This window comes from Bosea sp. Tri-49, from assembly GCF_003952665.1.
Lineage (GTDB): Bacteria > Pseudomonadota > Alphaproteobacteria > Rhizobiales > Beijerinckiaceae > Allobosea.
In genome coordinates this window covers 5,561,462-5,673,168 of sequence record NZ_CP017946.1, presented here as the reverse complement: position 1 = coordinate 5,673,168, position 111,707 = coordinate 5,561,462, and the positions used below count along the sequence as shown (strand labels likewise).

Sequence of the window (111,707 nt, the reverse complement as noted above, 5' to 3'; positions counted from 1 at the left end):
GGATGGGCGGCATGCGCGTATAGGCCGGCGGGTCGATCCAGGCGTCGATCCGCACCGCGGCTGCAGCAAGGGCCGGACCGCGCCAGTCGAACGCGGCGGTGAGCCGCGGCAGGACCTCGTGCCCGGCGACGAAGAAACCGGCGACAGCGGCAACCAGAGGCGCCGCACGCAGCGCCCGCTTGTCACGCCCCGCCATATGCGGTTGCGGTGGAGCCACCTTGAGTGCCGCGACATGGGCGCCCTGCCGCTGCAGATGCAGCGTCCACAGCGCCTGCGAGACCGGGTCCTTGCCGCCGACCGCGAGCGTATCCTCAAGCGCAGTCGCCGGGCGATGCGCGCCATCCATGGAATGGTCGAGCCGAGCCAAAGCCTCGCGGCGGCTCGGCCAGCGGCCGGTGATGGCCGGCCAGAAGCTTCCCAGCAGGAGGAGAGCGAAGATGGCCGAGCCGGCGGCACGCCCCCACCAGGGCAGGTGCAGCCAGAGGCCGAACCAGGAGACGGCAAGAAAGAGCAGGACGACGCAAAGCGGCGCCCACAGCTTCGGCCAGAGCCGCTCCCAGGCGAGCGACAGCCGCGACGCCATGGTGAGGCGTTCCAGCCGCTTGCGGATCGTCCCACCTGTGTCGAGCGCCGTACGGCGCGGTGTTTCGCTCATCCGATGCTCCGAGCCGCCCCCGCGGCGCCTCTCTTGGCTTCATCGATCGAGCGGAGAGGCTAGCACGTGATTGTGGCGTGACCAGCACTCAGGCGCGATACCCCACAGGCGCTCCGCTTATTGTGAAGCGTCGTCAGGGCAGCCAGGGCGGTGCACGATCCGTGCCGATAAGCTCTTCATAGGTCTGGCGCGGCCGCGTCACGGCGAATTTGTCGCCCTTCACCAGCACTTCGGCAACGAGCGGGCGCTGATTGTAGGTCGAGGACATACTGGCGCCGTAGGCGCCGGCGGTCATGAAGGCGATCAGGTCGCCGGGCTTCAGCTCGGAGAGATCACGCCCGGTGGTGAAAGTGTCGCCTGATTCGCAGATCGGCCCGACCACGTCATAGGCGATCGTCTTCGCGCCTTCCGCCGGCTCCGCGACCGGCCAGATCTCGTGATAGGCCTCGTACATCGCCGGCCGCAGCAGGTCGTTCATCGCCGCGTCGACGACGAGGAATTGCTTGGTCGGGCGCGGATTGAGATGCAGCACCCTGGTCAGTAGGATGCCGGCATTGCCGACGATCAGCCGCCCCGGCTCGAAACCGAGCTCGGCGTCGAGCCCCTCGGTTACCCTCGCAACCATCGCGGCATAGGCCTCGATCAGCCCGGGGCCGTGGTCGAACTCCCTGGGGATGTCGTAGGGGATGCCGAGGCCGCCGCCGAGATCGAGCCGGTCGACCCGGTGTCCCTCGGCCCGCAGCGCCAGCACGAGATCACGCATCTTGGCATAGGCCGCCTCGAAGGCTCCGACTTCGCGGATCTGGCTGCCGATATGGACGGCGAGCCCCATGATGCGCACGCCCGCCATGTTGGCGGCACGGGCATAGAGCCGGTGCACCTCCTCGAAGGAGACGCCGAACTTGTTGGCTGAGGAGCCGGTGGTGATCTTGGCGTGGCCGCCGGCACCGATGTCGGGATTGACCCGGAACACCGCTTCCTGGCGCTTGCCCAGGCGCTGCGCCACCTTTGACAGCAGGTCGAGCTCGCCCTCGGTCTCGATATTGATCTGGAAGATGCCGGCCTCGACAGCGAAGGCAAGCTCGCTCTCAGCTTTGCCGACGCCGGAGAAGACGATCTTGCCAGCCGGGAAGCCCGCCGCGAGCGCCTTGCGGATCTCGCCTTCGGAGACCGTGTCGGCACCAGCGCCGAGCGCGGCAAGAGTCTTCAGCACGCCGAGATTGCTGTTCGCCTTCATGGCGTAGAAGACATGCGCCGGCTTGCCCGGCGCGGTCGACTTCATCGCCGCTTCGTAGAGGCGATAATGCCGCTCGATCGTCGCCGAAGAGTAGACGTAGACCGGCGTTCCGACCGTCTCTGCGATCTCGCGCAGGTCGACATCCTCGGCGAAGAGCGCGCCGTCGCGATAGCCAAAATGATGCATCGTCAGCTCAGAGCAGCGGGTCGAGCACGAAGGACGATTCGGGAATCGTAATGGCCTTGTTCGTCTTCGGTGGCTTGCCCAGCGGCGAAGCCTCCGTCGCGTTGAAGGTGTTCTCCACTGCACCGACCTGCTTGTCGGGCAAGGCGACCGCGTTCTTGGCATTCGGCGGTGGCTCCAGCGGTCCGCGGCGGCCGCAAGCGGTGAGTGCGAGGCCGAGCAGACCGATCACCAGCACGGTGCGGCCGAGTTTCAGGCGGGATTGCGGCACGAACGATGATCCTTGGGCGAAGCTTCGGGACGAGTGTAGCGAATGGCGCGCAAGCTTGCGAGCCTTTGCGCCGGGATCATGGCTGCGGCTTCGCGCCCTTGGCGAGCAGCTTCAGCCAACGGCGGGCCTGCCGCTTCACATTGGCGGGAGCGGTGCCGCCATAGCTGGTGCGGCTCTTCACCGAGCGCTCGACGCCGAGCACGGCGAAGATCTCGTCGCCGATCTTGGGTTCGACCTCCTGCATCTCGGCAAGCGAGAGCTTCTCCAGCCCGACACCCTTGGCCGAGGCGATGCCGACGAGCCGGCCGGTGACGTGGTGCGCGTCGCGGAAGGGCATCTTCAGCACGCGCACCAGCCAGTCGGCGAGGTCGGTCGCCGTCGCGTAGCCGAGGCCGGCAGCCTTCTTCATCACCTTGAGATCGGGCTGCATGTCGCGGACCATGCCGGCACTTGCAGCAAGGCAGAGTGACAGGGTCTGCACCGCGTCGAAGGTGCCTTCCTTGTCCTCCTGCATGTCCTTCGAATAGGTCAGCGGCAGGCCCTTCATCATCGTCAGCATGCCCTGCAACGCGCCGAAGATGCGCCCCGCCTTGCCGCGCACCAGCTCGGCCGCGTCGGGATTGCGCTTCTGCGGCATGATCGAGGAGCCGGTCGAGAACTTGTCGGAGAGCTTGACGAAGCCGAATTGCGGCGTCGCCCACAGCACGATCTCCTCGGCGAGACGCGACAGGTGCATGGCGCAGATCGAGGCAGCCGACAGCGTCTCCAGCACGAAGTCGCGATCCGAGACCGAATCGAGCGAGTTCGCCGTCGGCCGGGAAAAGCCGAGCGCCTTGGCTGTCATGTGCCGGTCGATCGGAAAGGAGGTGCCGGCGAGCGCGGCGGCGCCGAGCGGGCATTCGTTCATGCGCTCGCGCGCATCGCGCAGCCGACTGCGGTCACGCGCCAGCATCTCGACATAGGCGAGCAAATGATGACCGAAGGTAACCGGCTGGGCCGACTGCAGATGGGTGAAGCCTGGCATCACCGCACCGGCATAGGTTTCGGCTTTCTCTGCCAGCGCGAGCTGGAGGTCGGCGACCTGCTCGTCGAGCTGGTCGAGCGCGTCGCGGACCCAGAGCCGCATGTCGGTCGCGACCTGGTCGTTGCGCGAGCGGGCGGTGTGCAGGCGCCCGGCGGCGAGCCCGATCCGCTCCTTGAGATTGCTCTCGATGTTCATGTGGATGTCTTCGAGCGCGCGCGAGAACGTGAAGCGCCCGGCTTCGATCTCGGCCTCGATGCCCTTGAGTCCGGTCGAGATGACGTCCACGTCGTCCTTCGTCAGGATGCCGGTCTCGGCCAGCATGGCGGCGTGCGCCAGCGAGCCGCGAATATCCTGGCGCCACAGGCGCTGGTCGAAATCGATGGAGGCGTTGATCTCCTCCATGATGGCGTCGGGACCTGTGGCGAAACGCCCACCCCACATGCGGTTGCTCACGGCGGTCTTTCCTGCTCTTCAAGGACGCGCGATGACGTCTCGGTCGAAAATAGTGATGGCCTGTGGGGCCCTGGCGCTGCTTGCGCTCGGCGGCGCTGCGGCCTTCTACTCCGTACGGGGCGCGGCCGGCAATTCCACTTGCAGCGCAGCGGCTACGAAGGTGGAGGCGCTGCGCCCTCTCGCGAAGGGCGAGGTCGCAGCTGTCGAGGTCGCCAAGCAACCGGCGCTGCTGCCCGATCTCGCCTTCAACGGCCCGGACGGCAAGCCAATGAGCCTCTCGGCCTTTCGCGGCAAGACCGTGCTGGTCAACCTCTGGGCGACCTGGTGCCTGCCCTGCCTGACCGAGATGCCGGCGCTCGACGCGCTCCAGGGCGCGCTCGGCGGCCCCGATTTCGAGGTGGTCGCGATCAATATCGACACGCGCCATCCCGACAAGCCGAAGAAGTGGCTGGCCGACAAGAACATCTCTCGCCTCGCCTATTATGCCGATCCGCAGGCCAAGGTCTTCCAGGACATCCGTGCCGTGAAGAAGGTCGAGGGCATGCCGATCAGCTTGCTGGTCGATCCCGCCGGCTGCGAGCTCGCTCTGCTCCAGGGCCCGGCCGAGTGGGCGGGAGCCGACGCCAAGGCGATGATCACCGCCGCGATCGGCCGCCGCTGACCATCACGCTCCATCGATCACGGCGCTGACACGCACAAGAGCGACATGCGGCTTAAGGCCTCATCCTTCGATCGTAAGATCGCGGGATGTGAACCCGTACCCGCTGAGCCAGTTGCAGCAAGGTCCGCCGTCGGCGACGCGGGCCCACCGATCGTACAGGAGCGATGCGATGATCCGTTTCGACATGAGCACAGTGCGCCACGCCGCCCGAACGACCCTTCGCCTGGCGATGAGCGGCCTGTTGGTCGCCGGGCTGACGGCAACTGCACGGGCCCAGGAACGCACCGCGATTTCTGGGACCACGGTCTCGCTGACGCCGCTGAAAGGCTTTGCGCCATCAGCCAAGTTCGCCGGTCTGGAGAATGTCGAGGCGAAGGCCTCCGTGCTCGTCGTCGAGCTGCCGCCCGAGGCACATCCGCAATTGTCGGCGCTGTTCACCAATCTCGAGACGGCGAAGACCAATTTCGCCAAGCAGAACATCACCATCGACGACGCCGAGGACATCGAGACCGCCGCCGGCAAGGGTCGCATCCTGACCGGCCAGCAGGCACTCGGCCCCGCGACCTTCGACAAATGGATCGTGCTGCTCAAGGGCGCCAAGACCGTGATGATCACGGTGCAGGCGCCCGACGATTCCGACCTCGATGGCGATGATGTCGTCGCCATGCTGAAGACCGTGTCGCTGGGGGCCGAACCGACGCTCGACCAGAAGCTCGCCGCCCTGCCCTTCCGTGTCCGCGCCACCGAGCCCTTCCGCGTCGTCGACACTTTTGGTGGCCTCGGCGTGCTGATGACCTCCGGCCCGCTGAACGTCGATCCCAAGGGCCAGCAGCCAATGCTGATTGTCAGCTATCAGACCGGCGGCCAGGTCGCCGCCGGCCAATTGGCCGCGGTCGGTGAAAAGCTGCTATCGACGACGCGCGGCTTCGAGAAGGCCGAGGTCACCAAGCGCGACACCGTCGCCTTCGCTGGCAGCAACGAGGGTTCGATGCTGACCGGTACGACGGCCGGGGATTCCGGGCGCAAGCGCTTCGCCCAGTATATGGGCCTGGGCGCCGATGGCCGCTTCGTGCGCATGATCGTCAGCGCCGACGAGGCGACGTATTCCTCGCTGGAGCCCGCGATCAAGGCGATCGCCGACAGCATCGCCTTCGCCAAGTGATCGACTGACTCCGAACCCGGCGTCACCGATCTGCAACATTTGCCATGGCCGGCCGGCTGCTCCATACGCTGCCGGCCATGAGCTACACCATCGGCCTCGCCACCACCTTCCACGACCCGGCCATCGCCATCGTCGGACCCGACGGAGAGGTCCTCTTCGCCGAGGCGACCGAGCGCTATCTGCAATACAAGCGCGCGCCGAACTGCGAGCCGGACACGGCGGTGCGCATGGAAAACCTGCTCAAGCGCTACGTCCCGAAGGGTGCGCGGATCAGGCTCGCGACCAGCTGGGGCGAGGAGTTCACCGGCTTCCTCGACCAGATGAGCCGCGCCGGCTCCTTCAGCCTCGATGCGCTGCTGAAGCTCTCGCCCGCCTTCAATCGTTCGCTCGTGCCCGAGCGCAGCGAGCGCGCCTTGATCGCCAACCTGCACCACCAGCAGCAGCGCGCCGGCCTCGGCACCCTGCTCGGCCTCGACCGCGCCTTCGGCGAGGCTAAGGTCACCGGGATGAAGCGCTATGGCCACCATCTCAGCCATGCGGCTTACGCCTCCTGGTCCTCGCCCTTCCGCGATGCCGCCTGCCTCGTCGTCGACGGCATGGGCGAGACCGGTGCGTCCGCGATCTTCGCGCTCAGGGATGGTCGCCTCACCGAGCTGAAGCGCCATCGCGGCCGCGAATCGATCGGCTTCTATTTCGGCTTCGTCACCGATCTCGCCGGCTTCGACCAGGCCAAGGGCGAGGAATGGAAGATCATGGGCCTCGCGCCCTATGGCAAAAGCGATCCTGAGCTGCTTGCTCTGCTGCGCAAGCTCTATCGCGTCGAAGGCACCAAGCTCAGCTTTGCCGACGCCGCGACGGTCCAGAACGTCGCCGACGAAATCCTGGCTCGCCGCCCGGCCGACGCGCTCGACAAGGGCTGGGCCGATCTCTCGCGCTGCGGCCAGGACGTCTTTGCCGAGATGATGGAGGCGCTACTCGCCGAGACCGCGGCGCTCTGCCCGTCCGAGAACCTCGTGCTCGCCGGCGGCTGTGCACTGAACTCCTCCTTCAACGGCAAGATCGTCGGCCGCCACAGCTTCAAGCAGGTTTATGTCCCTTCCGCCCCGGCCGATGACGGCAACGCCATCGGCGCCGCCTGGCTCGCCCATGCCGAGGCGAATCCGGACTGGCGAGCGCCGAAGGGACCGATGAGCCCCTATCTCGGCTCCAGCCTCTCGACCGAGCCGTTCGAGCGCATGGCGGCCTGGGAGCCGCGCCTGAAGAAGCTCTCACCCAACGAGATCATCACCGCAACGGCCAAGCTCCTGGCCGAGGGCAAGCTGATCGGCTGGGCGCAGGGACGGGCCGAGTTCGGGCCGCGTGCGCTCGGCAACCGCTCGATCCTGGCCGATCCGCGCCCGGCGAACGCCAAGGACCTCCTCAACGCCAAGGTGAAGTATCGCGAGGCCTTCCGGCCCTTCGCCCCCTCGATTCTGGCCGAGCACGGTCCCGACTGGTTCGAGAACTACCAGGACGCGCCCTATATGGAGCGCACCCTGACCTGGAAGGAAGCCGTGCGCGATCGCGTCCCTGCCGTCGTCCATGAGGACGCGACCGGGCGCCTGCAGAGCGTCACCGCCGAGCGCAATCCGCGCTATCACGCCCTGATCTCGGCCTTCCACGCGCTCACCGGCGTGCCGGTGATCCTCAACACGTCCTTCAACATCATGGGCAAGCCGATCCTGCACACCAGCGAGGACGCGATCCTGATGTTCTACACGAGCGGGCTGGATGCGTTGGTGGTCGAGGACTGGCTGCTGGTGAAATGACCGCCTGCTTCGGCCACTAGCATATCCGGACATGAAAAAGGCGGCGCTCACGCGCCGCCTTTTCGATTCTGCGAAGTTGAAAAGGCTCAGCTCGCCTGCTTGACGGCGATGCCCTTCTCTTCGAGCAGCGCCTGCAACTCGCCGGCCTGGAACATCTCGCGGGTGATGTCGCAACCGCCGACGAACTCGCCCTTGACGTAGAGCTGCGGGATCGTCGGCCAGTTCGAATAGGCCTTGATGCCCTCGCGGATCTCCTGATCCTCGAGCACGTTGACGCCCTTGAACGGCACGCCGACGTAAGAGAGGATCTGCACGACCTGGCCGGAGAAGCCGCACATCGGGAATTGCGGCGTGCCCTTCATGAAGAGCACCACGTCGCTGGACTTCACTTCGGCGTCGATACGGGCGTTCACATCGCTCATGGCTTTATCTCCAAATGCGGGTTCAAGGCCCGCCGGATGAACTCGTTCTAATCTTGGGGAACCGTCGTCGTCAGCGCAAGGGCATGCAGCACGCCGCCCATGTTTCCTTGCAGCGCGGCATAGACCATCTGGTGCTGCTGGACGCGCGACTTGCCGGTGAAGGCAGCCGAGGTCACCGTCGCGGCATAATGGTCGCCGTCACCGGCGAGATCCTTGATCTCGACGACGGCGTCGGGGAACGCCGCCTTGATCATGCGCTCGATCTCGCTTGCTTCCATCGCCATCGCGGTTCTCCTCAAGCGGCCTTGCCGGCCATGTAGTCGGGTAGCCAGCTCTCATGGGTGTTGCGCAGCGCGGCGACCGAGACAGCGGTCTCGCCCGGCAAGGCAAGCTCGCTGCCACCAGTCTTGCCGATGATCTCAGCGGGCACGCCGGCGGCCTTCGCCGCCGCGACAACCGCCTCAGCGGCGGCAGCCGGCAGCGACAGCAGGTAGCGCCCCTGGTCCTCGCCGAACAGCACCGCATGAGCCGGGCCGGCCGGCAGGGCCGAAATGCTGGCGCCAATGCCGTTCGCCATCGCCATCTCGGCGAGCGCGACCGCAAGACCGCCATCCGAGAGGTCGTGACAGGCGCTGAGGCGGCCAGCGGTGATCAACGAGCGGACGAATTCGCCATTGCGGCGCTCGACGGCGAGATCGACTGGCGGCGGCGCGCCCTCCTCACGGCCGCAGACCGTCGCGAGATAGGAGGACTGGCCGAGCCAGCCCTTGGTCTCGCCGATCAGGACGATCGCCTCGCCCTCGGCCTTGAAGCCGACGGTGGCATGCTTCGTCACATCGGCGAGCACGCCGACGCCGCCGATGGTCGGGGTCGGCAGGATCGAGACGCCGTTGGTCTCGTTGTAGAGCGAGACATTGCCGGAGACGACCGGGAAGTCGAGCGCCTTGCAGGCCTCGCCGATGCCTCTGATGCAGCCGACGAGTTGGCCCATCACTTCGGGCCGCTCGGGATTGCCGAAATTGAGGTTGTCGGTGATGGCGAGCGGCAGGGCGCCAACCGCAATCAGGTTGCGCCAGGCCTCGGCCACCGCCTGCTTGCCGCCCTCGAACGGATCGGCCTCGCAATAGCGCGGCGTGACGTCGGCAGTCATGGCGAGGCCCTTCGGCCCGTCCTCGATCCGCACGATGCCGGCATCGCCACCCGGCGTCACCGCCGAATTGCCAAGGATCAGCGTGTCGTACTGCTCGTAGATCCAGCGCTTCGACGACAAATCGGGCGAGCCGACCAGCGCCAGCAGCGCCTCGGTGTTCGGCATCGGCGGCGTCACGCTCGCCGCATCGATCACCGGCCGCTTCGGCGTCTCGACCCAGGGCCGGTCATATTCGGGCGCCTCGTCGCCGAGCTCCTTGATCGGCAGGTCGGCCATCGTCTCGCCGTCATGCTTGACGACAAAGCGCAGCGTGTCGGTGGTCTTGCCGACAACGGCGAAGTCGAGCCCCCATTTGCGGAAGATCGCCTCGGCCGGCTCCTCATGGCCGGGCTTGATCACCATGAGCATGCGCTCCTGGCTTTCCGAGAGCATCATCTCATAGGCGCTCATGCCCTCCTCGCGGCAGGGCACCGCATTCAGATCGAGCTCGACGCCGAGATCGCCCTTGGCGCCCATCTCGACAGCCGAGCAGGTCAGGCCCGCCGCGCCCATGTCCTGGATCGCGTCGACATGGCCGGCAGCCATGATCTCGAGGCAGGCTTCGAGCAGCAGCTTCTCGGCAAAGGGGTCGCCAACCTGCACGGTCGGGCGCTTCTCCTCGGCACCTTCGCCGAAAGCGGCCGAGGCCATGGTCGCGCCATGGATGCCGTCGCGGCCGGTCTTGGAGCCGAGATAGACGATCGCCTTACCGACGCCCGAGGCCTTTGCGTAGAAGATCTCGTCGGAGCGCGCGAGGCCGACCGCCATGGCATTGACGAGGTTGTTGCCGTCATAGCGCCGGTGGAAACCGGTAGCGCCGCCGACATTGGGCACGCCGAAGGAGTTTCCATAGCCACCAATGCCGGCGACGACGCCGGAGACCAGGTGGCGGGTCTTCGGGTGCGACGGGTCGCCGAAGCGCAGCGCATCAAGCACCGCGATCGGCCGCGCCCCCATGGTGAAGACGTCGCGCAGGATGCCGCCGACGCCCGTCGTCGCCCCCTGATAGGGCTCGATGAAGGACGGGTGGTTGTGGCTCTCCATCTTGAAGACCACGGCGAGCCCGTCGCCGATGTCGATCACGCCGGCATTCTCGCCCGGTCCCTGGATCACCCAAGGTGCCTTGGTCGGCAGCGTCTTCAGATGGATCTTCGACGACTTGTACGAGCAGTGCTCGTTCCACATCGCCGAAACGATGCCGAGCTCAGTGATCGACGGCTCGCGCCCGATCAGGTGCAGGAAGCGCTGATATTCGTCCGGCTTGAGGCCGTGCTCGGCGACCAGCTGCGGGGTGATCTTGATGTCGTTGGGAATCACGCGGCCTGTTCCTGACGGAGGGGGCGAGCGCAGGGCTCGATCTCAAGCGGGGGCAATAGCCTAAAAGCAGCAGGTGAGACAATCGCAGGCGACGCCTATCCCACCCCGATCTCCGCCATGGCCGCGCGCAGCTTCGCCGGGATCGGCACCGGCGCCTGCGGGCCACGCTCGACATAGACATGGGTGAACAGGCCCTGCGCGGCCGTCAGCGCGCCGCCCTGCCGGAAAATGCCGATCCGGTAGGTCACGGAAGATCGGCCGAGCTTCTCGACGGCGAGCGCACCCTCGACCACCTCCGGGAAGGCGACGCTCTCGAAATAGTCGCAGCGCGTGCCCACCACGAGGCCGACGATCTTACTGTCCTTGACGTCGAGAAAGCCCTGCTCGATCAGCCAGGCGTTCACGACCGTGTCGAACCAGTTATAGTAGATCACGTTGTTGACGTGGCCGAAGACGTCGTTATCGGCCCAGCGCGTCGGGATCGTGCGGAACAGGCGGAAATCGGCCCGCCCGAGCCTGACCGGCCTCTCGCTCATGGTTCTCCCCCGCCCGCCTTGTCGCCGGTGCCGATCTCGACTGCGCCGAGCGCATCCGCCAGCCGCGCCTTGGCTGAACCGGGCCGGAGCGGCTTCTGCTGGCTCTCATGCGGCGCCCAGCCCGAGAGCCAGACGATCTCGAAGGTCGCACGCAGGCGCCCGTCCGGATCGGCAAAGCGCTCGGCATAGAGTTCGGCCGCCCGCAGCAGCACGCCGCGCCGCAGAGGTTTGCGGCTGCGCTCTGTCAGCGCGTTGGCCCAGCCCATGGCACGCAGATCGCGCAGCAGGCCGAACATGTCGCCATAGCGGACGGTGACGCTTTCGCTGTCGATCACCGGCAGCGCAAAACCCGCGCGCTGGAGCAGGCTACCGAGGTCACGCAGGTCGGCGAAAGGGGCGACGCGCGGGCTTGCGCCACCGGTCAGCTCGACTTCGGCCGCCAGCAGCGACTGGCGCAATTCAGTCAGGCTCTGGCCGGCGAGCAGGCAGGCGATGAAGAGGCCGTCCGGGCGCAGGCTGCGCCTGACCTGGACCAGAGTGCCGGGCAGGTCGTTGACCACATGCAACGACAGGAGGGAGGCGATGAGGTCGAGCGATTCGGCTGCGAAGGGCAAAGCTTCCAGGTCGCCGACGAGAGCAGCGCTAGCGTCGGCAACTTCGGCGATGCGCAGCAAATCGCCCGCCCTCGCCCGCAGCGCCGGCCCCGCGAGCGGCAGCGGCGAGCCGAGATCAGCGGCCCGCTCGAAGCTGCGCAATACGGCGGAGAGCCGCTCGTCGAGATCGGCGATGCAGCGCGCCAGCAGAAAATCGGGATAGCCGGCTGCGAGCGCCGCCGAAAGCCGGCGGCGATAGAGCGCACGGTCGAAGACGACGGAACTCACCGCGCGCCTCGCTTCATTCCATTCCTTCGAGCTCGATGATCAGCCCTTCGATCATCTTGAGCCCGATCTGCCAGAAGGCCGGATCGCGCGCATCGAGTCCAAACGGCTTCAGCAGCTCGGAATGGTGCTTGGTGCCGCCGGCCGAGAGCAGCGCGAAATAGCGCTCCTGAAAGCCCGAAGCCGAGTTCTGGTAGACGCCGTAGAGCGAGTTCACCAGGCAATCGCCGAAGGCGTAGGCGTAGACGTAGAAGGGCGAATGGATGAAGTGCGGGATATAGGCCCAGAAGGTCTCGTAGCCCGGACCGAGTCGGATCGCGGGGCCCAAGCTCTCCGACTGCACGCTGAGCCAGAGATCGCAGAGATTCTCGGCCGTCAGCTCGCCCTGCCGACGGGCTTCGTGGACCTTGCGCTCAAAGGAATAGAAGGCGATCTGGCGCACGACCGTGTTGATCATGTCCTCGACCTTGGCCGCCAGCATCGCCTTGCGCTGTTTCGGGTCCGTTGTTCCGTCGAGCAGCTTGCGGAAGGTCAGCATCTCCCCGAAGACACTCGCCGTCTCGGCCAGCGTCAGCGGCGTCGGTGCCATCAGCGCCCCGTTAGGACCGGCCAGAACCTGGTGCACGCCATGGCCGAGCTCATGGGCCAGCGTCATCACGTCGCGCGGCTTGCCCTGGTAGTTGAGCAGGACATAAGGGTGCGCTGACGGCACGGTCGGGTGCGCGAAGGCGCCCGGCGCCTTGCCCGGGCGGGCGGGCGCATCGATCCAGCTTTCGTCGAAGAAGCGCTGCGCGATCCCCGCCATCTCCGGCGAAAAGGCGCCATACGCGTCAAGCACTGTGTCGCGCGCCTCGGTCCACGGGATCGTGCGCTGCTCGACCTTGGGCAGCGGCGCATTGCGATCCCAGTAATCCAGCACCTCCTGGCTGAACCAGCGCGCCTTCAGCTTGTAGTAGCGGTGCGACAGCCGCGGATAAGCCTCGCGCACGGCGGCAACCAGCGCATCGACCACCTCGCGCTCGACCCGGTTCGCAAGATGCCGGGAATCGGCGACATCCTCGAAGTTGCGCCAGCGGTCGGAGATCTCCTTGTCCTTGGCGAGCGTGTTGGTGATCAGGCCGAAGGTGCGCAAATGCTGGCGGAACACCGTGCCCAGCACCTCCGCCGCCTCCTTGCGCACGGCGCCGTCGGCGTCCTGCAGCCGGTTCAGCGTCAGTTCGAGGGTGAGATCGTCGCCGCCGACCTTGAAGCGCAGCGAGGCGATGGTCTCATCGAAGAGCCGATTCCAGGCGCCATGGCCGGTGACCGACTTCTCGTGGAACAGCTCCTCGATCCGGTCCTCGAGCTGATGCGGCTTGTCCTTGGCGAGATCTTCCAGCCAGGGCTTCCAGTGGTTGAGCGGAGCCTGCGCCGCCACCTTGGCCAGCAGTGCCTCGTCGATCCGGTTCAGCTCGAGCCCGAAGAACAAAAGCTCGGTCGAGATCGCGGTGACCTTGTCCTGCGTGTCGCCATAGAATTTGGCGCGCTGCGGATCGGTGGTGTCGCCGGAATAGATGAGGCCGGCATAGGACATGATCTTGCCGACCAGATCCTCCAGCCCCTCATAGGCCTTGACCGCTTCAGTGAGCGCCGCACTGGCATCGTCGCGTGCGGCGAGCGCCGCGAGCTTGCCACGATAGAGTTCGGCGAAGCGCCGCGCCTCGGCTGCCGCGCGCTCGACATCCGCAGCGAAGGCAGGCGAATCCATCGCCGGATAAAGATGCGTCAGATCCCATTCCGGCAGGACGCCGAGCGCCTCGGCCGCGCCTCCGACATGGGCGGCGCGAGCAGATACAGGACGGTCGAAGGGGCGGGTCATGTCGTCGTCAGCCTCGGCCTGTCGGGAAGGATTGTGGCCCCCTCATATGCGCGGGCTACCGTCCGCGATCAACGGCAACGCTGTCACAGGCGCCCGATTTCCGGCGGACCTCGCCGGCTTAAGCGGCGCTTAACCCTTCTCCCCGACAGTGACCCGAAACGGAACAGCCGCTTTCGGCTGACTGCTGGCCTACCGAGGGTTCATGTCCGCCACCATCCTCGTCGTCGACGACGATCCCGTGCAGCGCCGGCTGCTCGACGCGATGCTGAAGCGCTTTGGTTACGAGGTCGCACTCGCGGAAGGCGGCGAGCAAGCCCTGGCGGTCCTCGTCGACGAATCACGTCGCATCGACTGCCTGATCCTCGACCTCGTCATGCCCGGCCTCGACGGCATGGGCGTGCTTGCGGCGCTGCGCGAGCGCGGCAGCGAGGTACCTGTGATCGTGCAGACCGCGAACGGCTCGATCGAGACCGTGGTAACTGCGATGCGCGCCGGCGCCGTCGATTTCGTGGTCAAGCCAGCCGGCGCCGAGCGCCTGCAGATCTCGCTCAAGAACGCGCTCAAGCTCGGGGCCCTCGAGCACGAGATCCGCTACATGAAGCGGCGCGCCTCCGGCCAGCTCGGCTTTCGCGATCTCGCCAGCAAGAGCCAGGACATGGGCCGCGTCATCCAGCTGGCCGAACGTGCCGCCCGCTCCAACATCCCGATCCTGATCGAAGGCGAATCCGGCGTCGGTAAGGAGGTGCTGGCCCGTGCCATCCAGGGCACCAGCGACCGCAAGGGCAGGCCTTTCGTCACGGTCAATTGCGGCGCGATCCCGCATAATCTCGTCGAATCGATCCTGTTCGGCCACGAGAAGGGCTCGTTCACCGGCGCAACCGAGCGCCATATCGGCAAGTTCGTCGAGGCCAATGGCGGCACGCTCTTCCTCGACGAAGTCGGCGAATTGCCGCTCGATGCGCAGGTCAAACTGCTGCGCGCCATTCAGGAGAGCGAGGTCGATCCCGTCGGCGGCAAGAAGTCCGTCCGCGTCGACATCCGCATCATCTCGGCGACCAACAAGAGCCTGCTTGAGCAGGTCAAGCGCGGCGAGTTCCGCGAGGACCTTTACTACCGGCTCAACGTCTTCCCGATCACCCTGCCGCCCTTGCGCCGTCGCCGCGAGGACGTCGCCGACCTCGCCCGCGGCTTCCTCGCCCGCTTCGCCGCGGAAGAAGGCCGCAAGCTGCGGGGCATCAGCGCTGAGGCGCTCGGCCTGCTCGCCGACTATGACTGGCCGGGCAATGTCCGCCAGCTCGAGAACGCGATGTTCCGCGCCGTCGTCCTCTCCGATGGCGACGAACTGACGGTCACCGAATTCCCGCAGATCGCTGCGCAGATGGACGGCTTCGACGTCCGCATCCCGCCGGCACCGGCCTCGATCGCCAGCGAGCCGCGCGGCGAGGCACCGCCACGCGTCATCCAGGTGCCGGTCCGCGATCCGAACGCGCTCGACCTCGTCGCCGGCTCCGACATGCGCACGCTCGACGAGCTGGAGCGCGAGATCATCCGGTTCGCCCTCGCCCATTATCGCGGCCACATGTCCGAGATCTCGCGCAAGCTCGGCATCGGCCGCTCGACGCTCTACCGCAAGCTCAAGGATTACGGGCTGATCGAAGGCGAGGACGTCTCCGACGGAGCCGACGCGGCTTAAGCCCGTCAAAATCGAAACGCGTTCTGCGACTCACAGGGGACGGGTTGCAGACGGCGAATATGGGCCGCTGTTGCAGGGCGGCATCTTGTCGAAGCGGGCCGAGTCACGCAGTTATCGGCGTGGGTCGGCTTAGGACCGGGGAAGTTCATCGATGCGCCTTCGCCGCCTGGCGGAAACCGTCTCAACCGCCACTCTTGGCCTCGCGCTCCTGCTCGCTCCGGCGACTGCCCAGGATGCAGCCGGCGAGCTCGGTATTCCGCTGCCCGAACAGCCGGCTCTGGTCATCGTGAAGCGCGATGCCGAGCCGCAGACGCTCGATATTCCCGCACCGGCTGAGGTCACGCTCGATCTGCGCCCGTCCACAGAGCTGCAATCGGCTGAGGCTGTCGAGACCAAGGACATGGTCACCGGCGCGCTCTCAACGCAGCCGAACCGTAGCCTGTCCGAGCCTGAGCTCGATTTGCCCGAACCGGAGATGCCGCCGGTCGACCCGGCGCTGACCAAGCCGACCGAGCCAGTGCAACCGCAGCTGGCCAAGCCGGCCGCGCCGCAGATCGACCTGCCGCCTCTACCCGAGGTCGCGGTCACATTGCCGGCCGGGCTCGACCTCTCCGGCCGGATCGCCGCCCAGGCCGAGATCGCAGCCGCGCTGCCGCGCCTGTCCGCGCGCGAGCGCGCCGATATCGTCGCCGCCTACGCTGCCAACGAGAACCGACCGTTCTGGATCGACGGCAAGGATTTGGGTGCCGCCGGCAAGCAGATCGCCACCCGATTGGGTCATGCTGGCGAGGATGGCTTGCGCACCGGCGATTACCTGCTGCCGGTTTTCGAGGCGAGCGACAAGGACAGCCTCGCCGCGGCCGATATCCGGCTCTCTGCGCTCGCCGTGCTCTATGCCCGCGACGCTCGCGGCGGACGCATTGATCCGCGCCGTCTTTCGAAGCTGATCACACCGAAGCTCGAGCTGCCCTCGGCGACGGAGGTGCTATCCGAGCTCACCGGCGCTGCCGATGCCGGCGCGGTGCTTGCCGCCTACAATCCCCAGCACTCCGGCTATCAGCGCCTGAAGGCCAAGCTCGCCGAGCTGCGTGCCGACAAGCCCGAGACGCCCGTCGCCCGCATCCCGGCCGGCCCCGCCCTCAAGGTCGGCATGCGCGACGCCCGCGTACCGCTCGTCCGCGCCCGGCTTGGCCTGGGCAGCAGCGAAGAGCCGGTCTACGACCGCTCGATCGCACTGGCGCTGGCTGATTTCCAGAAGCAGGCCGGCTTGCGCGCCGACGGCGTGCTCAGCGACCAGACCGTCGCCGCGCTCGCCATGCCACCCTCGACGCGCCTGGAGAGCGACATCGTCGCCCAGATGGAGCGTTGGCGTTGGCTGCCAAGCGATCTCGGCGAGAACCGCATCGTCGTGAACATCCCCGAGTACAGGATGCGCGTCATGCACGGCGAGAAGCTGGTGCATGAGGCACGCGTGATCGTCGGCAAGCCGGAATCGGCGACGCCGGTCTTCTCGCACAGGATGGATCACGTCGTCGTCAATCCGTCCTGGTTCGTGCCGCCCTCGATCCTGAAGAAGGAATTCCTGCCCGGGCTCGCCAACGATCCGAACTATGGCGCCAAGCGCGGCTACGTCGTGACGCGGGGCAAGAACGGCAACATCTCGGTGCGCCAGCCGCCGGGCGAGCGCAATGCGCTCGGCTGGATCAAGTTCATGTTCCCGAACGACCATGCCGTCTATCTGCACGATACGCCCAATCGCAGCCTGTTCAGCGCCGGCAAGCGTGCCTTCAGCCATGGCTGCGTACGCGTCGAGAATCCCTTCGCCCTCGCCGACCAGGTGCTCGGGCCGGAATGGACCGCCGAGCGGCTGAAGCGGCTGATCGGCTCTGGTGAGCGCACCATCAAGCTACCGCAGCCTTTGGCGATCCACCTCGTCTACGAAACGTTCGTCGTCAACGAGGCCGGCGCGATCTCCACCTTCGACGATATCTACGGTTTCCACAGGCTGGTGCGGAACGCGCTCGAGCAACGTTCCTGACCAACCCGGCTTCGAAAAGTCCCATTCGGCACGGTTTCGCCACGATCTGCCGGTAGCGAGCAATCTTGCTTGCCGGGATTCCGGCGGGGAGTTGCCTCGCCGGTAACCTCCCGTTAAGCCTTCTCGGCAACTGTTCCTTCACGTTTATCGCTCCGGCTTTCTCCGGCGCTTCGAGACGAGTCTGACAGAGTGAGCAGGTCGAAAGCCGAGATCGCAGCACGGCTCCCGCATTCTTTGCGGCACGGCACACGCGTCGGCTTGCTCCTGATCGCCAGCACGAGCCTCCTCGTCCTTGGGGCCAGCAGCACGCAGAACGCGGTCGCCAATGGCGACACCCGCACCATCACCATCAAGCATATGCACACCAAGGAGGAGACGACCGTCACCTTCAAACGTGATGGCCGCTACGATTCCTCGGGGCTGGAGAAGCTTAACTGGGCGCTGCGCGACTGGCGCACCGACGAGCCGATCCGGATGGATCCGCGCCTGTTCGACATCGCCTGGGAGGTCCATCGCAAGGTCGGCTCCGACCAGCCCTTCCACGTCGTCTCCGCCTATCGCTCACCCGGCACCAACTCGATGCTGCGCCGGCGCTCGCGCGGCGTCGCCAAGCATAGCCAGCACATGCTCGGCAAGGCGATGGACTTCTACCTGCCCGATACCCCAACCGCCCGCATGCGCGAGACAGCGATGCGCATGCAGCGTGGCGGCGTCGGCTTCTATCCCGGTGCCCACACACCTTTCGTCCATCTCGACGCCGGCTCCGTCCGCTCCTGGCCGCGCATGACACGCGACCAGCTCGTGCGCCTCTTCCCCGATGAGAGGACCGTGCATCTGCCGGCCGACGGCAAGCCGCTCAGCGGCTACGAAACCGCCAAGGCCGAGATCCTCTCCGGCGGCGGCTCGGTGATGGGCTATGGCGCCGGAGACTACGACGAAGGCGCGATCATGGCCTCCAGCGGCGGCGGCAAAAGCTTCTGGGCTGCCTTGTTCGGCGGCGACGACGAGGAGGCTGACGCTCGCCCGGCCCGCGGTCGTGCTGCGGCCCGCCGCGCGCCGACACCGCAGCCGACCGTCATGGCCTATGCCGGCGACAGCAATAGCGGCGATGGCGGCCGCTTCTCCGTCTTCGGTGGGCAACCGGCTCAGTCCGAGCCCGCCGGCCGGGCCGTTCTTCGCGAGCGCTCGAATCGCGCGACGACGACCACGGCCCAACCGCCGGCGGAAACCCAGGTCGCAGCTCTCGCTCCCGCCGAGGCAGCCCCGCCCGAGCCACCGAAGCCGAGCCCAATCGCAACCGCGCTCCCCGTCGCGCGCCCGAGCGGCCTGACGCCGCCGATATCGAATCCGCCGGCCGGTTCGCCGCAGCTCGCTGCACTGGCGGCCGAGGCCTCGGCATTGCCGCTACCGGCAGCCGAGCAAAAGCTCATTCTGGCTTCGCTGCCGCCGCGCCGACCAGACAACCTGCCCGGTCCCTCGCTCGAAACCATCGTCACCGGCCGCTCCGTCTCGGCGCCCCTGCCACCGTCCCGCCCGGTCGCACTGGCAAGCCTCTCGACCGAAGGCCTACGGCTAACCGACGAGGCTGAGGACACCGTTCCCACCGGGGCAAAGCTGGTCGCGGTCCGCCATCCGCTGCCGCCGATCCGGCCACGCCCGCCGGGCGCTGCGCCTGAGCAGCCCGGCATAACCCAGATCGCCGCACAGCCGCGTGCCACCCCGATCGCCGCCGAATACAATGCCGACCGCGCCGGCCTCGACACGCTCTTCGCTGCCGTTGCGGCGCCGGAAGCGCCGACCGCGCGTCGGGCAACCGTCGCGACCGCCAGGGCGAAGGCCGGTGCGGAGGCTCAGGCGAAGGGCTGGGTCGTCGGCGCCAGCCCGGCCGCTTCTCTTGGCTTCTCTGCCGCCGAGCCGAGCGATGTCGGCACGAGCGGCTTCACGGGGCCTGCCATCAAAGCCCTGCCGACGACCTTCGTCCAGAACTGAGCCGGCCTCGGTCTACTCTTTGTCGATCGGCCAGGCTTTGAACACGTCAAGCGCCTCGCAAGCTGCCGCCTGACGCGCCAGCGCCGGCCAGCGCCCTTCCTCGACGAAATCCGGGATGACGAAGCGGCAGAAGCCCCAGGCGATCGCCGCGGCGATGTCGCTGGGCTCAAGCTCCGGCCCGGCGCCGATCTCGCCACGCTGGGCGGCCTGGTCCAGCAGGTCGAGGGCGGTGTGGAGCTGCGCCAGGATGCGCTCCTGCCAGTTCTCGTAGCGCTTCTCTTCCGGCCGCTTGCGCTCGTACTCGACCGAGACTGCCTTGTCGGCGGCGACGATGCCGATGCCGGTCAGGCTGAGGTCCCTGACCCGCGCTGTCGGCTCGAGCGGCCGCAGCGAACGGCCAGCGACATCCTCGAAATGCTGGATGATCAGCAGCGAGTCGGTGATCGCCGTGCCGTCGTCGACGACCAGCGTCGGCGCCTTGATCAGCGGATTGATCTTGCGGAATTCCGGCATGTGCCGGAACACCGAGATGGAACGGTGCTCAAATTCAAGGCCGAGCAAAGTCCCGGTGATGGCGGCGCGCCGCACATAGGGGCTGTCGAGCATTCCAACCAGCAGCATCGCGATCTCCCATTGTTGTGGGCGGAACACTGGCTGCTGGCGACGCCATTGCCACGCGAATTCGCGTGAAGAACGACTTCACGCCATTTGATGCTCGTCGGCAGGATAGTCCTCGGGCGCCAGCTCTCCAGCTGCGATCTTCGCCTGAACAGCTGCCTGACAAGGATCCCACGAGGGTGTGTCACCGAAGCGCTCGAGCATCAAATCGATCAAAACGCGCACCTTGCCAGGCACGTAGGGTCCCGGCGGGCGCACAACATGCAGGGCGCTCTCGCGCATCGGATAGCGCCAGAGGATGTGCTCGACTGTCCCAGCACGGATCGCATCGCTGGCGATGAAGGTCGGCAGGACCGTGATGCCCAGCCCGGCCTCGGCCCAACTGAGCAGCGTGTCGCCATTGTCAGAGCGCAAGCGGCTGGACGGGCGCACGGAGACCCAGCGCCGGTTCACCCGAAACCCCCAGTCGACGACGCTGTTGCCCGAATAGACCAGGCATTCATGGCGGGCGAGGTCGAGCGGCGTCTCCGGCCGGCCATGCCGAGCGAAATAATCCGGACTGCCCAGTACTGCCCCCTTCACCGGAGCGATGCGGCGGGCGACCAGGCTGGAATCCTTGAGCGAGCCGATCCGGATCGCGGCGTCAAACCGCTCGCCGATCAGGTCAACCTGGCGGTCGCTGGCCTCAACGTCGAGCTCCAGCCGCGGGTGCCGCTGTGCGAGTTCCGCCAGCACCGGCGCGAGATGGCGGTAGCCGAAGGAGAGCGGCATCGACAGGCGCAGCCGCCCCGCAACGCCTTCAGATTGCTGCGCCATCGCCTCGCGCGCCTCGGCGAGCTCCGAGAGGATGCGTTCGCCGCGCGCCTTGAATTCCAGACCCGCTTCGGTGGCGGCAACGCCGCGCGTCGTGCGACTGAGCAACCTTGTGCCGAGATCGGCCTCCAACCGAGCGATGCGACGGCTGACGATCGATTTCGCCAGGCCGAGGCTATGCGCGGCCCGGCCGAATCCACCGGCGTCGGCGACGGCGATGAAGCTTCTGATATCGTCGATCTCGGACATGAAGCGTTCCTGGATGAGCAACAGACTGGTGCCCAATATGGGCATTCCGGTGCGGCAAGTGAACCGCTACCTCTCCCTCATCAAATCCCGGTTCCGCAGGGATGGCGCCTTACGAGGCGCTCCGAGAAAACCACCCGTTTCATCGGCCTGCCGGCGTGACACGCGTTCACAGATGAGGAAGCTATGCTCGACAAGCTTAAAAGACGCCGTACGCAGTATGCCCTCGGCAAGAATCTGCCGATCTCCGAAACGCAGGTGGATGGCCTGATCCGCGAGGCGATCCGCTTGGCGCCCTCCAGCTTCAACTCGCAAAGCTCGCGCGCCGTCATTCTCTTCGGCAAGGAGAGCGACAAGTTCTGGAGCATCGCCAGGGAAGCGCTTCGCGCGATCGTGCCGGCTGCCGACTTCGAAGGGACAGCCAAGAAGATCGACGGCTTCGCAAGCGGCGCCGGAACCGTACTGTTCTTCGAAGACCAGGAGCCGGTCAAGGCTCTCCAGGCCAACTTCCCGCTCTACGCGCACAACTTCCCGATCTGGTCCGAACACTCGACCGGCATGGCGCAGCTGGCGGTGTGGACCACGCTTGCTGACGTCGGCATCGGCGCGAGCCTTCAGCACTACCATCCGCTCGTCGACGCGGACGTCGCCAAGACCTGGAACATTCCTGCGTCCTGGAAGCTCACTGCGCAGATGCCTTTCGGCTCCAATGAGGCGGCATTCCAGGAGAAGACCTTCATCGATGATGAGCTGCGGTTCCGCACTCATCGTTGACCAAGGCTCGGGATCAGGCAGCGCCGCCCAGACCAAGCTCAAGCTCGTCGCCTGAGCAACATCCATAAAAAGCAAAACGCCGCCCGGAATGTTCCGAGCGGCGTTTTGGCGTTCGATGGCTGAAGCTCAGGCGCTCTCTCCGACCGCCTGGAGATAGAGGTCGAGGATCGCCTCCTCTTCCTTGCGCTCGTCGAGGTCGCGCTTGCGCAGCGCGACTACCTTGCGCAGCACCTTGACGTCGTAGCCATTGGCCTTGGCCTCGGAATAGACCTCCTTGATGTCGTCGGAGATCGTCTTCTTCTCTTCCTCAAGCCGCTCGATGCGCTGCACGATGCTCTTGAGCTGGTCGCCTGCAACCGGATCGTCCATTCTCAAAACCCTTCTTCGGAATTCGGCCGCAGGGGTTCGCAAGGATGAGCGGCGAGGTCAAGCAAGAACGACCCTGAGTTCACATCTCTCGTGCCGCAGCGAGTGCGCCCGGCAGCAGCCGCGCCAGCCTGAGGCCCCAGGCGCGCGCCGCGTGCGGCTCGCCGATCAGGTCCTGGCGGATCTCGATCAGCGCGTCGAGCAGGCCGCGGCGCGTCGCATGGCGGTCGATCGTGTCGCCGGGCAGGCCGCCATTATAGGGTTCGTTGTCGCCGACGATCAGATCACCCTCCACTTGCAGCGCAGCGATCAGGGCCTTGGCCAGACGGCCCTCGCGATCCCAGAGCACGCCGGCATGCCAGGGCCGCGGCACGCCCTTCCAGAACGGCGTGAAGGAATGCAGCGAGACGATCGCCGGCGGATGCCCGGCCGCGATCGCAGTTTCAATCGCAGCATCGATCGCCGCGTCATAAGGCGCGTAGTAGCGTGCGATCCGTTCCGCAATGCCGGCCTCGTCGATGCGGGCATTGCCCGGCACGATCGCGCCATCCGAGATCCGCATCACTAGGGTCGGGTCGTCGCGGCCGCGATTAGGATCGATCAGCAGGCGCGAGAAATTGCTGAGCACAGCCGGCGCGCCGAGCGCCTGCGCCATGGCGCGTGTCATCTCGGCAGCGCCGATATCATAGGCGATATGGCGCTCGAGCTGCTGCGGCGGCAGGCCGAGCAGGTTCAGCTCGGCCGGGATCGCGTTCGTCGCATGGTCACAAAGCAGCAGCACGCCGCTCGCGGGATCGCCGGAGATGATTTCGACATCACCGGGTTGTCGAACCGGAGCACTGCTCTGCAAGCTCTCGTCCGCACGCATCATGACCTCGAACTACATCATCAAATCGCGGGTGACGCCCACGTTCGCGCGACATAGAAGGGGATGAGACGAAAGTCGATTGCCAACAGCAGATTCGCACGAGGAAGCGGCTTGGAGCAGCAGGACGACGCAATCGCGCAGCGACGCGAGACGGCACGCCGGATATTCGATGCTGCCGTGGCTCGTGCCCATCCGCAGAGCTGGCTCGCCGCGCACCTGCCCCTTCCTCCGCAGAATGGCCGCCTGATCCTGCTCGCTGCCGGCAAGGCTGCCGGCAGCATGACACTGCTGGCGGAAGCCCACTATCTCGACACGCTGAAGCTGCCGCCCGAGCGCTTCATCGGTCACGCTGTCGCCCGCCATGGCTATGAGGCACAAACCCGCCATATCCCGATGCTCGCCGCCGGCCATCCGGTGCCCGACGAAGGCAGCATCGCTAGCGCGACGCGAGCGCTCGAACTCGCCGCCTCCGCCACCGCCGACGATCTCGCGCTCGTACTGCTCTCCGGCGGCGGCTCGGCCAATTGGGTAGCGCCGGCCGGCTCGCTCGCGCTCGCCGAGAAGCAGGCGATCAACAAGGCCCTGCTGCGTTCCGGCGCGCCGATCGGCGAGATGAACATTGTCCGCAAGCGGCTCTCGCGCATCAAGGGCGGGCGGCTAGCGCTCGCCGCCGCGCCGGCGCGGCTGCTCACGCTTGCCGTCTCCGACGTGCCGCATGACGATCCCGCAGCGATCGCCTCGGGGCCCACCGTGCCCGATCCGAGCACTATGGCCGATGCCCGCGCCATCGTTGCCCGTTATGGACTGGCGTTGCCACTGGCCGCGCAGACCCTACTCGCTGACGATGCCAGCGAGACACCGAAGCCGGGCAATCCCGCTTTTGCCAACAGCGAGTATCGCATCGTCGCCCGCCCGGCCGACGCCATCGCCGCCGCGGTGAAGGCAGCCGCCGAGGCCGGCTACGAACCGATCGATCTCGGCCCCGATCTCGAAGGCGAGGCGCGCGAGGTCGCGGCCGCCCAGGCGAAGCAGGCGCTCGCTCTCAAGGCCGCCGGCCGCCGCGCCGCGCTGATCTCCGGCGGCGAGCTCACCGTCACCATAGCCGGCAATGGCCGCGGCGGACCCAACCAGGAATTCGCACTGGCCTTGGCCATGGCGCTCGCCGGCGAGCCCGGCATCGTCGCGCTCTCCGGCGACACCGACGGCACCGATGGCGGCGGTGGCGAGGCAACCGACCCGGCCGGCGCGATAATCGACCAGACCACGCTGGCGCGTGCCCGCAGCCTCGGCCTCGATCCTGCCCAATCACTGGCCCAGAACGACTCGACCGGTTTCTTCTTAGCTATCGGCGATCTGTTGCAGACCGGCCCGACCCTGACCAATGTCAACGATTGCCGCGTGATTCTGATCGATCCATGAGCCGAAGTGGACGCCTCCGTCTGATCCTGCTTGCAGCGGGGCTACTCATAGCCGGCGCCAGTCCTGCGCTGGCTGACTTGCGCATGTGCAACACCACCGGCAGCCGCATCGGCGTCGCGCTCGGCTATCGCGATGCGCAGGGCTGGGTCACCGAAGGTTGGTGGAATCTGGCCCCACGCGCCTGCGAGACCCTGCTGCGCGGCACGCTCGCGGCGCGCTTCTACTACGTTCACGCCATCGACTATGACAAAGGCGGCGAGTGGACCGGAAAATCCGTCATGTGCACGCGCAACAAGGAATTCACCATCCGCGGCATCGAAGACTGCCTGGCGCGCGGCTATGAGCGTTCCGGCTTCTTCGAGGTCGACACCGGCGAGCAGAAGGGCTGGACGATCCAGCTCACCGACACGGCCGGGGCCGCGCCGCGTCCATGACGGCAGTGCGGAACCAGCTTGCTCTAATCGTTTGAATCGGCGAGGCCTGCGTTGGGCAGGCACGAGATGATCTTACAAGGGAAATAGCGCGATGAAGCGGGAACGGCGGATCAAGATCATCGCGACGCTGGGGCCGGCCTCGTCCACCCCGGAGATGTGCGCCGCCTTGTTCAAGGCCGGCGTGGACGTCTTCCGCATCAATATGAGCCACACCCAACGCGAGGACCTGCCGGCCCGGATCGCCATGCTGCGTGGGCTGGAGAAGCAGTTCCGCCGGCCGGTCGGCATCCTCGCCGATTTGCAGGGGCCGAAGCTGCGTGTCGGCCAGTTCGGCGGCGATGGCGGCGTGATGCTGGAGAAGGACGCCCGCTTCACCCTTGATTCCGATGCCACGCCTGGCACGGCCAAGCGCGTCCACCTGCCGCATCCCGAGATCCTCTCGGCGCTGGAGCCCGGCCATCATCTCATCCTCGACGATGGCAAGATCCGGCTCGTCGTCGAGAAGGCCTCGCCAAAGCAGGCGGTGACCAAGGTCGTCGTCGGCGGCCGGCTCTCCTCGCGCAAGGGCGTCAGCCTGCCCGACACCACGATCCCTGTCTCGGCCATGACCGAGAAGGACAGTTCCGACGCGGAAGCCGCAGCCGAGGCCGGGGTCGACTGGATCGCAGCCTCCTTCGTGCAGCGGCCGGAGGATATGGCGGACCTCCGGAAGATCGTGCGAGGCCGGGCCCTGGCGCTCGCCAAAATCGAGAAGCCGCAGGCGGTGGCCCGGCTGGAGGAAATCATCGAGGCCTCCGACGCGATCATGGTGGCGCGCGGCGATCTCGGCGTCGAGATGCCGATCGAGAAAGTGCCAGGCACGCAAAAGCGCATCACCCGCATGGCGCGGAAGATGGGCAAGCCCGTCGTCGTCGCGACACAGATGCTGGAGAGCATGATCACCGCGCCGGTCCCGACCCGCGCCGAGGTCTCCGACGTCGCCACCGCCGTCTTCGAGGGCGCCGACGCCGTGATGCTCTCGGCCGAGAGCGCCGCCGGCCAGTACCCGATCGAGGCGGTGACAATGATGAACCGCATCGCCGAGGAGGTGGAGAGCGAATCCATCTATCGCTCGATCCTGGAATCGCAGAAGGCCGAGCCGGAAGCGACCGGCGCCGACGCCATCGCCAAGGCCGCGCACGAAATCGCCGATGCGCTCCATCTCAAGGCGATCGCCGCCTGGACCTCCTCGGGCTCGACCGCCTTCCGCATCGCCCGCGAACGGCCGAACTCGACCGTAATCGCGCTGACACCGAATGCCGCCACGGCGCGTCGCCTCACTCTGGTCTGGGGTGTTCACGCCGTCGTCACCAAGGACGCCAGCGACATCGACGACATGGCCTCCCGCGCCTGCAAGTTTTCGGTGCGCGAGGGCTTCGCCGCGGAGGGCGACCGGCTCATCGTCGTCGCCGGCGTTCCCTTCGGCACGCCGGGCGCGACCAACATGGTGCGCATCGCCTTCGTCACGAAGGAGCATGTCGAGCAGGCGTGAGTGCCCAAACCCGTCGCATATGGGCATGGCCGCATTCCCCTGCGGCCATGCCTGCTCTACTGCTTGAGCCATCAGCTTCTGCGAGCCCGCGACGCCCATGGCCCTGACCGATATCGCCACAAGGACCTACAATCACAGCTGGCGGCTCGACCCGATCATCCGCAGCCTGCTCGACACCGATTTCTACAAGCTGCTGATGCTGCAGATGATCAGGAGCTTCCATCCGGAGGTGCAGGTCACCTTCGGCCTGATCAATCGCTCGAAGCAGATTCGCCTCGCCGATGTCATCGAGGAATCAGAACTGCGCGCCCAGCTCGACCATGCCCGCGAGCTGCGCTTCACCAAGAAGGAACTGATCTGGCTCGCCGGCAACAGCTTCTACGGCAAGACCCAGATGTTCACGCCGGACTTCATCGCCTGGCTCTCCGAATTCCGCCTGCCCGACTACGAGCTGCGCAAGGTCGACGGCCAGTACGAGCTGACTTTCGCCGGCCCCTGGACCCACTCGATGATGTGGGAGATCCCGGCGCTCGCCATCGTCAACGAATTGCGCTCGCGCCAGGCGCTGAAAGGCTGGGATCGCTTCGCGCTCGACGTGCTCTATGCCCGCGCCAAGTCGAAGCTTTGGGACAAGGTTGAACGGCTAAAGAAGCTGCCGGATTTGCGCATCTCCGATTTCGGCACGCGCCGCCGCCATGGCCATCTCTGGCAGCGCTGGTGCGTCGAGGCGCTGAAGGAGGGCCTGGGGCCGACCTTCACCGGGACCTCTAACGTCCTCCTGGCTATGGAGAACGACCTCGAGGCGATCGGCACCAACGCCCATGAACTGCCGATGGTGCTGGCGGCGCTGGCCGACAGCGACGAGGAGTTGAAGCGCGCGCCCTATCGCGTGCTCGATGAATGGCGCCAGGTCTATGGCGGCAACCTGCTGATCGTGCTGCCGGACGCTTTCGGCACCACCGCCTTCCTGCGCGACGCGCCCGCCTGGCTCGCCGACTGGACGGGCTTTCGCCCCGACAGCGCCCCGCCGATCGAAGCCGGCGAGCAGATCATCGCCTGGTGGCAATCGCAGGGGCGAGACCCGAAGAGCAAGCTCCTGATCTTCTCCGACGGCATGGACATCGACTCGATCGAGGAGGCCTACCGGCATTTCCATGGCCGGGTCCGCACCGGCTTCGGCTGGGGCACCAACCTGACCAACGACTTCGTCGGCTGCTCGCCGGTCGGCACGCCCGATCTCGACCCGATCTCGCTGGTCTGCAAGGTCGTCAGCGCCAATGGCCGCCCGGCGGTCAAGCTCTCCGACAACCCCAACAAGGCGACCGGCGACCCGGCCGAGATCGCCAGGTATCTGCGGGTGTTCGGCGGGGCGGATCGCAAGGCGAAGGCGGTGAGGGTGTAGGCGGGTCGGCGCTGCTCGACCACTCTAGACCTCCAGCAGCAGCGGCCTGTGGTCCGAAACCTCGGGGTGTTCGACGACCGTGAAAGCGAGGACGTCGACCGCTTCGTTCACCAGCATGTAGTCGGCATAGCGGCCCGGCTTCTTGTAATGGGACGTCCGCGTGTCGGAATAGCCGCTGCCGACGACGAGGTCCTTCAGCCCCAGCCCGGCCAGAACCTCGAAGGTCTGGCTGCCGGGCTCGACATTGAAGTCGCCGCAGACGACGAGCCGGTCCCCCTGCTGCGCCACCGCCTCGATCAAGGCGCCGAGGCGCTGCACCTGATCGAGGCGCTCACGCGTATCGATCTTGCCTTGGAGGTCTCTCAGCCCGTGCATATGAGCGATCGTGATCGGCCAGCCACGGTCGAAGTCATGAAGCCGGACGACATGGGCACTGCGCGAGCGGGGATGCTCGCCATAGCCGTCCGGCGAAAACCCCTTGTGCACGAAGCCCTGCGCCTGAGCGATGATGGGAAACCTGCGATGTACGAAGGTCGCGAGTCCCCATTGGGATCGAATGGCCTCGTCGCCATCCCACAGGACTCCCTGCGCCGCGGGGCAGAATATCGCCACATGCTCCGGCAAAACCTTGGACACATCGCAGAAGAAATTGGCGCGCTGCGGCAGCACATGTTCGCCGTCGCGGTATTCCAGCCAGTCCTTTGACGTATCAGGCGTATGCACGACCTCCTGAAGGCAGAGGACGTCAGGCGCTTCGCGCGCGAGATAGGCCTGCGCCTCCTGATGAAGCGTCCCACCCCAGCCGTTCAGGCACATGATGCGCATGCGATACCTCAGCGGATGCGGGGCATCCCTATAGGCTTTGTCCCCTCGGCAGGTCGAGATTGATCAACCAGCGGCCTGGCATGCTCGCAGCGCTCGGCTCTCCCGTGCCAAACGCTACCAGCTGGCGCGCAACCCGGCTGTGACGGCGTGGGTGATGGCGTCGCTGTTGAGGCGAACGTCGTAATCCGCGAACAGCGTGACGTTGCGGCCGGCGCGCGCCGACAGGCCGACGCCGAGGGTTGCGCTGTCGCGGGCTGTTTTCGCGGCCTCGATGGAGAAGGTCGCGGCCGGCGCCCCGATGAAGGCCGCATCGACTGCCACGGCATCATCGAGGAACTCATGTTGCCAGCGGCCTCTCGCCTCGATCGCGAAGCGGCCTTCGCCGAGCTCGAACTCCCGCGCCAGACGCAAGCCGACGCTGCCGAGCAGGCTTGAAGCGGACTGGCCGGCCGCCGTCAGGCCGATGCTGTCCGCATCAGTTTCGCTGAAGCCACCCTGGCGCAAAAAGGTGTAGCGCAACGCCAACAGCGGCTCGACCGTCGACCAGCCGAGATCGAAGGCATAGCCGGCCTCCAGCGCGCCGGTGAAGCGGTGGCCATCATACTTCGCCTTTGCCTGCCGCGAGAGACCGCCGAACGCGATGCTACGCTCGGATTCGAGATTGAGCCGGCTATGGCCGAGGAGACCGTCGAGGCGCAGCTTCCCGCTGGTATAGCTGCCGTAGAACGCCCCCTCATAGGCGTCGATGCTGCCCTTCCCGGAGAACCGGCGGAAATCGGCGTCGATGCTGGAGTAGCCGAGACCGAATCCGGCCAAAAAGGACGTTGTGATCTGCCGGTCGAAGCCACCGACCACGCCGCCCCCGCGATAGGTGGCGCCACCGGCATTGGCATCGCCCCCGAGCCTTCCGCCGAAGCCATAGCCGCGCGCCCAGGTATTGTTCGAGGCGGGCGCCTGCGCAGGCAGCCGCATCAGCATCGCCGCGGCAGGGTTGGCCGCCATGCTCGACGTATAGGCGAGTGGTGCGTCGACGAGGCCGGGTTCCGCCTGCCCGGAGCGCAAGGCACCGAGGCGCTGCGAGATCATGCCGCCGAACTGGGAAGCCCCGCCCAGAGCCAGGGTAGAGAGGCCCGCATGCACCTCGCCGGAGAGGCTGGCGAGCGCGCCCCGGGCGCCATCTCGCGTGCCGGCAGCCTGCAGCAGGGTGGCGACGTCGCGCAGATCCTGATCCGCGCCCACCAGGCTGCGCTCGAGCGCCCCGCCCACGGCGCATTGATTGGCTGAGGCGCAGACATCAGGCGTATCGAAGGGCAGCGTCCGGATATCGAGATAGGCCGTGTTCGGCTGATAGCGCAGGCTCGCCTGGATGAAGGGCGCAGTGCCGTCGCCAAACGGCCCCTCGATGCCCTCGAAGCGGCCGGTGATGCCCTGACCGGCGGTGAGTACCGCCATAGAGAGGCTGCGCGGCAGGAGCTGCTGCCCTCCGGCCAGGGCAACCCAGCCGGCGAGGCTCGCCGTGCCGGTGACGGCGAGATGGTTCAACCCTCCAGCCGGGCTGAACTGCTGGACAAGCAGGCCACCGGCCTCCTGTACATAATTGCCATTGACCGTCAGCGTCCCAACGCCGTGATAGTCGCCGGCCCAGATCGTGCCGCCATTGATGACCGTACCGGTGATCAGGCCGGTGCCGGCCAGCGTGCCCGCGGCGGCAATGCTGGTCGGTGAGACGATGCTGCCCATCACCGAGAGGAAGCCGCCCTCGACGCGCGTCTCGCCCGCATAGGAGCTGTGGCCGGTCAGCACGAGCTCGCCGGCGCCGCGCTTCACCAGTCCGCCGGCGCCGACAATGTCGTTCTCGAAGAAGGCGACCCCGCCCGGTTGCTCGACGATGAAATCGCCCCAGTCGAAACGGCCCGGGCCGAGCACCGCCTTGCCTACATCGAGCAGGCCGTAGCCGTAGATCTCATCGACGCCGGGTGCGCCGATGTCCCAGGCCGTGCCGAGCAGGGTCTGGCGCACCTGGGCAGCCGTGAAGAACGGAAACATCTGCCAGACCAGCGCTGCCGCGCCGGAGACATGGGGAGCAGCGAAGGAGGTGCCAAACGTCTTGGTGTAGCCGCCGCTCTTGTCGGCCACGACGATGGGATCGTCTGGATAGGGATTGGGGAGCCACAAGTCGCCGCCGCCGGGCGCCGCCAGGCACCAGTTCTTCGCGACGCCGCAACGGTTGGTGTACAAGGGCTCGTAGCCCGGCCCGACAGCCGTAACCGCAAGCCAGCCGCGCTCCAGTTCAGGGAAGAGGTGAGGCAGGCCGGCATGGATGCCCGGTTGATCTCGACCCTGATTATGCGTGATCCAGATGTTCAATGCCCCAGCCGCGACGGCCCTGCGATATGCCGCCAACTCTGGCGCGGAGTTGTCGAGAATCTCCTGTCGGCTCGCTGCAGAAATCGGATCGGTGCTACCCCAGCTGTTGTTGATGATGCGCACCCCGCGCGCGATCAGATCATTGTAAGCCCTCGTTGTAAGGTTCGGGTCCGTCCCTCCCTTATCGTCGTCGGTGCCTACAACAACGACGGTCGCGCCCGGGGCCACGCCGTGCATGCCAATGCCGTCCCTGTTGGCAACGATCACTGAGGCGACCCCAGTACCGTGACCGTGGTGGTCAATCGCCTGCGCTGTCTCCGTCGGGTAGTCATAGCCGCCGCCATAGCGGCCGACGAATTCGGGATGTGCGGCGAAGATGCCGGAGTCGATAACCCCGACGACGATGCCGGTGCCGTCGACGCCACGCGCATAGGCATTCGCTGCGCGGATCGTCTCGAGCCCCCATTGCGCCCTGTATTCCGGCGTCCGCCAGCTATTGGGATCGGTGAGCAGGCCGGGCACCTGGGCAGCAGCCGGATCGACGAGCGCCGTCGACAGCAGCAAGGCCGTGACGGTAGGCATGGACAGGAAATTCACGCAGCCCCCGGGAACAGAATATGCGAATTCTTTCCAAGACCTCGCTGGCCGCAGCCTGTCGTTCCGAATCTGCACGGGCAATACGGCATATGCCGTAGTCGACCGGCTATCCGCGCTTCATTCGACGCTCCGCAGTCGTCGATGGAAACCTTGCTTCCCGATCTGTGAACGCAAAAGCCGGCCTTTGACCCATCGCGCCGTCTAGGAGGACACAGCCTCGCCGATGCGGAAGACCTTCCCGGTGCCCGCCTCGCGGTAGAGGTCGACCCGCTCGCCGCTCCAGTGATAATCGAGGTGCCGGCCCTGGACGGGATTGCCCGCGAGATTCGGCCAGAACAACCCAGCACATTCCCCGCCCGACCAGCGCACGCTCGGATAGACGACGCCCTCCGACTGGGCCGCACGCAGCTTCGCCCCCAGAGCCTGGCTTGCCGCATAGTTGTCAGGTCGCAGCAGCACACTCTCCCCTGCCCGCTCGCTGCGCAGATCGTGCAGGCCGGCGTCGACCGACAGCACGAGCTCGCGGAACTGCGAGGTCCAGCCCGGCGGCTCCTTGGTTCGCGCCATGAAGCGCCCGTGGTGATGGATGGTCTCGAACAGCGCCGTCTCGAAGCTCTCGGCGACATAAAGCACACCATAGCTCCCGTCGCTGAACCGGCTCGGCCGGTCGCGGCTGACATGGGTGAAGGGCGCCATCAGCCAGCTTGCACCCTGCCCCGAGACACGGCGGGCCGGCGGCACCAGGTCGAGATTGCCGATCGTCTCCATCAATCGCGGATTGGTCTTCATCTCCGCCTGGATCAGCAGCGGCCAGTCGGCCGGGTCGGCGATGTCCTCGAACAGGTCGATCGGCGGAAAGGCGCTGCGGATGATGCGGACCGCCGCCGGCCATTCGACCCGCGCGACCGGGTAGTCGGCGACGCTCACCAGAGGCCGCGCTCCGCATCGAGATAGCGGCGCACCCGCATAAGGTCGGTGAGTTCGCCGCCCAGCATCACGGCGAGTGCCGACTTGCCGGCAAAAGCGTCGTTACCCGCCTTGATCCAGGCATAGCCGCGCTGCGACTCGCGAAAGATCAGCCGCAGCGCCTTGTGGATGCCCATCAGATTGGAGAGCCGGGCTCTCGCATCGCGATCAATGCGACCGATCTCGCCAGCCTTCCAGCGCCGATAACTGCGCACCGGCTGGTCGAGCAGCACGGCCGCCTCCTCATCGGTCAGCCCCCAGAGGCGAAACAGATTCACGGTAGCGCGGAACATCGCCGCCGCTTCGGCTTGGGTGATCGCCGCAGGCGAGAAGGCATCCGGCACAGTCGGAACCGGCGAGAGCGGGCTCATCGGACAATCTCCATTTGGCATAAAATAAGTAAAATACTGCCAAATGGCAAGGGTGGGGATAAACGTCATTCTCGGGCGCAGCGAAGCGTAGACCCGAGAATCTAATGACAAGAAGATAGGAAGCCTCATCCGGCCGGAGATGCTCGGGTCAAGCCCGAGCATGACGCTGGTTATCACGCGTCGCGGCCGTCGACCTCGAGCTTGAGCGCCTCGACGGCGTCCTTCACCGCGTCGAGCTGCGGGTAGACCGCAAGCGCGCGCCGATAGGCGACCATGGCCCGCTTGTCGTCGCCCTGCTGGCGCAGGATCGTGCCGAGCCCCATCATCGCGCCGTAATGGCGCGGCTCGCGCTTCAGCGTCTCGGCGATGTCGAGCATCGAGCGAATCGGATCGCCTTGCAGGAAGAGCGCATTGGCCCGCTGATTCCAGCCCTCGGCCCAGTCCGGTTCGAGCGTGACGACACGGTCAAGCAATTCGATCGCCAGCGGCAATTCACGCGCCTTCAGCGCATCCTGCGCACGGGTCATCAGCAAGTCCGCGGTATCCGATCCCGAACGGGCCCAGCGCCGCTGGATCAGATTGGCGATGCCCTTGGCCTCTTCTGCAGTCTTCGCCGCAGCGAGCCGCTCGAACAACCGATCCAGCGTGGCGGCCGGGCTGCGCGGCGGTGGCGCTTCCGGCAGATTCGGCTTGTCGTCGCGATCGGCATTCGGCACCGCGCCGTCGCGCAGCGGCGCCTGCTGCGCAATCGCGCTTGGCGCAGCCGCTAAGAGCAGCCCCGGAATCAGCACAAGGCGGGCAAGACGAGACAACCTCATGCCCCCAAGGTGGGCGCGATAGGGCCTCGCGTCAATTCACGGCCCAGAGAGATCGCTGGAGAACAAGAGTCGCGCACAAGCCAAAAAAGCGGGCCACACAATGTGCAGCCCGCTCTCTCAATCTCGACAAGGACGCTGATGGCGCGGCCCTGGAGCCGCGCGACGCCTCAGCCCTGGCGCGCCTTGAAGCGCTTCTGGACCTTGTTGATGATGTAGACGCGGCCCTTGCGGCGCACGAGCTGGTTATCGCGATGGCGCGCACGCAGCGACTTCAGCGAATTGCGGATCTTCATGGTCCGGACTCCCGTCGATCAGCCTTTCGGCCAGACCGGTCAAAAACGAAAGGCGCGACGCGAACCGAACCGGTCCTCATCGAACAAACGACATGCGCGCCTGATGCGATGGCGGCTGTATAAGGATTTTGCGACGATTGGCAAGGCCCCAGCGTATATTTCCGCCGCCTTGCACAGCCCGTCATGCTCCCGTCGCAATCGCATGGCCGCCCTAGCAGTGCGGTCAGCACATACCTAGATTGCACCCCGCGGCAGACCTACCAGGGAGTTTTCTCGATGTTCAACGCCAAGTCCCTCCTCGACGCCCTTGTCAATGCTGGCAGCCAGGCTGGCGCCCAGGGCGGCCAGGCCGGCGGCCTTGGCGGCGTGCTCGGCAATCTCGCCCAGCAGGTCCAGCAGCCCGGCGGGCTCGCCGGCATGGCCGGCCAGATCTTCGGCCAAGCGACGCAGGGTGTGCAGGACGCCGCCCGCAACACCGGGCTACAGCAGGGCGCGACCGACATCGTTGGCCAGTTCTCCGGCGGCAAGACGCCCGAGCAATTGATCGAGCAGGCCAAGGGCATGCTTGGCGGCAACCAGCTCGCCGCCGGCGCCGTGCTTGGCGGGCTCGGCGCGCTGATCTTCGGGACCTCGGCCGGCCGCTCACTCGCCGGCTCGGCCGCCAAGGTCGGCGGCCTCGCGCTGATCGGCGGCCTCGCCTACAAGGCCTTCCAGAACTACCAGGCCGGCAAACCGCTGCTCGGCGCCGACCAGCAAGCCGTGCTGCCACCTCCGTCCGGCTCCGGCTTCGAGCCGGAAGCGGCGAGCAACGCCAGCGCGCTGATCTTCATCCGCGCCATGATCGCCGCCTCGGCCTCCGACGGCCATATCGACCAGACCGAGCGCAATGCCATCCTCGGCGGCCTGCGCGAGGCCGGCCTCGACGCGGAAGCCAATGAATGGCTCACCAACGAGCTGGCCAACCCGGCGAGCGTCGATGCGCTGGTCGAGGGCGCCGAGACGCCTGAGCTCGCCGCGCAGATCTATACGGCGGCGCGTGTCGCCATCAATCCGGACACCCCGGCCGAGAAGGACTTCCTCGCCGGTCTCGCCGGCTCGCTCGGCCTCGATGCCGAGCTGGTCGCGAACATCGACGCGGCGGCGAGTGCTGCGAAGGTCTGACCTCTGACGCAGATCTGGGGTGCGTCGGGTGCGGATTGACGCCTGACGTACCCGACCGACCAATGCGGTATGCAATCACCCTCCCCGCATTGGTCGGCGCGCCTGCCGTTCTACTATGGCTGGCTCATCATCGGCGCCGCCTTCGTCACCATGGCGGTGGCAGTCAGCGCCCGCACGGCCTTCTCGCTGCTGCTGCCGCCGCTGATCGACGAGTTCGGCTGGGATCGCGGGCTCGCCTCGGGCGCTTTCTCCTTCGGTTTCCTGCTCTCGGCCGTGACCAGTACATTTGTCGGCCGCGTCATGGACAAGCACGGCCCGCGCGTCGTGATCGAGACCGGCGTGGCGATGCTGGCGGCGGGCATGCTGATCGCGCCGGCGATCAGCGCGGCCTGGCACCTTTATCTGACGCTCGGCGTCCTGGTCGGCTGCGGCGCCAATCTAATGAGCTTCTCGGCTCAGTCGCTGTTCCTGCCAAACTGGTTCGTGCGCCGCCGGGCCTTTGCAATCAGCATCGCCTTTTCCGGTGTCGGCGTCGGCGCGCTGCTGCTCCTGCCGTGGCTGCAATCGATCATCAGCCGGGATGGCTGGCGCGCCGCCTGCTGGATCATGGGCCTGCTCGTGCTCTTCCTGCTCGGGCCACTCAATCTGCTGGTCCGCCGCAAGCCGCAGGATCTCGGCTTGCAGCCAGACGGCGAAACCGGCCCGGCCAGCACCGGCGCGGCACATCGCAAGGCGGCAGTGGTCGACCAGGCTTGGGTCGCAGTCGAATGGACGCTGGCCCGCGCACTGCGCACTGCCCCCTTCTGGTGGATCGTGCTCGGCTATTTTTGTGCGATGGTCGCCTGGTATGCGGCGCAGGTCCATCAAACCAAGTACCTGATCGAGGTTGGTTTTTCCCCGCTGACCGCGGCCTGGGCGCTGGGCCTCGTCAGTGCCGTCGCCATACCCGGCCAGATCGGATTAGGAGCCCTGTCGGACCGTATCGGCCGGGAATGGGTCTGGACGGTGGGTTGCCTGGGCTTCGCCATCTCCTATGCCGCGCTGATCGCGCTGGAGCACACGCCGTCCCCTGTCCTGCTCTATGTGATGGTGATCGCCCAGGGTTTTCTGGGTTATGCGCTGACTTCGGTATTGGGCGCGATCGTTGTCGAGATTTTCGAAGGGCCGCAGTTCGGGGCGATCTTCGGGACGATCACGGTGGCGGTACTTGCTGGCGGCGCGGCCGGGCCCTGGCTGGCCGGCGCGATCCACGACGCAACCGGCAGCTATCGCCCGGCCTTCCTGCTGGCGGTCGCCTGCTGCCTCGTCTCGGCCGCGGCGATCTGGCTGGCCGCGCCACGAAAGGTGCGGCTGGTGCCGGGACGTGTCAGGCCAGCCGCCTGACCAGCCAGGGACCGGGGATCAGGGCGCGCGCTTGACGCCCTGATCGTCCTCGAACACCGGCCGGAAGAAGCTGCGCTCATAGCTGATAATGAAGCGGTGCTTGTCGTTCTCTGCGACCACGGAGAGGCACTCCGCGTCCTTGAACGAGGCCTCGCGATAGGCCTCGTATGCGGCGAAGGACGGGAAGCTGAACATCGCCAGCGCCACGTTCGACATCCCCTCCGACGGCATGAAATAGCCGTGATGCTTGCCGCCGAACCGCTCGACCAAGCGGATCCAGGCTTTGCCATAGGCCTCGAAGGCCGGGAGTTGGTAGGGGTCGACGACGTAGCGAAGATGGCAGGTTATCGTCATCGTCAGGCCGCTTTCGCATTCTTGAGGAACTCGCCCATCCGCCCGAGCGCCCGCTCGATATTCTCCAGCGAGTTTGCGTAGGAGAGCCGGATATAGCCTTCACCGTGGACGCCGAAATCCGGCCCGCCGATCGTGGCGACGCCGGCATCCTCGAGCAGGGCCGAGGCCAGCTTCTTCGCCTTCCAGCCGGTCTGCGACACGTTCGGGAAGGCGTAGAAGGCCCCCTTGGGCACGATGCAGGAGACGCCGGGCAGGCCGTTCAGCCCTACCACCACCGCCTTCCGGCGCCGGTCAAATTCCGCCAGCATCATCCCAACCGCGTCCTGCGGGCCGGTCAGCGCCTCAAGCCCCGCCCATTGCGCCGGAGCGTTGACGCAAGAATGCGAGTTCACCGCGAGCTTGCGGGCATTGTCGTAGAGCGGCTTCGGCCAGACTGAGAAGCCCATGCGCCAGCCGGTCATGGCATAGGTCTTCGACCAACCATTGAGCAGGATCAGCCGGTCGCGGATCTCCGGATAGCTCAGCAGGCAGACATGCTTTTCGCCGTCATAAAGCATCTGGTCGTAGATCTCGTCCGACATGACAGCGACATCCGGGAAGGCTGCCAAGCCCGCGACCAGCTTGTCGACTTCGGCCTTGGGCGTGACGCCGCCCGTCGGGTTGGCCGGCGAGTTGACGATCAGGAGCCGCGTCTTCGGCGTGATCAGCGCGAGCGTCTCCTCGGCCGAGAAGGCAAAGCCGTTCTCCTCGCGGATCGGCACCGGGATCGGCGTAGCCCCAGTGTACTCGATCATCGAGCGATAGATCGGGAAACCGGGATCGGGATAGAGGATCTCGGCGCCGGGCTCGCCGAACATCAGGATCGCCATGAACATGGTGACCTTGCCGCCCGGCACGATCATCACCGCCTCCGGCGAGACATTGACCTGGAAGCGCTTGTGCAGATCGGCCGCCACCGCTTCGCGCAAGGGCAGGATGCCGTTCGCCGGGGTGTAGCCATGGTGGCCGTCGCGCAGCGCCTTCACCGCCGCCTCGACGATGTGCTCGGGCGTCGGGAAATCCGGCTGGCCGATACCGAGATTGATGATGTCCTTGCCCTGGCGCTGCAATTCGGTCGCGCGGGCGAGCACGGCGAAGGCGTTCTCTTCACCGATGCGGCCGAAGGATGGGACGACCTGCAACGTCATGGCGGTTTCCTCTTCGCTCACGGCCGGTCTTCAAGCCGTCGCGTGTCCAAATCTGTCTTGGCCGCAAAGCCGGCAGCCGCGCAAGCCCGCCGCTTGCGTCCCAGTCCGGACAGGGACGCATTTGGAACACTTGCAAACTGCGCCGCAGCGACCTTTGCTGGTGTCAGCGTTTTACCAAGCGATTGGCACGGCGCCACAAGCTGCTGTATGCAGAATACAGCAGCTACGGCAAGCGCCCTTGCCGTTCTGCCACGGCCGGCATGACCTGTCGGTCAAATCGATTTAAAGACGATGCCGAAGCGGCGCAAAGCCGCCCGGGCGCGAGAGGGAATGACGGGATGGCCAAGACGCCAAGCAGCAAGACGCCGAACGGCAAGAAGCCGGTGCGGAAAATCAAGCCGGAGCAGCTTCGCTCCAAGGCCTGGTTCGACAATCCGGCCAATGCCGACATGACCGCGCTTTATATCGAGCGGACCATGAATTTCGGCCTGTCGCGTGAGGAATTGCAATCCGGCCGCCCGATCATCGGCATCGCCCAGACCGGCTCCGACATCGCCCCCTGCAACCGCCATCATCTCGAGCTCGCCCATCGCGTCCGCGACGGCATCCGCGAAATGGGCGGCGTGCCCTTCGAGTTCCCGATCCATCCGATCCAGGAAACCTGCAAGCGGCCAACCGCCTCGCTCGATCGCAACTTGCAATATCTCTCGCTCGTCGAGATCCTCTACGGCTACCCGATCGACGGTGTCGTGCTGACGACCGGCTGTGACAAGACCACCCCGGCCCAGATCATGGCGGCAGCGACCGTCGACATCCCGGCTATCGCCCTGCCGGGCGGGCCGATGCTGAACGGCTCCTTCCGCGGCGAGCGCACCGGCTCGGGCACTATCGTCTGGAAGGCGCGCCAGATGATGGCGGCCGGCGAGATCGACTATCGCGGCTTCGTCGATCTGGTTGCCTCGTCCGCGCCATCCGCGGGTCACTGCAACACCATGGGCACCGCCTCGACCATGAATGCGCTCGCCGAAGCGATGGGCATGACCCTGCCCGGCGCCGCCGCGATCCCGGCCCCCTATCGTGACCGCTACGAGATGGCCTATCTGACCGGGCGCCGCATCGTCGAGATGGTCTGGGAGAACCTGATCCCCTCGAAGATCCTGACGCGCGAGGCCTTCGAGAACACCATCGTCATCAACTCGGCGATCGGCGGCTCGACCAACGCCCCGGTCCACGTCAACGCCATCGCCAAGCATATCGGCGTCAAGCTCGACAATGAGGACTGGACCAAGATCGGCTACGACACGCCGCTTCTGGTCAACATGCAGCCGGCCGGCGAATATCTCGGCGAGGACTATTACCGCGCCGGCGGCCTGCCCTCCGTGATCGCCGAGCTGATCGCCAAGGGCAGGCTCAAGCCGGCCATCACCGCCAATGGCAAGACCCATATCGAGAACTGCGAAGGAGCATTCACGGGCGACCGCAACGTCATCAAGGCCTATGACGAGCCGATGAAGAAGGAGGCCGGGTTCCTCAACCTCTCCGGCAACCTGTTCGACTCGGCGATCATGAAGACCTCGGTGATCACGCCGGAATTCCGCAAGCGCTATCTCGATAACCCGAAGGACCCGATGGCCTTCGAAGGCAAAGCCGTCGTTTTCGACGGGCCGGAGGACTACCACCACCGGATCGACGACCCCGCGCTTGGGATCGACGAGCACACGGTGCTATTCATCCGCGGCGTCGGTCCCGTCGGCTATCCCGGCGCGGCCGAGGTCGTGAACATGCGGCCGCCGGATTACCTGATCAAGAAGGGCGTCACCGCGCTCGCTTGCGTCGGCGACGGCCGCCAGTCCGGTACCTCGGGCTCGCCCTCGATCCTCAACGCCTCGCCGGAAGCGGCGACAGGCGGCGGGTTGGCGCTGCTGAAGACCGGCGACAAGGTCCGCATCGACCTGAAGAAGCGCACCGCCAACATGCTGATCTCGGACGAGGAGCTGGAGAAGCGCCGCGCCGAATTCAAGGCGGCCGGCGGCTACAAGTATCCGAAGAGCCAGACGCCCTGGCAGGAGATCCAGCGCAAGATCGTCGACGAACTCTCCGAGGGCATGGTGCTGAAGCCGGCGGTCAAGTACCAGAAGATCCACAAGAAGTTCGGCATCCCGCGCGACAACCACTGAGCGGTTCCTGCCGCTCGCACCGATGCCGTTCGGCGTCTTCGACATTGCCCTGGCAGCGCTCGCCGCGCTGCTGGGCGGCCTCGCCGGCAGGCAGCTCGCGCTGCGCCGGCGCTATCCGATTGTCCTGACCGCAATCCTTGGCGCCATTGTCAGCTTTGCGATCACCCTGCTGCTCGGCAGCTATTTCGGCTCGTTCTTCGTCGGACTTGTCGTCCTGGGGGTTGTCGTCGTCTTCTGGTGAGGGGCTATTGCCCTTCACGGAGAACGCGATGACCTGGCTTGCCGAGCTGACCGGGCTCGACCCGCAGACGACCCTGCTGCTGGTGCTGCTGTCCGGGCTGGGCGCCCTGCTCGGCGGCGCCGTCGGTCATTGGCGTGGGGGCTCCGGCCGGATCGTGTCAGGAGCGATCATCGGCGCGATCCTGCTGCCGGTCGCTGGTCTGGCATTCCTGCTCCATCTCGGCATGGTGGCCGTGGTGGCTGTGATTGTCGCCGTGGCGGCCATGTTCGCCGGCATTCTCGGCTGACCCCGACAAGAGTGGCCCCTTGCCTCATCCCGCGACGCCCCCTCAGGACATCTATGACGCCGCGTTTGTCAAAGGCGTCTTCGACCGCTGTTCCAGCCGCTATATCGGCTACAGCTCCTTCTTCTCCTTCGGCTTCACCGAGCGCTGGCGCCGGCAATGCGTGGAGGCGCTGCCAGCGCTGCAGGAGGCCGCTCCCAGGGGCTACGATCTAATGGCCGGGACCGGAGAGGTCTGGCCGCATCTGCTCAAGCGTTTCCCCGAGATCGACGCGATCACCGCGGTCGACATCTCTTCCGGCATGCACCAGTTGGCGATGGAGCGCCTCCATGCTCACCGCGCCCACAAGATCGACTTCGTCGAGGCCGACGTGCTGGCCAACGATCTGCCGGCCGACAGCGCCGATTTCGTGATCTCGACCTTCGGCTTGAAGACCTTCAATCCCGACCAGCACTCCCGCCTCGCGAAACTGATCGCCCATTGCCTCAAGCCGGGCGGCAGCTTCTCGATGATCGAGGCCTCAGATCCGAAAGGCTGGTGGCTGCGGCCGCTCTATCTGTTTCACCTGAAGACCGTGCTGCCCCTGGTCGAGCGCATCTTGCTGAAGGGCGCGCAGGATTTCGCGATGATCGGCACCTACAGCACGAATTTCGGTGACGCCTCGGGCCTGGCGGCGATGCTGCGGGCCGAGGGGCTGGAGGTTGAGTTCAGGCGCTTCTTCTTCGGCTGCGCAACGGCAGTCTCGGGGAGGAAGCCACTTTAGCTTCTCCGCGACGCGCACTCTCAGTTGGAACATGCCCGTCACGCATCTCAGGCGGCACGCCGATGCGTGCAAGCGGGGCTGACAAACCGATGCGACGACGACAATATGGCTCCCTTGAACCTATCTGAAACGATTTAAAATGGCTCAGAGCCCGCAAGTCGACGCGTTTCGCAACCTCCACGAATCCGGCTGCTTCGTCATGCCGAACCCCTGGGATGAGGGCTCGGCCCGTTGGCTGCGCGGCCAAGGCTTCAAGGCGCTGGCCTCGACCAGCGCCGGCTTCGCCTTCACGCAAGCGCGCGCCGACCAGGACGTGCCGCGCGAGATGATGCTGGCCCACCTCGCCGACCTGGTGAAGGCGGTGCCCGACCTGCCCGTCAACGCCGATTTCGAGAACGGCTATGCTGATACGCCCGACGGTGTTGCAGCCAACGTCAAGCTCTGCATCGCGACCGGCGTCGCCGGCCTCTCGATCGAGGACGCGACCGGGCGCGTCGGCGAGACGCTCTATCCGTTCGAGCTCGCAGTGGAGCGCATCAAGGCAGCGCGCCGCGCCGTCGACGAGACAGGTTCCGGCGTGCTGCTGACCGCCCGCGCGGAGTGCTTCCTGACGGGCCATCCTGAGCCGCTGAAGGAAGCAGTCCGCCGCATCGAGGCCTATGCCGAGGCGGGGGCCGACGTGCTCTACGCCCCTGGCCCGAGGACGGTCGAAGATATCGGAGCCATCGTTGCGGCAGCCGGCGGCAAGCCGGTCAATGCGCTGGTCTATGGCGATTTCGGCCTCAGCGTCTCCGACATCGCCGCCGCCGGAGCCCGCCGCATCTCGATCGGTGGCGCCCTGGCTCGCGCCGCCTGGGCCGCCTTCATTGAAGCGACACGCCTGATCAAGGACGAAGGCAGCTTCAAGGGTTTCGCCGGCAACGGCGCCTCGGCCCCGCTCAATCCGTTCTTCCGCGACGACCTCAAGGCACGCTCGTGAGCGGACAGCTTCTCATCGCCCCGGAATGGCTCGGCAAGAGCGGGCTCTGGCAGATCGACGCCAAGGGCAAGCGCAAGCCGGTCGATGCCGAGGATGTCGGCCTGTCCGAAAATCTTGCCGACCGGTTGGAAAGCTGGGTGGACGTCTTCGACGCCATCTATGACGAGGCGAACGAGGCAGCCTCCGACTTCGCCAACGAAGTCGAGCGGCTAACATGGGAAGCGGAAGGCGCGGCACTCGCCGCTGCCATCGCCACCGAGCTTGGCCCGAACTGGCAGATCACCCACGACCTCTCCGGCTGGCGCAAGGCGATCAAGGCATGACGACGTTGAATTGGACGCCTCGCCCCTTTCCCCCGGCCAAGGTGCTGCAGGGCCGCTATTGCCGGCTGGAACCGCTCGACCCGGCCCGTCACCTCGACGACATCTGGCAGGCCATGGGCGGCCATGATCATCTCTGGCAGTGGATGCCGACGATGCCTCCGCAGGGCAAGGCCGCCTATGGCGAACTGCTCGCGACGATGGCCGCCAAGTCCGGCATCGTGCCGCTCGCGGTGATCGACGAGGCCGACGGCAAGGCCAAGGGCCATCTCTGGATCATGGAGATCCGGCCGGAGCACGGCGTCTTCGAGGTCGGCTTCATCACCTATTCGCCGGGCCTGCAACGTACGCGCACCGCGACCGAGGCGATCTATCTCGTCGGCGACTATGGCTTCTCACTCGGCTACCGGCGCTATGAGTGGAAGTGCAACAACCTCAACGAGCCCTCGAAGCGCGCGGCGCTGCGCTTCGGCTTCCAGTATGAGGGGCTGTTTCGCCAGCATCAGGTGGTCAAGGGCGCCAACCGCGACACCGCCTGGTTCTCGATCCTCGACAACGAATGGCCGCAGGTCGGGCAGGCCTTCCGGAACTGGCTCGCGCCGGAGAATTTTGACGCGCAAGGCCAGCAGAAGACCTCGCTGGCTGATATCACGAAGACTGCGGGGGCCGCCTGACATGGCTCTGCGCCGCGCCTCGACGGATGACATACCGGCGATCGTCGCGCTGACGGAGGCCGCCTATCTGCCGAACGAGAGCATCATCGGCGTGCCCTCGCTGCCGCGCATCGCCGACTATCACCAGGTACTGGCTGAGCATGAGGTCTGGCTCGCCGAAAGCGAGGGAGCACTCGACGGTGTCCTCGTGCTCGAGGAGGAGCCGGCGAAGTTCACGCTTTGGAGCATCGCCGTCTCGCCCGCGGCCACCGGCAAGAAGATCGGCTCGACACTGATGAGCTTCACCGAGGAGCGGGCGCGGGCGCTCGGTCACGACGCCGTCCATCTCTACACCCACGTCAAGCTCGCCGACCGCATCGGCTGGTATGAGCGGCTCGGCTACCAGGTCACCCATTACGAGAATCTGCCGGACCGCCGGCTGATCCATATGCGCAAAAGCCTTCGATAATCGGACAGTAAGGGAAGAAACGACATGGCAGGACGTTTGAAGGGCAAGGTCGCAGTGGTGACCGCAGCCGGCCAGGGCATTGGCCGGGCGATCGCCGAGGCCTTCGTCGCCGAGGGCGCGACCGTCTGGGCGACCGACAAGGACGTCGCCTTGCTCGAGGGCATCCCGAAAGCGAAGAAGCGCAAGCTCGACGTGCTCTCGACCAAGGCGGTCGAAGCCTTCGCGGAGAAGGTCGGCACCATCGACATCCTGGTCAACGCCGCCGGCTACGTCCATCACGGCACGATCCTGGAGTGCGACGACAAGGCCTGGGAGTTCTCCTTCGACCTCAACGTCAAGTCGATGCACCGCACGATCAAGGCCTTCGTCCCCGGCATGCTCGCCGCCGGCAAGGGCTCGATCGTCAATATCGCCTCGGGCGCTGGCTCGGTGCGCGGCATCCCGAACCGCTATGTCTATGGCGCCACCAAGGCGGCGGTGATCGGCCTGACCAAGGCGGTCGCAGCTGACTACATCAAGAAGGGCGTCCGCTCGAACGCGATCTGCCCCGGCACGATCCAGTCGCCCTCGCTCGACCAGCGCATCATCGAGCTCGCCAAGGTGACCAAGACGTCCGAAGCGGCCGCTCGCCAGGCCTTCGTCGATCGCCAGCCCATGGGCCGGCTCGGCACAGCCGAGGAGATCGCCTGGCTCGCGGTCTATCTCGGCTCGGACGAAGCCAGCTACACCACCGGCCAGATCCATCTCGCCGATGGCGGCTTCGCGCTTTAGACCAGCGCAGGGGAAGCGCCATGCACGTCCTGATCAGCGGCGCCGCCGGCATGATCGGCTCGCGGCTCGCCGCGCGCATCGCCCGCGAGAGCGCCTGCACCGGCAAGTCGCTCACGCGGCTGACGCTGACCGACGTCGTGGCGCCGCCGCGACCCGCAGGCTTTGACGGGCCAGTCGAGAGCCGCACCGAGGATTCGAGCTCGGCGGCGGTTGCAGCCGAGCTTGCGGCTCTGCGTCCCGATATCATCTTCCATCTCGCCGCGATCATCTCGGGCGAGGCGGAGCGCGATTTCGACAAGGGCTACCGCATCAATCTCGACGGCATGCGCAACCTGCTGGAGGCGATCCGGCAGGAGAGCATGAGGAACGGCGCTTACGTCCCCAAGCTCGTCTTCTCCTCGTCAAGCGGCATCTTCGGCGCCCCCTTCCCGCCGGCGATCTCCGACGAGTTCCATGTCACGCCGTTGACCAGCTACGGTGCACAGAAGGCGATCGGCGAACTGCTGCTCGCCGACTATTCGCGGCGCGGCCTCGTCGACGGCGTCGGCATCCGCTTCCCGTCGATCGTGATCCGGCCCGGCAAGCCCAACGCCTCGGCCGGCGGCTTCTTCTCCGGCATCATCCGCGAACCGCTGCAGGGGCTGGAGGCGCTGCTGCCGGTCGCGGATGACGTCATCTTCACCCATGCCTCACCGCGCTCGGCCGTCGGCTTCCTCCTGCACGGCGCCTCGCTGAACCGCGAGCAGCTCGGCCCGCGCATCAACCTCAGCATGCCGGGCGTCTGCGTCACTGTCGGCGAGCAGATCGAGGCGTTGCGCCGCATCGCCGGCGACAAGGCGGTGAAGCTGATCCGGCGCGCGCCCGACAAGGCCGCCGCCGACATCGTCAAGGGCTGGCCGACCCGCTTCGATGCGAAGCGTGCGCTGTCGCTCGGCTTCCGAGCCGAACAGGATTTCGACGAGATCATCCGCGTCCATATCGAGGACGATCTCGGCGGCCATCTACCCAACTGAACGTAAGAAGCTAAAGATCGGACAGAAGACATGCATATCCTCGTCATCGGCGGCGCCGGCATGGTCGGCCGCAAGTTCATCGAGCGCCTGGCGCGCGACGGCGGCCTCGGCGGCAAGGCGGTCGACAAGGTGACGGCGCAGGATATCTTCCCGGCCTCGGCGCCGGCGAACGCGCCCTTCGCTTTCGAGGCGCTGACCTCCGACCTGTCGCAGCCGGGCGAGGCCGAAAAGCTGATCGCCTCGCGTCCAGAGCTGATCGTCCATCTCGCCGCCATCGTTTCCGGCGAGGCCGAGGCCGATTTCGACAAGGGCTACCGCATCAATCTCGACGGCACGCGCTATCTCTTCGACGCCATCCGCCTCGTCGGCGACGGCTACAAGCCGCGCGTGATCTTCACCTCCTCGATCGCCGTCTTCGGCGCGCCCTTCCATGACAAGATCGAGGACGAGTTCTTCACCACGCCGCTGACCAGCTACGGCACGCAGAAGGCGATCGGTGAGCTCCTGCTCAGCGACTACTCCCGCCGCAGCTTCTTCGACGGTATCGGCATCCGCCTGCCGACAATCTGCGTGCGCCCTGGCACACCGAACAAGGCCGCCTCCGGCTTCTTCTCCAACATCATCCGCGAGCCGCTTGCCGGCCAGGAGGCGGTGCTGCCGGTCTCCGACCAGGTCCGCCACTGGCACGCTTCGCCGCGTTCGGCCGTCGGCTTCCTCGTCCATGCCGCGACCATGGACACCAATGCGATCGGCCCGCGCCGGGTGCTGACCATGCCGGGCTATTCCGCCACCGTCGCCGAGCAGATCGAGGCGCTGCGCAAGGTCGCCGGCGAGAACGTGGTCAAGCGCATCAAGCGCGTGCCCGACCCGGTGATCGACGCCATCGTCGCTGGCTGGCCTCGCAATTTCGATGCGAAACGCGCCCCGGCGCTTGGCTTCAAGGCGGAATCGAGCTTCGAGGAGATCATCCGCGCCCATATCGACGACGAACTCGGCGGCACGTTCGTCGCGTGATCGCGTAAGCGCGATACAACTTCACCATCATGCTCGGCCTTGTGCCGAGCATCCACGTCCTGGACACCGCCCTCGCCGTAGGAGGACATGGATGGTCGGGACAGGCTCGACCATGACGAGAAGCGGCGTCAGTCTAAGGCAGCTTCCGCAGCATCAGCGTCGCGCCGACCGCCGGATCCTTGCGCCACTGCCCGCCCTCGAAGACCAGCTCGACCTTGTGGCCTTTGCGGGCGATCAGCTCGAGCCGGCCCGCCTCATAGCGCCAGGCGATGGGCGAGAAGATCGTCAGCCCGGTATCGGGGCAGAGCCCGTCGAAGCTCGCTACCAAAGCACCGGTATTGGCTGAAGGGCTGGTCGAGAGCACGAGCTTGCAGACATCGCGGCCGACCTGCCGCATCACCGCATAACGTCCAGGCAGGCTCGCAGCGGTCGGCGCGTTCGCAGGATCGACCGCAGTCGGGCGGGCCGCCGCAGTTGCCGCGAGCTCCGCGCGGCCCGGCGCCGGGCGCTGCTGAGCCCGTACATAGCCGGTCGGATCAAGCCCGTACTGCGCGCCATCGCTGCCCTTGCCGCGGCGGCCCGGATCGGCCTTCTCGCTGAAGACGATCACCGCCTTGCCATGGCCATCAAGTAGCCTCGGCGCGCCGTCGGACACATCCCATGCGAAGACCCCGGTTAGGATCGGCAAAGCGCGGCGGCAGGTGGCAGGAAATCGAACCTGGCGACCTTGCCCCGCAGGTTCGGCGCCAAAGGTCACCGAGCACTCGCGCGAGGCGCCGAGCTTCTCGATGTCCCAGGTGCCGATGAAGGGCTTCAGCGCCTCGGGCGCTTGCTCGGCGCCACGAGGCAGCGGCGCCGTCTGTGCCCCAGCCGGCGAGACAAACAACAACGCCAGAGCGGCGAGGACTGCACCTCGCCGCATAAGGCGTGTTCCCGTCGTGATCAGGCTTTTGTCCATGGCGTCTCGGCAACCGGTGTCAGAGGACCCTTGCCATCGAACCATGAAACCAGGTTGTCGACCAGAAGCTGGCCCATCTGTTCGCGCGTATGCACAGATGCCGAGCCGACATGCGGCAGCAGCACGATATGATCCATCGCGATCAGCTCGGCCGGCACGCGCGGCTCGTCTTCGAACACATCGAGGCCGGCGGAGAGGATGGTCTTGCTCTTCAGCGCCTCGATCAGCGCCTGCTCGTCGATCACCGTGCCGCGCCCGACATTGACGACGATGCCGTTCGGCCCGAGCGCCTTCAGCACCTCGGCATTGATGATGTGGTAGGTCGAATCGCCGCCCGGCGCGACCGAGACCAGCGTGTCGACATCAGCCGCCATCTCGACCAGCGAGGGATAGTAGCGATAGGCGACATCGGCCTGGCGCGAGCGGCCGTGATAGGCGATCGGCACGTCGAAGGCTTCGAGCCGGCGCGCCACGGCCTTGCCGATCCGGCCGAGGCCGACGATGCCGATCTTGCGCTTGCGCAGCGAAGTCGTCAGTGGATAGGCGCCTTGGAGCCACTTGCCGGCGCGCAGATAGCGGTCGACCTGCGGCAATTGCCGGACGGTCGCCAGCAAGAGGCCGATGGCGAGGTCGGCGACCTCGTCGGTCAGCACGTCCGGGGTGTTGGTGACGAGGATGCCGCGCTTGCCGGCGGCCTTGGCATCGACATTGTCGTAGCCGACGCCGAAATTCGAGACGACCTCGAGCTTGGGCAGCGCATCGAACAGAGCATCGTCGATGCGCACATGTGCGCCGCCGCCGGCGACACCGCGCACACGATCCTTCACGGCCGCCAACGCGGCCGGGCGGTCCTGCTCCTTCCAGAGCTCGTGCACGGTGAAGCGCGCCCTCAGCTGGTCGGCGGCATAGGCCATCAACGGCCCGGTCATGACGATCTCGATCTTGTTCTGCGCGGTCATGGTCCTGCTTTCGTGGAACGCGTGGTGGCTTGATTTCAAACTCTTAAAACGATTAGATCAACATAGCCGCCGGAACAGCGCCGGGGAATTCCCCTGGCGCGAAGGCAGGGCTGCTTGCAGAGCCGGGTAAGACAAACCGGCTCGGCTGTCGATACAGCGCGATATAGTATGATTTAATCACGCGATTTTGCTCGCATTTGCCTCCGCTCGACCAGCGAGCAGACGCAGCGTACTGTTCAGGCTGTCAATCACCAGTCCGCTCATCCGCGCCGCCGCGAGCTCGCCATCGCGCTGCACGATCGCCTCAAGCACACGCTCATGATCGATCAATGACGCCGTGAAAAAGAAGCGGTCGTCGGGCGCTTTCAGGAACAACGACCATTGGATCGTCGCGCACACAGCCGGCGCGAGGCATTGCAGCGGCGGATTGCCGGTGGCGGCGAAGATCGCTTCGTGAAAGGCGAGGTCGGCATTGACCGTCCGCTCGGCATAAGGCGGGTTCTCGACCATGCCGCGATAGGCCGCCTCGATCTGCTGCAGGTCGGCCGCACTGCGCCGCTGCGCCGCGAGACGTGCCGCGCTCGGCTCGACGAAAAGCCTGAGCTCGAACAGGTCGCGGATGAGCTTCTCGTTCGGATCGGCTTCGAAATGCCAGGCAAGCACATCCGGGTCGAGCAGGTTCCAGACCTCGCGCGGCGCCACTCGCGTGCCGCTCTTCGGCTTGGCCTCGACCAGCCCCTTGCCGCTGAGGAATTTGACCGCCTCGCGATAAGCGGTACGGGAGACCGAAATCTCGCCCCTCAGATCGTCCTCGTTCGGCAGCAGTGCGCCGGCCGGCGACGCTCCGGTGATGATCGCGACCGCAAGCCGGTGCGCCACCTGGCCGAACAGCCGGTCGGGGTTGAGCCTCGTCGGGCGGGCATGGACATGGAGCCGCATCGAACCTACGTTTTTCCTCCAATGATCGGCAGCGTCGGAGAGGTCGTCCCGCTGCTCGCCCGGCGCTTGACACGCGTCTTTCTATCGTATGACTTTATCCGCGAACGAGGTTGACGCAACAGGCGGCTCGCCTGGATTGCGTGGCCTCGTGTCGATCGGTCGTAAGAAACCGATGATCTGCAGCGCCGCCGACGGGGATTGTGTCAGGCACCCCGGGGCAACCTAAAGAGCGGGAGAGAAACCAAAGATGGCATCCGTCCAGATTGCCGACGTGCGCAAGGCCTATGGCTCGACGCAGGTCATTCACGGCGTCGATATCGACATCAACGATGGCGAATTCGTCATCCTGGTCGGCCCCTCGGGCTGCGGAAAATCGACCTTGCTGCGCATGATCGCCGGCCTCGAGAACATCACCGGCGGCGAAATCCGCATCGGCCCGCGCGTCGTCAACGACGTGCCGCCGAAAGAGCGCGATATCGCCATGGTCTTCCAGAACTATGCGCTCTACCCGCATATGACGGTGGCCGACAACATGGCCTTCTCGATGAAGCTGCGGAAGGCCCCGAAGGCCGAGATCGACGAGCGCGTCAACAAGGCCGCCGGCATTCTCGGCCTCGACAAGTTGCTCGACCGTTATCCGCGCCAGCTCTCGGGCGGCCAGCGCCAGCGCGTCGCCATGGGCCGCGCCATCGTGCGCGATCCGCAGGTCTTCCTCTTCGACGAGCCGCTCTCCAACCTCGACGCCAAGCTGCGCGTGCAGATGCGCACCGAGATCAAGGAGCTGCATCAGCGCCTCAAGACCACGACGGTCTACGTCACCCACGACCAGATCGAGGCTATGACCATGGCCGACAAGATCGTCGTGATGCATGACGGTATCGTCGAGCAGATGGGCGCCCCGCTCGATCTCTACGACAATCCCACCAACCTCTTCGTCGCCGCCTTCATCGGCTCGCCCTCGATGAACCTGTTGAAAGGCACGATCCGTGCCAACGGCTTCGAGACCGAAGGCGGCGTGATCTGGCCGGTCGGCAAGCATCCGGCGGATTCGAACGACCGGGCCGCTGTGCTGGGCATCCGCCCCGAGCATCTCATGCTCGATCCGAACGGACTTTCCGCGGAAGTCGTGGTCATCGAGCCGATGGGCTCGGAGACCCAGGTTGTCGTTCGCTGCGGCGGCCAGGACCTGACCTGCATCTTCCGTGAGCGCATCACCGCCAAGCCCGGCGAGACCATCAAGATCCGGCCGGACATCTCGGTGACCCATCTCTTCGACGCCGCGACGGGCAAGCGCATCTGACCGTCACGGAACGACGGCCGCACGGAGAACACTCCGGCGGCCTGGCCTGATCGCCGCCTACAATACCTGACGAGGCTCCCATGCAGGGCCTCGCACCACATGGAGGAGACCAAGCGATGAGCATTTCCAGACGTGATGTATTGATCGGTGGCGCAGGCCTCGCAGCCGGCGCCACCATGCCTGTGCCGTCGATTGCCCAGACGGCCAATATCGAGAAGGGCGCGACGCTGCGCGTGCTGCGTCCGACCAAGTTCGTCGACCCCGACCAGACGATCTTCAACGAGAACACCGAAGCCTTCACCAAGGCGACTGGTGTCCAGGTCCGCGTCGACTATGCCAGCTGGGAGGATCTGCGCCCGCAGACCGCCGTCACCGCCAACACCGGCGCCGGCCCCGACATCGTCGTCGGCTGGGCCGACGACCCGCACATCTTCGCCGACAAGCTGGTCGACCTGACGCAGGTCGCCGAGGATCTCGGCAAGAAATATGGCGGCTGGTACCCTGTCGCCGAGAAATACGGCAAGAAGGACAAGACCAACACCTGGATTTCGATCCCGATGGGTGGCTCCGGCGGCCCGGCGGTCTATCGCGAATCCTGGGTCAAGGAAGCGGGCTTCGACAAGTTCCCGACCGACCATGCCGGCTTCCTCGATCTTGCCCGCAAGCTCAAGGCCAATGGCCATCCCGCCGGCTTTGCGCTCGGCAACGCGGTCGGCGACGGCAACTCGTTCTGCAACTGGCTGGTCTGGTCGCATGGCGGCTACATGGTTGACGAGAACAACAAGGTCGCGATCAACAGCAAGGAGACGATCGAGGCGTTGAAATACGCCAAGGCGCTCTACGAGACCTTCATCCCGGGCACGCTGTCCTGGCTCGACATCAGCAACAACAAGGCGCTGTCCGCGGGCGAAATCGGCCTGACCCAGAACGGCGTCTCGCTCTACTTCTCGATCAAGAACGCGAAGGACGAGAAGACCGCGGCGATCGGCAAGGACCTCAACCATGCGCCGATGCCGATTGGCGCTGGCGTTGGGCGGCCGACCGAGACCGCGCTGGTCATCAACGCCATGGTGTTCAAGCACACCAAATTCCCGAACGCCGCCAAGGAATATCTCCGCTTCATGATGGAGAACGACCAGTACGACAAGTGGCTGACCGGCTGCTTCGGTTACTGGACACAGCCGCTGAAGGGCTACGCGAAAAGCAAGGTCTGGGAGAGCGATCCCAAGATCCTGGTCTATCGCGATACCTGGGAACGCGCGCTGTGGAGTGGGTACAAGGGCGCGATCACCGAGGCCGCCGGCACCGTCAATGCCGAATACGTCATGGTCCAGATGGTCGCTTCCGTCTGCGCCGGCCAGGCGACGCCTGAGGAGGCCGCTGCCGAGGCCGAACGCCGCGCCAAGCGCTACTACCGCACCTGATCGTCACGACCGCGCCGCCGGGACCTTCCGGCGGCGCGGCTGCTTCACGGGAAGAGCGCCATGACGATAGCCGCCGAAGCCAGGACCGCTCACCATCTGCCACAGAACTGGCTGGTCCGGCTGCTCGACAACAAATCCTTTCTCATCTTCCTCTGCCTGCTTCCGGCCGCCGCCCTGCTGCTGATCTTCCTGACCTATCCGCTGGGCCTGGGCATCTGGCTCGCCTTCACCGACACGAAGATCGGCCGCTCCGGCCATTTCATCGGCTTTGAGAATTTCACCTCGCTGATGCAGGACCGGGTCTTCATCACCTCGGTCTGGAACACGCTGCTCTATACCGGCGTCGCCACGGTCGCGAAATTCGCGCTCGGCCTCTGGCTCGCACTGCTCCTCAACAACCACCTGCCCTTCAAATCGCTGCTGCGGGCGTTGATCTTGGTGCCGTGGATCGTGCCGACGGTGCTCTCGGCGATCGCCTTCTGGTGGATCTACGATCCGCAGTTCTCGATCATTTCCTATGTGCTGGTCGACGTGCTCGGTTGGCGCACCAGCTATATCGACTTCCTCGGCGAGCCCTGGGCGGCGCGCTGGTCGTTGATCGCGGCGAATACATGGCGCGGCATCCCCTTCGTCGCGATCTCGCTGCTCGCCGGACTGCAGACGATCTCGCCGGCGCTCTACGAGGCGGCGATGCTCGACGGTGCCAATGCCTGGCAGCGCTTCCGTCACGTTACTTTCCCGATGCTGATGCCGATTCTCGCGGTGGTGCTGACCTTCTCGGTGCTGTTCACTTTCACCGACTTCCAGCTCGTCTACGCCATCACCCGCGGCGGGCCAATCAACTCGACCCATCTGATGGCGACGCTCGCCTTCCAGCGCGGCATTCCCGGCGGCCAGCTCGGCGAGGGCGCTGCGATCGCGGTCGCGATGATCCCCTTCCTCGTGCTGGCCACCCTGTTCAGCTACTACGCGCTCGCCCGCCGCAAATGGCAGCAGGGAGAAGAAAATGACTGATCACGCTGCCGCGGAGCGCCCCCACCTCGTCGAGAAGGAGAATAGCGGCGTCATCGACTGGTCGTCGGGCCCGCGCCGCTTCATCACGGTCTATCTGCCGCTCTCGATCTTCGTGATCGTGCTGCTGTTCCCGTTCTACTGGATGGCGATCACTGCCATCAAACCGAACGCCGAGCTCTACGATTACAAGACCTACAACCCGTTCTGGGTGAGTTCGCCGACGCTGGACAACATCAAGCGGCTGCTGTTCCAGACCGATTATCCGCAGTGGCTGCTGACGACGATGACGGTCGCGACCGTCGCGACCGTGCTCTCGCTCTTTTCCAGTGTGCTTGCTGCCTATGCGATCCAGCGCCTGAAGTTCAAAGGCTCGCAATATGTCGGCCTGGCGATCTACCTCGCCTATCTTGTCCCGCCCTCGATCCTGTTCATCCCGATGGCGACGCTGATCTTCCAGCTCGGCCTGTTCGACTCGCAATGGGCATTGATCCTCACTTATCCGACCTTCCTGATCCCGTTCTGCACCTGGCTCCTGATCGGCTACTTCAAGTCGATCCCCTACGAGCTCGAGGAATGCGCCATGATCGACGGCGCGACGCGGCTGCAAATCCTCTGGCAGATCACCTTGCCGCTGGCTCTGCCCGGCCTGATCTCGGCCGGCATCTTCGCCTTCACTTTGTCCTGGAATGAGTTCATCTACGCGCTCGCCTTCATCCAGTCGGCCGAGAAGAAGACGGTACCGGTCGCGGTGTTGACCCAGTTGGTCGAAGGCGACGTCTACCACTGGGGCTCGCTGATGGCCGGCGCATTGCTCGGCTCCATTCCCGTCGCCCTGCTCTATTCCTTCTTCGTCGACTACTACGTCGCCTCGCTCACCGGCGCGGTGAAGGAGTGATGTCGTAAGACGGGTGGCCTCCCGGCCGCCCCTAGCCAAGGCCAATAAACGTGACTTCCATTGCCTTCATCGGGCTCGGCGCCATGGGCGCGCCGATGGCCGAGAATCTCGTCAAGCGCCAGTTCCACGTCACCGGTTTCGATATGAAGGAGGGTGCGCGCGCGGCCCTCGTGGCTGCCGGTGGTCACGCTGCCGATAGTGCGGAAGCGGCCGCGCAAGGCGCCGACCTGCTCGTGCTGATGGTGGTCAACGCCGCTCAGGCCCGCTCAGTCCTGTTCGAGGCTGGTGCGCTCGCCGCGCTCGCCCCCGCAGCCACCGTCGTCCTGATGGCGACCTGCCCGCCAGGCGAGGTCGAGGCGATCGCCGAGGCGGTGACGAAGACCGGCCGGCACTTCGTCGATGCGCCGGTCTCGGGCGGCGTGAAGGGCGCTAAAGGAGGCACGCTGACCATCATGGTCGGTGCCTCCGCGCCAAGCTTCGCCAAGGCCAAGCCCGTACTCGACGCCATGGGCGACAAGGTCTTCCATGTCGGCGAGAAGCCGGGTCAGGGCGCGACGGTGAAGACCGTCAACCAGTTGCTCTGCGGTGTCCATATCGCGGTCGCTGCCGAGGCGCTCTCGCTGGCGCAGAAGGCTGGCATCGACGGCAAGGTCCTGTTCGAGATCATGGGCGGGTCGGCCGCCTCATCCTGGATGCTCAGGGATCGCGGCCCACGCATGCTGGAAGACGAGCCGCCGGTCGCCAGCGCCGTCGACATCTTCGTCAAGGATCTCGGCATCGTCCTCGATGCCGGGCGCGCCGCCAAGGCAGCGCTACCGCTCGCCGCCGCCGCCCACCAGATGTTCCTCGCCGCCTCGGGCCTCGGCCATGGCGGGCGCGACGACTCGCATGTGGTGCGCGCCTATCAGGCGCTGAACCGCAAGCCGGACAATGATGCCTGAACGAGAGCATTTTCGAGCGAAGTGGGCACCGGTTCGCGTGAAGAAAATGCGTCAAAACAAAAACTTAGAGTATTTTCGCGTTTCGGAGAAACGCGAAAATACTCTAGCTTCAGCGCGATGTCTTCGGCGCTGCCGTCGTCCCGCGCACAACCAGTTCCGGCGTGAGCACGACGCGCTGCGGCGGCGCCGACGGATCGGCGATCCGGCGCAGCAGCAGCTCCGCCGATGTCCGCCCCATATCATCCTGGAAATTCTTCAGCGTCGTCAGCGCCGGATACCATTGCGACGCTTCCTGAACGTCATCGCAGCCAATAACCGAGAAGTCCGCCCCGGCCTCCAGGCCGCGATGACGCAAGCCGAGCATCGCGCCGAAGGCGGTGAGGTCGTTGAAGCAGACAGCGGCAGTCGGCGGATTCGCGGCGTCGAGCACCTTCTGGACGCCCTTCAGGCCGTTCTCGCGCGTGCCATAAGCCGAATAGACGATCGTTGGGTCGAGCGGCAGACCGTGCTTGGCCAGGGTCTCGCAGTAACCGCGATAGCGGTTGCGGCCGGTCGAGATCAGCGGACTCTCGCCGAGGAAGGCGATGCGGCGATGGCCGAGCCCGAGCAGATGCTCGACGGCGAGCACGGTGCCGTGCCGGTCATCCGAGCCGACGAAATCGAGACCGATGCCGGGAATCTCCCGCGAGAGCTGCACCAGCGGCACCTGCGCCGCCATCAGGTGCTGCAGCGTCTCCGCCGTGGTGCCGCCGGCCGGGCAGATGATCATGCCGTCGGGCCGGTATTCCTTGAGTGTGTTGAGGACACGGTCCTGCCGCTGCAGGTTCTCCGCATAGGTCCCGAGCAGGATCGAGCGGCCATGCGTCGTCGCCGTCTCCTCGATCGCGGCGAGCAGCTCGGCGAAATAGGGATTGGTGATGTCGTGGAAGCCGACGCCGAGGATGTTGGTCCGGTCGGTCCGCAGCGAGGCCGCGCTACGGTTGTAGCTGTACCCCATCTCTCGCGCGATCTGCTGTACGCGCAGGCGGGTGCCGTCAGCAACGAGCGGACTCTCGCGCAGCGCGAGCGAGACGGTCGCAGTCGAAACCTCCAGCCGGTCGGCTATGATCTGCAAGGTAACGCGGCCACGGCCACCGGGTTTGACACCCGCCCTCCCGGTCCCCGAGGGGTCGCGCGAGTGTCCGTCATTAGCCATCAATCGCTTCTCCTGAAGCCTGGAAGCCGCTGCATTCAACCAGTTCTTGGCCAAATCGTTCCGCATTCCCTTGTTCCATCTCATATAATTCGGAGAAACTGAAGATGAGCACGACTAAAGAATCGATCGGCTTCATCGGCGTTGGTTACATGGGTCAAGGCATGGCGAGTTGTATTCTCGCCAAGGGCTTCCCTCTCACCGTCATGGGCCACCGCAACCGCAAGCCCGTCGAAGAGCTCAAGGCCGCGGGCGCAACGGAAGCCGCGACCCCGCGGGAGCTCGCCGGGAAGGCGAGCATCATCTTCCTCTGCGTTACCGGCTCGCCACAGGTCGAGCAGGTCATCAACGGTCCCGATGGCATCGCCGCCGGCGCAAAGCCCGGCACGATCATCGTCGACTGCTCGACCTCCGACCCCGTCTCGACGGTCGCCTTGGCGGAACGGCTCGCTGCCATGGGCCTGCACCTCTGTGACGCGCCGCTGGGCGGAACACCCGCCCAGGCGAATCTCGGTCAACTCTCGACGATGATTGGGGCCGACAGCGCGGTTTTCGAGCGCATCCGCCCGGTCTGCGAGGCCTGGGCCCAGAAGATCGTTCATCTCGGCCCCGTCGGGGATGGCCACAAGATGAAATTGCTCAACAACTTCCTCTCGCTCGGCTATGGCGCGATCTATGCCGAGGCGCTGACCCTGGCGCAGAAGGTCGGCATCACCCCGCAGACCTTCGACAGCGTCATCAAGGGCGGACGCATGGAGTGCGGCTTCTACCAGACCTTCATGAAATACGTGCTCGAACGCGATCCGGATGCACACAAGTTCACGCTCTCCAACGCGCTGAAGGATGTCCGCTATCTGGAGAGCCTCGCCAACGCCGCCGGCGTCCCCAATCCCGTCGGCGGAGCGGTCAAGAACGTCTACGCAGCCGCGGTCGCGAGCGGCATGGGCGAGCACTATGTGCCTATGCTCTCCGACTTCGTCGCCGGGCAGAGCAAGGTTTCGCTCGGCTGAGCCTAGCGCTTGTGTCGTAACGGGGCACGCCCGGGCCACAACTGTGCCGAACGGGGCCGCCGGTAGCCAGTTGCGGTGCAAAACCGTCATCATGGCCTCCATCCACGGATGGAGGCTTCAAGGACCGTGCCGGCCTCAATCGAGCCGGGCCGAGCCCTCGGGCACGTGCCGAACACGTTCGCGATAGAGCAGATAGAGTCCGGAGGCGATGACGATCGCAGCACCGATGAAGGTGAAGCGGTCGGGAATCTGGCCGAAGACGAACCAGCCGAGCAGGATCATCCAGACGATCTGCGAGTAGATGAAGGGCGCGAGGATCGTCGCCGGCGCACGCTGATGCGCCAGGATCAGCAGCCAATGGCCGAGCGCCCCGAAGAAGCCAGTTCCGCCCATCAGGAGCCAGCTCTGCCAGTTCGGCGGCCAGGACCAGAACAGCGGCAGCAATGGCAGCATCAGGACGACGCCGCCGATACCGGAATAGAACATCGTCGTTTGCGGGGAATCGCTCGAGGCCAGCATCCGCGTCGACAGGCTGTAGAAGGCGTAGCAGAAGCAGCCGCAGACAACGAGCAGCGCCGCAGGGTGCAGGCCTCCCGCCCCGGGTCTTGTCACCACCAGCACCCCGAGGAAGCCGACGCCGATCGCGATCAGCCGGCGCGGCCCGGCCCATTCGCCAAGCAGAGGCCCGGCGAGCAGCGCGACCAGCAAGGGCCCCGCGAACATGATCGAAACGGTCTCGGCGAGCTGCAGATATTGCAGCGCAACGAAGTTGAGCGCCGTCGAGCCCAGCAGCAGCAGCGAGCGGAAGCCCTGCAACCAGGGTCTCTTGGTCCGGGTGATGCCCGGGTGGCTCCAGGGATTGAGCAGGAGCGAAACCAAGGCGACACTGACCAGATAGCGCGCCAGCACGACCTGCATCGGGTGCATCGTCCCGCCGAGCCATTTCGCACAGGTGTCGAGCAGCGAGAAGCAGATGATCGCCCCACTCATCAGGGCGATGGCGGTCAGGCGTGTCCGGCGCGTATCCGGAAGCGGAGCAGGAGCGGCCGACAAGGCTGAACGTCTCGCCATGCTCTGGAGGAATGACGAGCTATCAATGAACCGATTTAAGGCTTGAAACCAGCCTCTCAGTGCATGCGAGTCATGCTGCTGGAGCCGGATCAGATCTCAGGCGGCGTCCTCGGCCTCGTCATCGGCCTCATCGACATCGGCTCCCGCCTTGGACAAGCCCTTCGACGCCTTGCGCAGCAATTTGCGCAGCTGCTTGCGCTCCTTGGCGTCGAGCTTTTCAAGCAGCTCTTCCTCGACCTGATTCCAGACCGCGTCGAGCGCGGCCGCAGTCTTCTGGCCGTTCTCTGTCAGCGCCACCTGAACCAGCCGGCCGTCACGGCCGCCGCCCTCGCGCGTCACCAGCCCTTGCAGCGAGAGCCGGCCGATTGTCTTCGAGACGGTCGGCGGCTTGACTCGCAGCAGGCTCGCCAGTTCGCCCATCGTCATCGGCGCCGTCTGAAGCGATTTCAGCGCCTGTTCCTGGCCTGGAAAGAGTCCGAGCGCGTTGAGGCGCTCGCCCATCCGCGCTCTGTGCAGACGCGCCGTCACCAGCAGGGCACGGCCGACGCTTTTTTCGAGGGACTTGGTCATGAGCCGGCCCTTGGAAAAGGTTGCGGATACTTTTCGCCGGCTGTGCAATCGCGTGCCTTCATGACAAGCTGATGACAATTGTCAGACAGGCTCTTGAATCCGCGCGATTTCCTGCTCGACCTTGGCCAGAAACGCTGCGCGGCTCTCCGGCGTCGAGCGGTTCATGTCGTAATGCGCCAGATAGGAAACCCGCGCGGCCGGATGGCAGACCGCTCGCAATCCACGCTTGATCTGCCGTCGCGGCGGATCGCCCATCAGCATGGTGCGCCAGCGTGAACCGCCATAGCTCGTCAGTGTCGTCAGCCGGCGAATATTCCAGAGGTTGGGGCGGATCGAGCCATCGACAAGCTTGAACGAGACGCCCGGCAGGAAGACGCGATCGAAATAGCCTTTCATGATCGCCGGATAGCCGTAGTTCCAAACCGGGAAGCAGAGGAACAGCGCCTCCGCTCGCATGAGGCGCTCGACATAGCCGGCTACAGAATTCTGATTTCTCGCGAGATCATGGTAGCCGGCGCGCTCCTCGCGGCTCAGCACCGGGTCGAAGCCTTCGGCGTAGAGATCGCAATCGTCGACCTCGTGCCCGGCACGGCGTAAGCTGGAGACAAGCGTCTCGTGCACCGCCGCGCCGAAGCTCGCGGGATCAGGATGCGCGTAGAGGACAAGTGCGCGCATCGAGAGCCTCAGGCGCCGACGCCGGCTTCGCCGAGAGCCTTGAACAGGAAGGTCTTGCCCGAGCGATAATCGTAGTTCGGGTCCTCCCAGGCGATCATCTTGCCGGGGTTGAGCAGCCCCTGCGGATCGGCCTCGCGCTTGAATGCGAGCTGGACCTCGTCGGTCTGCTTCATCCCGCCCTCCTCCAGCGTGTAGCGGTGCGGGTTGAAAATCGGCGCGCCCATCTCCTCATGGATCGCCATGATCTCTTCCAGGCGCTCCTCGCTGGTGAAGCGCACCAGCGGCAGGCCGAAGCAGGTGATCTTGCCGTCGAAGCGAACGAATTCGAGATGGCAGGTGACCTCGTCGCCGAAACGGGCATGGATCTTGTCGACGAGATCGACCTGGTTCGGGAAGGGATAGAGCACCTGCAGATAGGTGATCGAGGGATCGACGCGCAGCGCCCGCAAGGTCGTGTGGTTCCAGCCGAGCTCAAAGGTCGGCGGCAGGCCCTTGGCCTCCTCCGCCGTCAGTCTGTCGGAGCGCATCAGCAGCTGCGAGCCGCCGAAGCGGCGGGCGAAGGCCAGCATCGACTCGACGGCGAAATCAGCGACCATCACCATGACGCAATGGCTCTCGCGCGGCAGGAACTTCCGGTGGCGCAGGAAATAGTCATGCGGCGCGGGCGCCGCGACCACCGCGAGGTTCTTCAGCGCCAGCCCGTCCTGCTCGCCGAGCGCGTTGGCGAATTCGGTCGCCGCCCGCAGGTCGCCAAAACCAAGAATGACGTCGACCCAGGCATAGGCGGGACCGAGCGGCATCTCGACCTCAGTGATGATGCCATTGGTGCCATAGGCATGGGCGACCTTGTGCAGGTCCTCGCCCTGAAGCTCGAGGATGCGCGGCGCGCCCTCCATGGTCGCGACGCGCAGCGAGATGATGTTGCCCCAGTCGCGCAACCCGCCCCATTTGATTGAGCCGACACCGCCGGAGCCGCCGGCGATGAAGCCGCCGACCGAGGCGGTGTGATAGGTCGAGGGGTGCAGCCTGATCTCCTGGCGCGAATGAGCCCGGGTCTCCTGGTCGATCTTCGCCAGCACGGCGCCAGGCTCGGCAACATAGCGCCCGGCCTCGATGCTGGTCACCTTGTTGAAGCCGGAGAGGTCGAGCACGATGCCGCCCGAGAGCGGCATCGCCTGGCCGTAATTGCCGGTGCCGGTGCCGCGCGGCGTCACGGGAATGCCGAGCGCATGCGCGGCCGAGAGCGTCTCGAGCACCTGTGCCTCGCTCGTCGGCGAGACGATGATATCGGCGACGACATGATCGAGCTGACGCTTCAACTTCGGCGAGTACCAGAAGAAATCGCGGCTCTTCTGCTTGACCAGCGCCGGATTGTCCTCGGTGCGGATGCCGCTCAGGCGGCGCTTCAGGGCGTCGATATCGTAGCGTGCGGTCATGCGGAGCGGCTCATAAGGTGATCGAGTTCACGATAATCGGGCAAGGTCCGGTCGATGGCGCGGCCGTTGACCAGCACGGTCCGATCGGCCTGCGGCCGAGCGAAGAATTCGGTCCAGTCGCGGGCACGGGTGAGGATCAGGTCGGCAGGGCCGCCTACCGCAATGCGACCGGCGCCTGAGAGCCCCATGATCTCGGCCGGCGTCGCCGCGATCGCCTTCGCCCAGTCGCGGTCGGAATGGTCGAGCTGGAGGATGCGGGTGCCCTCGCGCAGCGTCTCGACGAGGTCGAGATCGCCATAAGCGTAGAACGGGTCGCGGGTGTTGTCGGAGGCAATCGTCACCGGCACACCAGCAGCCTTCAGCTCGTGCAGCGCAGTGACGCCGCGCCAGCGCGGCGTGCGTCCCAGCTGCCGGTCCTGCAGATACATGTTGCACATCGGCAGCGAGACCACAGCGATGCCGGCCTCCCTGACCTTGGCGATAATGCGCGCCTCGTCTTGCGGCTGCTGCAGCGAGAGCGAGCAGCAATGCCCGGCCAGGATCTTGCCGGTAAAGCGATGGCGCAGCGCCGCATCGGCGATGTGTTCGAGCGAACGCGCCGCCGGATCATTGGTCTCGTCGACATGGAAGTCGAGATCGAAGCCGTTTTCGATCGCGGTTCGGAACAGTGTGTCGAGCGCGGCATCGAGCTCCGGCACCATATAAGTGACGGCGCCGAGCAGGCGGTCGCCATGGGTCGTGATGGCGCGCACGATCGCCTGCATATGCGCGGGATCGGCGACCGCATCGACACCAAACAGCGGTGACGCCTGCAAGGCAATGCGCCCGGCCCATTCGGCCCGCAGCTCGGCATAGACAGGCCAAGAGATCTCGATCTGCTTGCCGAGCGAGTCGAGATGGGTGCGGATCGCCGCCGTACCATGGGCATGGGCGCAGCGCAGGCCGAATTCCATCCGCGCCCGTACGTCACCAGCCGACCAGTTCGCCTCGCGATCGGCTGCGACCGCGCTCAGCGCGCCCATGAAGCTGCCGTCGGGATTGGGCCGGCGCGGCCAGATATGGCCCTTGTCGAGATGGGTGTGGACGTCGACCAATCGCGGCAGCGTCATGCCGCCATCGAGATCGAGCGCGGGCTGGGCATCCAGCGCGGGCGTCCCCGCCGGCAGGATCGAGGCGATGGCGCCGTCCTCGACGGCAATGTCGAGCAGCGCAAACCCATTGTGATCGCTCGCCAGGCTGCCGGCCTCGACCAGGCAGGCGGGTGCCCTGGCATTGCGCAGCACATAGCTGCCGGAAGCCGGGATTGCCGCAAAGCCGGTGGTCACGTCGCTGTCTCCGGCTTGCACGCCGCCTTCTGAATCATCGGCCGACCATGCTGGCTCGCCGCGCCCCAATCAAGCGGCGCCGGCGACATCCCCACCTGCGAGACATTCAGGGCAAGGCTGCACTTGTCCGTTCTGTCGCGATGCAGCAAGAGAACGGCGCAGAGCATCAAACTGAAAACTGGAATCCACTTTTCGATCCGATGCCTCAACAAGGAGCTGGATCGCCGTTTTGCGTCCAACAGGACGATTGGCGATCAAGCGGCGCAGGACGGAGCTGGTCATGACGGCACGCATCATCGATGGCAAGGCGGCAGCGGCTGAATTGCGGGCCGAGATCGGCCGCGAGGTCGCGGCGCTTAAGGCAGCCGGCAAGCCGGCGCCCGGCCTGCATGTCGTGCTCGTCGGCGAGGACCCGGCCAGCAAGGTCTATGTCGCCTCCAAGGAGAAGCTCGCGGCCGAGATCGGCATGAACTCGGTCGCCCATCGCCTGCCGGCCGAGACGACCGAAGCGGCGCTGCTCGCGAAGATCGCCGAACTGAACGCCGATGACGGCGTCGACGGCATCCTTGTCCAGTTGCCGCTGCCGAAGCATATCGACACCGGCCGCATCATCGACGCCATCGACCCGGCCAAGGATGTCGATGGGCTCCACCCGATCAATGCCGGCCTGCTCGCCGGTGGCAAGAACGGTCTCGTGCCTTGCACGCCGCTCGGCTGCATGCTGCTGCTGAAGCAGACGCTGCCTTCGCTGTCAGGGCTGGAAGCGGTCGTCATCGGCCGCTCGGAGCTCGTCGGCCGCCCGGTCGCGCAATTGCTGCTGCAAGCCGACTGCACCGTCACCATCGCTCATTCGCGCACGCGCGACCTCCCGGCCGTGGTGAAGCGCGCCGATATCGTCGTCGCCGCCGTGGGGCGCCCTCGGATGGTCAAGGGCGACTGGATCAAGCCCGGAGCGACGGTGATCGATGTCGGCATCAACCGCATGCCCGATGGCAAGCTCGCCGGCGATGTCGACTATGCCGAGGCGGCCGAGGTTGCCGGCGCAATCACGCCGGTTCCGGGCGGTGTCGGCCCGACGACGATCGCCTGCCTGCTCCGCAACACGCTCACCGCCTATCGCGCGCGGCGGGGCTGACAAGGCACGTCATGCTCGGGCGAAGACTCGAGCATCTCAGGACGAGAAGGCGCCCCATTCTGCACGAGATTCCCGGGTTGGCGCTGAGCGCCGCCCGAGAATGACGTGCATGGCCCCGCTCACATGTGGATCGGGCGCTTGTCGACGGCGAGCGCCGCTTCCTTGACGGCCTCGGCCAGCGTCGGATGGGCGTGGCAAGTGCGGGCCAGATCCTCGGCCGAGCCGCCGAACTCCATCAGCACCGTCACCTCTGCGATCAGGTCGCCGGCATGCGGGCCGATGATGTGGCAGCCGAGCACCTTGTCGGTCGCCGCATCGGCGAGGAACTTGACGAAGCCGTCGGTGTGCCGCATCGCCCGCGCCCGGCCATTGGCCGTGAACGGGAACTTGCCGACCTTGTAGGCGATGCCCGCGGCCTTCAGCTCCTCCTCGGTCTTGCCAATCGCTGCCACCTCCGGAGCGGTGTAGACGATGCCGGGAATCGCGTCGTAGTTCACATGGCCGTGCTTGCCGGCGAGGATCTCGGCAACGGCGACGCCTTCATCCTCGGCCTTGTGCGCCAGCATCGGCCCGCGCACCACGTCCCCGATCGCATAGATGCCGTCGACATTGGTCTTGAAGTGGTCGTCGATGACGACGCGCCCACGCTCGGTCGCGACGCCGGCCTTGTCGAGGCCGAGCCCGTCCGTGTTCGGGCGCCGGCCGATCGAGACGAGCACGATGTCGGCGTTCAGCGTCTTGGCCTCGCCGCCGGCGGCAGGCTCGACCGTGACGGTGGCGCCGCCCTTCTTGCCGGTCTCGACCTTGGTGACCTTCGAGCCGAGATGGAAGGTGAAGCCCTGCTTCTGCAGGATGCGCTGGAACTGCTTGGCGATCTCGTCATCCATGCCGGGCAGGATGCGGTCGAGATACTCGACCACGGTGACCTTGGCGCCGAGCCTGCCCCAGACCGAGCCGATCTCGAGGCCGATCACGCCGGCGCCGACCACCAGCAATTCCTTCGGCACCGAACCGAGTTCGAGCGCGCCGGTCGAGGTCACCACCGTCTTCTCGTCGGTCGTGACGCCCGGCAGCGCCGCCGATTCAGAACCGGTGGCGATGACGATGTTCTTGGTCACGAGTTCCTGCGTCTTGCCGTCCTCGCCGGTGACGACGACCTTGCCGGCGGCCGGAATCGAGGCCGTGCCGTGGAACGGCTCGATCTTGTTCTTCTTCAGCAGGAAGGCGACGCCGTTGACGTTGGCGTCGATGGTCTCCTGCTTGTGGACCATCATCTGCTTCAGATCGAGCTTGGGCTTGCCGACATTGATGCCGAGGCTCTCGAAGGTATGGCCGGCTTCCTCGAACATCTCGGACGCGTGCAACAGCGCCTTTGAGGGGATGCAGCCGACATTCAGGCAGGTGCCGCCATGGGTCTTGCGCTTCTCGACCACCGCGACCTTGAGGCCGAGCTGGGCGGCACGGATGGCGCAGACATAGCCGCCAGGGCCGGTTCCGATGACGACGAGATCGTAGGACATGGTCTCTCTTTCGGTCAGTTTTTACGATTGCTGCGCCAGCGGCGCGTTGAAGGCCCAGACATGGCCGAAGGGATCGCGCAGGCGCGCATAACGCGCACCCCAGAACACGTCGCTCGCCGGCATGACGACATTTGCACCGGCGGCTTCGGCCCTCGCGATGGCGGCATCGACATCGGCCGGCGTTGGCAGATTGATGCTGATCGCGATGCTGGCGCCGCCATGCGAGCTCGGCGCCATGACATCGCCGCCGAACTCCGGGAACTCGTCATGCAGCATGACCTCGCCGCCGAAGAGCGCGAGATTGGCGTGCATTACGCGCTGGCCGTCATCAGCCATGGCCTTGAAGGTGCACTCGGCACCGAAGGCGTTCTCGTAGAAGGCGATCGCCGCATCGCCGCCCTTGACGCAGATATGCGCCTGGATCGGTGGCGGATTGGGTCCGAAAGCCATGCTCCGTCTCCTAAGCGGATCGAACGATCACATCGGACTGCGCCAGCAACTTCGTTACCCCACCCTATCGATGCGACGGCGCCAACCGCGCGATTATCGCCGGCACGAGGGCCAGGAGTCCGATAATGTCGGCGATCACGACCTTCCTGATCGCGGGGCCATAGCCGCCGACGAGGAGCGCGATCACGATGAAACTCGCCATGCTCGCGCCAGCGACGAGCACCGCCACCTCGCGCAGCCCGGGTCGGAAGGCGGCCGCCAGCAGCAGCGCGCCCACGATCCCGAACAAGATGGCGCGGTGCCGCAGCAGGATTTCGAGATCGGGATTGGCGATCTCGAAACCGTAGAGCGAGCGCAGCCAGCCGACCCCGGCCACGCCAATCGTCGGCAACAGGTTGATGATGCCGGCAATGGCGAGGCCAACAGCGACGAGCTTTGCCGGGATCGCCATCAGGCAAGGTCTCAGAGGTCGAGAACGAGGCGCGCCGGGTCCTCCAGGCCTTCCTTGACGCGGACAAGGAAGGTCACGGCTTCCTTGCCGTCGATGATGCGGTGATCGTAGCTCACTGCGAGATACATCATCGGACGGATCACGATCTGGCCGCCGACAACCATCGGACGCTCCTGGATCTTATGCATGCCCAGGATCGCCGATTGCGGCGCGTTCAGGATCGGGGTCGACATCAGCGAGCCGTAGACGCCGCCATTCGAGATGGTGAAGGTGCCGCCCTGCATCTCCTCGATCTTGAGGGCGCCGTCTCTAGCCTTCTTGCCGAACTCGCCGATCTTCTTCTCGACGCCGGCGATGGAGAGCTCGTCGGCATCGCGCACCACCGGCACGACCAGGCCCTTGTCGGTGCCGACGGCGACGCCGATGTGGTAGTAGTTCTTGTAGACGATGTCAGTGCCGTCGATTTCGGCGTTGACCGCCGGGATCTCCTTCAGCGCCTGCACGCAGGCCTTTACGAAGAAGCCCATGAAGCCGAGCTTCACGCCGTGCTTCTTCTCGAACACGTCCTTGTACTGGTTGCGCAGCGCCATGACGTTGGTCATGTCCACCTCGTTGAAGGTGGTCAGCATCGCGGCGTTGGTCTGCGCTTCCTTGAGGCGGCGCGCGATGGTCTGGCGCAGCTTGGTCATCTTCACGCGCTCTTCGCGCGAGGCGTCGTCCGGAGCCGACGGCGCCCTGACCTGGATCGGAGCGGCAGGCGCGGCAGCGACGACGGCCGGGCCGGTCGCGATTGCCGCCAGCATATCACCCTTGGTGACGCGGCCATCCTTGCCGGAAGCTGCAACCTTGGACGGATCGACACCGCTCTCGGCGGCGAGGCGCGAGACGGCCGGACCGGAATCGGCCGCCTTGGTCGCCGGCGCGGTAGCGGCTGGAGCGGCGGCGGCCGGCTTCGGCGCTTCGGCAGCAGGCTTGGCCGGAGCGGCAGCCGCCTTGCCGTCGCCGGCGGCGATGGTGCCGAGCAGCGCGCTGACACCGACGGTCTCGCCTTCCTTGGCGACGATCTCGCCGAGCACGCCGGCTGCCGGCGCGTTGACCTCGAGCGTGACCTTGTCGGTCTCGAGCTCGACCAAAGGCTCGTCCGCCTTCACCGCGTCGCCCGGCTTCTTGAACCACTTGCCGATGGTGGCCTCGGAAACGGATTCGCCGAGGGTGGGAACGCGGATTTCGGTCGCCATGTCAGGCCTCTTCTCGTGTCTTTAATCAGGCGAAGGATCAGACCGCGAAGGTCTCGTCCAGGAATGCGTTGAGCTGGGCAGTATGCTTCGACATCAGGCCGGTCGCGGTCGCAGCCGAGGCCGGGCGGCCGACATAGCGCGGCCGCTTCGACTTCGAGCCGGCATGGCCCAGCACCCACTCCAGATAGGGCTCGACGAAGGTCCAGGAACCCTGGTTCTTCGGCTCTTCCTGGCACCAGACGACGTCGGCGCTCTTGAAGCGCGCCAGCTCCTGCGCCAGCGACTTCAGCGGGAACGGATAGAGCTGCTCGACGCGCATCAGATAGACATCGTCGATACCGCGCTTCTCGCGCTCCTCAAGCAGGTCGAAATAGACCTTGCCCGAGCAGAGCACGACGCGGCGGATCTTCGAATCCTTGACCAGCTTGGTGGTCGACTTGCCGCGCTCGGCATCGTCGTGCAGCACGCGGTGAAAGGTCGAGCCCTCAGCCAGCTCGCTGAGGTCGGAGACGCAGCGCTTGTGGCGCAGCAGCGACTTCGGCGTCATCAGGATCAGCGGCTTGCGGAAGTCGCGCTTCAGCTGGCGGCGCAGGATGTGGAAATAGCTCGCAGGGGTCGAGCAGTTCGCCACCTGCATGTTGTCCTCGGCGCACATCTGCAGGAAGCGCTCGAGGCGAGCCGAGGAGTGCTCCGGCCCCTGGCCCTCATAGCCATGCGGCAGCAGGCAGACCAGACCCGACATGCGCAGCCACTTGCGCTCGCCCGAGGAGATGAACTGGTCGAACACGACCTGTGCGCCATTGGCGAAGTCGCCGAACTGCGCCTCCCACATCGTCAGCGCATTCGGCTCCGACAGGGTATAGCCGTATTCGAAACCGAGCACCGCCTCTTCCGAGAGCATCGAGTTGATGACCTCGTAGCGCGCCTGACCCTCGCGGATGTTGTTCAGCGAGGTGTGACGGGCCTCGGTCTCCTGATCGATCAGCACGGAATGACGCTGTGAGAAGGTGCCGCGCTCGCAATCCTGGCCGGAGAGGCGCACCGGGTTGCCGTCGAGCAGCAGCGAGCCGAAAGCGAGCGCTTCCGCCGTCGCCCAGTCGATGCCCTGCCCGCTCTCGACCGCCTTGCGGCGGTTGTCGAGGAAGCGCTGGATCGTCTTGTGGACGTTGAAGCCTTCCGGGACCTCGGTGATCTTCTGCGTGATCTCCTTCAGCACCGCTTCCGGAACGCCGGTCGCGCCGCGGCGCGGGTCGTCCTCGTCGGCGCGGATCGCCTTCATGCCGGCCCAGCGGCCGTCGAGCCAGTCGGCCTTGTTTGGCTTGAAGGCCTGGCCGGCGTCGAACTCGACCTCGAGCCTGTCCTTCCAGGCAGCGCGCATCTGGTCGAGTTCGCCCGGCTTGATCACGCCCTCGGCCTCGAGCTTGGCGCTGTAGAGCTCCAGCGTCGACTTGTGGCCGCGGATCTTGCGGTACATCAGCGGCTGGGTGAAGCCCGGCTCGTCGCCTTCGTTATGGCCGAAGCGACGGTAGCAGAACATGTCGATCACGACCGGCTTGTGGAACTTCTGCCGGAACTCGATCGCGATCTTGGAGGCGAAGACCACCGCCTCCGGATCATCACCGTTCACATGGAAGACCGGGGCCTCGACCATCTTCGCCACGTCCGACGGATAGGGCGAGGAGCGCGAATAGCGCGGATAGGTGGTGAAACCGATCTGGTTGTTGATGATGAAGTGCAGCGAGCCGCCGGTGCGGTGGCCCTTCAGTCCCGACAGGCCGAGGCACTCGGCCACCACGCCCTGGCCGGCGAAGGCGGCATCGCCATGTATCAGCAGCGGCAGCACCTTGGAGCGCTCGACGATGTCGCCGAACTGGTCCTGCTTGGCGCGGACCTTGCCGAGCACGACGGGATCGACGATCTCGAGATGCGACGGGTTGGCGGTCAGCGAGACGTGGACGTTGTTGCCGTCGAACTCGCGGTCCGACGAGGCGCCGAGATGGTACTTGACGTCGCCCGAGCCCTCGACGTCGTCGGGGGCAAAGGAACCGCCCTTGAACTCGTGGAACAGCGCCCGATGCGGCTTGCCCAGCACCTGGGTCAGCACATTGAGGCGGCCGCGATGGGCCATGCCGAAGACGATGTCGCGCACGCCGAGCGAACCGCCGCGCTTGATGATCTGCTCCAGCGCCGGAACCAGCGACTCGCCGCCGTCGAGGCCAAAGCGCTTGGTACCGGTGAACTTCAGGTCGAGGAACTTCTCGAAGCCCTCGGTCTCGACGAGCTTGTTCAAGATCGCCTTCTTGCCCTCGCGGGTGAAGGCGATCTCCTTGTCCGGCCCCTCGATCCGCTCCTGCAGCCAGGCCTTCTGCTCGGGATCGGAGATGTGCATGAACTCGATGCCGATCGTCTGGCAATAGGTCCGCTGCAGGATCGCCGTCATCTCGCGGATGGTGGCGAACTCCAGGCCGAGCACGTTGTCGATGAAGATCTTGCGGTCGAGATCGGCGTCAGAGAAGCCGAAGGCCGCCGGGGACAGCTCCTCCGGGTCCTTCTGGCTCTCGATGCCGAGCGGGTCGAGCTGGGCATGGAGATGGCCGCGCATGCGGTAGGCGCGGATCAGCATGATCGCGCGTACCGAATCGCGCGTCGCCTGCTGGACATCGGCAGCCGACAGCGTCGCGCCGGCGGCCTTGGCCTTGGCGCCGAGCTTCTCGCCGACCGCCTTCTCGACCGCGGCCCAGTTACCGTCGAGCGCCGAGACGAGCTCGCCGCCGGCCGGGATCGGCCAGTTCGGCCGCTTCCAGGACGCGCCCTTGGCATTGTCGACGACCGACTGCTTGTCGTCGTTCAGGCCGGCGAAGAAGCCCTGCCACTCCGGATCGACCGACTTCGGATCGGCCTGATAGCGAGCGTAGAGATCTTCGATATAGGCCGCGTTGCCGCCATAGAGGAACCCGGTCTGCGCGAGAGCCTCGTTGATGTCCTGGCGAGCCATGGTCGTCCTGCCTTTTCCTACCGCGTCACGGTCGGCCCCGCGCCGACCATCGTCTACATCACTGATGGGAAGCGCAGGGCCGGGTTACCCCCGGCCGCCGCGCCTAACGATCAGCCCTTCAACACCTCGACCAAGGTCTTTCCGAGGCGAGCCGGCGACGGCGAGACCCGGATACCGGCCGCTTCCATCGCCGCGATCTTGTCCTCAGCGCCGCCCTTGCCGCCGGAGATGATCGCACCGGCATGGCCCATGCGGCGGCCGGGAGGGGCGGTGCGGCCGGCGATGAAGCCGACCATCGGCTTCTTGCGGCCGCGCTTGGCTTCGTCCTTGATGAACTGCGCCGCCTCTTCCTCGGCCGAGCCGCCGATCTCGCCGATCATCACGATCGACGTGGTCTTCTCGTCGGCGAGGAACATCTCCAGCATGTCGATGAACTCGGTGCCCTTGACCGGGTCGCCGCCGATGCCGACGGCCGTGGTCTGGCCGAGGCCCTCATTCGTGGTCTGGAACACCGCCTCATAGGTCAGCGTGCCAGAGCGCGAGACGATGCCGACCGAGCCGGGCTTGAAGATGTTGGCCGGCATGATGCCGATCTTGCTCTCGCCGGCGGTGACGACACCCGGGCAGTTCGGCCCGATCAGCCGCGACTTCGAGCCGGAGAGTGAGCGCTTGACCCTGACCATGTCGAGCACCGGAATGCCCTCGGTGATGCAGATGATCAGCGGGATCTCGGCGTCGATCGCCTCGCAGATCGCATCGGCCGCGCCCGGCGGCGGCACGTAGACGACCGAAGCGGTCGCCCCGGTCTTCTCGCGCGCCTCGGCGACGGTGTCGAAGACGGGGAGGCCGAGATGGAGCGAACCGCCTTTGCCCGGCGAAGTGCCGCCGACCATCTGCGTGCCATAGGCGATCGCCTGCTCGGAGTGGAAGGTGCCATTCTTGCCGGTGAAGCCCTGGCAGATGACCTTGGTGTTCTTGTCGATCAGGATGGACATCGGTTTACCTCAAGCCTTCTTGATCGCAGCGACGATCTTCTGCGCGGCGTCGTCGAGGTCATCGGCCGGGATGACGTTGAGGCCGGAGTCGCGGATGATCTGCTTGCCTTCCGCCACGTTGGTGCCTTCGAGGCGCACCACCAGCGGCACTTCGAGCCCGACCGTCTTCACCGCTGCGATCACGCCGCGGGCAATGACATCGCACTTCATGATGCCGCCGAAGATGTTGACCAGGATGCCCTTCACCTTCGGGTCGGCGGTGATGATCTTGAAGGCCGCGGTGACCTTCTCCTCGGAAGCGCCGCCGCCGACGTCGAGGAAGTTGGCAGGGCTCTCGCCGTAGAGCTGGATGATGTCGAGCGTCGCCATGGCGAGGCCGGCGCCGTTGACCATGCAGCCGATCGTGCCGTCGAGCGCGATATAGGCGAGGTCGTATTTCGACGCCTCGATCTCCTTGGCGTCTTCCTCGGTCTCGTCGCGCAGCTCCATCAGCTCGGGATGGCGGTAGAGCGAGTTCGAATCGAACGAGACCTTGGCGTCCAGGCACTTGACCTGGCCCTGCGTCGTCACGATCAGCGGGTTGATCTCGAGCATCGCCATGTCCTTGCCGACGAAGGCGGCATAGACTTGGCCGAGCACAGTCGCGGCCTGCTTGGCCTGCTCACCGCTGAGGCCGAGCGCCTTGGCAACGGTGCGGCCATGGTGCGGCATGATGCCGGTCGCCGGATCGACGGAGAAGGTCAGGATCTTCTCCGGCGTGTCATGGGCCACCTTCTCGATGTCCATGCCGCCCTCGGTCGAGACCACGAAGGCAACGCGCGAGGTCTCGCGATCGACCAGCGCCGAGAGGTAGAACTCCTTCGAGATGTCCGAGCCGTCCTCGATGTAGAGGCGGTTGACCTGCTTGCCGGCCGGGCCGGTCTGCGCCGTCACCAGCGTGTTGCCGAGCATCTCCTTGGCGTGGCTCTCGACCTCTTCGATCGACTTGGCGAGACGCACGCCGCCCTTGGCGTCGGCCGGCAGTTCCTTGAACTTGCCCTTGCCGCGGCCACCGGCATGGATCTGGCTCTTTACCACATAGAGCGGGCCGGGCAGCTTCCTGGCTGCCTCGACGGCCTCGGTCACCGAGAGCGCCGGGAAGCCGGCGGAGACGGGCGCGCCGAACTCCTTGAGAACCGCCTTGCCCTGATATTCGTGGATGTTCATGCCTGATGTCCTGTACCGGTAAAGGGAAAGGCGGCGGCGGGAAGGCCAGCGGCGTCGCTGCCGCCGGCCATCACGCCACCCGTCTGTCTCACGCCAATGACGGATCGACGCTCTTGCAGGCGTCGATAAGGCCCTGCACCGAGGCGACCGATTTCGCCAGCATCTCCTTCTCGGCGCCATTGAGGCGGATCTTCACGACCCGCTCGACGCCCTTGGCGCCGATCACGACCGGCACGCCGACGAACATGTCCTTGACGCCGTACTGGCCCCTGAGCGCGGCAGCCGCCGGCAGGACGCGCTTCTGGTCCTTGAGATAGCTCTCGGCCATGGCGATTGCCGAGGCGGCCGGGGCATAAAAGGCCGAGCCGGTCTTGAGCAGGTTGACGATCTCGCCGCCACCCTTGCGGGTGCGCTCGACGATGGCGTCGAGACGCTCCTGCGTCGTCCACTTCATCTTGACGAGGTCGGGCAGCGGGATGCCGGCGACGCCGGAATAGCGGACCAGCGGCACCATGTCGTCGCCATGGCCGCCGAGCACGAAGGCCGAGACGTCCTTGACCGAGACCTTGAACTCATCGGCAAGGAAGTGGCGGAAACGGGCGGAGTCGAGCACGCCGGCCATGCCGCAGATCATGTTGGGCTTCAGGCCCGAGAACTTCTGCAGGGCCCAGACCATCGCGTCGAGCGGGTTGGTGATGCAGATCACGAAAGCCTTGGGGGCGTAGGTCTTGATGCCCTCGCCGACCGACTTCATCACCTTGAGGTTGATGCCGATCAAATCGTCACGGCTCATGCCGGGCTTACGCGGCACGCCGGCGGTGACGATGATCACGTCGGCGCCCTTGATGTCCTCATAGGACTGCGTGCCCTTGTAGCCAGCGTCGAAGCCGTCGACCGGGGCGGACTCGGCGATGTCGAGGCCTTTGCCCTGGGGAATGCCCTCGGCAATGTCGAACAGGACGACGTCGCCCAGCTCCTTGAGGCCGGCGAGGTGAGCGAGCGTGCCGCCGATCTGTCCGGCGCCGATGAGGGCGATCTTCTTGCGGGCCATTGCCGAATCCTTGTTGTTGGATGCGAGAGCAGTTGAAGCCAAAAAGCCGACGGTTCTTTGACCCAAGCCGCTCTCAGGCTCAACCCCGCGCGCGAAGGGACATTGGAATAGTCCGAAATACCCGCCCAGCGTCTTAAAGCAGGAAATACCGAGGAAAAACAACCCGTTAGAAGCTAACCACCCGTGATGCGTCGTCAAGCTGTCTCACAATGGGGCAGTTACAATTTACAAATTATGTCATTTTCTTAAATCACACCGGTCGCAAGCGTACGCAGCGCCACCCTGATCAAAGTGGCGAGCCTGGCGTCGACCGAGGCCTGCGGCACGTCCGCCTCCAGTTCCAGCGAAGCAGGGTGGATGAAACGGTGCGTGGCATCGATCACGAAGGCGATAGCGCGGTCGCGATCGCGCGGCTCGAACGCGCCCGTGGCGATGCCGTCGTCGATCACGCGCTCGAACAAGGCGCGCACGCGGGTACGGTTGCGCCGGCTGATCGCATGACGCTTGGCGACCGCCTGCGACAGCGCCGCGAACAGATGCGGCTCCTCGTGCAGCAGGTTGCGGTTCGCCTTGGCGAGCGCGAGGATCAGGCGCTCGAGCTTGTCTTCGGCCGGGTCCGGCCCATCGGCGATGTCGGCGAGCGAGCGCTCGGCCGCCTTCAGCCAGACATCGACCACGGCATCGATCAGGGCCGTGCGCGAGGGGAAGTAGCGGTAGACATTGGCATGGGTCATGCCCGCTTCTTCGGCCACCGCGACCACGGTGAAGCGGCGCAGGCCATGCTGGCGTAGGTGCTCGCCGGCGACCGAGAGGATACGCATCTCGCTCGGCTCGCGTGGCGTGGCCACGATCAGGTCTCCACCAGCCCGGTCGCGTCGCCGCTCGCAGCCGAATCGGCCCGCCCATGCGGCAAGGCGAGGTATTCCTCCGAGCGCATCTCGATCAGGCGCGACACCGTCCGGTCGAACTCGAAGGCCTCGCGCCCGGTCTGCGCGACATAGAGCCCGGTCGGCTCTGCCGCCGCCGAGGCGACGAGCTTCACATGGCTCTCATAGAGCGTGTCGATCAGGATGATGAAGCGCTTGGCCTCGTTGCGCCGTTCGATGTCCATGATCGGGATCCCGTCAAGGATCAGCGTATGGAAGCGCTGGGCGAGCGCAAGATAATCCGAAGCGCCATAGGCCTGGGCGCAGAGGTCGGTAAAGCTCGCCCGCGCGACCGCGCCGGCCGCCTGCGGCAGCTTCAACTCATGGCCCTTGATCGAGATCGTGGTCGGCGCGCCCTGCGCCACGCCGGAGAGCTGGCTGAAGGCCTTGTCGAGCGCAGCCCTGGCCTTGTCGTCGGCAGGAACGTGATAGGTCGGCGCGCCGCCAAGCTTCTCCAGCCGGAAATCGGTGCGGGCCTCCAGCTTGATGACGTCGACCTTGCTGGCGAGCAGGTCGATAAAAGGCAGGAAGAGTGCGCGGTTGAGGCCCCCTTCATAAAGCCGTGACGGCTCGACGTTGGAGGTCGCGACCACAATGACGCCGTCGGCGAACAGCTTTGTGAACAGCCGCCCGAGGATCATCGCGTCGGCGATGTCGGTGACGGTGAACTCGTCGAAGCAGAGCAGGCTCGCTTCTTCCGCGAGTTCGGCCGCCACTGGGCCGATCGGGTCCGGCTCCTTGACCGTCCCGGCCTTGAGCGCCTGGCGATAGGCGTGGATGCGTTCGTGCACATCGGCCATGAAGGCATGGAAATGCACCCGCCGCCGCGCCCTAACCGGGACCGTCTCGTAGAACAGGTCCATCAGCATGGTCTTGCCGCGGCCGACCGAGCCCCAGATATAAAGGCCCTTCACCGCGTCCGCATCCGGCTGCTTGCGGCCGAACAGCCAGCCGAGCGCGCTGCTCTTCTTCGCCAGCTTGCGGCTGGCGAGCGTCTGTGACAGCGCCTGCAATCGCCTGACGACGGCGATCTGCGCCGGATCGCGCTCGATCGCACCCGAGGCGACCAGGGCGTCATAACGTTCGGGGAGCGTGGCGAGCATGGCTTCGAGGCAGGATGAGACGTCGCTTTCCGGGTTACGGCAGGGCGGCCCAGCCCGCAACCCTCGGCAAGGCCGGCAGGCTATGCGGCCTGTCTCGGACGCAGCCAGCCGGCGCGCAGATGGCGGGCGAGTTCACGCGCCGCTTCCGATGGCTGCGAGCGCGGCAGATGCAGCGTGATCGCGAAAGGCGGCAGCTCGGGTAATCCCTCCGCTGATCCGAGAATGTCGAGATCAGGCGGGACCGTGCAAGCGAGCCAGGCGGTAATGGCGAGGTCGGTCCGGACGGTCGCGGTGGTCGCATCGATATTGCCGTTCTCGAACACGCTGCGCCAGGCGCGGCCCTGTTCGTCGAGCGCCGTCGTTACCGCCGGCCGGAACGCACAGCTGTCGGCGACGAGCGAGAGCGGCAGCGGCTGCTTCAGATGGGCGGTGCCCGCCCTGGCCCCGACCCAGACCAATCGCTCTATGCCGAGGCATTCGCCGCCCGCAGCGGCGAGCGGCTGCTCGACCAGAGCCAGGTCGACCTCTCCCTTGCCGAGCGCCTCGAGCAATTGCGGCGAGGAGGCGCAGACCAGCGAGATCTCGACCAATGGGCTCGCTTCGGCAAAACCCTTCAGGATCGGCGCGAGAGACGTGCCGACGAGGTCATAGGGCACGCCGAGCCGCACTGTGCCGCCGAAACTAGTCGTCATCTCCGCCCAGATCTCGTCATTGAGGCCGATCAGCCGGCGCGCCTTGGCGAGCAGGCGATAGCCCGCGGCCGTCAGCTTCAGCCCACGCCGCTCGCGCAGGAACAAGACCTGCCCGAGCCGCCGTTCCAGCCGCATGATCTGCTGGCTGACGGCGCTCTGCGTCAGATGCAGCACATTGCCAGCCACCGTCATGCTGCCATGGTCGGCGACGGCGACGAAGGCTCTGATCAGTTCGAGGTCGAGATTGCGCATAACCAGAATTATGACTTGTAATGCTGAGTAACTTCAACATTCGTTTTCATTATTAACTGGGCGAACTTATTTCCATGGCTTCCGCCTGGAGCCATCCATGTCGCCAGACTCGATCCTGCCCCTCATCGCCTTCGCCACCGTCTCGACGGTGACACCAGGCGCCACCACCACGCTCGCCACGGCCTCCGGCGCCCATTTCGGCTTTCGTCGCTCCCTGCCCTTCATGGTCGGCGTCGCGATCGCGCTGGCAGCGATGGCGGTGGCCGCCGCTGCAGGCCTCGCCGGCCTGCTGTTGGCGATGCCCTCACTTGAATTCGCGATGAAACTCGCCGGGTCGGCCTACCTGCTCTGGCTTGCCGTCAAGATCGCCCGCAGCGGCCCGCCGCATCTGGATCGCAGCATCGCAAAGCCGACGAGTTTTGTCGGCGCCCTCTGGATCCAGCTGCAGAACCCCAAGGGTTGGGCGATGACGCTCGGCGCCACCGCATCCTTCGCCGGGCTCGCCCGCAGCGCAGTCGAACTTGCCGCCCTACTCGGAACCGTCTTCGGCATCCTTGCACTTCTGTCGCTGATGCTCTGGTGCGTCGGCGGCCTGCTTCTGGCGCGGCTTCTGCGGCACGCCTGGCAATGGCGCCTGCTCAATGTCGCGCTCGCGCTGGCGCTCGCCGCTTCGATCCTCACAATGTGGCGTTAGCGCGCAGCCTTAACCATTTCCGCCATTCTTACCGGCATTTAGCCGTAAATTGCCGCAATCGCGGCTCTTGTATTCCCTGATCGGAGGCTCATCTTGCTCTCCGAGTTAGGGAAGATTCGCCTCCTTGGGCAGCGCATCCGCGCTTTCACAGGAGTTGCATATGAATCGTTCGATCAAGCCTGGCGCCAAGGCCAGGCACGGCGAGGTCAGGCGTCTCTGGCCTGCCGAGCGTGATCTCTTCACCGCCCATCTCTTGCGCCTCGACGCCGCGACGCGGCGCGAGCGCTTCGGGACGGCGGTCACAGATGAGTTCCTTACGAGCTACGCCGAGACCACCTTCGGCGTCGGCGGGCTCGTTTACGCCTATGTCGAAGCCGGCGAGGTCCGCGGCGCTGCCGAATTGCGCGGGCTGGAGGAGATCGTCATCCAGACCGGCGAGGCTGCCTTCAGCGTCGAGCGCGACTGGCGCCGGCGCGGCATCGGCGAGGCGCTGTTCGGCCGCCTGATCACCGCATCGCGCAACCGTAACATCCGCACGCTCTACATGACCTGCCTGCCGGAGAACGCCGCGATGCGGAATCTCGCGCGCAAGTTCGAGGCCGAGATGGTCGGCGGCTACAATGATGTCGAGGGCCGGATCGCCACCGGCGCGGCGACGCCGTTCACCCTGCTCGACGAGGCGATGGACAACGCGCGCAGCTTCGCGACCCTGTCGCTCTCGCTACAGCGCAAATTCTGGCCCTCGGCCCTGTTCAGCCTGGCAGCCTCGCGGCACTGACCGAAAACGGGCGCCGCGTTCAGCGATTCAGCGAGAGCCCGGCGCCCGATTTCGTGATTGCTCCGTTCATGGCGCCGCCACTGCCGACGCGCAGGCGGGCCACCACCGAGCCGCCGCGTTGATAGAGATAAACCTCACCGTCGCGATAGTCCCAGGCATTGACCTGCTGCAGGTCGCGATTGCTGCAACCTGTCGCATTGGCCCGGTAGAGATCGAGCGAGGGCGAACTCGAAAGCTGCACCCGGCAGGAACCACCCGTCGCCTCCTGCGCCGTCCAGTTGCCGATGACGCCGTCGCGTGTCGAAACCGCGCCGCCGCGCGTCGAGCCACCGCCAGGCGTCGCGCCCGGATTAGCGTTAGCGACCTGGGGGGGCGCCGGTTCGACCGGGCGCTGCGCCGGCGGCTGCTGGCCGGGCTGCGCTGCTTGCGGATCGAAGAACGGATCATTCTGGGGCGGCATGCCGCCCGGTCCCGGCCCGGGACCGCCGGCCGGATAGCCGCCCGCTTGCGGCGGCGGTGCGCTCGGATACCCCCCCGGTGGCGGCAGCGGCTCGGAGGTGATCGGAGCAGACTGGACCGGCGGCGCCGACTGAATGGGCTCACCATAGATGGGCGCGCGGGCGACGGCCTGGCCCGAACCCGAGCCATATCCGCCGAAGCGCTGCGAACCGGCGCAAGCGGTCAACAGCACGAGAGGCAGCAGGCCCGCGGCCCGCAGCAGCGCAGAAGTCCTCAAGCTCATCCCCGTCATCTCGATAGCCCGGCCGTCCGAGGCATTATGCCAATGCCTCCTGAACGTGGCATGAGCGCGTTCAAAGCTGCAAAGAGGCGCCGGTCAAGTCCCGACATGGTTTTGCAGCATGCGCCCGGCGTGGCAGAACGATGCCCCCGCCATCCGGATCCACCGATGAAGCCGCTCAATCCCGCTACGATCCGCGCCCCTTTCGCCCGCTACAGCCATGGCGCCGAGCTTCCATCTGGCCAGCGGCTGGTCTTCTGCTCCGGCCAGCTCGGCATCACGGCCGACGGCACGATCCCCGAGGGCGTCCGCGAACAGGCCGACCTCTGCTTCGCCAACATCGCCGCGATCCTGAGCGAAGCCGGAATGACGTTGAAGGACATTATCCGTATCAACGCCTACGTCACCGACCGCACCCATATGAAGGGCTATATGGAATCGCGCGATGCCCATGTCGGCACCCCGCCGCCGGCCTCGACCCTGATGATCGTCTCCGGCTTCACGCTGCCGGAGTTCAAGGTCGAGATCGAAGTCGTCGCAGCCGCGCCGGAAAAGCGGCGCAAGTTGGCGCGGAGCACGAGCGCGCCGCAGTTCTAGAGCCGGCGCGTCAGCCGGCGTCGGGCGCTCGCCAGGGATAGCTCCAGGTCTCGGTCAGGGTCTTGCTGCCGCTCTTCAGGAAGGCGCGCATCTCGGCAAGCTGGCCCGGCTCGACCACGATGTCGATGAAGGCGCGGAAGCCGTCCGTCTTCGGATTCGGCACCAGGAAGGCCCGGTTGATCCGGCCATAGGCGATCGAAGGCACGATCTCGACCTTTTCCGGCTGCTTCAGATAGTAGCCGAGATCGCCGCCGGCGAAGTCGACGATGAAGCGCCGGGCGTTCTCCGTCACGGGCTCGCCCGAGCCGAGTGCCTTGGGCTTGGCTTGGTAAGTGTTGATCGCCCGCCCGCCAGGATGCAAATCGTTGGAATCGACCATCGCCGTCAGCTTGTAGCCGAAGCGGAACTCGCGGCCGGGCTCGAGCGGCGCCTTCGGCGCCCAAAGCGCGACGATGTTGTCGTTGGTTTCGTCGGTGGTCGGCAGCTCGATCAGCTCGACCACGCCCTCTCCCCAATCACCTTGCGGCTCGACCCAGTAGGAGGGCCGCAATTCATAGGCGAGGTCGAGATCTTGATAATGCTCGAAGGCGCGATCGCGCTGCATCAGGCCGAAGCCGCGGACATTTCGCTCGACGAAGGAGGAGGAGGCCGCGACGCGAGCATTGCGCAGCGGCCGCCAGATCCACTCGCCAGTGCTGGAATGGATCAGCAGCCCGTCGGAATCGTGCAGTTCGGTGCGGAAGTCGTCATAGAAGCGACGGTCGTTCTCGCCGGTGAAGAACATCGAGGTCAGCGGCGCCAGACCCAGCTTCTCGATCGGCTTGCGCGGGAACAGCACCGCGCCGACATCGACCACGCTGTCGCCGTCCGGATAGACATGGAAGCGATAGGCACCCGTGACCGAAGGCGAATCGAGCAACGCATAGACCGTGACGCGCTCGGCGTCGGCCGTCGGCGTCTCGACCCAGAACTCGCGGAAGATCGGGAATTCCTCGCCGCCGGGGATACCCGCTCCGATCGCAAGGCCACGCGCCGACAGGCCATAGCGCTGCCCGCGCCCGAGCACGCGGAAATAGCTCGCCCCGATGAAAGAGATGAGCTCATCGAAAACGCGCGGGTCGTTCAGCGGGTAGTGCAGGCGGAAACCCGCGAAACCGAGATTGACCGGCAGCGGCTTGTCGAATTTGGTCCGCCCGTAGTCGAAGAGATTGGCGGCGTATGGTACCGGCGTCGGCACGCCGTCCCGGATCACATTCACCGTCACCGGCCGCGTAAACAGGAAACCGGGGTGGAACATCTGCATCCGGAACCCGGAATTCGACTGGGCGAGCAGGGCCCGCTCCGGCCGAAAGCGGATCTCGCGCCAGGCATCGAAATCGAGCCGCGTCAGCGCCTCCGGCAGCGCGGGCCCCGCCTCATAGGGTACAGCGGCGATCTCGCGGGCCCGGCGCGCCACCTCCTCAAATCCGAAACGCGGCTGCGGCGGCGCCTGCTCCGGCTGCTGCGCCAGCAAAGCCTGCGGCGCCACGGTGGCACACAGCGCGGCGCTCAGCCCGGCGAGAACCCGGCGGCGATCGGTAACCGTCATGATCGAAGCTTGCCCCATCGATATAGGCGCGCGAAGGCGCGCTGGGCCAACGACTTAGGCGATGAAATGGGGCTGGTCTAGGGCACAGTCGCGGCCCGCGCGGGCCAGCGTTAAGAGCGCGTGAGGAGAGCACCCGGCCGCTATCGCCCCGTCCTTTAAAAAATCCGGTCCTGGCCGTCAGAAAAAACTTGAAGCCGGGATCACCCCTCCGTATATGGGGCTCACCCAATTCGCACGTGCCTGTGGCCGCGTGCTGGTCGGTGGGCATCCGGACAAGAGGCCGGACAGCCGCCAGGGATGGGAAACGGATGGAGGGGGATGGACATCCCCTCAAATCACGCTCCCGGCTCTCGCAAGAGGGCCGCTCCCGAACAGCGACCAGCAGCCGGAGGCGAAACCGGCGAACCCCGAATCTCCACGGGGGACGTAGCTTAAAGCAACGACGGAGCGGGCTTTTTTGGTCTCGTTGGTCCTCCAAAGGCCAACACCGAAGAGGCTTGTCCTTCATTGCCGGGCGTGCGGGGTTAATCTCCCAATCGACGGTGTTTCGGGTCCGGACGTCTCGTCCGCAATCCTAAGGCGTCTCCATCGCGCCTCGGATCGCGAACGACTCGAACGGCTACACGTCGTATCGGCGCCGCTTGCGCCGAAGAGGAGCAGCGTCTCATGACCGAGCGCATCCGTGAATTTCTGCGTGACCGCCGCGAGGACGGCCCCTGCGTCGTGATCGACCTCGAGGTCGTGCGCGAGAATTATGTTGCCTTCTCCCGGGCGCTGCCGGACACCCGCGTCTTCTACGCGGTCAAGGCGAACCCGGCGCCGGAAGTGCTGCGCCTGCTGGCCAAGCTCGGCTCCTGCTTCGATTGCGCCTCGGTCGTCGAGATCGAGCTCGCGCTCTCGGCTGGCGCCACGGCGGACCGCATCTCCTTCGGCAACACCATCAAGAAGGAGCGCGACGTCGCTCGCGCCATGGAGCTCGGCGTGCGCCTGTTCGCCGTCGACTGCCAGGCCGAGGTCGAGAAGATCGCCCGTGCCGCCACCGCCACCAAGGCTGAAGGCGCGCGCATCTTCTGCCGTATCCTCTGCGACGGCGCCGGCGCCGACTGGCCGCTCTCGCGCAAGTTCGGCTGCGTGCCCGAAATGGCCGCGGACGTGCTCGAGCATGGTCATCGCCTTGGCCTCCAGGCCTATGGCATCTCGTTCCATGTCGGCTCGCAGCAGGCGAATGTGAACGCCTGGGATTCGGCCCTGGCTTCGGCCTCGGCCGTGTTCAAGGAGTGCGCCACCCGCGGCCTTTCGCTGTCGATGGTCAACCTCGGCGGCGGCTTCCCGGCGCGCTATCTGCGGCCGATCCCGGGCGTCCCGGCCTATGGCGATGCGATCTTCCAGGCGCTGTCGAAGCATTTCGGCAACCGCCTGCCCGAGACCATCATCGAGCCTGGCCGCGGCATGGTCGGCGAAGCCGGCCTGATCGAGGCGGAGGTCGTGCTGATCTCGAAGAAGAGCGAGGACGACCAGGTCCGCTGGGTCTATCTCGACATCGGCAAGTTCAACGGCCTGGCCGAGACGATGGACGAGGCGATCCGCTACCCGATCCGAACGATCCGGGACGGCGACGCCACGGTTCCCTGCGTGCTCGCCGGCCCGACCTGCGATTCGGTCGACGTCATGTACGAGAAGACCCCGTACATGCTGCCGTTCAGCCTCGAAATCGGGGACAAGGTCCTGATCGAGGGCACCGGCGCCTATACGACGACCTATTCGGCCGTCGCCTTCAACGGCTTCCCGCCGCTGAAGCAGTACGTCATCTGACGAATAGGGGCTGGCTCGCCAGCCCCTCACCAATCGGGTCCGGCGAAGCGCCCTGCCAAGAATCGGCAGGCCGCCCGGGAAACCGGGCGGAACGTCCGCGCCTCCAAGAATGGAGCGCGGGCGTGGCTCCCGCCGGACCCTCTTCCACACATCCCTGTTTGCTTGTGGCCGCCTTTTCGGGCGGCGCCGGGAAGGTCCGCGACGAGGCGGGCGCTCCGGTAGGAGGTGCGTCATGATCACGATCCGCGACGAGATCGAGACCGATATCCCGGCCCGCGAGGCCCTGCTCGACCGCTGCCTCGGCGAGCGCCGCACGGCGAAGTCGAGCGAGCGCCTGCGCGACGGCCGCCTGCCAGCCGAGGGGCTCGCCCTGACGGCGGAGCGCGACGGCGCGCTCGTCGCGACCGTGCGCCTCTGGCATGTCGAGGCCAACGGCAAGCCGGCGCTGCTGCTCGGCCCGCTCGCAGTCGAGCCGGAACTCCAGGGCGAAGGCATCGGCAGGGCGATGATGCGCGAGGCGATCTGGCGCGCCGCCTGCCGCGGCCATGGCGCGATCCTGCTCGTCGGCGACGCGCCCTATTACGAGCGCTTCGGCTTCACCGCGGCGCCGATGGCCGATCTCGCCATGCCGGGCCCGGTCGAGCGTGACCGTTTCCTCGGCCTCGAGCTGCGCGAAGGCGCGCTTCAGGACGCGACCGGCGTACTGAAGGCCACGGGGGCGCTGATCCCGGCCGAGGGCGCGGAGGGTCTCCGACGTCGCGCCGCCTGACGTCGCAGCCTCGACACCAAGCTCAGCGGGCAGGCCCTAGGGTCTGCCCGTTCTGCGTTCAGGCGCCTGCTATTTCACCGCCTTCGTCGCTGAAGCGTCATCCTATCTTCACCGGACTGTCGTCCAGCAGCGCCATCACCCCCCGCGAAGGCGGGGATGATGGCGGACACGGTTCTGACGAGCGGATTGGCAAGGCCGCAGGCGCTGCGGCTCGCGACCTGGCGGCCTCGCCGTCAGACCATGCTTGCCTTCGGCCTGCTGGCGCCGTCGCTTGTCCTGCTGACGCTGTTCACCTACTGGCCGGTGATCCAGGTCGCCTGGCAGGCCTTGCACAACCAGATCAAGATCGGCGGTCCGCAGACCTATGTCGGCCTCGCCAATTTCACGGCGCTCTTCGCCGATGCCGCCTTCCGCAAGGCACTCGCCAACAACCTGCTCTATGCCTTCGGCACGGTGATCCCGAGCCTTGTTCTGGCACTCGGCTTCGCCATGGCGCTCGCGAGATCGAGCCGCGTCAACGCGCTGTTCCGCTCGCTGTTCTTCCTGCCGGTGCTGATCCCGCTCGTCGCCGCCGCCTCGATCTTCCTGTTCATCTTCCTGCCCAATGCCGGGCTGCTCGACTACCACCTCGCCAAGCTCGCGATCTCGGGCCCGAATTGGCTCGGCGATCCCGATATCGCGCTTTGGTCGATCATGGGCCTGACGATCTGGAAGAACGCCGGCTACTACATGCTGTTCTTCCTCGCGGGCTTGCAGGCGGTTCCGGCCGACGCCTATGAGGCGGCGATCCTCGACGGCGCCAATCCCTGGCAGCGCCTGCGCTACGTCACCTTGCCCTATCTCAAGCCGACCATCGGCTTCGTCATGGTGATCGGGCTGATCAACGTCGTCACCCAGGTCGACCACGTCTTCGTCCTGACCAAGGGTGGACCGTCGGACTCGACCAATCTCCTGCTGTTCTACGTCTATCAGCAGGCGGTCGAGAGCTACGATGCCGGGCGCGCCGCCGCCGGCACGCTTGTGATGCTGGCGCTGCTGCTCGCGATCTCGGCGAGCTCGCTGCGCACCCTCGAGCGCTCCTTCGGGGAGCGCGAGCCATGATCGAAGCCTCGAGCGGCGTCGCCAATCGCGAGATCACGCCCAGGCTCGGCTATGCCGCGACCTTGCTGATCGCCGCGCTCTGGATGACGCCCTTCCTCTGGATGCTGGTCGCCGCCTTCAACCCGCACACCTATGGCGGTTCCGGCATGGCCTCGCTGGTCCCGTCCTATGTCCCGACGCTCGGCAACTTCGCCGAAGCCTGGGCCTCGGCCGATTTCCCGCGCTACGGCCTCAACACCGCCATCATCAGCTTCGGCATCCTCGCCGGGCAGATCGTGATGATCACGCTCGCCGGCTATGCCTTCGCCCGGCTGGAGTTCCCCGGCCGGACGCTCTGTTTCTATCTCTTCCTGCTGCAGCTGATGCTGGCGCCGGTCGTGCTGATCGTCCCCAATCTGGCGACGATCGCGAAGCTCGGCCTCTATGACAGCCTGCTCGGCGTGATGGCGCCCTATTTCGCCTCCGCCTTCGGCACCTTCTTGATGCGCCAGGCCTTCAGGGCGATCCCGCGCGAGCTTGAGGACGCAGCGCTGATCGACGGCGCCAGCGTCTGGCAGCGCATCGGCTTCATCTATCTGCCGCTGGCGAAGCCCTCGCTGATCGCCTTCGGAATCGTCTCCGTCACCAGCCATTGGAACGAGTTCCTCTGGCCCCTGATGGTGATCAACTCGCCGGATCTGCGCCCGCTCACCGTCGGCCTCGCCTCGTTCACCCGCGGTGCCGAGGGCGCGCAGGCCTGGGGCGTCATCGCCGCCGGCACCCTGATGGTCAGCGCGCCGCTGCTGATCGCCTTCGCGCTGTTCCAGCGTGCCTTCGTCAATTCCTTCGTCTCGTCAGGCATCAAATAAGGGGTCCAGACAATGACCAGCACCACCCGCAGATCGGTTCTCGCCGGCGCAGCCTTTGCCGCCTCCTTCGCCATCACACCGGCCTTCGCCCAGGCGCCGACCGAGATCGAGCTGTTCTTCCCGGTCCCGGTCGACGGCCAGCTCGCCCGCGACATGACCGCGCTGATCAAGGAGTTCAACGAGAAGAACCCGGCGATCAAGGCGACGCCGGTCTACACCGGCTCCTATGACGAGACCCTGATCAAGACCCGCGCCGCAATGAAGGCCGGCAAGCCGCCGGCGGCAGTGATCATGTCGGCCAACTTCCTGCTCGACCTCAAGATCGAGGGCGAGATCCAGAAGCTCGACGATCTGATCAAGACCGACGGCAAGACCAACGAGGCCTATATGGGCCAGTTCTTCCGCGCCCTGCACGGCAATGCCGTGCTCGACCGCTCGGTCTACGGCGTGCCCTTCCACAACTCGACGCCGCTGCTCTACGTCAATGCCGACCACTTCAAGGAAGCCGGCCTCGATCCCGAGAAGCTACCTTCGAACTGGGAAGAGCTCGCCTCCGCGGCGAAGAAGCTGACCAAGCGCGAAGGCGATCGCGTCACCCGCTGGGGCATTATCGCGCCGTCCAACTACGACTATGGCGGCTGGATCCTGCAGGCCCTGACCCAGTCCAATGGCGGCCAGTGGTTCAACGTCGATTACGGCGGCGAGGTCTATTACGACAGCCCGTCAATGCTCGGCGCCCTGACCTTCTGGTCGGATCTCGTCGGCAAGCACAAGGTCCATCCCGCCGGCGTGCAGGCGGGCGGCGCGGTCTCGACCGCCTTCCTCTCCGGCCAGGCCTCGATGGTGCTGCTCTCGACCGGCTCGCTCACCCATATCCGCACCAACGCGAAGTTCCCCTACAAGGTCGCCTTCGTGCCGAAGAACGTGAAGAACGAGGTGCCGATCGGCGGCGCCTCGCTCGTTATCCCAACCGGGGTCGAGGGTGAGCGCCGCAAGGCGGCCTGGACCCTGATCAACTGGATGACCTCACCGGAGAAATCGGGCTGGTGGAGCCGCGCCACCGGATACTTCGCCCCGAACATGGCGGCCTACGAGCTGCCGGAGATGAAGGAATTCATCGCCAAGAACCCGGATGCCGGCATCGCCGTCAGCCAGCTCGCCTACGCCAAGCCCTGGTTCGCGACCTACAAGACCGTTCCGGTCCGCAAGGCGATCGAGGACGAGCTGCAGGCCGTGCTCTCTGGCAAGAAGCAGCCTAAGGAGGCGCTGGTCTCGGCGCAGAAGACCGCCGACGAGATCATGAAGCCTTATGTCGAGCAGACCGCGCTCAAGCTGCCAACGAACTGAAAAGCAGCCGTCATCGTCATGGCCGGGCTTGCCCCGGCCATCCACGTTGCCCCTTCATCCACGTCGCAAGACGTGGATGCTCGGCACAAGGCCGAGCATGACGGGGACCAAGATCCGGACCGTAACTCCATGCTGATCGCCCATATCACCGACCTGCACATCCGCCCGCTCGGCAAGCCGGCCTATCGCGTCTCCGAGACCAATGCCCTGACCGAGCGCGCGCTCGACGTGGTCGCCGCCCTCCGCCCGCGCCCGGATGCGTTGGTGATCACCGGCGATCTCACCGATTGCGGTCTCGCCGAGGAATATGAGCTGCTGGCAAACCTGCTCACGCGCATCGACGTGCCCGTGCTGCTCCTCCCCGGCAATCACGACCGCCGCGAAACCTTGGCGGCCGGCCTCGAACTCGGACCGCATGCGGTTCTCGACGACGGCTTCATTCAGTTCAGCGCCGATCTCGGCGACATCAGACTGATCGGCCTCGACACCCTTCTACCGGGCCAGAGCGCCGGCGCGCTCTGCGACAAGCGCCTCGCCTTCCTGGAGAACGCGCTCGCCGGCGCGAACGGCAAGCCGGTCGTCATCTTCATGCATCATCCGCCCTTCGACTGCGGCATCATCCACATGGACCGCATCCGCCTGCTCGACGGCGCCGATGGCTTCCGCGATATCATTAGCCGGCATCAGAACATCGAGCGCATCGTCTGCGGCCACCATCACCGGCCGATCACGACGCGCTTCGCCGGCACGATTGCGCAGATCGCGCCGAGCGTGACGCATCAGGTCACGCTCGACCTCGCGCCCGAGGGGCCGGCCACCTTCCACATGGAGCCGCCGGCCTACTATCTGCACAGCTATCGGTCCGGCACCGGACTCGTCAGCCACATGGCCTATGTCGAGCGCTATCCCGGCCCCTACCCCTTCGTGCTCGACGCCGACTACCCCGGCGCACACGACTGACGGGCGTAGGCCTGGCGCCGGCGGGATTGACCCCCGGAACGGCAGGCCATACCAGCGTCCGCTTGTTCTGCAAGTAACCAACCCAGGAGTTGAAAAGAATGACGGATTGGCCCGTATACGGCGAGATCAGCGGCCCGATCGTGATGATCGGCTTCGGTTCGATCGGCCGCGGGACACTGCCGCTGATCGAGCGGCATCTCAAATTCGACAAGAGCCGGTTCGTGGTGATCGCACCCGACGACGACAACCGCGCCCTTCTGGACGAGCGCGGCATCCGCTTCATCCAGGAAGCCGTGACGCTTGAGAACTACAAGACCATGCTGGAGCCGCTGCTGACCGCGGGCGGTGGCCAGGGCTTCTGCGTCAACCTGTCCTGCGACACGGGTTCGCGCGACATCATGGAGCTCTGCTCCAGCCTTGGCGCACTCTATATCGACACGGTCAACGAGCCCTGGCTCGGCTTCTACTTCGACGAGACGAAGGGTCCGGGCGAGCGCTCGAACTACGCGCTGCGCGAGATGACGCTCGCCGCCAAGCGCGCCCGCGCCCCGGGTTCGACGACGGCCGTCTCCTGCTGCGGCGCCAACCCCGGCATGGCCTCCTGGCTGGCCAAGAAGGCTCTGCTGAACCTCGCCGCCGACATGCGCCTCAACGTGCCGCAGCCGACCACCCGCGAGGAATGGGCCGGGCTGATGAAGCAGGTCGGCGTCAAGGGCATCCATATCGCCGAGCGCGACACGCAGCGTTCGAAGAACCCCAAGCCGCCGGGCGTCTTCGTCAACACCTGGTCGGTCGAGGGTTTCATCTCCGAGGGCGTTCAGCCGGCCGAGCTGGGCTGGGGCACCCATGAGAAGTGGATGCCGGACAACGCCCGCACCCACGAGACCGGCTCGCAGGCGGCGATCTATCTGATGCAGGCCGGTGCCGAGACCAAGGTACGCAGCTGGTGCCCGACCCCGGGCCCGCAATACGGCTTCCTGGTGACGCATAACGAGTCGATCTCGATCGCCGACTACTTCACCGTGCGCGACGAGGCCGGCAAGGCGATCTACCGGCCGACCTGCCACTACGCCTATCATCCGTGCAACGACGCCGTGCTCTCGCTGCACGAGATGTTCGGCAATGCCGGCCGCCCCCAGGAAGAGCACCACATCCTCGAGGAGAACGAGGTCATCGACGGCATCGACGAGCTCGGCGTGCTGCTCTACGGCCACGACAAGGGCGCCTACTGGTTCGGCTCGCAGCTCTCGACGGAGGAAGCGCGCAAGCTCGCCCCGTACCAGACCGCGACCGGCCTGCAGGTCACCTCGGCCGTGCTCGCCGGCATGGTCTGGGCGCTGGAGAACCCCAAGGCCGGCATCGTCGAGGTCGAGGAAATGGATCTCGACCGCTGCCTCGGCATCCAGATGCCCTATCTCGGCCCTGTGAAGGGCTACTACACCGACTGGACCCCGCTCGACGGCCGCCCGGGCCTGTTCCCGGAGGACATCGACACCAGCGATCCCTGGCAGTTCCGCAACATCCTGGTGCGCTGACCACAAAAGCAAAAGGCCCGCCTCACGGCGGGCCTTTTCGTTTCAAGCTTGCTGCCGGCTCAGAAGCGCGGCGTCGAGAAACTGTTGGCGAAGGGATTGGCGCCCGAGCCGATGCGCGACGGCAGCGTGCCCTCGCCGTAAAGCTCACCTGCCGCGGAATAGACCGGGCTCGCGACGATGTTCTGGGTCGCATAGCGGTTCATGCTGCCGACGGGCACCACATTGCCCATGTCGAAATAGCTGCGCTTCTGCACGGTGACGCGCAGCGGACGGCGCTGCTGCTGCGCCTCGGCCACCGATGCGGCGAAGGTGGCGGCTGCGACGGACAAGGCCAGGCCGGCGGCAAGGCGGGAAAGCGAACGCATGACGATCTCCTGAGGCGGTTGCCCCCGCCGTGGTGATGGCGGACCGGCTGTCGCTGACGATACAATTCCAGAGTTAATGCTTTTGTTGCGCCCCGCCAGTGCGCCGCCGCAACACGAGGCCGTTACCGCGCTTGCGCATGCTTGCCGCTGGTCGTGCGCAGGGCCGGCGCCTTGGCGTCGGCGTCGAGCCAGGAGCCCTTGCGCCCGGTCGCAGCGAGCCGCGGCACCGAGCAGCCCTGCCTGCGGTTGAGCTCGGTACGGGCGAAGCTGGCGCGCAGCTCCGGATCGTCACCGGCGCTCAGAAGGTCGATCCGATCGATCAGGCAAGTCAGCTGCGCCCTGTCGGCCGGCCTGGCCTCGCTGCCGCACCACCAGCCCGAGAAGGAGAGATGCGCCGCCGCATCGAGATGGCGGAAGGCAATGCAGGCCCGCCCGGCGGCGCCGTCGCTCAAGCCGACATCCGCAGTCTCGACGGTTCCGAATTTGGTCTCGATCGCCGTGGTGGCGCCGCTGCGCCCGACCGAAAGCCCGCGCGCTGCGCCCTCGCGCACCAGCGTGATCACGAAGGGCTGCGACAGGCCGGCAAGCGCTTTCTGCATCTGCGCGTCACGGTTGACCTGGAGCTTCAGCGACAGGAACGACTTGCCGTCATCGAACGCGCCGAAGGTTAGCACGTCCTCGCGCCCTTGGCCGTCCTGGCTGCGGCGCGCGCCATAGGCGCTGCGCTTGTCGAGTTCCGGGGATTCCAGACCGAAGAGCGCGATCGGGCGGCCGATCGTCACCCAATTCTCTTCCTTGGCGGCAAGTGGAAGCGCCTGCTGGCGAACATCGCGCACCGCAGGAACAGCCGAGGCCTCGGCCATCCCCGGCAGGCTGGCGAGCGCCGGATCCGAAGAGCCGGACGAGAGTGCCGCAACGAGCATCGCCGTCAACCCGACACCGGTCACGGCAGCAAGTCCGCGCCAGACGAGACCACCGGTCAGCCCGATTGCACCGGAGCGCAGGATGCGCCGGGCCGGCCGCATGATCCGCGCAAAGCCGGTCTCGATCGCGTCGGCAAGGTCGACCAGCCGCGCAGCGAGGTCGAAGCGTCCCGGCGCAGCGTTCGCCAGAACGTGCAGGCGCGGCTGAAGGCGCTGCCAGGTGGCGTTTATCCAGTCCCCTAACACAATAGACCCCGACCCGTTTTTGACCACCTGCACCCCTGCACGCAGCCCTCGCCCCACTCGCAGCAGAGCTTTCGCCGGGGCGAGTGAGCGGGTCGTTACCAGGCACCTTCCATCACGAAACAGGGTCAATGGCGGGTAAGGAGGCAGGGTTAATGCCGCAGGGCGGCTCTGACGATTGACTTTTTACGACGGCTTGTGTTTGGGATTGCTGGCCGGACATTCTCCTCCGGCTTCGCGATGATGTTCAGGTTGGCTCTGTGACGTTCCGTCTGACGACGAAAACCACGACCAAAACGACGGCCGGGAAAACCCGGACGTCGCACTGACACGTCGCCTCGATTCCGGGTTCTCCCCCCCGGCCGGGGTCAACCGGCCGAACCCGCAAACGAGATCAGCGGCGACGGCTCCCCGGGGAGGCTGAACCGGTTTCGTCAGAAGGAATTTCCAGCATGAGCTTCAAGGTCGCGATCGTCGGCGCCACGGGCAATGTGGGCCATGAGATGCTCGACATCCTCGCCGAACGCGCTTTTCCCGTCAGCGAGGTCGTAGCACTCGCCTCCTCGCGCTCGATCGGCACCGAGGTCTCCTTCGGCGACAGGACGCTGAAGGTGAAGGCGCTCGAGCATTATGATTTCTCCGACACCGATATCTGCCTGATGTCGGCAGGCGGCGCCGTTTCGAAGGAATGGTCGCCGAAGATCGGCGCGCAGGGCTGCGTCGTGATCGACAACTCCTCGACCTGGCGCATGCACCCAGACGTGCCGCTGGTTGTGCCCGAAGTGAACGCGGCAGCAGCGGCCGGCTTCACCAAGATGAACATCATCGCCAATCCGAACTGCTCGACCGCCCAGCTCGTCGTCGCGCTGAAGCCGCTGCATGACCGCTTCGGCGTCAAGCGGGTGGTCGTCTCGACCTATCAGTCGGTCTCCGGCGCCGGCAAGGAGGCGATGGACGAGCTCTTCAACCAGACCCGCTCGGTCTTCGCCGCCGGCGAGGTCGAGGTGAAGAAGTTTCCGAAGCGCATCTCCTTCAACGTCATCCCCCACATCGACGTCTTCATGGAGGACGGCTACACCAAGGAAGAGTGGAAGATGATGGCGGAGACCAAGAAGATCCTCGATCCGAAGATCAGGCTGACCGCGACCTGCGTGCGCGTGCCGGTCTTCATCGGCCACTCCGAGAGCGTCAACATCGAGTGCGAAAAGCCTGTCACCGTCGAGGAGGCGCGCGAGGTGCTGCGTACCGCTCCGGGCATCCTCGTCATCGATAAGCACGAGCCCGGCGGCTACATCACCCCGCACGAGGCGGCCGGCGAGGACGCGACCTATATCTCGCGCATCCGCGAGGACGCCACGGTCGAGAACGGTCTCGCCTTCTGGTGCGTCTCCGACAATCTGCGCAAGGGCGCGGCGCTCAACGCGGTCCAGATCGCCGAGGTTCTGGTCAACCGCAAGCTGATCCAGCCGCGCAAGAAGGCTGCCTGAGCTCAGGCCGGACCGTTTAAATAAAATTTCAAGGCGGGCCTCGTGCCCGCCTTTTTCTTGCGCGGATGCATGGCGGCCGTGCCGGATTTGCGCAGGGCTCCGCCACGGTCGTCGGCTAGGGTCGGCCTCTCACCGAGATTCGCCGAAACCTTGCCCGATACCTTGACCAGAGTGCCTCTGCCGGTCGAACCAGCCCCAGCCGAGCCGCCGCAGCGCCCTGCACCGCGACGCGACAACAGCCTGCGCGGCATCGGCCTGATGCTGCTCGGCAGCGTCTTCCTCTCCGCCGCCGATGTCGCCTCGAAATACCTCACCGCCACGACGCCGGCCATCCAGGTCGTCTGGCTGCGTTATGCCGCCTTCGCGCTGATCATGCTGGCGATCGCCGCTCCCGGCGGCTTCAAGCAGCTGAAGCCGCGGCGCGCGAGCATGCAGATCCTGCGCGGCGTCGCCGTCACGGTCTCCTCGATCCTGTTCGTCTCGTCACTGAAGTACCTGCCCATCGCCGATGCGACCGCGACGAGCTTCGTCTCGCCGCTCTTCGTCACCGCCCTGTCTATCCCGATCCTTGGCGAGAGGATCGGCTGGCGGCGCTGGACCGCCACGCTGGTCGGCCTGATCGGCGTTTTGATCGTCGTCCGCCCCGGCGGCAGCGACTTCCAGCTCGCCTCGATCCTGCCTGTTCTCTCGGCAGCGACCTGGGCGTTCGCGCTGATCGTCACCCGGATGATGAGCGCGACCGAGAACCCCGTCACCACCCTGGCTTGGTCAGCCGTTGTCGGCTGCCTTGTGCTTTCGGCGCTGCAGCCGCTGACCTGGCAGCCGCTGACGACCGAGGCGGTGCTGATCGGCCTGTTCATCGGCGTCTCCTCGACCGTCGGGCACTGGTTCGTGATCCAGGCCTTCCGTCATGCCGACGCCTCGCTGCTGGCGCCCTTCTCCTATGTGCAGTTGCTCTGGGCCTCGGCCTTCGGCTTCATTCTGTTTTCGGTGCTGCCCGACGCCTTCACCTGGTTCGGCTCGGCGATAATCATCGCCTCCGGCCTCTACACCGCCCATCGCGAGCGCATCCGGGCGCGCAGGATCACGGGACGATAGGCTGAAGCTGCATCCAGTTCGCGGGCGGCGCTCTATTCAGGACTCTGCCCGCACTCTAGCCTCGGTCCGCAATGGCCTCTCTCATCGCCCTCGGCCGCCGCGCCTTCCTCACGGCTGGCTCCGCACTCCTGTCAGCCTGTTCGCCGCTCGGACTGCTCAATGCCCTCACGCCCGGTGATGCCGGCGGCCGCCTTGCGGCCAGCGACATTGCCTACGGACCGGACAAGCGCCAAAGGCTCGACGTCTACGTGCCGGAACAAGGCGCGGGCAGCGCACCGGTTATGGTCTTCCTCTATGGCGGCGGCTGGAACAATGGCGAGCGCGCCGATTATGCCTTCGTCGGCCGCGCCTTCGCGGCCCAAGGCTTCGTCACGATCATCCCTGATTACCGGCTGGTGCCACAGGTCCGCTTCCCTGCCTTCGTCGAAGACGGCGCCCTCGCCCTGCGCTGGGTCCGCGACAATATCGCGACTTACGGCGGAGATGCTGCCGGCATTGCGCTGAGCGGCCATTCGGCCGGGGCCCATATCGCGATGATGCTGGCGCTGGATCGGCGTTTTCTCGCCCGAGCCGGCTTGCCGCCCAGCTTCGTACGCAGCGTCGCCGGGCTCGCCGGTCCCTATGATTTCCTGCCGCTAGACGATCCACGCAGCATCGCCGCCTTTGGCGAATTCCCGCGACCGCTCGACACTCAGCCGATCAGCTTCGCCAGTGCTCGCGCACCGCGCGCCTTCCTCGCAACCGGCGACGAGGACGAAACGGTCAGGCCACGCAACAGCATTGCGCTCGCCGCAAAGCTTCGGGCTGCCGGGGCGGCTGTCGAGCTAAAGACCTATCCCGGCCTCGGCCATGCCGGCATCCTGCTCGCGCTGAACAACGGCTTTCGGGGCCGTGCACCGGTCCTCGCCGACATCGTGCGCTTCGCGAAAGCTCAGGATTCTTTGGGCGGCGCTCTGTAACGCGCCATGAACGTGATCACCGCCTCGCCGACGACGCGCGCAATTTCCTCCTCGCCCGGCGGCGTGCGCACGGCATTGAACAGGCGCGGGCGCATCAGGGTCGACTGGGAGAGATCGACGAACTGCGCTGCTGCCAATGCGGTGTCCTCGATCGCAAGCTCGCCCTGTGTCACGCGGCGGGCGAGGAAGGCGGCCAGCTGCTGCGCGCCCTGCATCGGGCCGCGTTCGTAGAACTCGCGGCCGAGATCGGGCATGCGCTCGGCGACGCCGAGCACGATCCGGTGGGCGCTCAGCGCGAAGGGACCAGTCAACAGGCGCACCAGCCCCGCACCGAAATTCGTCAGCGCCAGACTGAGGTCGGGCTCCTCGGCAAGGGCCGCATACATGCCCTGCTTCTGCTTCTCGCGTTCACGCTCGATCAACGCGACGAAGAGGTGCTCCTTGTCCTCGAAATAGACGTAAAGCGTGCCCTTCGAGACGTTCGCCGCAGCGGCGATGTCGTTCATGCTGGCCGCATCGAAGCCGCGGGCCGCGAACACGGCATGCGCCCCTTCGAGGATCTGGTGACGCTTGTCGGGGTCGGCACCAGCGACGCGCCGGTTACGGGAGATCGCCTTGACGTGTCGCGGCTCCAGCGTCGCGCTCATTGTGTTCCATCCGTTTCGCGCATGTTCGCGCTTGCAAAAATAATCGAACCACTCGGTTCGATTTCCTCTTGATATGCACCGCGGACGGCGCTATTTCAACCGCAATCGAACCGAGCGGTTCGAATTGTGATTGTCAAGGCATTGTCACCATGACTGTCGAATCCGCCATTGAAAAGCGCTCCGAGGACCGCCGCGACCGGCTCAAGCTGGTCGACCCGGTGCTCGAGCAGACATCAGCCCCCGTCGAAGCCCGCAAGGCTGACGAGGAACGCGCGGCTGCCCCGCAGGCAGGCGACAAGCCGGCTCCGAAGCGTCGCAGCAGCAAGCGCATCGCCCTGATCCTCGTCGCCGGCACGGCGCTCGCCGCCGGTCTCGGGTTCGGCATCGACTGGTGGCGCAATGGCCGCTTCATCATCTCGACCGACGACGCTTATGTCGGCGCCGAGATGGCGACGATCTCGGCCAAGTTGCCGGCCAACATCGCCACGATCGCGGTCACGCAGAACCAGGAGGTCAAGGCTGGCCAGTCCCTGGTCGCGCTCGACGCCGGTGACCAGCGCATCGCGCTGGAGAGTGCACAGGCCAAGAGCGCCACGGCGAAGGCTACCCTGTCGCGCATCGACGCGCAGATCGAGGCCGCCCGCGCCAGCCTGCTGCAGGCACAGGCGCAGCAGACCTCGTCCGAGGCTGCCGTCACCCGCACCACCGCCGATTTCGAGCGCGCGAGCAACCTCGCCGCCAAGTCCTATGGCTCGCAGGCGACGCTCGACGCCGCCACCGCCGCACGCGATCAGGCCGCCGCCTCGCTCGCCAGCGCCAAGGCCGGCGTCGTCCAGGCTACGGCCAATATCGAGGTGCTGAAGGCACAGCGCGTCGAGGCCGCCCGCCAGATCGACGAGCTCAAGGTTGCCGAGGACAAGGCCAAGCGCGACCTCTCCTTCATGACGATCGCTGCGCCGATCGACGGCCTCGTCGCCAACACCAACATGCAGCTCGGCGATCTCGTCAGTGCTGGCAAGCGCCTGATGTCGATCGTCCCGCTCGACAAGGTCTATGTCGACGCCAACTTCAAGGAGACGCAGGTCGGCCCCCTGAAGATTGGCGACAAGGCGAAGATCACCATCGACGCCCTGCCCGGCCAGAGCTTCGCGGGCACGGTCAGCGGCATCGCCGGCGGGACCGGTTCGGTCTTCACATTGCTGCCGCCCGACAACGCCACCGGCAACTTCACCAAGATCGTCCAGCGTGTCCCGGTTCGCATCGCGCTGTCGCCCGTGTCGGCGGCCAGGCACGTGCTGCGTCCCGGCATGTCGGTCGTGGTTTCGATCGATCCGCGTCCAAGCACCGGAAACTAAGACCTCCGGGCCCCCGACCCGAGGAGCCATTTTCCGACCGGGAAATGGCGATGCGCAGCGGCTCATTCGCCCCTTCTGGGCCAAAGCGCACCGCGCCTTACGGCGCTCCTCGGGCCGGGGGCCCGGTTCCAACCCCAAGCTGAAGCCCGAAGCTGAAGCTCGTCTTGGAGGCCGGCATGGCCACCGCTACGACTGCGATTCCCGCTGGTGCTCCACCAGCCGCCGACGCCATCCCGATGCGCCGGATCTTCGCCTTCATGGCGATGGTCTTCGGCATGTTCATGGCGATCCTCGACATCCAGATCGTCTCGGCCTCGCTCGCCGAGATTCAGGCCGGACTGTCGGCTTCCAGCGACGAGATCGCCTGGGTCCAGACCGCCTATCTGATCGCCGAAGTCATCATGATTCCCTTGTCCGGCTATCTCAGCCGGGCGCTGTCGACCCGCGTCTTCTTCTCGATCGCCGCCGCCGGCTTCACCGTCGCCAGCGTGCTTTGCGCCATGTCGAGCTCGATCAACGAGATGATCCTGTGGCGCGCCGTCCAGGGCTTCATCGGCGGCGGCATGATTCCTGGCGTCTTCGCCGCGGCCTTCACCATCTTCCCGGCCTCGAAGCGCCCGATCGTCTCGCCGCTGATCGGCCTGATCGCCACGCTCGCCCCGACCATCGGTCCCACCGTCGGCGGCTATCTCAGCCATGCCTTCTCCTGGCACTGGCTCTTCCTGGTCAATGTCATCCCCGGCATCGCCGTCACCATCGCCGCCTGGAACCTGATCGATTTCGACAAGCCCGATCACAGCCTGCTCAAGCGCTTCGACTGGGTCGGCCTCGGCTCGATGGCCGCCTTTCTCGGCAGCATGGAGTACGTGCTCGAAGAGGGCACCCGCCTCGACTGGTTCGAAAGCCACGAGATCGTCCTCTTCACCTTCGTGATGATCATCGGTGCCGTGCTGTTCTTCTGGCGCGCACTGACGCGCGACGACCCGCTGGTCGATCTCTACGCCTTCCGGAATCGCAACTTCGCCTTCGGCTCGCTGTTCTCTTTCACCATGGGCATCGGCCTTTACGGGCTGACCTATCTCTATCCAGTCTATCTCAGTCGTATCCGCGGCTATGACGCGCTGATGATCGGCGAGACCATGTTCGTCACCGGCCTCGCCATGTTCCTGACCGCGCCGATCGCAGGGCGCCTGTCGACCAAACTCGATCCGCGCATCATGATGATGGTCGGCTTCGGCGGCTTCGCGCTGGGCACCTACATGGCGTCGGCGATCACCTCCGATTGGGATTTTCACGAACTGTTGATCCCGCAGATCCTGCGTGGCTGTTCATTGATGCTGTGCATGGTGCCGATCAACAACCTCGCGCTCGGCACCTTGCCGCCGCAGCAGCTCAAGAACGCCTCCGGCCTCTACAACCTGACCCGCAATCTTGGCGGCGCGGTCGGCCTCGCCGTGATCAACACCCTGCTCAACGGCCGCACCGATCTGCACATCACGCGCCTGCACGAGGCCGTCGCCGCCGGCCGCCAGATCGCCGAGGAGAATCTGGCGTCGATGACCCAGCGCTTCATCGAATATGGCGACGTTGCCCAGTCGATGGCGCTGAAACTGCTGACGCAGCGGGCCCACAAGCAGGCGCTGGTCATGGCGTTCGGCGACGTCTTTCTCGCCCTGACAGTCATTTTCGCCTCCCTGGTGCTGCTGTCCCTGTTCATGACCAAGCCGCCAGCTGCGGCCCCCGCCGGTGGTGGTGGCGGCGGCCACTAAGAGCGGCCAACTCCGCCCGGCGCGCGTGGTGGACAACCCCCTGATGCGTCTTGCCGCAGGTGCGAAGAGATTGACAGTCGGCTTCGGAAGCGTCAAAAATACGAGTAATATCAGTAGTTTAGATAAATTCTAAACTGCATCAGAACTGATCTGCGAGTTGGAAAGCGTTCATGAGCATTCTGTCCCTCAAGGATGGCAGCCCGGTGCGAGCCCAGGTGGACCAGATTCCCTGGCCGCAGAAGGCGCCCGCCGCCTGCCCAATCAGCGCGGTCAAGGCGCGCCTGCGTAGCGTCGGCTTGCGGCCGACCCGCCAGCGCATGGCGCTCGGCTGGTTGCTCTTCGCCAAGGGCGACCGCCATGTCAGCGCCGAGATGCTCTACGAGGAAGCGCTGCGCGCCCGCGAGCCGCTCTCGCTCGCGACCGTCTACAACACGTTGCGCCAGTTCTCCGAGGCCGGCCTGTTGCGCCAGGTTTCGGTCTCCGGGCCGAAGACCTTCTTCGACACCAATGTCTCGGAGCATCACCACTTCTACAATGAGGACGACGAGACCGTCGTCGACATCCCCGGTTCCGAGATCCACGTCTCGGGCCTGCCGGTCGCGCCGGAAGGCATGATGATCTCCTCGGTCGAGGTGATCGTGCGCCTGCGCCGCGCCGATGAGGAAGAGACGGCGACCAAGGTCGCCGGTGGCCGCCGGGCGTGATCGTCTGCTCCTGCAACGTTTTATCCTGCCGGCAGATCAAGGGTACGATCGCGCCGGACGGGAGCGGTCCGCGCACTGCGGGCGAGGCTTATGATTGCCTCGGCTGCAGCCCGGATTGCGGCCGTTGCGCCCGCGAGGTCCGCGCTTTGCTCACGGAGGCACGCGCCGCCTGCGCCAGTCAGTGCCATAGCTGCGCCAGCCACGACATCGCTTGCTCGGTGCACGTCTCTGTCGGCTTGATGATGGCCGGCATCGAGGAAAACGACGACCGCGTCGCCGCCTGACCGGCACGTTGCATTTTCTCCGGTAGGCTGCTCGATCCGCCCTTCCCTTTCCTGCCTCGCCACTCTACATTAGGATCATTCTAATGTGATGGATTGCGAGGAGAGCGGCCATGAAGGGCGACAAGAAGGTCATCGAATACCTCAACAAGGGCCTGCGCTCCGAGCTCACGGCCATCAACCAGTACTGGCTGCACTACCGGATGCTCGACAATTGGGGGCTGAAGGACATGGCCAAGACCTGGAAGAAGGAATCGATCGAGGAGATGGTCCATGCCGACCGTTTCGTCGACCGCATCCTCTTCCTCGAAGGTTTTCCGAACCTGCAGACGCTCGACGCGCTGCGCATCGGTGAGAACGTCAAGGAAGTGATCGAGTGCGACCTCAAGGCCGAGGTCGAGGCGCGTTCGCTCTATCAGGAAGCCGCCAAATACTGCCGCGATGTCGGCGACTACCCGTCCGAAGACCTGTTCAAGGCGCTGATGAAGGACGAGGAAGGTCATATCGACTTCCTCGAGACCCAGCTCGACCTGATCGGCCGCATCGGCCTCGAACTCTACACCCAGAAGCATGTCGGCGGGCTCGAGGGCGACGAGCACTGATCTGCAATCTCGTTAAAGGGGCGATCGACCGGGCCTGGTGACAGGCCCGGTTTTTTGTTACGCGCTCGGCTCCCCAAAGGCCGTCCCTCATGCCAAAGACCAGGCATCGATATGGAGGCCAGAGAGATGGGTACGATCGTCGCAGTGGCACGGGACGAAGGCCACCACTTCAGCAAGCCGATCCTGCCAGCGATTCGCCTCCTCGCCGGCCTCGGTATCGAAGGCGACGCCCATTGCGGCAAGACCGTCAAGCATCGCTCGCGCGTCGCCGTCGACCCGACGCAACCCAATCTGCGCCAGGTCCATCTCATCCATGTCGAGCTGTTCGACGAACTTGCAGCCAGTGGCTTTTCGCTCCGACCAGGCGATATGGGCGAGAACATCACCACCCGCGGGATCGATCTGCTCGGCCTGCCGATCGGCGCCCGCCTGCGGCTGGGCGCGCAGGCGCTCCTTGAGATCACGGGGCTACGGAACCCTTGCGTCCAGATCGAGGCCTTCCAGCCCGGCCTGCTCAACGCCGTGCTCGGTCGCGACGCCAATGGCGGGCTGATCCGCAAGGCCGGGATCATGGGAATCGTGCTCGAAGGCGGCGAGGTCAGGGCCGGCGATGCCATCGGCATCACCTTGCCGGCTCAGCCGCACCGGGCCCTCGAACGCGTTTGAGGCGGCGCAGCCTTTTCGGCTCGCCGCCTCATCAACGCATCGACATCACACCCCGATCAGGCTGGTCAGCCTGACCGGTGCGAGGATCTCGCTCAGCTTCTCAGAGGAAGCTGATATTGGCGGCCTCGGGGCCCTTCTTGCCGGCGCGGATCGAGAAGCGCACGCGCTGTCCGTCCATCGGCGGCTGCAGGCCGCTGCGGCTCAGCGACGAGACGTGCAAGAACACGTCCGGCCCACCCTGGTCGGGGGCGATGAAGCCGAAACCGCGGTCGGTGTTGAAGAACTTCACCGCGCCATCGAACGGCCCTTCCAGCGGCGCGCTGGCGCCGCGATCGAAGCCGCCGCGATCACCGCGGTCGAAGCCACCACGGTCGCCGCGGTCGTAACCGCCGCCACCGCCATAGCCGCCGCCGAAATCGTCACGCGGCGGGCGCGGCGAGAACGGACGGCCACCGCCGCCACCAGGGCCGCCGGCGCCGCGCGGCGCAGCGGGAGTTGCGGTCGAAGCATCGATCTCATGGACGGAGACGACCTGCAGGCCGCGCCTGCCCTCGCCGAGATCGCAGATAATGGTCGCACCGGGCTGCAGATCCTGCGGATCCTGCGGGCCGATGGACGAGATGTGGAGAAACACGTCGCCGGAGCCGTCCGCCGGAGAAGCAAAGCCGAAGCCTTTCTCCGGATCGAACCACTTGACCTTGGCTTCGATATTCTCGTGGGTGACGAAGGGCGCCGGGGCGGCGGGCTTACGACGATCGAACATGCAGCTTCAACGATAGGTGACCGGGAGAGCGCAATCTAGCGCAAGCTTCTGGGTTCGTCATCGGGGCGGCGCAGCAAAAATGCTAGTCCGGCGAAATGCTGCCGGATCGCGAAATTTTTCGCCAGAGACCGCCGTTTCAAGCGGCGGGTAATTCAAAATTCGCTCGATCGGGAGCAGACGTCAACCGCCCTGCCCCGGCTCGGCTTCCGAGCAGCGGATCATCTGGACCTTCTTCGGCATCTCGCCGACCGCCGGGACAAACTGCCCTGACTGCGGATCGAGCAGCATCAGCTCGCCGGTCGCGACCGCGAAATAAGCGCCGTGCAGGTGCAGGCGGCCCTTGCCCTCCAGGATGCTGATGCAGGGAAAGGTGCGCAGATTGGCGAGCGATTGCTGGATCGAGAGCAGGGCCAGGCGCTCGACATAAGCCTCGAAGCTCTCATTGCGGCTGCGCCCGCCCGAGCGGCGCGCCGCCGGCTCGATCAGTGTGATCCACTTGCCGATGAAGTCGCCGGGCGAGAGCGGGCCCTGCGCATCGTCGGCGAAAGCTCTGATGCCGCCGCAGCGGCCATGGCCGAGCACGACGATATGCTCGACCCTAAGCGCTTGCACCGCGTATTCGAGTGCGGCGGAGGTTCCGTGCAGCTGATCGTCGGGCGAGAAGGGCGGGACGAGATTGGCGACGTTGCGCGCCACGAACATCTCGCCCGGACTCGCATCGAAGATCACCTCGGGCGAGACTCGCGAATCGCAGCAGCCGATCAGCATGATCTTCGGCGTCTGCCCGCTCTCGGCGAGCTCTTCGTAGCGGCTCTTCTCGCGCGTGAAACGATCGTCGAGGAAGGCGCGATAGCCTTCCGTCAGGCGCTGCGGGAACGGCTGAGAGGTTGGCTGGTCCATGGCGCGCAGTTGGGCCAGAAGGCGACCGCCTTCGTCAAGAGCCGGCTGGCATGATTCTGCTGCAATGCAGCATCAATTCGCGCAAATCCGCTTCTGCAATCGCGCCGCCAACGCCTCGCCATCGCCCTTGACGACGATGCGCTTGAGCCGCGCGCTCGCGCCGGCCGTCAGCGACAACTGCGAGCGGGACACGGCGAGCACCTCCGCCAGGAGCGCGACCAGTGCGGCATTCGCCTCGCCCTCGCTGGGAGCCGCTCGAACCCTGGCTTTCAGCACCTGGCGGCCATCGGCCAACGTTTCGACCCTGTCGAGGGCATCACGCCCGCCGCGCGGCGTCAGGCGAATGGCGATCGCGAGCCCGTCCGGTCTGACGGACCAGGCCGTCACCGCAGCTAGAATACGTTGGGATAGATGTAGCGGGTGATCACGCTTTGGATGAAGAAGATCAGCAGCAGCAGGATGATCGGCGAGATGTCGATGCCACCGAGATTGGGCAGCATGTTCCGGATCGGACGCAGCGCCGGCTCGGTCAAGCGGTAGAGGAAATCCCAGACCGTGGAGACGAACTGGTTGCGGGTGTTGACGACGTTAAAGGCGATCAGCCAGCTCAGCACGGCCGAGGCGATCAGGATCCAGACATAGAGGTTCAGCGCCAGCATCACGACGTCGAGAACGGCACGCATCGAACAGCATCTCCGAGAAGACCGGGCACTCCTCCAGAAGCGCCCACAAAACTCCTGCCGCAAGCGATTGACAGGAGAGCGACGCAGGGCCTAGAAGGCCAGCGCCTTGGGGCTGTAGCTCAGATGGGAGAGCGCTGCAATCGCACTGCAGAGGTCAGGGGTTCGAATCCCCTCAGCTCCACCAAGGTCCTCCGTTTCCGACAATCTTGCCTCCCTTTTTATTGCTCCCCGGTGATACCGCAGTGAGCGAACGAAGTGGCTGATCGCTTTGCCGCATTGCAGCAGCGGCATCCCATTCCCTGGATACTCCATCAGAGCCGCAGCCGACGGAGCCTGGCCAAGCGCATTGCATCCCGGCCATCAAATCTCGAATCGGCGTCACATCACACCAAACGCTGGGATTGGACATCTCGGCGCGAGGCGCGCTATCTGCGCAGCCGCTATTTGATCATCGAGTGAGGGGCGGAACTTCAGACATGGAAGGCTTCGCGCTTCTCGGCCTCGGCCTCTTCGGCTTCCTCTTCATCGCTGTCCCCTGGGCCGCTTTCAGTGCACTGGGGCGCGGCAACAGGGCACTTGAGCTCGCCGCCCATCAGCGCGCCGAGATCGATGCCTTGCGTGCCGATCTGAGTGTCCTACGGGCACAGCTCGCTGCTGGGGCCGCGGCCAGCGAGGCGCCTTCCGAACAAGCAGACGAGCAGGTCGAAAATGCCCTCGTCGAGGATGCACCAGCTCCCGTCATCACAGCTGATTTCGATGTACCGACGCCCGCTCCTGTCGCGGCAGAAGAACCAACGCCATCGCCAGGACCAGCCATCGATCTCGTCGCGGCTCGCACGATCGAAGACCCCGCAGGCAAAGTTTCGGATGAGGAGCTTCTCCCTCCGCTCGAGACGCTCGCCGCGAGCGTCACAGCTCCCGCATCGGACCTGGACGTCCAGCGGAGCGAGCTCCTGCGGGAAGCCGAGCCCCTCGCCACGCCTGCGCCGCGCCGTGATTTCGAGGAGGCTATCGGCTCGCGCTGGGCGGTCTGGATTGGCGGCGTCGCGCTCGCACTCGGTGGCCTCTTCCTGGTTCGCTACTCGATCGAGGCCGGCCTGTTCGGCCCGGGCGTCCGGCTGCTGCTCGGCGCCGCCTTCGCGCTCGCTGCCGCCGGCGCGAGCGAATATCTGCGCCGGCGCGAAGCGCCGCTCACCTCCGATACCGGCCCGCTCGCCAGCCTCGGCCATGCCAGCATTCCCGGCGTGCTGGCGGGCGTCGCCGTGCTCAGCGGCTTCGGCGTGGTCTTCGCCGCCCATGCCGTCTACGGCTTCATTGGGCCGAGCACGGCTTTCGGATTGATGGGGTTGCTTGGTCTGGCGGCGCTCTCCGCCTCGCTGCTGCACGGCCCGGCGCTCGGCCTGTTCGGCCTGCTCGGCTCCTATGCGACGCCTTTCCTGGTCGCCAGCACCGCGCCGAACTTCGTCGCGCTCGCTCTCTTCATCACCTTCGTCACCGCTGTCGCCTTCCTGCTGCACCAGCGCCGGCCCAGTCGCGTCGTCACGCTCGGCGCCGTCGCCGGACATGGCGCCTGGACGCTGCTCATCGCCTTCGCCGGCGGCAATGTGAGCTGGGCCGCCTGGCTTGCCGCCTCCGGCCCGGTTCTCGCGCTCGGCCTGCTCAGGGAATGGCCGGCCTGGCGCAGGACGACCGGGTTCGATGGCGGCTGGCGGATCGCTGGCTTCGAACTGATCAGCCTCATCGCCATCGGCGTGCCGCTCGTCCTCTCCGGCATCCTCTGGACCAGCCATGGCGGGCCCGTGTCGCTGCATGCCGCCATCATCGTCACGGTGGCGGTCGCCGTCGCCGGCGCGATCAGGCACCGCGACCTCGCCCCGCTGGCGCTGCTCGCCGGCGCGGCAGCGGCCGGCATGGCGCTGCTCTGGCCGACCCGCGAGGGCGCCTTCGGCCTGTCGCCGACGCTGCCGGTCGACCTGATGCGCCTCAGTTTCGCCCCCGACGCCGGCCCGGACCTGCGCTGGACCGCCGGTCTCCTTGCGCTGCTCGTCGGCGTTCCGCCCTTCTTCACCTTGCTGATGCGGCGCGGCTCAGGTGCGGGCGGCGTCCTGGTGCGCGGCTGCCTCGCCTTCGCCTCGGCGCTCGCGCCGGTCTGCCTGCTGCTGGCGACGGCACTGCGCAGCAACGGCTTCGAGCGCTCGACCGGCTTTGCCGCACTGGCCCTGCTCCTGACGATCACGCTTTTTGCCGCTTCCGAACTCCTCCTGCCGGTCGAGCGCCGCAACACCAAGGCTCGCGCCAATCCGCTCGCCTTCATCGGCTCGGCCGCCTATGCCGCCGCCGGCGCGATCGCGCTCGGCCTCGCCATCGCCTTCGCTTTGCGCGAGACTTGGCTGGTTGTGGGCTTCGCCGTCTCGGCCGCGGGCGTCGCGCTCCTCTCCGCCTTGCGTCCGATTCCGCTGCTGCGCAGCATGTCGGCGGCGCTCGCCACCGCAGCGCTGGCGCGGTTCGTCTGGAGCCCGATCGTCAGCGATATCGGCTTCTGGCCCATCCTCAACTGGCTGATCCCGGCCTATGCCCTGCCGGCGCTATGCTTCGCCATCGGCGCGCTGGCGCTGCGGGGCAGGCAGGATCGTCCGCGCCTAGTCCATGAGGCGCTCGCCGCTTTCTTCTTCACTGCCTTCGTCTTGCTGGAAGTGCGGCAGGCCTTCGCCGGTCCCGATCTCGTGCCAACCGTGGATCTGGTCCGCCTGCATTATCTCGGCCCACGCAACCGGCTGTTCGAGGAAGTCTTCTGCCATGTCCTGGCACTCGGGCTGCTCGGCGCAGGCTTCATCCTGCTCGCCCGCCGGCTGGGAGGGCGCGTCTTCGGTGTCTGCGCCGATATCGCCGCGATCGCGCTGATCCTCGTCAGCATCGGCGGGCTTTGCGCCGTGCTGAACCCGGTCTTCGATGGCACGCCGGTGCTCGGCTGGCCGGTGTTCAACCGGCTGCTCTGGTATGTCGTCGTCGGCGGCCTGCTCGGGCTACTCGGCTACTGGCTCGGGCGCGACGGTCGCTCGCGCCTGGGCGACACGCTCAACGCTGGCGCTGCGGTGCTGGTCTCGCTGGGCGCGATATTGATCGTCCGGCAGGCCTTCTCCGGCCCGGTCCTGGCGCCGATGGATGGCAGGTCCGCCGGCTTTGCCGAGGTGGTAACGATCACGCTGCTGCTGCTGGCGCTCACGGCGGCCGCGCGAATCTGGCGCGAGCTCTCACCCGGCCGCGTCACCGGCTTTACCCTGCGTGCTCTCGCCGTGATCGCGATCGGCTGGGTGGTAGTCGCGCTCGGCATCGGCCGCAATCCGCTGTTCGATCACAGCGGCGTCGAGGGACCGGTCATCTTCAACCGTATCCTTTGGGGTTATGGCGCAGCGATCTCAGGCTTCGCCGGAGCAGCCTGGTGGCTGCGCGAGGTCGCGCCCGCGATCAGCGTCGCCTTCCGGCGCATGGCTCTGGCGGGGTCAGTGCTTTGTGCCTTCCTCCTGCTGCGCCATGGCTTCCACGGGCCGTTGCTGGCCTCCGACGTCCCAGTCACCCTCGCCGAAGCAGGCTTCTATGCCGCCTTCGGCTTCATCGCCGCCGTGATCGTCATGATCGCCGGCTCGGTTCGCTTGATCGGTCGCTCGGTGCCGGTCGGTCCCGATTGGGCGGCGATCGGCTCCTGCGGCCTGTTCGCCCTCCTGCCCGGCCTCATCGCCAATCCGTTAGTGGCCGAGCAGCCGCTTGCCGGCCCGCTCCTCCTCGACAACGCCGCCATCGGCTACCTGCTGCCGGCGCTGCTCGCCTTCGCGGCAGCGCGTTGGGCCAGGGAACACCTCGTGGGCGCCGTGGCGCGGCGCATCTTCGGCGTCGCCGCGATCATCGGCGGGCTGGCCTATCTGCTGATTGAAGTCCGGCGCGGCTTCGTTGGTCCCGATCTCCTGGTCGACGCCGGCAGCGCGAGCGAACTCTATGCCTATTCGGCAGCGCTCCTGCTCTATGGCGTGGCGCTGCTCGCGCTCGGCTTCCGGTTGCAGTCGAAGGACCTGCGCCTAGCCTCGCTCGGCGTCGTGACGATCGCCATCTGCAAGGCTTTCCTGATCGATATGTCCGGGCTGGAAGGCCTGTTGCGGGCCTTGTCCTTCATCGGCCTCGGCGCCAGCCTCGTCGCCATTGGCCTTGCCTATCAGAAGCTGCTGCTGCGGGAAGCCTCGCGGCCCGGCAAGGCGCATTGAAAAAGCCTCCCGCGTCGATGCGCGGGAAGCTCGAATATCCCTGGCGGAAGCGCTCCCGGTGAACCGGACGCGCTCCGATTGTCGTCTCAGCCCTTGAGCCTGGTGTTGCACTGGCTCCAGTAGCCGCCGCCCTTCTCGATCCACTTCAATTCGCCATTGGCATTGGCTGCTTTATTGGCATTGTACTGGTCGACGCAGGTCTTGAGGCGCGCCTTGCCGGCCGTCTCATTCGAATACTTCTGCGAGACGGTCCGCGGGAACACCGCAGCCTTGGCTTTGCCGGCGGGCTTGGCCGGGGTGGTCGCGGCCGGCGTCGCCGCCGGAGCATCAGTCACGGCTGCCGCGGCATCATTCTCCGAGGCGTCGTCATCGGCGCAGTTGGCCTTGCGGAAATCGTTCCACTTCTGGCCCTTCAGCGTGTTCGCCTTCTTGGCGTCCTGATATTTGGTGCTGCACTCTTTCATGGTCAGAGCCGAGGCCGGCGCAGCGGCGAAGCTTGCGGCCATGAACGCGAGGGCGGTGGAGAACAGAAGCGTCTTCATGAGCAGTCTCCCTGGGCGATGTGTCGAGCTCGCCAAGGCGAGCTTAACCAACGATGTGAATCTCTGCCATCGCCGTGCGGCAACTTCTGGGCTAGTTCGCCGTTTCATCACGCACACTCAAAGGAGCACTCGATGAAAACGTCATCTCTTGCCGCAGCCGCACTGGCCGCGCTCAGCCTGACCGCCTGCACGACTCTGGAACAGCGTGTCAGCGGCGCTGCGGTCGGCGCAGGGACCGGGGCGGTCGTCGCCGGGCCGGTCGGTGCTGTGGTCGGCGGGGCCGCCGGCGCGGTCAGTGCTCCGGCGGTGGTTCGCACCACGCGCCGCGCGACACGGTAGTCTTAAAATCCGGCTTTCTTGCGCGGCGGCGGAACCACGCCGCCGCTTCGCCGTTTCGACCATGAAGCTTTCGAGCCCAGAAACTTTCGAGCTCATGGAGTTGACGGATGGACAACGACAAGCGCCTGCCACCGGACGTGCCTTCCAACAAGGATGAGATGCGGGAGGAGATCGACCGCGCGACCGGCAGCGTTGCGGCGCGCGCCGCTGACCTCGCCAATCGTACGGCAGAGACCGTCAAGGACGGCTATGGCCGGGCCAAGGAAAAGCTCGCCGAGCTCGATCCCGCCGATACGCTGCGCGAAGCAGGGCGATATGCCCAGGAGACCGGCGAGGCCGCTGTCGACACGGTCGAGCGCCATCCGCTGGCCGCCTTCGCCATAGGCGCACTCAGCGTCGGCTTGATCGCCTGGGCGGTGACACCCCGCCGTTCGAGCTGGCAGCCGGACACGAGCGGCTGGAGCAGCACACTGCGCGATTATGGCGATCAGGCGCTCCGCGCCGGACGCGATCTGATCGGCAGTGGCCGCGAGCAGGTCGATCGGAGTGGCGACTACGTTGCGCGTGGGCAGGATTATCTCGATGTCGGCCGCGACTATGCCCGTGAAGGCGGCCGCGCGCTGATGCGCCGCGGCGAGCGTGAGCCGCTGGCGGCCGTGGTCGGCGTAGGCCTTGCGCTCTACGTGATCAGCTCGCTTTTGAGCAGCAGCAGCCAGACGCAACCTGCTCGTCGCCGGGCTAAACGGTAAAGTCGCCTATCGAATTCAGCCCGACCGGCGCGAGGCCTTCTCCGCCTGGCGGGCTGCCTGCTTCTCGGACTCGCCCGCGCGCACGAGGCTGGTGATCGCGAGCGGGCGCCTTCCCGATTTCTCGGCGATGATGCGGTCCTGCTCCTGGATCGCTTCCAGCGCCGGATCGTCGCCGTCGATCCCGCCCAGCAACTCGGTGGGAACGCGGCGATTGGAGCTGCGCGAGCCATCTTCATAGAACACGTCGAACAGGACGTAGGCGGCGTCGAGCGGTTTCGATTTCTTGCGGGCCATGGTCGATCCTGTCGGTTGGGCGCCCCCTCCGGCAGCAGCGCGCAGGGCGGGCCGAGGGATCGCGGAGCCGCCCGGAGGCGGCAGAATGCTGTGAGCGCGAGGTAACTCCCTCGCGCCGACAAGGCAAGCCGCAACGGCGCCCGTCGCTGTCGTAAGGCCTATTTCAGGCTGATCGTTTCGACGATCTCGGAGTCGAGCACGAGGTCGTCGCTGGCACCCATCAGCCAGAGTCGATCCGCGGTGAAGCGCAAGATCGGCCTGTCCCACCAGCGATCGAGCATGGCGGCGAGCAATGCCGCCTCAGCCGCGTCGAGATCCTCGCTCAGGTTCCAGATACCGACGACATAGAGATCGCTGGTCGGCCGTCCGAGCGCCCGTTGCATGAGGTGCAGGGCGTTCTGCCCGTCGCGACGCTCCGGATAGAACCGGAGATAGAGCCGGCCGCGATTGACATTGCCGGAGAACAGGCCGCGCAGCTCCAGCGTGATCGGCCCGAGCCGCGCCAGTTCCGCCCGGGCCGCCGAGTCGATCGCCGGCGGCGTCCCGACCGAGAGCGAGCCGCATACTGTCGCATGCAGCTTCGCTCGACGCCGCTCGACCAGATCCCAGGCGATCTTGTCGGAGAAGGGCGAATGGCGCAGCTCGTCCTCCAGCTCGCGATAGGCCGGCTGCTCGGAAAGCCCCTCCATCGGCACCACCAGCGAATAGATCGGCGGGTGCCGGCCATTGTCGTAGTGCGTGCCGTCCTTCCGCGCGATCGCCTTCGGATGCGCCGGATCGATCAGCGGCAGATGTGCCAAACGGTAGCCTTCGTCGAGCGCCATGCCGGCGCCGGCGACGAAAGCCGTGCGGCTCCTAAGATAGGCGAGTTCGTCGTCGCCGATCAGGTCGATCCCGGCCGCCGCGCTCACGCCTTCAGCATCCACTCATGCGCGGGATCGTTGTGGAACTTCCAGATCCGCTTCGGCCCGGCCATGACGTTGAGATAATAGAGCTCGTAGCCATGCGGCGCACCGACCGGATGATAACCCCTCGGCACCAGCACGACGTCGCCATCCGCGAACGCCATGGTCTCGTCGAGCGAGCGGTCGTCGGTATAGACGCGCTGGAAGCCGAAACCCTGTGGCGGATTCAAGCGGTGATAATAGGTCTCCTCCAGCAGCGATTCCGCTGGCAGATTGTCCTGATCGTGCTTGTGCGGCGGATAGCTCGACCAGCAGCCCGAGGGCGTGATCACCTCGACGACGAGGAGCCCGTCGGCGGCTTCAGTCTCGGGCAGGATGTTGCGGACATGGCGGGTGTTGCTGCCCTCCCCGCGCGTCAGGGCGCCGACATCAGCGGGCGCGATCACGCGGGCCGGCCGGGCTCCCGCCTTGCCCGGCGCCGAGCAGATCGCGAGCTCGCACGGCCCCTGCGCCGTGACGCTCCAGTTCGAGCACGCCGGCACATAAAGCGACCAGGGATCGGGCTCGAAGGGCGAGGACCGCCCGCCGATCACGCCGAAATCCTGTCCGCCGGCGCTGGCCGCGACCTTGCCCGAGAGCAGGACGAGGCAATGCTCCCTGTCGCCCGTCTCGCGCGACAGGCTCTGCCCCGCCGTGAGCTTGTGCACGGCGAAGCCGACATGCTCCCAGCCGGCCGTTTCGGGCGTGACCTCGTGGATGCGCCCCTCGGCATCGGGCGCCTGCGGCTTGACCAGCAGCTTCGACATGATCGTGTCCGGGCTCAGGCGAGCCCGGCCTCCTTCAGGCTCTGCTCGAGATGGGCGACGCCCTTCTTGGCATAGGTCAGCGGATGCGCCTTCTCGGGATCCTGCTCGGCCTCGACCACGACCCAGCCGGAGTAGCCAGGCAACGCCTTGAACACGGCGGGGTAGTCGACCATGCCGTCGCCCGGCACGGTGTAGACGCCGAGCTCCTTGCCTTTGCCGAGGATGGCGTCGAGGAAGCTCCAATCCTCGCGGCGGGCGTGCTCCATCACGTCCTTGCGCACATCCTTGGCGTGGACATGGCTGATGCGGGCGCGATAGCGCTGCGCGAGCTTGACCGGATCGGCCCCGCCCCAGGTCGCATGGCCGGTGTCGAGCAGCAGATGCGCCGCCTCGCCCGTCGCCGCCATGAAGGCGTCGATATCGGCCTCGCTCTCGACGATCGTGCCCATATGGTGGTGGTAGACCAGCCTGACGCCCTCGGCGAGCGTGCGCTCGGCAACCTGCGTGATCCTCCGGCCGAACTCAGCCCAATCGCCCGCCGCCATCACAGGCCGCTGCGACAAGGGCTTGCTGCGGTCGCCATGGATCGCATTCGACGTCTCGGCGAAGACCAGTACGGTCGAGCCCATCGCCTTCAGCAGGTCGAGATGGGGGCGCAGATGCTTCATCTCCTCGTCGGCATCGCGCTTCAGAAGCTCAGCCGAATACCAGCCGGAGATGCAGGCCATGCCGAACGGGTCGAGCGCCGCTTTCAGCGCTTTCGGCTCGCGCGGGAATTTGTGGCCGAGCTCCATGCCGACGAAGCCGGCTTCGCGGGCCTCGGCCAGGCAGGTTTCGAGCGGCGTTGCGCCGCCGATGTCCTGCAGATCGTCATTCGACCAGCCGATGGGGTTGGCGCCGATATGGATAGGCATGTCGTCCTCTTTGAGTCAGTTGTCGCGCGCGGCGAGCGCGCCGTCATAGCGCTTGCGCGCCGCCTTGACCTCGTCGCGCACCGAGACCTCGGGCACCGCAACCTCCCACCAATGCCCGC

Annotated in this window: 110 protein-coding genes and 1 tRNA gene (2 of these 111 running past the window's edge); 53 read left to right on the top strand and 58 right to left on the bottom strand. The window is 66.0% G+C overall.

Annotation, left to right across the window (positions count from 1 at the left end):
- The 4 genes from BLM15_RS27345 to argH all read right to left on the bottom strand — a co-directional run.
- Positions 1–655, bottom strand: the beginning of a protein-coding gene (locus BLM15_RS27345) for a TIGR02302 family protein (protein WP_126115701.1). The gene continues 2,045 nt to the left of window position 1, outside the view; only the first 655 of its 2,700 coding nucleotides appear in the window; it begins with the start codon at positions 653–655; its stop codon lies off the left edge, out of view.
- Between the two features lie 133 nt (positions 656–788).
- A complete protein-coding gene (gene lysA, locus BLM15_RS27340; protein WP_126115700.1) occupies positions 789–2,078 on the bottom strand; it encodes a diaminopimelate decarboxylase in 1,290 nt (429 codons plus the stop codon).
- 7 nt (positions 2,079–2,085) lie between these two features.
- Positions 2,086–2,346, bottom strand: coding sequence for an LPS translocon maturation chaperone LptM (gene lptM, locus BLM15_RS27335; RefSeq protein ID WP_126115699.1), 261 nt, complete (start codon positions 2,344–2,346; stop codon positions 2,086–2,088).
- A 76-nt stretch (positions 2,347–2,422) separates the two neighbouring features.
- Positions 2,423–3,823, bottom strand: coding sequence for an argininosuccinate lyase (gene argH / locus BLM15_RS27330; RefSeq protein ID WP_126115698.1), 1,401 nt, complete (start codon positions 3,821–3,823; stop codon positions 2,423–2,425).
- 55 nt (positions 3,824–3,878) lie between these two features.
- Here argH and tlpA point away from each other — a divergent pair, with 55 nt between their 5' ends.
- The 3 genes from tlpA to BLM15_RS27315 all read left to right on the top strand — a co-directional run bounded on the left by tlpA (position 3,879) and on the right by BLM15_RS27315 (position 7,454).
- Positions 3,879–4,484, top strand: a complete 606-nt coding sequence (gene tlpA, locus BLM15_RS27325) for a thiol:disulfide interchange protein TlpA (RefSeq protein WP_236846448.1) — start codon at positions 3,879–3,881, stop codon at positions 4,482–4,484.
- Positions 4,485–4,653: 169 nt separating this feature from the next.
- Positions 4,654–5,646: a hypothetical protein gene (locus BLM15_RS27320; RefSeq protein WP_126115696.1), complete on the top strand. Its 993-nt coding sequence runs from the start codon at positions 4,654–4,656 to the stop codon at positions 5,644–5,646.
- 77 nt (positions 5,647–5,723) lie between these two features.
- Positions 5,724–7,454: a carbamoyltransferase family protein gene (locus tag BLM15_RS27315; protein ID WP_126116385.1), complete on the top strand. Its 1,731-nt coding sequence runs from the start codon at positions 5,724–5,726 to the stop codon at positions 7,452–7,454.
- Positions 7,455–7,540: 86 nt separating this feature from the next.
- Here BLM15_RS27315 and grxD read toward each other — a convergent pair whose 3' ends face one another.
- The 6 genes from grxD to BLM15_RS27285 all read right to left on the bottom strand — a co-directional run bounded on the left by grxD (position 7,541) and on the right by BLM15_RS27285 (position 13,654).
- The gene (gene grxD / locus BLM15_RS27310; protein ID WP_091836387.1) at positions 7,541–7,876 is read right to left on the bottom strand and encodes a Grx4 family monothiol glutaredoxin; all 336 of its coding nucleotides are present in this window, start codon (positions 7,874–7,876) and stop codon (positions 7,541–7,543) included.
- A 47-nt stretch (positions 7,877–7,923) separates the two neighbouring features.
- Positions 7,924–8,160, bottom strand: coding sequence for a BolA/IbaG family iron-sulfur metabolism protein (locus tag BLM15_RS27305; RefSeq protein ID WP_126115695.1), 237 nt, complete (start codon positions 8,158–8,160; stop codon positions 7,924–7,926).
- An 11-nt stretch (positions 8,161–8,171) separates the two neighbouring features.
- Positions 8,172–10,382, bottom strand: coding sequence for a phosphoribosylformylglycinamidine synthase subunit PurL (purL, locus tag BLM15_RS27300; RefSeq protein ID WP_126115694.1), 2,211 nt, complete (start codon positions 10,380–10,382; stop codon positions 8,172–8,174).
- A gap of 95 nt (positions 10,383–10,477) precedes the next feature.
- The gene (locus BLM15_RS27295) at positions 10,478–10,918 is read right to left on the bottom strand and encodes an acyl-CoA thioesterase (protein ID WP_126115693.1); all 441 of its coding nucleotides are present in this window, start codon (positions 10,916–10,918) and stop codon (positions 10,478–10,480) included.
- On the bottom strand, positions 10,915–11,799 hold the full coding sequence (locus BLM15_RS27290) for a methyltransferase domain-containing protein (protein WP_126115692.1): 885 nt from the start codon (positions 11,797–11,799) through the stop codon (positions 10,915–10,917). The genes BLM15_RS27295 and BLM15_RS27290 overlap by 4 nt, the downstream gene beginning before the upstream one ends.
- A gap of 13 nt (positions 11,800–11,812) precedes the next feature.
- Positions 11,813–13,654 (bottom strand): M3 family oligoendopeptidase, encoded by a 1,842-nt coding sequence (locus BLM15_RS27285; protein ID WP_126115691.1) that lies wholly within the window; start codon positions 13,652–13,654, stop codon positions 11,813–11,815.
- A gap of 202 nt (positions 13,655–13,856) precedes the next feature.
- On the opposite strand from BLM15_RS27285, the gene BLM15_RS27280 reads away from it, so the two are divergent.
- From BLM15_RS27280 to BLM15_RS27270, 3 genes are all read left to right on the top strand, one after another.
- Positions 13,857–15,347 carry a sigma-54-dependent transcriptional regulator gene (locus BLM15_RS27280; protein ID WP_126115690.1) on the top strand — a complete coding sequence of 497 codons (1,491 nt, stop codon included), beginning with the start codon at positions 13,857–13,859 and terminating at the stop codon, positions 15,345–15,347.
- Positions 15,348–15,498: 151 nt separating this feature from the next.
- Complete coding sequence (locus tag BLM15_RS27275; protein WP_236846447.1) at positions 15,499–17,385, top strand: L,D-transpeptidase family protein; 1,887 nt, start codon at positions 15,499–15,501, stop codon at positions 17,383–17,385.
- Positions 17,386–17,574: 189 nt separating this feature from the next.
- Entirely contained in the window at positions 17,575–19,374 is a 1,800-nt protein-coding gene (locus BLM15_RS27270; protein WP_236846446.1) for a peptidoglycan L,D-endopeptidase MepK, read from the top strand.
- 12 nt (positions 19,375–19,386) lie between these two features.
- Here BLM15_RS27270 and BLM15_RS27265 read toward each other — a convergent pair whose 3' ends face one another.
- Both BLM15_RS27265 and BLM15_RS27260 read right to left on the bottom strand, forming a co-directional pair.
- Positions 19,387–19,995 carry a glutathione S-transferase family protein gene (locus tag BLM15_RS27265; protein ID WP_126115689.1) on the bottom strand — a complete coding sequence of 203 codons (609 nt, stop codon included), beginning with the start codon at positions 19,993–19,995 and terminating at the stop codon, positions 19,387–19,389.
- 78 nt (positions 19,996–20,073) lie between these two features.
- The gene (locus BLM15_RS27260; protein ID WP_126115688.1) at positions 20,074–21,054 is read right to left on the bottom strand and encodes a LysR family transcriptional regulator; all 981 of its coding nucleotides are present in this window, start codon (positions 21,052–21,054) and stop codon (positions 20,074–20,076) included.
- Between the two features lie 183 nt (positions 21,055–21,237).
- On the opposite strand from BLM15_RS27260, the gene BLM15_RS27255 reads away from it, so the two are divergent.
- Complete coding sequence (locus tag BLM15_RS27255) at positions 21,238–21,825, top strand: nitroreductase family protein (protein WP_126115687.1); 588 nt, start codon at positions 21,238–21,240, stop codon at positions 21,823–21,825.
- A 126-nt stretch (positions 21,826–21,951) separates the two neighbouring features.
- Here BLM15_RS27255 and BLM15_RS27250 read toward each other — a convergent pair whose 3' ends face one another.
- A complete protein-coding gene (locus BLM15_RS27250; protein ID WP_057191700.1) occupies positions 21,952–22,194 on the bottom strand; it encodes a DUF2312 domain-containing protein in 243 nt (80 codons plus the stop codon).
- A 79-nt stretch (positions 22,195–22,273) separates the two neighbouring features.
- Entirely contained in the window at positions 22,274–23,059 is a 786-nt protein-coding gene (locus BLM15_RS27245; RefSeq protein ID WP_126115686.1) for an N-formylglutamate amidohydrolase, read from the bottom strand.
- Between the two features lie 63 nt (positions 23,060–23,122).
- Between BLM15_RS27245 and BLM15_RS27240 the strand changes: the two genes are divergently transcribed.
- From BLM15_RS27240 to pncB, 4 genes are all read left to right on the top strand, one after another.
- Positions 23,123–24,478 carry a glycerate kinase type-2 family protein gene (locus tag BLM15_RS27240; protein ID WP_126115685.1) on the top strand — a complete coding sequence of 452 codons (1,356 nt, stop codon included), beginning with the start codon at positions 23,123–23,125 and terminating at the stop codon, positions 24,476–24,478.
- Between the two features lie 83 nt (positions 24,479–24,561).
- Positions 24,562–24,912 carry a DUF1036 domain-containing protein gene (locus tag BLM15_RS27235; protein ID WP_236846444.1) on the top strand — a complete coding sequence of 117 codons (351 nt, stop codon included), beginning with the start codon at positions 24,562–24,564 and terminating at the stop codon, positions 24,910–24,912.
- Between the two features lie 91 nt (positions 24,913–25,003).
- Positions 25,004–26,443 carry a pyruvate kinase gene (gene pyk, locus BLM15_RS27230; RefSeq protein WP_126115683.1) on the top strand — a complete coding sequence of 480 codons (1,440 nt, stop codon included), beginning with the start codon at positions 25,004–25,006 and terminating at the stop codon, positions 26,441–26,443.
- Positions 26,444–26,540: 97 nt separating this feature from the next.
- Positions 26,541–27,845, top strand: a complete 1,305-nt coding sequence (pncB, locus tag BLM15_RS27225; protein WP_126115682.1) for a nicotinate phosphoribosyltransferase — start codon at positions 26,541–26,543, stop codon at positions 27,843–27,845.
- A 24-nt stretch (positions 27,846–27,869) separates the two neighbouring features.
- On the opposite strand, the gene BLM15_RS27220 is transcribed toward pncB, so the two are convergent.
- From BLM15_RS27220 to ykgO, 6 genes are all read right to left on the bottom strand, one after another.
- The gene (locus tag BLM15_RS27220) at positions 27,870–28,670 is read right to left on the bottom strand and encodes an endonuclease/exonuclease/phosphatase family protein (RefSeq protein ID WP_126115681.1); all 801 of its coding nucleotides are present in this window, start codon (positions 28,668–28,670) and stop codon (positions 27,870–27,872) included.
- A gap of 114 nt (positions 28,671–28,784) precedes the next feature.
- The gene (locus BLM15_RS27215) at positions 28,785–31,619 is read right to left on the bottom strand and encodes an autotransporter serine protease (RefSeq protein ID WP_126115680.1); all 2,835 of its coding nucleotides are present in this window, start codon (positions 31,617–31,619) and stop codon (positions 28,785–28,787) included.
- Between the two features lie 216 nt (positions 31,620–31,835).
- Positions 31,836–32,561 carry an RES family NAD+ phosphorylase gene (locus BLM15_RS27210; RefSeq protein ID WP_206438580.1) on the bottom strand — a complete coding sequence of 242 codons (726 nt, stop codon included), beginning with the start codon at positions 32,559–32,561 and terminating at the stop codon, positions 31,836–31,838.
- Positions 32,558–32,971 (bottom strand): MbcA/ParS/Xre antitoxin family protein, encoded by a 414-nt coding sequence (locus tag BLM15_RS27205; protein ID WP_126115678.1) that lies wholly within the window; start codon positions 32,969–32,971, stop codon positions 32,558–32,560. Before BLM15_RS27205 ends, BLM15_RS27210 begins: the two co-directional genes overlap by 4 nt.
- 173 nt (positions 32,972–33,144) lie before the next feature.
- A complete protein-coding gene (locus tag BLM15_RS27200) occupies positions 33,145–33,783 on the bottom strand; it encodes a tetratricopeptide repeat protein (protein ID WP_164547657.1) in 639 nt (212 codons plus the stop codon).
- A 173-nt stretch (positions 33,784–33,956) separates the two neighbouring features.
- Positions 33,957–34,082 carry a type B 50S ribosomal protein L36 gene (gene ykgO / locus BLM15_RS27195; protein ID WP_038363015.1) on the bottom strand — a complete coding sequence of 42 codons (126 nt, stop codon included), beginning with the start codon at positions 34,080–34,082 and terminating at the stop codon, positions 33,957–33,959.
- Positions 34,083–34,358: 276 nt separating this feature from the next.
- Between ykgO and BLM15_RS27190 the strand changes: the two genes are divergently transcribed.
- Positions 34,359–35,243: a tellurite resistance TerB family protein gene (locus BLM15_RS27190; protein ID WP_164547656.1), complete on the top strand. Its 885-nt coding sequence runs from the start codon at positions 34,359–34,361 to the stop codon at positions 35,241–35,243.
- Positions 35,244–35,312: 69 nt separating this feature from the next.
- Positions 35,313–36,626, top strand: coding sequence for an MFS transporter (locus BLM15_RS27185; RefSeq protein ID WP_126115675.1), 1,314 nt, complete (start codon positions 35,313–35,315; stop codon positions 36,624–36,626).
- An 18-nt stretch (positions 36,627–36,644) separates the two neighbouring features.
- Here BLM15_RS27185 and BLM15_RS27180 read toward each other — a convergent pair whose 3' ends face one another.
- Both BLM15_RS27180 and BLM15_RS27175 read right to left on the bottom strand, forming a co-directional pair.
- Positions 36,645–36,980, bottom strand: coding sequence for an NIPSNAP family protein (locus tag BLM15_RS27180; protein WP_126115674.1), 336 nt, complete (start codon positions 36,978–36,980; stop codon positions 36,645–36,647).
- 2 nt (positions 36,981–36,982) lie between these two features.
- On the bottom strand, positions 36,983–38,167 hold the full coding sequence (locus BLM15_RS27175; protein WP_126115673.1) for a pyridoxal phosphate-dependent aminotransferase: 1,185 nt from the start codon (positions 38,165–38,167) through the stop codon (positions 36,983–36,985).
- Between the two features lie 338 nt (positions 38,168–38,505).
- Between BLM15_RS27175 and BLM15_RS27170 the strand changes: the two genes are divergently transcribed.
- The 11 genes from BLM15_RS27170 to denD (BLM15_RS27120) all read left to right on the top strand — a co-directional run bounded on the left by BLM15_RS27170 (position 38,506) and on the right by denD (BLM15_RS27120) (position 46,850).
- Complete coding sequence (locus tag BLM15_RS27170) at positions 38,506–40,344, top strand: IlvD/Edd family dehydratase (RefSeq protein WP_126115672.1); 1,839 nt, start codon at positions 38,506–38,508, stop codon at positions 40,342–40,344.
- Positions 40,345–40,366: 22 nt separating this feature from the next.
- Positions 40,367–40,585 (top strand): hypothetical protein, encoded by a 219-nt coding sequence (locus tag BLM15_RS27165; protein WP_126115671.1) that lies wholly within the window; start codon positions 40,367–40,369, stop codon positions 40,583–40,585.
- A 28-nt stretch (positions 40,586–40,613) separates the two neighbouring features.
- On the top strand, positions 40,614–40,871 hold the full coding sequence (locus tag BLM15_RS27160; RefSeq protein ID WP_126115670.1) for a hypothetical protein: 258 nt from the start codon (positions 40,614–40,616) through the stop codon (positions 40,869–40,871).
- A 19-nt stretch (positions 40,872–40,890) separates the two neighbouring features.
- Positions 40,891–41,631: a class I SAM-dependent methyltransferase gene (locus BLM15_RS27155; RefSeq protein ID WP_126115669.1), complete on the top strand. Its 741-nt coding sequence runs from the start codon at positions 40,891–40,893 to the stop codon at positions 41,629–41,631.
- A 139-nt stretch (positions 41,632–41,770) separates the two neighbouring features.
- Complete coding sequence (locus BLM15_RS27150) at positions 41,771–42,610, top strand: isocitrate lyase/PEP mutase family protein (RefSeq protein WP_126115668.1); 840 nt, start codon at positions 41,771–41,773, stop codon at positions 42,608–42,610.
- Positions 42,607–42,933, top strand: coding sequence for a hypothetical protein (locus BLM15_RS27145; RefSeq protein WP_126115667.1), 327 nt, complete (start codon positions 42,607–42,609; stop codon positions 42,931–42,933). The genes BLM15_RS27150 and BLM15_RS27145 overlap by 4 nt, the downstream gene beginning before the upstream one ends.
- On the top strand, positions 42,930–43,604 hold the full coding sequence (locus BLM15_RS27140; RefSeq protein WP_126115666.1) for a GNAT family N-acetyltransferase: 675 nt from the start codon (positions 42,930–42,932) through the stop codon (positions 43,602–43,604). Before BLM15_RS27145 ends, BLM15_RS27140 begins: the two co-directional genes overlap by 4 nt.
- A 1-nt stretch (position 43,605) precedes the next feature.
- Positions 43,606–44,052 carry a GNAT family N-acetyltransferase gene (locus BLM15_RS27135; protein ID WP_126115665.1) on the top strand — a complete coding sequence of 149 codons (447 nt, stop codon included), beginning with the start codon at positions 43,606–43,608 and terminating at the stop codon, positions 44,050–44,052.
- A 24-nt stretch (positions 44,053–44,076) separates the two neighbouring features.
- Positions 44,077–44,823 (top strand): SDR family oxidoreductase, encoded by a 747-nt coding sequence (locus BLM15_RS27130; RefSeq protein WP_126115664.1) that lies wholly within the window; start codon positions 44,077–44,079, stop codon positions 44,821–44,823.
- A 20-nt stretch (positions 44,824–44,843) separates the two neighbouring features.
- Complete coding sequence (denD, locus tag BLM15_RS27125) at positions 44,844–45,836, top strand: D-erythronate dehydrogenase (RefSeq protein WP_126115663.1); 993 nt, start codon at positions 44,844–44,846, stop codon at positions 45,834–45,836.
- A gap of 30 nt (positions 45,837–45,866) precedes the next feature.
- On the top strand, positions 45,867–46,850 hold the full coding sequence (gene denD, locus BLM15_RS27120) for a D-erythronate dehydrogenase (protein WP_126115662.1): 984 nt from the start codon (positions 45,867–45,869) through the stop codon (positions 46,848–46,850).
- A 133-nt stretch (positions 46,851–46,983) separates the two neighbouring features.
- Here the strand turns inward: denD (BLM15_RS27120) and BLM15_RS27115 are convergent, their stop codons facing one another.
- The 3 genes from BLM15_RS27115 to BLM15_RS27105 form a co-directional block, all read right to left on the bottom strand.
- Entirely contained in the window at positions 46,984–47,808 is an 825-nt protein-coding gene (locus BLM15_RS27115) for an AprI/Inh family metalloprotease inhibitor (protein WP_164547655.1), read from the bottom strand.
- Entirely contained in the window at positions 47,793–48,767 is a 975-nt protein-coding gene (locus BLM15_RS27110; RefSeq protein ID WP_126115660.1) for a 2-hydroxyacid dehydrogenase, read from the bottom strand. The genes BLM15_RS27115 and BLM15_RS27110 overlap by 16 nt, the downstream gene beginning before the upstream one ends.
- Before the next feature lie 177 nt (positions 48,768–48,944).
- A complete protein-coding gene (locus BLM15_RS27105; RefSeq protein WP_126115659.1) occupies positions 48,945–49,706 on the bottom strand; it encodes a FadR/GntR family transcriptional regulator in 762 nt (253 codons plus the stop codon).
- Positions 49,707–49,953: 247 nt separating this feature from the next.
- Here BLM15_RS27105 and BLM15_RS27100 point away from each other — a divergent pair, with 247 nt between their 5' ends.
- From BLM15_RS27100 to BLM15_RS27080, 5 genes are all read left to right on the top strand, one after another.
- On the top strand, positions 49,954–51,006 hold the full coding sequence (locus tag BLM15_RS27100; RefSeq protein ID WP_126115658.1) for an ABC transporter ATP-binding protein: 1,053 nt from the start codon (positions 49,954–49,956) through the stop codon (positions 51,004–51,006).
- Positions 51,007–51,122: 116 nt separating this feature from the next.
- Positions 51,123–52,430, top strand: a complete 1,308-nt coding sequence (locus BLM15_RS27095) for an ABC transporter substrate-binding protein (protein WP_126115657.1) — start codon at positions 51,123–51,125, stop codon at positions 52,428–52,430.
- Between the two features lie 60 nt (positions 52,431–52,490).
- Positions 52,491–53,444 carry a carbohydrate ABC transporter permease gene (locus BLM15_RS27090; RefSeq protein WP_126115656.1) on the top strand — a complete coding sequence of 318 codons (954 nt, stop codon included), beginning with the start codon at positions 52,491–52,493 and terminating at the stop codon, positions 53,442–53,444.
- Positions 53,437–54,339 (top strand): carbohydrate ABC transporter permease, encoded by a 903-nt coding sequence (locus BLM15_RS27085; RefSeq protein WP_126115655.1) that lies wholly within the window; start codon positions 53,437–53,439, stop codon positions 54,337–54,339. Before BLM15_RS27090 ends, BLM15_RS27085 begins: the two co-directional genes overlap by 8 nt.
- Positions 54,340–54,422: 83 nt before the next feature.
- Complete coding sequence (locus tag BLM15_RS27080) at positions 54,423–55,280, top strand: NAD(P)-dependent oxidoreductase (RefSeq protein ID WP_236846811.1); 858 nt, start codon at positions 54,423–54,425, stop codon at positions 55,278–55,280.
- 109 nt (positions 55,281–55,389) lie between these two features.
- Here BLM15_RS27080 and BLM15_RS27075 read toward each other — a convergent pair whose 3' ends face one another.
- Positions 55,390–56,475 (bottom strand): LacI family DNA-binding transcriptional regulator, encoded by a 1,086-nt coding sequence (locus BLM15_RS27075; RefSeq protein ID WP_126115653.1) that lies wholly within the window; start codon positions 56,473–56,475, stop codon positions 55,390–55,392.
- Positions 56,476–56,579: 104 nt separating this feature from the next.
- Here BLM15_RS27075 and BLM15_RS27070 point away from each other — a divergent pair, with 104 nt between their 5' ends.
- Positions 56,580–57,482, top strand: coding sequence for an NAD(P)-dependent oxidoreductase (locus BLM15_RS27070; protein WP_126115652.1), 903 nt, complete (start codon positions 56,580–56,582; stop codon positions 57,480–57,482).
- A gap of 135 nt (positions 57,483–57,617) precedes the next feature.
- Here the strand turns inward: BLM15_RS27070 and BLM15_RS27065 are convergent, their stop codons facing one another.
- The 6 genes from BLM15_RS27065 to BLM15_RS27040 form a co-directional block, all read right to left on the bottom strand.
- Entirely contained in the window at positions 57,618–58,535 is a 918-nt protein-coding gene (locus BLM15_RS27065) for a DMT family transporter (RefSeq protein WP_236846443.1), read from the bottom strand.
- 114 nt (positions 58,536–58,649) lie between these two features.
- On the bottom strand, positions 58,650–59,123 hold the full coding sequence (locus tag BLM15_RS27060; RefSeq protein WP_126115650.1) for a MarR family winged helix-turn-helix transcriptional regulator: 474 nt from the start codon (positions 59,121–59,123) through the stop codon (positions 58,650–58,652).
- A gap of 81 nt (positions 59,124–59,204) precedes the next feature.
- A complete protein-coding gene (locus BLM15_RS27055) occupies positions 59,205–59,798 on the bottom strand; it encodes an NAD(P)H-dependent oxidoreductase (RefSeq protein WP_126115649.1) in 594 nt (197 codons plus the stop codon).
- A gap of 8 nt (positions 59,799–59,806) precedes the next feature.
- Positions 59,807–61,234, bottom strand: a complete 1,428-nt coding sequence (locus tag BLM15_RS27050) for an FAD-binding oxidoreductase (protein ID WP_126115648.1) — start codon at positions 61,232–61,234, stop codon at positions 59,807–59,809.
- A complete protein-coding gene (locus BLM15_RS27045) occupies positions 61,231–62,559 on the bottom strand; it encodes a cytosine deaminase (protein ID WP_126115647.1) in 1,329 nt (442 codons plus the stop codon). Before BLM15_RS27045 ends, BLM15_RS27050 begins: the two co-directional genes overlap by 4 nt.
- 69 nt (positions 62,560–62,628) lie before the next feature.
- Positions 62,629–62,841, bottom strand: coding sequence for a hypothetical protein (locus BLM15_RS27040; protein ID WP_126115646.1), 213 nt, complete (start codon positions 62,839–62,841; stop codon positions 62,629–62,631).
- On the opposite strand from BLM15_RS27040, the gene folD reads away from it, so the two are divergent.
- Positions 62,840–63,694, top strand: a complete 855-nt coding sequence (gene folD, locus BLM15_RS27035; RefSeq protein ID WP_126115645.1) for a bifunctional methylenetetrahydrofolate dehydrogenase/methenyltetrahydrofolate cyclohydrolase FolD — start codon at positions 62,840–62,842, stop codon at positions 63,692–63,694. The genes BLM15_RS27040 and folD overlap by 2 nt on opposite strands.
- A 119-nt stretch (positions 63,695–63,813) precedes the next feature.
- Here the strand turns inward: folD and lpdA are convergent, their stop codons facing one another.
- The 11 genes from lpdA to BLM15_RS26980 all read right to left on the bottom strand — a co-directional run bounded on the left by lpdA (position 63,814) and on the right by BLM15_RS26980 (position 76,573).
- Positions 63,814–65,214 (bottom strand): dihydrolipoyl dehydrogenase, encoded by a 1,401-nt coding sequence (gene lpdA, locus BLM15_RS27030; RefSeq protein WP_126115644.1) that lies wholly within the window; start codon positions 65,212–65,214, stop codon positions 63,814–63,816.
- 21 nt (positions 65,215–65,235) lie between these two features.
- Complete coding sequence (locus tag BLM15_RS27025; protein WP_126115643.1) at positions 65,236–65,664, bottom strand: VOC family protein; 429 nt, start codon at positions 65,662–65,664, stop codon at positions 65,236–65,238.
- A gap of 64 nt (positions 65,665–65,728) precedes the next feature.
- Entirely contained in the window at positions 65,729–66,115 is a 387-nt protein-coding gene (locus tag BLM15_RS27020) for a phosphopantetheine adenylyltransferase (protein ID WP_126115642.1), read from the bottom strand.
- Positions 66,116–66,126: 11 nt separating this feature from the next.
- A complete protein-coding gene (gene odhB / locus BLM15_RS27015) occupies positions 66,127–67,353 on the bottom strand; it encodes a 2-oxoglutarate dehydrogenase complex dihydrolipoyllysine-residue succinyltransferase (RefSeq protein ID WP_126115641.1) in 1,227 nt (408 codons plus the stop codon).
- A gap of 37 nt (positions 67,354–67,390) precedes the next feature.
- Positions 67,391–70,348: a 2-oxoglutarate dehydrogenase E1 component gene (locus BLM15_RS27010; protein WP_126115640.1), complete on the bottom strand. Its 2,958-nt coding sequence runs from the start codon at positions 70,346–70,348 to the stop codon at positions 67,391–67,393.
- A gap of 110 nt (positions 70,349–70,458) precedes the next feature.
- Positions 70,459–71,343 (bottom strand): succinate--CoA ligase subunit alpha, encoded by an 885-nt coding sequence (gene sucD / locus BLM15_RS27005; RefSeq protein ID WP_126115639.1) that lies wholly within the window; start codon positions 71,341–71,343, stop codon positions 70,459–70,461.
- 9 nt (positions 71,344–71,352) lie between these two features.
- A complete protein-coding gene (gene sucC / locus BLM15_RS27000; RefSeq protein WP_126115638.1) occupies positions 71,353–72,549 on the bottom strand; it encodes an ADP-forming succinate--CoA ligase subunit beta in 1,197 nt (398 codons plus the stop codon).
- A gap of 88 nt (positions 72,550–72,637) precedes the next feature.
- Positions 72,638–73,600, bottom strand: a complete 963-nt coding sequence (gene mdh, locus BLM15_RS26995) for a malate dehydrogenase (RefSeq protein ID WP_126115637.1) — start codon at positions 73,598–73,600, stop codon at positions 72,638–72,640.
- 245 nt (positions 73,601–73,845) lie between these two features.
- The gene (locus BLM15_RS26990; RefSeq protein ID WP_236846442.1) at positions 73,846–74,448 is read right to left on the bottom strand and encodes a TetR/AcrR family transcriptional regulator; all 603 of its coding nucleotides are present in this window, start codon (positions 74,446–74,448) and stop codon (positions 73,846–73,848) included.
- Between the two features lie 2 nt (positions 74,449–74,450).
- Positions 74,451–75,629, bottom strand: coding sequence for a cell division protein ZapE (gene zapE / locus BLM15_RS26985; RefSeq protein ID WP_126115636.1), 1,179 nt, complete (start codon positions 75,627–75,629; stop codon positions 74,451–74,453).
- An 80-nt stretch (positions 75,630–75,709) separates the two neighbouring features.
- Positions 75,710–76,573 (bottom strand): LysR substrate-binding domain-containing protein, encoded by an 864-nt coding sequence (locus BLM15_RS26980; protein ID WP_126115635.1) that lies wholly within the window; start codon positions 76,571–76,573, stop codon positions 75,710–75,712.
- A gap of 97 nt (positions 76,574–76,670) precedes the next feature.
- On the opposite strand from BLM15_RS26980, the gene BLM15_RS26975 reads away from it, so the two are divergent.
- Both BLM15_RS26975 and BLM15_RS26970 read left to right on the top strand, forming a co-directional pair.
- Complete coding sequence (locus BLM15_RS26975; protein WP_126115634.1) at positions 76,671–77,267, top strand: LysE family translocator; 597 nt, start codon at positions 76,671–76,673, stop codon at positions 77,265–77,267.
- A 160-nt stretch (positions 77,268–77,427) separates the two neighbouring features.
- Positions 77,428–78,045: a GNAT family N-acetyltransferase gene (locus BLM15_RS26970; protein ID WP_126115633.1), complete on the top strand. Its 618-nt coding sequence runs from the start codon at positions 77,428–77,430 to the stop codon at positions 78,043–78,045.
- A gap of 19 nt (positions 78,046–78,064) precedes the next feature.
- On the opposite strand, the gene BLM15_RS26965 is transcribed toward BLM15_RS26970, so the two are convergent.
- On the bottom strand, positions 78,065–78,787 hold the full coding sequence (locus BLM15_RS26965) for an AprI/Inh family metalloprotease inhibitor (RefSeq protein ID WP_126115632.1): 723 nt from the start codon (positions 78,785–78,787) through the stop codon (positions 78,065–78,067).
- Positions 78,788–78,952: 165 nt separating this feature from the next.
- Between BLM15_RS26965 and BLM15_RS26960 the strand changes: the two genes are divergently transcribed.
- Positions 78,953–79,381 (top strand): RidA family protein, encoded by a 429-nt coding sequence (locus BLM15_RS26960; protein WP_126115631.1) that lies wholly within the window; start codon positions 78,953–78,955, stop codon positions 79,379–79,381.
- A gap of 10 nt (positions 79,382–79,391) precedes the next feature.
- On the opposite strand, the gene BLM15_RS26955 is transcribed toward BLM15_RS26960, so the two are convergent.
- Positions 79,392–80,969: an OpgD/OpgG family glucan biosynthesis protein gene (locus BLM15_RS26955; protein WP_126115630.1), complete on the bottom strand. Its 1,578-nt coding sequence runs from the start codon at positions 80,967–80,969 to the stop codon at positions 79,392–79,394.
- A gap of 666 nt (positions 80,970–81,635) precedes the next feature.
- Between BLM15_RS26955 and BLM15_RS26950 the strand changes: the two genes are divergently transcribed.
- The 7 genes from BLM15_RS26950 to BLM15_RS26920 all read left to right on the top strand — a co-directional run bounded on the left by BLM15_RS26950 (position 81,636) and on the right by BLM15_RS26920 (position 89,341).
- The gene (locus BLM15_RS26950; protein ID WP_126115629.1) at positions 81,636–82,781 is read left to right on the top strand and encodes a type III PLP-dependent enzyme; all 1,146 of its coding nucleotides are present in this window, start codon (positions 81,636–81,638) and stop codon (positions 82,779–82,781) included.
- 232 nt (positions 82,782–83,013) lie between these two features.
- Positions 83,014–83,550, top strand: a complete 537-nt coding sequence (locus tag BLM15_RS26945) for a GNAT family N-acetyltransferase (RefSeq protein ID WP_126115628.1) — start codon at positions 83,014–83,016, stop codon at positions 83,548–83,550.
- 159 nt (positions 83,551–83,709) lie between these two features.
- Entirely contained in the window at positions 83,710–84,651 is a 942-nt protein-coding gene (locus BLM15_RS26940; RefSeq protein WP_126115627.1) for a carbohydrate ABC transporter permease, read from the top strand.
- A complete protein-coding gene (locus tag BLM15_RS26935; protein WP_126115626.1) occupies positions 84,648–85,499 on the top strand; it encodes a carbohydrate ABC transporter permease in 852 nt (283 codons plus the stop codon). Before BLM15_RS26940 ends, BLM15_RS26935 begins: the two co-directional genes overlap by 4 nt.
- Positions 85,500–85,511: 12 nt before the next feature.
- Positions 85,512–86,846 (top strand): ABC transporter substrate-binding protein, encoded by a 1,335-nt coding sequence (locus BLM15_RS26930; protein ID WP_126115625.1) that lies wholly within the window; start codon positions 85,512–85,514, stop codon positions 86,844–86,846.
- Positions 86,847–86,975: 129 nt separating this feature from the next.
- A complete protein-coding gene (locus tag BLM15_RS26925; RefSeq protein ID WP_126115624.1) occupies positions 86,976–87,806 on the top strand; it encodes a phosphodiesterase in 831 nt (276 codons plus the stop codon).
- A gap of 98 nt (positions 87,807–87,904) precedes the next feature.
- A complete protein-coding gene (locus BLM15_RS26920) occupies positions 87,905–89,341 on the top strand; it encodes a homospermidine synthase (RefSeq protein WP_126115623.1) in 1,437 nt (478 codons plus the stop codon).
- 59 nt (positions 89,342–89,400) lie between these two features.
- Here the strand turns inward: BLM15_RS26920 and BLM15_RS26915 are convergent, their stop codons facing one another.
- Positions 89,401–89,706 carry a hypothetical protein gene (locus BLM15_RS26915; protein WP_126115622.1) on the bottom strand — a complete coding sequence of 102 codons (306 nt, stop codon included), beginning with the start codon at positions 89,704–89,706 and terminating at the stop codon, positions 89,401–89,403.
- 122 nt (positions 89,707–89,828) lie between these two features.
- Positions 89,829–90,875, bottom strand: coding sequence for a hypothetical protein (locus tag BLM15_RS26910; RefSeq protein ID WP_126115621.1), 1,047 nt, complete (start codon positions 90,873–90,875; stop codon positions 89,829–89,831).
- A 449-nt stretch (positions 90,876–91,324) separates the two neighbouring features.
- Between BLM15_RS26910 and BLM15_RS26905 the strand changes: the two genes are divergently transcribed.
- The 3 genes from BLM15_RS26905 (at position 91,325) to BLM15_RS26895 (ending at position 94,416) form a co-directional block, all read left to right on the top strand.
- Positions 91,325–92,359, top strand: coding sequence for an aspartate-semialdehyde dehydrogenase (locus BLM15_RS26905; RefSeq protein ID WP_126115620.1), 1,035 nt, complete (start codon positions 91,325–91,327; stop codon positions 92,357–92,359).
- Between the two features lie 171 nt (positions 92,360–92,530).
- A complete protein-coding gene (locus BLM15_RS26900; protein WP_236846809.1) occupies positions 92,531–93,457 on the top strand; it encodes a DMT family transporter in 927 nt (308 codons plus the stop codon).
- A gap of 71 nt (positions 93,458–93,528) precedes the next feature.
- Entirely contained in the window at positions 93,529–94,416 is an 888-nt protein-coding gene (locus BLM15_RS26895; RefSeq protein ID WP_126115619.1) for an alpha/beta hydrolase, read from the top strand.
- On the opposite strand, the gene BLM15_RS26890 is transcribed toward BLM15_RS26895, so the two are convergent.
- Positions 94,389–95,063: a TetR/AcrR family transcriptional regulator gene (locus BLM15_RS26890; RefSeq protein ID WP_126115618.1), complete on the bottom strand. Its 675-nt coding sequence runs from the start codon at positions 95,061–95,063 to the stop codon at positions 94,389–94,391. The two genes, BLM15_RS26895 and BLM15_RS26890, sit on opposite strands and share 28 nt — an antisense overlap.
- Positions 95,064–95,212: 149 nt before the next feature.
- On the opposite strand from BLM15_RS26890, the gene BLM15_RS26885 reads away from it, so the two are divergent.
- The 5 genes from BLM15_RS26885 (at position 95,213) to BLM15_RS26865 (ending at position 100,440) form a co-directional block, all read left to right on the top strand.
- Complete coding sequence (locus BLM15_RS26885) at positions 95,213–96,418, top strand: HlyD family secretion protein (protein WP_126115617.1); 1,206 nt, start codon at positions 95,213–95,215, stop codon at positions 96,416–96,418.
- Between the two features lie 176 nt (positions 96,419–96,594).
- Positions 96,595–98,187 carry a DHA2 family efflux MFS transporter permease subunit gene (locus BLM15_RS26880; RefSeq protein WP_126115616.1) on the top strand — a complete coding sequence of 531 codons (1,593 nt, stop codon included), beginning with the start codon at positions 96,595–96,597 and terminating at the stop codon, positions 98,185–98,187.
- Positions 98,188–98,357: 170 nt separating this feature from the next.
- The gene (irrA, locus tag BLM15_RS26875) at positions 98,358–98,891 is read left to right on the top strand and encodes an iron response transcriptional regulator IrrA (RefSeq protein WP_126115615.1); all 534 of its coding nucleotides are present in this window, start codon (positions 98,358–98,360) and stop codon (positions 98,889–98,891) included.
- A gap of 394 nt (positions 98,892–99,285) precedes the next feature.
- A complete protein-coding gene (gene bfr, locus BLM15_RS26870) occupies positions 99,286–99,774 on the top strand; it encodes a bacterioferritin (protein WP_057191938.1) in 489 nt (162 codons plus the stop codon).
- Between the two features lie 126 nt (positions 99,775–99,900).
- A complete protein-coding gene (locus BLM15_RS26865) occupies positions 99,901–100,440 on the top strand; it encodes an MOSC domain-containing protein (protein WP_126115614.1) in 540 nt (179 codons plus the stop codon).
- Positions 100,441–100,540: 100 nt separating this feature from the next.
- Here BLM15_RS26865 and BLM15_RS32225 read toward each other — a convergent pair whose 3' ends face one another.
- From BLM15_RS32225 to BLM15_RS26845, 4 genes are all read right to left on the bottom strand, one after another.
- Positions 100,541–101,203 (bottom strand): cold-shock protein, encoded by a 663-nt coding sequence (locus BLM15_RS32225; RefSeq protein WP_126115613.1) that lies wholly within the window; start codon positions 101,201–101,203, stop codon positions 100,541–100,543.
- A gap of 180 nt (positions 101,204–101,383) precedes the next feature.
- The gene (locus BLM15_RS26855) at positions 101,384–102,103 is read right to left on the bottom strand and encodes a carbonic anhydrase (protein ID WP_126115612.1); all 720 of its coding nucleotides are present in this window, start codon (positions 102,101–102,103) and stop codon (positions 101,384–101,386) included.
- A gap of 72 nt (positions 102,104–102,175) precedes the next feature.
- Positions 102,176–102,490, bottom strand: coding sequence for a DUF167 family protein (locus BLM15_RS26850; protein WP_206438579.1), 315 nt, complete (start codon positions 102,488–102,490; stop codon positions 102,176–102,178).
- 5 nt (positions 102,491–102,495) lie between these two features.
- Positions 102,496–102,786, bottom strand: coding sequence for a YggT family protein (locus tag BLM15_RS26845; RefSeq protein WP_126115610.1), 291 nt, complete (start codon positions 102,784–102,786; stop codon positions 102,496–102,498).
- Between the two features lie 108 nt (positions 102,787–102,894).
- On the opposite strand from BLM15_RS26845, the gene BLM15_RS26840 reads away from it, so the two are divergent.
- Both BLM15_RS26840 and BLM15_RS26835 read left to right on the top strand, forming a co-directional pair.
- Positions 102,895–102,970: transfer RNA gene (locus tag BLM15_RS26840), tRNA-Ala, on the top strand.
- Between the two features lie 292 nt (positions 102,971–103,262).
- Entirely contained in the window at positions 103,263–107,039 is a 3,777-nt protein-coding gene (locus tag BLM15_RS26835) for a DUF2339 domain-containing protein (RefSeq protein ID WP_126115609.1), read from the top strand.
- 86 nt (positions 107,040–107,125) lie between these two features.
- Here the strand turns inward: BLM15_RS26835 and BLM15_RS26830 are convergent, their stop codons facing one another.
- Complete coding sequence (locus BLM15_RS26830) at positions 107,126–107,581, bottom strand: hypothetical protein (protein ID WP_126115608.1); 456 nt, start codon at positions 107,579–107,581, stop codon at positions 107,126–107,128.
- Positions 107,582–107,713: 132 nt separating this feature from the next.
- Between BLM15_RS26830 and BLM15_RS26825 the strand changes: the two genes are divergently transcribed.
- Positions 107,714–107,920: a hypothetical protein gene (locus tag BLM15_RS26825; RefSeq protein ID WP_126115607.1), complete on the top strand. Its 207-nt coding sequence runs from the start codon at positions 107,714–107,716 to the stop codon at positions 107,918–107,920.
- A 107-nt stretch (positions 107,921–108,027) separates the two neighbouring features.
- Positions 108,028–108,669: a hypothetical protein gene (locus tag BLM15_RS26820; RefSeq protein WP_126115606.1), complete on the top strand. Its 642-nt coding sequence runs from the start codon at positions 108,028–108,030 to the stop codon at positions 108,667–108,669.
- 15 nt (positions 108,670–108,684) lie between these two features.
- On the opposite strand, the gene BLM15_RS26815 is transcribed toward BLM15_RS26820, so the two are convergent.
- The 5 genes from BLM15_RS26815 to iolD form a co-directional block, all read right to left on the bottom strand.
- Positions 108,685–108,963 carry a hypothetical protein gene (locus BLM15_RS26815; RefSeq protein WP_126115605.1) on the bottom strand — a complete coding sequence of 93 codons (279 nt, stop codon included), beginning with the start codon at positions 108,961–108,963 and terminating at the stop codon, positions 108,685–108,687.
- Between the two features lie 158 nt (positions 108,964–109,121).
- Positions 109,122–109,874 (bottom strand): hypothetical protein, encoded by a 753-nt coding sequence (locus BLM15_RS26810; protein ID WP_236846441.1) that lies wholly within the window; start codon positions 109,872–109,874, stop codon positions 109,122–109,124.
- The gene (gene iolB, locus BLM15_RS26805; RefSeq protein WP_126115603.1) at positions 109,871–110,674 is read right to left on the bottom strand and encodes a 5-deoxy-glucuronate isomerase; all 804 of its coding nucleotides are present in this window, start codon (positions 110,672–110,674) and stop codon (positions 109,871–109,873) included. The genes BLM15_RS26810 and iolB overlap by 4 nt, the downstream gene beginning before the upstream one ends.
- A gap of 14 nt (positions 110,675–110,688) precedes the next feature.
- Positions 110,689–111,588, bottom strand: a complete 900-nt coding sequence (gene iolE / locus BLM15_RS26800) for a myo-inosose-2 dehydratase (protein WP_126115602.1) — start codon at positions 111,586–111,588, stop codon at positions 110,689–110,691.
- 15 nt (positions 111,589–111,603) lie between these two features.
- Positions 111,604–111,707, bottom strand: partial view of a 3D-(3,5/4)-trihydroxycyclohexane-1,2-dione acylhydrolase (decyclizing) gene (gene iolD, locus BLM15_RS26795; RefSeq protein WP_126115601.1) — the 3' portion only. Its footprint extends 1,738 nt past the window's final position; only the last 104 of its 1,842 coding nucleotides appear in the window; the start codon falls outside the window, past its right edge; it ends in the stop codon at positions 111,604–111,606.

What these genes read in the sequence shown, in the direction of transcription:
- lysA (WP_126115700.1), bottom strand. Translation starts at nt 2,078, where the DNA reads ATGCATCATTTTGGCTATCGCGACGGCGCGCTCTTCGCCGAGGATGTC.
- tlpA (WP_236846448.1), top strand. Translation starts at nt 3,879, where the DNA reads ATGGCCTGTGGGGCCCTGGCGCTGCTTGCGCTCGGCGGCGCTGCGGCC.
- BLM15_RS27320 (WP_126115696.1), top strand. Translation starts at nt 4,654, where the DNA reads ATGATCCGTTTCGACATGAGCACAGTGCGCCACGCCGCCCGAACGACC.
- BLM15_RS27315 (WP_126116385.1), top strand. Translation starts at nt 5,724, where the DNA reads ATGAGCTACACCATCGGCCTCGCCACCACCTTCCACGACCCGGCCATC.
- grxD (WP_091836387.1), bottom strand. Translation starts at nt 7,876, where the DNA reads ATGAGCGATGTGAACGCCCGTATCGACGCCGAAGTGAAGTCCAGCGAC.
- BLM15_RS27305 (WP_126115695.1), bottom strand. Translation starts at nt 8,160, where the DNA reads ATGGCGATGGAAGCAAGCGAGATCGAGCGCATGATCAAGGCGGCGTTC.
- BLM15_RS27295 (WP_126115693.1), bottom strand. Translation starts at nt 10,918, where the DNA reads ATGAGCGAGAGGCCGGTCAGGCTCGGGCGGGCCGATTTCCGCCTGTTC.
- BLM15_RS27285 (WP_126115691.1), bottom strand. Translation starts at nt 13,654, where the DNA reads ATGACCCGCCCCTTCGACCGTCCTGTATCTGCTCGCGCCGCCCATGTC.
- BLM15_RS27280 (WP_126115690.1), top strand. Translation starts at nt 13,857, where the DNA reads ATGTCCGCCACCATCCTCGTCGTCGACGACGATCCCGTGCAGCGCCGG.
- BLM15_RS27275 (WP_236846447.1), top strand. Translation starts at nt 15,499, where the DNA reads ATGCGCCTTCGCCGCCTGGCGGAAACCGTCTCAACCGCCACTCTTGGC.
- BLM15_RS27265 (WP_126115689.1), bottom strand. Translation starts at nt 19,995, where the DNA reads ATGCTGCTGGTTGGAATGCTCGACAGCCCCTATGTGCGGCGCGCCGCC.
- BLM15_RS27260 (WP_126115688.1), bottom strand. Translation starts at nt 21,054, where the DNA reads ATGTCCGAGATCGACGATATCAGAAGCTTCATCGCCGTCGCCGACGCC.
- BLM15_RS27255 (WP_126115687.1), top strand. Translation starts at nt 21,238, where the DNA reads ATGCTCGACAAGCTTAAAAGACGCCGTACGCAGTATGCCCTCGGCAAG.
- BLM15_RS27250 (WP_057191700.1), bottom strand. Translation starts at nt 22,194, where the DNA reads ATGGACGATCCGGTTGCAGGCGACCAGCTCAAGAGCATCGTGCAGCGC.
- BLM15_RS27245 (WP_126115686.1), bottom strand. Translation starts at nt 23,059, where the DNA reads ATGCGTGCGGACGAGAGCTTGCAGAGCAGTGCTCCGGTTCGACAACCC.
- BLM15_RS27240 (WP_126115685.1), top strand. Translation starts at nt 23,123, where the DNA reads ATGAGACGAAAGTCGATTGCCAACAGCAGATTCGCACGAGGAAGCGGC.
- BLM15_RS27235 (WP_236846444.1), top strand. Translation starts at nt 24,562, where the DNA reads ATGTGCAACACCACCGGCAGCCGCATCGGCGTCGCGCTCGGCTATCGC.
- pyk (WP_126115683.1), top strand. Translation starts at nt 25,004, where the DNA reads ATGAAGCGGGAACGGCGGATCAAGATCATCGCGACGCTGGGGCCGGCC.
- pncB (WP_126115682.1), top strand. Translation starts at nt 26,541, where the DNA reads ATGGCCCTGACCGATATCGCCACAAGGACCTACAATCACAGCTGGCGG.
- BLM15_RS27220 (WP_126115681.1), bottom strand. Translation starts at nt 28,670, where the DNA reads ATGCGCATCATGTGCCTGAACGGCTGGGGTGGGACGCTTCATCAGGAG.
- BLM15_RS27215 (WP_126115680.1), bottom strand. Translation starts at nt 31,619, where the DNA reads ATGCCTACCGTCACGGCCTTGCTGCTGTCGACGGCGCTCGTCGATCCG.
- BLM15_RS27205 (WP_126115678.1), bottom strand. Translation starts at nt 32,971, where the DNA reads ATGAGCCCGCTCTCGCCGGTTCCGACTGTGCCGGATGCCTTCTCGCCT.
- ykgO (WP_038363015.1), bottom strand. Translation starts at nt 34,082, where the DNA reads ATGAAGATCCGCAATTCGCTGAAGTCGCTGCGTGCGCGCCATCGCGAT.
- BLM15_RS27190 (WP_164547656.1), top strand. Translation starts at nt 34,359, where the DNA reads ATGTTCAACGCCAAGTCCCTCCTCGACGCCCTTGTCAATGCTGGCAGC.
- BLM15_RS27185 (WP_126115675.1), top strand. Translation starts at nt 35,313, where the DNA reads ATGCAATCACCCTCCCCGCATTGGTCGGCGCGCCTGCCGTTCTACTAT.
- BLM15_RS27180 (WP_126115674.1), bottom strand. Translation starts at nt 36,980, where the DNA reads ATGACGATAACCTGCCATCTTCGCTACGTCGTCGACCCCTACCAACTC.
- BLM15_RS27175 (WP_126115673.1), bottom strand. Translation starts at nt 38,167, where the DNA reads ATGACGTTGCAGGTCGTCCCATCCTTCGGCCGCATCGGTGAAGAGAAC.
- BLM15_RS27170 (WP_126115672.1), top strand. Translation starts at nt 38,506, where the DNA reads ATGGCCAAGACGCCAAGCAGCAAGACGCCGAACGGCAAGAAGCCGGTG.
- BLM15_RS27165 (WP_126115671.1), top strand. Translation starts at nt 40,367, where the DNA reads ATGCCGTTCGGCGTCTTCGACATTGCCCTGGCAGCGCTCGCCGCGCTG.
- BLM15_RS27160 (WP_126115670.1), top strand. Translation starts at nt 40,614, where the DNA reads ATGACCTGGCTTGCCGAGCTGACCGGGCTCGACCCGCAGACGACCCTG.
- BLM15_RS27150 (WP_126115668.1), top strand. Translation starts at nt 41,771, where the DNA reads ATGGCTCAGAGCCCGCAAGTCGACGCGTTTCGCAACCTCCACGAATCC.
- BLM15_RS27140 (WP_126115666.1), top strand. Translation starts at nt 42,930, where the DNA reads ATGACGACGTTGAATTGGACGCCTCGCCCCTTTCCCCCGGCCAAGGTG.
- BLM15_RS27135 (WP_126115665.1), top strand. Translation starts at nt 43,606, where the DNA reads ATGGCTCTGCGCCGCGCCTCGACGGATGACATACCGGCGATCGTCGCG.
- BLM15_RS27130 (WP_126115664.1), top strand. Translation starts at nt 44,077, where the DNA reads ATGGCAGGACGTTTGAAGGGCAAGGTCGCAGTGGTGACCGCAGCCGGC.
- denD (WP_126115663.1), top strand. Translation starts at nt 44,844, where the DNA reads ATGCACGTCCTGATCAGCGGCGCCGCCGGCATGATCGGCTCGCGGCTC.
- denD (WP_126115662.1), top strand. Translation starts at nt 45,867, where the DNA reads ATGCATATCCTCGTCATCGGCGGCGCCGGCATGGTCGGCCGCAAGTTC.
- BLM15_RS27115 (WP_164547655.1), bottom strand. Translation starts at nt 47,808, where the DNA reads ATGGACAAAAGCCTGATCACGACGGGAACACGCCTTATGCGGCGAGGT.
- BLM15_RS27110 (WP_126115660.1), bottom strand. Translation starts at nt 48,767, where the DNA reads ATGACCGCGCAGAACAAGATCGAGATCGTCATGACCGGGCCGTTGATG.
- BLM15_RS27105 (WP_126115659.1), bottom strand. Translation starts at nt 49,706, where the DNA reads ATGCGGCTCCATGTCCATGCCCGCCCGACGAGGCTCAACCCCGACCGG.
- BLM15_RS27100 (WP_126115658.1), top strand. Translation starts at nt 49,954, where the DNA reads ATGGCATCCGTCCAGATTGCCGACGTGCGCAAGGCCTATGGCTCGACG.
- BLM15_RS27095 (WP_126115657.1), top strand. Translation starts at nt 51,123, where the DNA reads ATGAGCATTTCCAGACGTGATGTATTGATCGGTGGCGCAGGCCTCGCA.
- BLM15_RS27090 (WP_126115656.1), top strand. Translation starts at nt 52,491, where the DNA reads ATGACGATAGCCGCCGAAGCCAGGACCGCTCACCATCTGCCACAGAAC.
- BLM15_RS27085 (WP_126115655.1), top strand. Translation starts at nt 53,437, where the DNA reads ATGACTGATCACGCTGCCGCGGAGCGCCCCCACCTCGTCGAGAAGGAG.
- BLM15_RS27080 (WP_236846811.1), top strand. Translation starts at nt 54,423, where the DNA reads ATGGGCGCGCCGATGGCCGAGAATCTCGTCAAGCGCCAGTTCCACGTC.
- BLM15_RS27075 (WP_126115653.1), bottom strand. Translation starts at nt 56,475, where the DNA reads ATGGCTAATGACGGACACTCGCGCGACCCCTCGGGGACCGGGAGGGCG.
- BLM15_RS27070 (WP_126115652.1), top strand. Translation starts at nt 56,580, where the DNA reads ATGAGCACGACTAAAGAATCGATCGGCTTCATCGGCGTTGGTTACATG.
- BLM15_RS27060 (WP_126115650.1), bottom strand. Translation starts at nt 59,123, where the DNA reads ATGACCAAGTCCCTCGAAAAAAGCGTCGGCCGTGCCCTGCTGGTGACG.
- BLM15_RS27055 (WP_126115649.1), bottom strand. Translation starts at nt 59,798, where the DNA reads ATGCGCGCACTTGTCCTCTACGCGCATCCTGATCCCGCGAGCTTCGGC.
- BLM15_RS27050 (WP_126115648.1), bottom strand. Translation starts at nt 61,234, where the DNA reads ATGACCGCACGCTACGATATCGACGCCCTGAAGCGCCGCCTGAGCGGC.
- folD (WP_126115645.1), top strand. Translation starts at nt 62,840, where the DNA reads ATGACGGCACGCATCATCGATGGCAAGGCGGCAGCGGCTGAATTGCGG.
- BLM15_RS27040 (WP_126115646.1), bottom strand. Translation starts at nt 62,841, where the DNA reads ATGACCAGCTCCGTCCTGCGCCGCTTGATCGCCAATCGTCCTGTTGGA.
- lpdA (WP_126115644.1), bottom strand. Translation starts at nt 65,214, where the DNA reads ATGTCCTACGATCTCGTCGTCATCGGAACCGGCCCTGGCGGCTATGTC.
- BLM15_RS27025 (WP_126115643.1), bottom strand. Translation starts at nt 65,664, where the DNA reads ATGGCTTTCGGACCCAATCCGCCACCGATCCAGGCGCATATCTGCGTC.
- BLM15_RS27020 (WP_126115642.1), bottom strand. Translation starts at nt 66,115, where the DNA reads ATGGCGATCCCGGCAAAGCTCGTCGCTGTTGGCCTCGCCATTGCCGGC.
- odhB (WP_126115641.1), bottom strand. Translation starts at nt 67,353, where the DNA reads ATGGCGACCGAAATCCGCGTTCCCACCCTCGGCGAATCCGTTTCCGAG.
- BLM15_RS27010 (WP_126115640.1), bottom strand. Translation starts at nt 70,348, where the DNA reads ATGGCTCGCCAGGACATCAACGAGGCTCTCGCGCAGACCGGGTTCCTC.
- sucD (WP_126115639.1), bottom strand. Translation starts at nt 71,343, where the DNA reads ATGTCCATCCTGATCGACAAGAACACCAAGGTCATCTGCCAGGGCTTC.
- sucC (WP_126115638.1), bottom strand. Translation starts at nt 72,549, where the DNA reads ATGAACATCCACGAATATCAGGGCAAGGCGGTTCTCAAGGAGTTCGGC.
- mdh (WP_126115637.1), bottom strand. Translation starts at nt 73,600, where the DNA reads ATGGCCCGCAAGAAGATCGCCCTCATCGGCGCCGGACAGATCGGCGGC.
- zapE (WP_126115636.1), bottom strand. Translation starts at nt 75,629, where the DNA reads ATGCTCGCCACGCTCCCCGAACGTTATGACGCCCTGGTCGCCTCGGGT.
- BLM15_RS26980 (WP_126115635.1), bottom strand. Translation starts at nt 76,573, where the DNA reads ATGCGCAATCTCGACCTCGAACTGATCAGAGCCTTCGTCGCCGTCGCC.
- BLM15_RS26975 (WP_126115634.1), top strand. Translation starts at nt 76,671, where the DNA reads ATGTCGCCAGACTCGATCCTGCCCCTCATCGCCTTCGCCACCGTCTCG.
- BLM15_RS26970 (WP_126115633.1), top strand. Translation starts at nt 77,428, where the DNA reads ATGAATCGTTCGATCAAGCCTGGCGCCAAGGCCAGGCACGGCGAGGTC.
- BLM15_RS26965 (WP_126115632.1), bottom strand. Translation starts at nt 78,787, where the DNA reads ATGAGCTTGAGGACTTCTGCGCTGCTGCGGGCCGCGGGCCTGCTGCCT.
- BLM15_RS26960 (WP_126115631.1), top strand. Translation starts at nt 78,953, where the DNA reads ATGAAGCCGCTCAATCCCGCTACGATCCGCGCCCCTTTCGCCCGCTAC.
- BLM15_RS26955 (WP_126115630.1), bottom strand. Translation starts at nt 80,969, where the DNA reads ATGACGGTTACCGATCGCCGCCGGGTTCTCGCCGGGCTGAGCGCCGCG.
- BLM15_RS26950 (WP_126115629.1), top strand. Translation starts at nt 81,636, where the DNA reads ATGACCGAGCGCATCCGTGAATTTCTGCGTGACCGCCGCGAGGACGGC.
- BLM15_RS26945 (WP_126115628.1), top strand. Translation starts at nt 83,014, where the DNA reads ATGATCACGATCCGCGACGAGATCGAGACCGATATCCCGGCCCGCGAG.
- BLM15_RS26940 (WP_126115627.1), top strand. Translation starts at nt 83,710, where the DNA reads ATGGCGGACACGGTTCTGACGAGCGGATTGGCAAGGCCGCAGGCGCTG.
- BLM15_RS26935 (WP_126115626.1), top strand. Translation starts at nt 84,648, where the DNA reads ATGATCGAAGCCTCGAGCGGCGTCGCCAATCGCGAGATCACGCCCAGG.
- BLM15_RS26930 (WP_126115625.1), top strand. Translation starts at nt 85,512, where the DNA reads ATGACCAGCACCACCCGCAGATCGGTTCTCGCCGGCGCAGCCTTTGCC.
- BLM15_RS26925 (WP_126115624.1), top strand. Translation starts at nt 86,976, where the DNA reads ATGCTGATCGCCCATATCACCGACCTGCACATCCGCCCGCTCGGCAAG.
- BLM15_RS26920 (WP_126115623.1), top strand. Translation starts at nt 87,905, where the DNA reads ATGACGGATTGGCCCGTATACGGCGAGATCAGCGGCCCGATCGTGATG.
- BLM15_RS26915 (WP_126115622.1), bottom strand. Translation starts at nt 89,706, where the DNA reads ATGCGTTCGCTTTCCCGCCTTGCCGCCGGCCTGGCCTTGTCCGTCGCA.
- BLM15_RS26905 (WP_126115620.1), top strand. Translation starts at nt 91,325, where the DNA reads ATGAGCTTCAAGGTCGCGATCGTCGGCGCCACGGGCAATGTGGGCCAT.
- BLM15_RS26895 (WP_126115619.1), top strand. Translation starts at nt 93,529, where the DNA reads ATGGCCTCTCTCATCGCCCTCGGCCGCCGCGCCTTCCTCACGGCTGGC.
- BLM15_RS26890 (WP_126115618.1), bottom strand. Translation starts at nt 95,063, where the DNA reads ATGAGCGCGACGCTGGAGCCGCGACACGTCAAGGCGATCTCCCGTAAC.
- BLM15_RS26885 (WP_126115617.1), top strand. Translation starts at nt 95,213, where the DNA reads ATGACTGTCGAATCCGCCATTGAAAAGCGCTCCGAGGACCGCCGCGAC.
- BLM15_RS26880 (WP_126115616.1), top strand. Translation starts at nt 96,595, where the DNA reads ATGGCCACCGCTACGACTGCGATTCCCGCTGGTGCTCCACCAGCCGCC.
- irrA (WP_126115615.1), top strand. Translation starts at nt 98,358, where the DNA reads ATGAGCATTCTGTCCCTCAAGGATGGCAGCCCGGTGCGAGCCCAGGTG.
- bfr (WP_057191938.1), top strand. Translation starts at nt 99,286, where the DNA reads ATGAAGGGCGACAAGAAGGTCATCGAATACCTCAACAAGGGCCTGCGC.
- BLM15_RS26865 (WP_126115614.1), top strand. Translation starts at nt 99,901, where the DNA reads ATGGGTACGATCGTCGCAGTGGCACGGGACGAAGGCCACCACTTCAGC.
- BLM15_RS32225 (WP_126115613.1), bottom strand. Translation starts at nt 101,203, where the DNA reads ATGTTCGATCGTCGTAAGCCCGCCGCCCCGGCGCCCTTCGTCACCCAC.
- BLM15_RS26855 (WP_126115612.1), bottom strand. Translation starts at nt 102,103, where the DNA reads ATGGACCAGCCAACCTCTCAGCCGTTCCCGCAGCGCCTGACGGAAGGC.
- BLM15_RS26845 (WP_126115610.1), bottom strand. Translation starts at nt 102,786, where the DNA reads ATGCGTGCCGTTCTCGACGTCGTGATGCTGGCGCTGAACCTCTATGTC.
- BLM15_RS26835 (WP_126115609.1), top strand. Translation starts at nt 103,263, where the DNA reads ATGGAAGGCTTCGCGCTTCTCGGCCTCGGCCTCTTCGGCTTCCTCTTC.
- BLM15_RS26830 (WP_126115608.1), bottom strand. Translation starts at nt 107,581, where the DNA reads ATGAAGACGCTTCTGTTCTCCACCGCCCTCGCGTTCATGGCCGCAAGC.
- BLM15_RS26825 (WP_126115607.1), top strand. Translation starts at nt 107,714, where the DNA reads ATGAAAACGTCATCTCTTGCCGCAGCCGCACTGGCCGCGCTCAGCCTG.
- BLM15_RS26820 (WP_126115606.1), top strand. Translation starts at nt 108,028, where the DNA reads ATGGACAACGACAAGCGCCTGCCACCGGACGTGCCTTCCAACAAGGAT.
- BLM15_RS26815 (WP_126115605.1), bottom strand. Translation starts at nt 108,963, where the DNA reads ATGGCCCGCAAGAAATCGAAACCGCTCGACGCCGCCTACGTCCTGTTC.
- iolB (WP_126115603.1), bottom strand. Translation starts at nt 110,674, where the DNA reads ATGTCGAAGCTGCTGGTCAAGCCGCAGGCGCCCGATGCCGAGGGGCGC.
- iolE (WP_126115602.1), bottom strand. Translation starts at nt 111,588, where the DNA reads ATGCCTATCCATATCGGCGCCAACCCCATCGGCTGGTCGAATGACGAT.